111 protein-coding genes and 2 pseudogenes (1 of these 113 running past the window's edge) are annotated in these 115,343 nt (G+C 67.7%); 28 read left to right on the plus strand and 85 right to left on the minus strand.

Translation table 11 applies throughout. The features are described from left to right. The 3 genes and pseudogenes from EV191_RS30205 to aroQ (EV191_RS23890) form a co-directional block, all read left to right on the plus strand. Positions 1-687: pseudogene (locus EV191_RS30205) on the plus strand (hypothetical protein); the annotation flags it as partial. After that, a complete protein-coding gene (locus tag EV191_RS30675; RefSeq protein WP_132879606.1) occupies positions 684-890 on the plus strand; it encodes a hypothetical protein in 207 nt (68 codons plus the stop codon). The pseudogene EV191_RS30205 and the gene EV191_RS30675, both read left to right, overlap by 4 nt. Further along, positions 880-1,365 (plus strand): gamma subclass chorismate mutase AroQ, encoded by a 486-nt coding sequence (gene aroQ, locus EV191_RS23890; RefSeq protein ID WP_243659190.1) that lies wholly within the window; start codon positions 880-882, stop codon positions 1,363-1,365. Before EV191_RS30675 ends, aroQ (EV191_RS23890) begins: the two co-directional genes overlap by 11 nt. Before the next feature lie 19 nt (positions 1,366-1,384). Here aroQ (EV191_RS23890) and EV191_RS23895 read toward each other — a convergent pair whose 3' ends face one another. Genes EV191_RS23895 through EV191_RS23925 form a run of 7 tightly spaced genes read right to left on the minus strand, consistent with a single transcriptional unit; the run spans position 1,385 to position 7,806 of the window. Continuing rightward, positions 1,385-1,828: a metal-sulfur cluster assembly factor gene (locus EV191_RS23895; protein ID WP_132879609.1), complete on the minus strand. Its 444-nt coding sequence runs from the start codon at positions 1,826-1,828 to the stop codon at positions 1,385-1,387. Continuing rightward, positions 1,825-2,274 (minus strand): Fe-S cluster assembly sulfur transfer protein SufU, encoded by a 450-nt coding sequence (gene sufU, locus EV191_RS23900; protein WP_132879611.1) that lies wholly within the window; start codon positions 2,272-2,274, stop codon positions 1,825-1,827. Before sufU ends, EV191_RS23895 begins: the two co-directional genes overlap by 4 nt. Next, positions 2,274-3,602, minus strand: coding sequence for a cysteine desulfurase (locus tag EV191_RS23905; RefSeq protein ID WP_132879613.1), 1,329 nt, complete (start codon positions 3,600-3,602; stop codon positions 2,274-2,276). The genes sufU and EV191_RS23905 overlap by 1 nt, the downstream gene beginning before the upstream one ends. A 22-nt stretch (positions 3,603-3,624) precedes the next feature. Beyond that, positions 3,625-4,395: a Fe-S cluster assembly ATPase SufC gene (gene sufC / locus EV191_RS23910; protein WP_132879614.1), complete on the minus strand. Its 771-nt coding sequence runs from the start codon at positions 4,393-4,395 to the stop codon at positions 3,625-3,627. A gap of 36 nt (positions 4,396-4,431) precedes the next feature. Next, complete coding sequence (sufD, locus tag EV191_RS23915; protein ID WP_132879616.1) at positions 4,432-5,619, minus strand: Fe-S cluster assembly protein SufD; 1,188 nt, start codon at positions 5,617-5,619, stop codon at positions 4,432-4,434. 1 nt (position 5,620) lies between these two features. Then, on the minus strand, positions 5,621-7,081 hold the full coding sequence (gene sufB, locus EV191_RS23920; RefSeq protein WP_132879617.1) for a Fe-S cluster assembly protein SufB: 1,461 nt from the start codon (positions 7,079-7,081) through the stop codon (positions 5,621-5,623). Further along, the gene (locus EV191_RS23925) at positions 7,078-7,806 is read right to left on the minus strand and encodes a helix-turn-helix transcriptional regulator (RefSeq protein ID WP_132879619.1); all 729 of its coding nucleotides are present in this window, start codon (positions 7,804-7,806) and stop codon (positions 7,078-7,080) included. The genes sufB and EV191_RS23925 overlap by 4 nt, the downstream gene beginning before the upstream one ends. Before the next feature lie 101 nt (positions 7,807-7,907). Here EV191_RS23925 and mptB point away from each other — a divergent pair, with 101 nt between their 5' ends. From mptB to EV191_RS23945, 4 genes are all read left to right on the plus strand, one after another. Beyond that, positions 7,908-9,521 (plus strand): polyprenol phosphomannose-dependent alpha 1,6 mannosyltransferase MptB, encoded by a 1,614-nt coding sequence (mptB, locus tag EV191_RS23930; RefSeq protein ID WP_165913076.1) that lies wholly within the window; start codon positions 7,908-7,910, stop codon positions 9,519-9,521. Between the two features lie 64 nt (positions 9,522-9,585). Then, a complete protein-coding gene (locus EV191_RS23935; protein WP_132879620.1) occupies positions 9,586-10,524 on the plus strand; it encodes an ABC transporter ATP-binding protein in 939 nt (312 codons plus the stop codon). 74 nt (positions 10,525-10,598) lie between these two features. Then, on the plus strand, positions 10,599-11,315 hold the full coding sequence (locus EV191_RS23940; RefSeq protein ID WP_132879780.1) for an ABC transporter permease: 717 nt from the start codon (positions 10,599-10,601) through the stop codon (positions 11,313-11,315). Positions 11,316-11,440: 125 nt separating this feature from the next. Continuing rightward, positions 11,441-12,376, plus strand: a complete 936-nt coding sequence (locus tag EV191_RS23945) for a COX15/CtaA family protein (RefSeq protein WP_132879781.1) — start codon at positions 11,441-11,443, stop codon at positions 12,374-12,376. Here EV191_RS23945 and EV191_RS23950 read toward each other — a convergent pair. From EV191_RS23950 to EV191_RS23965, 4 genes are all read right to left on the minus strand, one after another. Beyond that, positions 12,357-12,791 (minus strand): hypothetical protein, encoded by a 435-nt coding sequence (locus EV191_RS23950; RefSeq protein ID WP_132879622.1) that lies wholly within the window; start codon positions 12,789-12,791, stop codon positions 12,357-12,359. The genes EV191_RS23945 and EV191_RS23950 overlap by 20 nt on opposite strands. 86 nt (positions 12,792-12,877) lie before the next feature. After that, complete coding sequence (locus EV191_RS23955; protein WP_132879623.1) at positions 12,878-13,783, minus strand: ATP-grasp domain-containing protein; 906 nt, start codon at positions 13,781-13,783, stop codon at positions 12,878-12,880. Further along, on the minus strand, positions 13,780-14,097 hold the full coding sequence (locus EV191_RS23960; RefSeq protein ID WP_132879625.1) for a hypothetical protein: 318 nt from the start codon (positions 14,095-14,097) through the stop codon (positions 13,780-13,782). The genes EV191_RS23955 and EV191_RS23960 overlap by 4 nt, the downstream gene beginning before the upstream one ends. Before the next feature lie 164 nt (positions 14,098-14,261). Beyond that, on the minus strand, positions 14,262-15,176 hold the full coding sequence (locus EV191_RS23965; protein ID WP_132879627.1) for a TIGR03619 family F420-dependent LLM class oxidoreductase: 915 nt from the start codon (positions 15,174-15,176) through the stop codon (positions 14,262-14,264). Between the two features lie 107 nt (positions 15,177-15,283). Here EV191_RS23965 and EV191_RS23970 point away from each other — a divergent pair, with 107 nt between their 5' ends. After that, positions 15,284-16,249, plus strand: coding sequence for a quinone oxidoreductase family protein (locus tag EV191_RS23970; RefSeq protein WP_132879628.1), 966 nt, complete (start codon positions 15,284-15,286; stop codon positions 16,247-16,249). A gap of 78 nt (positions 16,250-16,327) precedes the next feature. Here EV191_RS23970 and EV191_RS23975 read toward each other — a convergent pair whose 3' ends face one another. Continuing rightward, positions 16,328-16,894: an FKBP-type peptidyl-prolyl cis-trans isomerase gene (locus EV191_RS23975; protein WP_132879630.1), complete on the minus strand. Its 567-nt coding sequence runs from the start codon at positions 16,892-16,894 to the stop codon at positions 16,328-16,330. 44 nt (positions 16,895-16,938) lie between these two features. Further along, a complete protein-coding gene (locus EV191_RS23980; protein WP_132879782.1) occupies positions 16,939-17,847 on the minus strand; it encodes a heme o synthase in 909 nt (302 codons plus the stop codon). Between the two features lie 488 nt (positions 17,848-18,335). Between EV191_RS23980 and tkt the strand changes: the two genes are divergently transcribed. The 7 genes from tkt to EV191_RS24015 all read left to right on the plus strand — a co-directional run bounded on the left by tkt (position 18,336) and on the right by EV191_RS24015 (position 28,344). Beyond that, a complete protein-coding gene (tkt, locus tag EV191_RS23985; RefSeq protein ID WP_132879631.1) occupies positions 18,336-20,474 on the plus strand; it encodes a transketolase in 2,139 nt (712 codons plus the stop codon). Further along, on the plus strand, positions 20,471-21,595 hold the full coding sequence (gene tal / locus EV191_RS23990; RefSeq protein ID WP_132879633.1) for a transaldolase: 1,125 nt from the start codon (positions 20,471-20,473) through the stop codon (positions 21,593-21,595). Before tkt ends, tal begins: the two co-directional genes overlap by 4 nt. Before the next feature lie 79 nt (positions 21,596-21,674). Continuing rightward, positions 21,675-23,297, plus strand: coding sequence for a glucose-6-phosphate isomerase (locus EV191_RS23995; protein ID WP_132879635.1), 1,623 nt, complete (start codon positions 21,675-21,677; stop codon positions 23,295-23,297). Between the two features lie 67 nt (positions 23,298-23,364). Next, positions 23,365-24,903, plus strand: a complete 1,539-nt coding sequence (gene zwf, locus EV191_RS24000) for a glucose-6-phosphate dehydrogenase (RefSeq protein WP_132879636.1) — start codon at positions 23,365-23,367, stop codon at positions 24,901-24,903. Further along, positions 24,900-26,033: a glucose-6-phosphate dehydrogenase assembly protein OpcA gene (gene opcA, locus EV191_RS24005; protein WP_132879638.1), complete on the plus strand. Its 1,134-nt coding sequence runs from the start codon at positions 24,900-24,902 to the stop codon at positions 26,031-26,033. Before zwf ends, opcA begins: the two co-directional genes overlap by 4 nt. Further along, positions 26,030-26,746: a 6-phosphogluconolactonase gene (pgl, locus tag EV191_RS24010; protein WP_207894648.1), complete on the plus strand. Its 717-nt coding sequence runs from the start codon at positions 26,030-26,032 to the stop codon at positions 26,744-26,746. The genes opcA and pgl overlap by 4 nt, the downstream gene beginning before the upstream one ends. Before the next feature lie 173 nt (positions 26,747-26,919). After that, positions 26,920-28,344: a sensor histidine kinase gene (locus EV191_RS24015; protein WP_132879639.1), complete on the plus strand. Its 1,425-nt coding sequence runs from the start codon at positions 26,920-26,922 to the stop codon at positions 28,342-28,344. A 27-nt stretch (positions 28,345-28,371) separates the two neighbouring features. On the opposite strand, the gene EV191_RS24020 is transcribed toward EV191_RS24015, so the two are convergent. The 33 genes and pseudogenes from EV191_RS24020 to pyrR form a co-directional block, all read right to left on the minus strand. Then, positions 28,372-28,713, minus strand: coding sequence for an RNA polymerase-binding protein RbpA (locus EV191_RS24020; protein WP_132879641.1), 342 nt, complete (start codon positions 28,711-28,713; stop codon positions 28,372-28,374). A 148-nt stretch (positions 28,714-28,861) separates the two neighbouring features. Then, a complete protein-coding gene (gene secG / locus EV191_RS24025) occupies positions 28,862-29,098 on the minus strand; it encodes a preprotein translocase subunit SecG (RefSeq protein ID WP_132879642.1) in 237 nt (78 codons plus the stop codon). A gap of 53 nt (positions 29,099-29,151) precedes the next feature. Further along, positions 29,152-29,937, minus strand: a complete 786-nt coding sequence (tpiA, locus tag EV191_RS24030; protein WP_132879644.1) for a triose-phosphate isomerase — start codon at positions 29,935-29,937, stop codon at positions 29,152-29,154. Positions 29,938-29,940: 3 nt separating this feature from the next. Beyond that, entirely contained in the window at positions 29,941-31,146 is a 1,206-nt protein-coding gene (locus EV191_RS24035) for a phosphoglycerate kinase (protein WP_132879645.1), read from the minus strand. A gap of 2 nt (positions 31,147-31,148) precedes the next feature. Then, positions 31,149-32,156 (minus strand): type I glyceraldehyde-3-phosphate dehydrogenase, encoded by a 1,008-nt coding sequence (gene gap, locus EV191_RS24040; protein ID WP_132879647.1) that lies wholly within the window; start codon positions 32,154-32,156, stop codon positions 31,149-31,151. A gap of 239 nt (positions 32,157-32,395) precedes the next feature. Further along, complete coding sequence (locus EV191_RS24045; protein ID WP_132879648.1) at positions 32,396-33,475, minus strand: hypothetical protein; 1,080 nt, start codon at positions 33,473-33,475, stop codon at positions 32,396-32,398. A gap of 25 nt (positions 33,476-33,500) precedes the next feature. Beyond that, a complete protein-coding gene (locus tag EV191_RS24050) occupies positions 33,501-37,967 on the minus strand; it encodes a coiled-coil domain-containing protein (RefSeq protein ID WP_132879650.1) in 4,467 nt (1,488 codons plus the stop codon). Between the two features lie 5 nt (positions 37,968-37,972). Next, entirely contained in the window at positions 37,973-38,776 is an 804-nt protein-coding gene (locus EV191_RS24055; RefSeq protein ID WP_132879651.1) for a hypothetical protein, read from the minus strand. Then, entirely contained in the window at positions 38,776-40,287 is a 1,512-nt protein-coding gene (locus tag EV191_RS24060; RefSeq protein WP_207894650.1) for a hypothetical protein, read from the minus strand. The genes EV191_RS24055 and EV191_RS24060 overlap by 1 nt, the downstream gene beginning before the upstream one ends. A gap of 57 nt (positions 40,288-40,344) precedes the next feature. Beyond that, positions 40,345-40,470: a hypothetical protein gene (locus EV191_RS30855; RefSeq protein ID WP_279388455.1), complete on the minus strand. Its 126-nt coding sequence runs from the start codon at positions 40,468-40,470 to the stop codon at positions 40,345-40,347. 131 nt (positions 40,471-40,601) lie between these two features. Further along, complete coding sequence (gene whiA, locus EV191_RS24065) at positions 40,602-41,591, minus strand: DNA-binding protein WhiA (protein ID WP_132879653.1); 990 nt, start codon at positions 41,589-41,591, stop codon at positions 40,602-40,604. Between the two features lie 120 nt (positions 41,592-41,711). Continuing rightward, complete coding sequence (locus EV191_RS24070; protein WP_132879654.1) at positions 41,712-42,725, minus strand: gluconeogenesis factor YvcK family protein; 1,014 nt, start codon at positions 42,723-42,725, stop codon at positions 41,712-41,714. Then, entirely contained in the window at positions 42,722-43,579 is an 858-nt protein-coding gene (gene rapZ, locus EV191_RS24075; RefSeq protein WP_132879787.1) for an RNase adapter RapZ, read from the minus strand. Before rapZ ends, EV191_RS24070 begins: the two co-directional genes overlap by 4 nt. Positions 43,580-43,608: 29 nt before the next feature. Continuing rightward, positions 43,609-45,639: an excinuclease ABC subunit UvrC gene (gene uvrC, locus EV191_RS24080; RefSeq protein WP_132879656.1), complete on the minus strand. Its 2,031-nt coding sequence runs from the start codon at positions 45,637-45,639 to the stop codon at positions 43,609-43,611. Positions 45,640-45,785: 146 nt separating this feature from the next. Further along, a pseudogene (locus EV191_RS24085) lies at positions 45,786-46,217 on the minus strand (PH domain-containing protein); the annotation flags it as partial. 44 nt (positions 46,218-46,261) lie between these two features. Further along, entirely contained in the window at positions 46,262-46,759 is a 498-nt protein-coding gene (gene ribH, locus EV191_RS24090) for a 6,7-dimethyl-8-ribityllumazine synthase (RefSeq protein WP_132879660.1), read from the minus strand. A 21-nt stretch (positions 46,760-46,780) separates the two neighbouring features. Then, a complete protein-coding gene (locus EV191_RS24095; protein WP_132879661.1) occupies positions 46,781-48,064 on the minus strand; it encodes a bifunctional 3,4-dihydroxy-2-butanone-4-phosphate synthase/GTP cyclohydrolase II in 1,284 nt (427 codons plus the stop codon). Next, positions 48,061-48,699, minus strand: coding sequence for a riboflavin synthase (locus tag EV191_RS24100; protein WP_132879663.1), 639 nt, complete (start codon positions 48,697-48,699; stop codon positions 48,061-48,063). The genes EV191_RS24095 and EV191_RS24100 overlap by 4 nt, the downstream gene beginning before the upstream one ends. 4 nt (positions 48,700-48,703) lie before the next feature. Next, entirely contained in the window at positions 48,704-49,393 is a 690-nt protein-coding gene (rpe, locus tag EV191_RS24105) for a ribulose-phosphate 3-epimerase (RefSeq protein ID WP_132879664.1), read from the minus strand. A 29-nt stretch (positions 49,394-49,422) separates the two neighbouring features. Next, positions 49,423-50,883 (minus strand): RsmB/NOP family class I SAM-dependent RNA methyltransferase, encoded by a 1,461-nt coding sequence (locus EV191_RS24110; RefSeq protein WP_132879666.1) that lies wholly within the window; start codon positions 50,881-50,883, stop codon positions 49,423-49,425. Beyond that, complete coding sequence (locus EV191_RS24115; protein WP_132879667.1) at positions 50,880-51,803, minus strand: methionyl-tRNA formyltransferase; 924 nt, start codon at positions 51,801-51,803, stop codon at positions 50,880-50,882. The genes EV191_RS24110 and EV191_RS24115 overlap by 4 nt, the downstream gene beginning before the upstream one ends. Positions 51,804-51,933: 130 nt before the next feature. Next, complete coding sequence (locus EV191_RS24120; protein WP_279388456.1) at positions 51,934-54,033, minus strand: primosomal protein N'; 2,100 nt, start codon at positions 54,031-54,033, stop codon at positions 51,934-51,936. A gap of 10 nt (positions 54,034-54,043) precedes the next feature. Next, positions 54,044-55,249, minus strand: a complete 1,206-nt coding sequence (gene coaBC, locus EV191_RS24125; RefSeq protein ID WP_132879788.1) for a bifunctional phosphopantothenoylcysteine decarboxylase/phosphopantothenate--cysteine ligase CoaBC — start codon at positions 55,247-55,249, stop codon at positions 54,044-54,046. 38 nt (positions 55,250-55,287) lie between these two features. Further along, positions 55,288-55,575 carry a DNA-directed RNA polymerase subunit omega gene (gene rpoZ / locus EV191_RS24130; protein ID WP_207894652.1) on the minus strand — a complete coding sequence of 96 codons (288 nt, stop codon included), beginning with the start codon at positions 55,573-55,575 and terminating at the stop codon, positions 55,288-55,290. Positions 55,576-55,678: 103 nt separating this feature from the next. Beyond that, positions 55,679-56,275, minus strand: coding sequence for a guanylate kinase (gene gmk, locus EV191_RS24135; RefSeq protein ID WP_132879671.1), 597 nt, complete (start codon positions 56,273-56,275; stop codon positions 55,679-55,681). Next, the gene (mihF, locus tag EV191_RS24140) at positions 56,272-56,589 is read right to left on the minus strand and encodes an integration host factor, actinobacterial type (RefSeq protein WP_132879673.1); all 318 of its coding nucleotides are present in this window, start codon (positions 56,587-56,589) and stop codon (positions 56,272-56,274) included. The genes gmk and mihF overlap by 4 nt, the downstream gene beginning before the upstream one ends. 100 nt (positions 56,590-56,689) lie before the next feature. Further along, complete coding sequence (gene pyrF, locus EV191_RS24145; RefSeq protein ID WP_132879674.1) at positions 56,690-57,550, minus strand: orotidine-5'-phosphate decarboxylase; 861 nt, start codon at positions 57,548-57,550, stop codon at positions 56,690-56,692. Between the two features lie 67 nt (positions 57,551-57,617). Next, positions 57,618-60,956, minus strand: a complete 3,339-nt coding sequence (gene carB, locus EV191_RS24150) for a carbamoyl-phosphate synthase large subunit (RefSeq protein ID WP_132879676.1) — start codon at positions 60,954-60,956, stop codon at positions 57,618-57,620. Then, complete coding sequence (carA, locus tag EV191_RS24155; protein WP_132879677.1) at positions 60,956-62,083, minus strand: glutamine-hydrolyzing carbamoyl-phosphate synthase small subunit; 1,128 nt, start codon at positions 62,081-62,083, stop codon at positions 60,956-60,958. The genes carB and carA overlap by 1 nt, the downstream gene beginning before the upstream one ends. Beyond that, positions 62,080-62,604: a PH-like domain-containing protein gene (locus EV191_RS24160; protein ID WP_132879679.1), complete on the minus strand. Its 525-nt coding sequence runs from the start codon at positions 62,602-62,604 to the stop codon at positions 62,080-62,082. The genes carA and EV191_RS24160 overlap by 4 nt, the downstream gene beginning before the upstream one ends. Then, complete coding sequence (locus EV191_RS24165) at positions 62,601-63,908, minus strand: dihydroorotase (protein WP_132879680.1); 1,308 nt, start codon at positions 63,906-63,908, stop codon at positions 62,601-62,603. Before EV191_RS24165 ends, EV191_RS24160 begins: the two co-directional genes overlap by 4 nt. Then, complete coding sequence (locus EV191_RS24170; RefSeq protein ID WP_132879682.1) at positions 63,905-64,837, minus strand: aspartate carbamoyltransferase catalytic subunit; 933 nt, start codon at positions 64,835-64,837, stop codon at positions 63,905-63,907. The genes EV191_RS24165 and EV191_RS24170 overlap by 4 nt, the downstream gene beginning before the upstream one ends. Beyond that, complete coding sequence (gene pyrR / locus EV191_RS24175) at positions 64,834-65,418, minus strand: bifunctional pyr operon transcriptional regulator/uracil phosphoribosyltransferase PyrR (protein WP_132879683.1); 585 nt, start codon at positions 65,416-65,418, stop codon at positions 64,834-64,836. Before pyrR ends, EV191_RS24170 begins: the two co-directional genes overlap by 4 nt. Before the next feature lie 268 nt (positions 65,419-65,686). Between pyrR and bldD the strand changes: the two genes are divergently transcribed. Beyond that, entirely contained in the window at positions 65,687-66,175 is a 489-nt protein-coding gene (gene bldD, locus EV191_RS24180; RefSeq protein ID WP_132879685.1) for a transcriptional regulator BldD, read from the plus strand. 56 nt (positions 66,176-66,231) lie between these two features. On the opposite strand, the gene nusB is transcribed toward bldD, so the two are convergent. From nusB to EV191_RS24195, 3 genes are all read right to left on the minus strand, one after another. Next, complete coding sequence (gene nusB, locus EV191_RS24185; RefSeq protein WP_132879686.1) at positions 66,232-66,672, minus strand: transcription antitermination factor NusB; 441 nt, start codon at positions 66,670-66,672, stop codon at positions 66,232-66,234. Then, positions 66,672-67,235 (minus strand): elongation factor P, encoded by a 564-nt coding sequence (gene efp / locus EV191_RS24190; RefSeq protein WP_132879688.1) that lies wholly within the window; start codon positions 67,233-67,235, stop codon positions 66,672-66,674. The genes nusB and efp overlap by 1 nt, the downstream gene beginning before the upstream one ends. Positions 67,236-67,333: 98 nt before the next feature. Next, entirely contained in the window at positions 67,334-68,443 is a 1,110-nt protein-coding gene (locus tag EV191_RS24195; RefSeq protein WP_132879689.1) for an aminopeptidase P family protein, read from the minus strand. Between the two features lie 54 nt (positions 68,444-68,497). On the opposite strand from EV191_RS24195, the gene EV191_RS30210 reads away from it, so the two are divergent. Beyond that, on the plus strand, positions 68,498-69,190 hold the full coding sequence (locus EV191_RS30210) for a B-4DMT family transporter (RefSeq protein WP_165913077.1): 693 nt from the start codon (positions 68,498-68,500) through the stop codon (positions 69,188-69,190). Here the strand turns inward: EV191_RS30210 and EV191_RS24205 are convergent, their stop codons facing one another. The 9 genes from EV191_RS24205 to EV191_RS24245 form a co-directional block, all read right to left on the minus strand. Continuing rightward, positions 69,191-69,961, minus strand: a complete 771-nt coding sequence (locus EV191_RS24205) for an aminoglycoside phosphotransferase family protein (RefSeq protein ID WP_132879691.1) — start codon at positions 69,959-69,961, stop codon at positions 69,191-69,193. Positions 69,962-70,003: 42 nt separating this feature from the next. Further along, positions 70,004-71,506 (minus strand): glycoside hydrolase family protein, encoded by a 1,503-nt coding sequence (locus EV191_RS24210; protein WP_243659191.1) that lies wholly within the window; start codon positions 71,504-71,506, stop codon positions 70,004-70,006. A 156-nt stretch (positions 71,507-71,662) separates the two neighbouring features. After that, positions 71,663-72,091, minus strand: coding sequence for a type II 3-dehydroquinate dehydratase (gene aroQ, locus EV191_RS24215; RefSeq protein ID WP_132879692.1), 429 nt, complete (start codon positions 72,089-72,091; stop codon positions 71,663-71,665). After that, positions 72,088-73,203 carry a 3-dehydroquinate synthase gene (gene aroB, locus EV191_RS24220; protein ID WP_132879694.1) on the minus strand — a complete coding sequence of 372 codons (1,116 nt, stop codon included), beginning with the start codon at positions 73,201-73,203 and terminating at the stop codon, positions 72,088-72,090. The genes aroQ (EV191_RS24215) and aroB overlap by 4 nt, the downstream gene beginning before the upstream one ends. 8 nt (positions 73,204-73,211) lie before the next feature. Next, positions 73,212-73,739: a shikimate kinase gene (locus EV191_RS24225; RefSeq protein ID WP_207894654.1), complete on the minus strand. Its 528-nt coding sequence runs from the start codon at positions 73,737-73,739 to the stop codon at positions 73,212-73,214. Further along, positions 73,736-74,923 (minus strand): chorismate synthase, encoded by a 1,188-nt coding sequence (gene aroC / locus EV191_RS24230; protein WP_132879697.1) that lies wholly within the window; start codon positions 74,921-74,923, stop codon positions 73,736-73,738. Before aroC ends, EV191_RS24225 begins: the two co-directional genes overlap by 4 nt. Before the next feature lie 31 nt (positions 74,924-74,954). Then, complete coding sequence (locus EV191_RS24235; protein WP_132879698.1) at positions 74,955-75,611, minus strand: prepilin peptidase; 657 nt, start codon at positions 75,609-75,611, stop codon at positions 74,955-74,957. Between the two features lie 119 nt (positions 75,612-75,730). Continuing rightward, positions 75,731-76,183 (minus strand): PTS sugar transporter subunit IIA, encoded by a 453-nt coding sequence (locus EV191_RS24240; RefSeq protein ID WP_132879700.1) that lies wholly within the window; start codon positions 76,181-76,183, stop codon positions 75,731-75,733. Further along, on the minus strand, positions 76,180-76,422 hold the full coding sequence (locus EV191_RS24245; protein WP_243659192.1) for a PTS sugar transporter subunit IIB: 243 nt from the start codon (positions 76,420-76,422) through the stop codon (positions 76,180-76,182). Before EV191_RS24245 ends, EV191_RS24240 begins: the two co-directional genes overlap by 4 nt. A 240-nt stretch (positions 76,423-76,662) precedes the next feature. Between EV191_RS24245 and EV191_RS24250 the strand changes: the two genes are divergently transcribed. Next, positions 76,663-77,919, plus strand: coding sequence for a PTS transporter subunit EIIC (locus EV191_RS24250; protein WP_132879703.1), 1,257 nt, complete (start codon positions 76,663-76,665; stop codon positions 77,917-77,919). 22 nt (positions 77,920-77,941) lie between these two features. Here EV191_RS24250 and EV191_RS24255 read toward each other — a convergent pair whose 3' ends face one another. The 8 genes from EV191_RS24255 to EV191_RS24290 form a co-directional block, all read right to left on the minus strand. After that, positions 77,942-78,817 carry a shikimate dehydrogenase gene (locus EV191_RS24255; protein WP_481557252.1) on the minus strand — a complete coding sequence of 292 codons (876 nt, stop codon included), beginning with the start codon at positions 78,815-78,817 and terminating at the stop codon, positions 77,942-77,944. Further along, complete coding sequence (gene mltG, locus EV191_RS24260) at positions 78,807-79,994, minus strand: endolytic transglycosylase MltG (RefSeq protein WP_132879706.1); 1,188 nt, start codon at positions 79,992-79,994, stop codon at positions 78,807-78,809. The genes EV191_RS24255 and mltG overlap by 11 nt, the downstream gene beginning before the upstream one ends. Then, entirely contained in the window at positions 79,987-80,508 is a 522-nt protein-coding gene (ruvX, locus tag EV191_RS24265) for a Holliday junction resolvase RuvX (RefSeq protein ID WP_132879708.1), read from the minus strand. The genes mltG and ruvX overlap by 8 nt, the downstream gene beginning before the upstream one ends. After that, on the minus strand, positions 80,505-83,165 hold the full coding sequence (gene alaS / locus EV191_RS24270) for an alanine--tRNA ligase (protein WP_132879709.1): 2,661 nt from the start codon (positions 83,163-83,165) through the stop codon (positions 80,505-80,507). Before alaS ends, ruvX begins: the two co-directional genes overlap by 4 nt. A gap of 143 nt (positions 83,166-83,308) precedes the next feature. Beyond that, a complete protein-coding gene (locus tag EV191_RS24275; RefSeq protein ID WP_132879711.1) occupies positions 83,309-83,626 on the minus strand; it encodes a hypothetical protein in 318 nt (105 codons plus the stop codon). Next, positions 83,623-84,039: a DUF948 domain-containing protein gene (locus tag EV191_RS24280; RefSeq protein ID WP_132879713.1), complete on the minus strand. Its 417-nt coding sequence runs from the start codon at positions 84,037-84,039 to the stop codon at positions 83,623-83,625. The genes EV191_RS24275 and EV191_RS24280 overlap by 4 nt, the downstream gene beginning before the upstream one ends. Before the next feature lie 134 nt (positions 84,040-84,173). Continuing rightward, positions 84,174-85,535, minus strand: a complete 1,362-nt coding sequence (locus tag EV191_RS24285) for a replication-associated recombination protein A (protein ID WP_132879794.1) — start codon at positions 85,533-85,535, stop codon at positions 84,174-84,176. Between the two features lie 109 nt (positions 85,536-85,644). After that, the gene (locus tag EV191_RS24290; protein WP_165913078.1) at positions 85,645-87,072 is read right to left on the minus strand and encodes an MFS transporter; all 1,428 of its coding nucleotides are present in this window, start codon (positions 87,070-87,072) and stop codon (positions 85,645-85,647) included. Positions 87,073-87,150: 78 nt separating this feature from the next. Here EV191_RS24290 and EV191_RS24295 point away from each other — a divergent pair, with 78 nt between their 5' ends. After that, positions 87,151-87,726 (plus strand): TetR/AcrR family transcriptional regulator, encoded by a 576-nt coding sequence (locus EV191_RS24295; RefSeq protein ID WP_132879716.1) that lies wholly within the window; start codon positions 87,151-87,153, stop codon positions 87,724-87,726. A gap of 95 nt (positions 87,727-87,821) precedes the next feature. Here EV191_RS24295 and EV191_RS24300 read toward each other — a convergent pair whose 3' ends face one another. From EV191_RS24300 to aspS, 4 genes are all read right to left on the minus strand, one after another. Then, the gene (locus tag EV191_RS24300; protein WP_132879717.1) at positions 87,822-88,340 is read right to left on the minus strand and encodes a VOC family protein; all 519 of its coding nucleotides are present in this window, start codon (positions 88,338-88,340) and stop codon (positions 87,822-87,824) included. A 48-nt stretch (positions 88,341-88,388) separates the two neighbouring features. After that, positions 88,389-89,489, minus strand: a complete 1,101-nt coding sequence (locus tag EV191_RS24305) for a pyridoxal-phosphate-dependent aminotransferase family protein (RefSeq protein ID WP_132879725.1) — start codon at positions 89,487-89,489, stop codon at positions 88,389-88,391. A gap of 97 nt (positions 89,490-89,586) precedes the next feature. Beyond that, complete coding sequence (locus EV191_RS24310; protein ID WP_132879727.1) at positions 89,587-90,816, minus strand: phosphotransferase; 1,230 nt, start codon at positions 90,814-90,816, stop codon at positions 89,587-89,589. A 214-nt stretch (positions 90,817-91,030) separates the two neighbouring features. Beyond that, a complete protein-coding gene (aspS, locus tag EV191_RS24315) occupies positions 91,031-92,803 on the minus strand; it encodes an aspartate--tRNA ligase (RefSeq protein WP_132879728.1) in 1,773 nt (590 codons plus the stop codon). A 259-nt stretch (positions 92,804-93,062) separates the two neighbouring features. Between aspS and tatA the strand changes: the two genes are divergently transcribed. The 4 genes from tatA (at position 93,063) to EV191_RS24335 (ending at position 96,503) form a co-directional block, all read left to right on the plus strand. Beyond that, on the plus strand, positions 93,063-93,320 hold the full coding sequence (gene tatA / locus EV191_RS24320) for a Sec-independent protein translocase subunit TatA (RefSeq protein WP_132879730.1): 258 nt from the start codon (positions 93,063-93,065) through the stop codon (positions 93,318-93,320). Positions 93,321-93,339: 19 nt separating this feature from the next. Continuing rightward, positions 93,340-94,323, plus strand: coding sequence for a twin-arginine translocase subunit TatC (gene tatC / locus EV191_RS24325; protein ID WP_132879731.1), 984 nt, complete (start codon positions 93,340-93,342; stop codon positions 94,321-94,323). 72 nt (positions 94,324-94,395) lie between these two features. Beyond that, on the plus strand, positions 94,396-96,027 hold the full coding sequence (locus EV191_RS24330; protein WP_243659194.1) for a YibE/F family protein: 1,632 nt from the start codon (positions 94,396-94,398) through the stop codon (positions 96,025-96,027). Between the two features lie 80 nt (positions 96,028-96,107). After that, on the plus strand, positions 96,108-96,503 hold the full coding sequence (locus EV191_RS24335) for a hypothetical protein (protein ID WP_132879733.1): 396 nt from the start codon (positions 96,108-96,110) through the stop codon (positions 96,501-96,503). Positions 96,504-96,628: 125 nt separating this feature from the next. Here EV191_RS24335 and EV191_RS24340 read toward each other — a convergent pair whose 3' ends face one another. Both EV191_RS24340 and EV191_RS24345 read right to left on the minus strand, forming a co-directional pair. Beyond that, positions 96,629-97,411 (minus strand): hypothetical protein, encoded by a 783-nt coding sequence (locus EV191_RS24340; RefSeq protein WP_243659195.1) that lies wholly within the window; start codon positions 97,409-97,411, stop codon positions 96,629-96,631. Between the two features lie 11 nt (positions 97,412-97,422). Further along, positions 97,423-98,121, minus strand: a complete 699-nt coding sequence (locus EV191_RS24345) for an MBL fold metallo-hydrolase (RefSeq protein WP_132879734.1) — start codon at positions 98,119-98,121, stop codon at positions 97,423-97,425. Between the two features lie 118 nt (positions 98,122-98,239). Here EV191_RS24345 and EV191_RS24350 point away from each other — a divergent pair, with 118 nt between their 5' ends. Then, positions 98,240-99,067, plus strand: coding sequence for a peptidylprolyl isomerase (locus EV191_RS24350; RefSeq protein ID WP_132879736.1), 828 nt, complete (start codon positions 98,240-98,242; stop codon positions 99,065-99,067). On the opposite strand, the gene EV191_RS24355 is transcribed toward EV191_RS24350, so the two are convergent. Both EV191_RS24355 and EV191_RS24360 read right to left on the minus strand, forming a co-directional pair. Beyond that, the gene (locus tag EV191_RS24355) at positions 99,064-99,855 is read right to left on the minus strand and encodes an enoyl-CoA hydratase/isomerase family protein (protein ID WP_132879737.1); all 792 of its coding nucleotides are present in this window, start codon (positions 99,853-99,855) and stop codon (positions 99,064-99,066) included. The two genes, EV191_RS24350 and EV191_RS24355, sit on opposite strands and share 4 nt — an antisense overlap. 110 nt (positions 99,856-99,965) lie before the next feature. Next, positions 99,966-101,120 (minus strand): GDSL-type esterase/lipase family protein, encoded by a 1,155-nt coding sequence (locus tag EV191_RS24360; RefSeq protein ID WP_207894662.1) that lies wholly within the window; start codon positions 101,118-101,120, stop codon positions 99,966-99,968. Positions 101,121-101,218: 98 nt separating this feature from the next. On the opposite strand from EV191_RS24360, the gene EV191_RS24365 reads away from it, so the two are divergent. Beyond that, positions 101,219-102,763, plus strand: a complete 1,545-nt coding sequence (locus EV191_RS24365) for a class I adenylate-forming enzyme family protein (RefSeq protein WP_132879740.1) — start codon at positions 101,219-101,221, stop codon at positions 102,761-102,763. A gap of 26 nt (positions 102,764-102,789) precedes the next feature. Continuing rightward, a complete protein-coding gene (locus EV191_RS24370; RefSeq protein ID WP_132879742.1) occupies positions 102,790-103,563 on the plus strand; it encodes a crotonase/enoyl-CoA hydratase family protein in 774 nt (257 codons plus the stop codon). A 24-nt stretch (positions 103,564-103,587) separates the two neighbouring features. Here the strand turns inward: EV191_RS24370 and EV191_RS24375 are convergent, their stop codons facing one another. Next, positions 103,588-103,809, minus strand: coding sequence for a DUF397 domain-containing protein (locus tag EV191_RS24375; protein ID WP_132879744.1), 222 nt, complete (start codon positions 103,807-103,809; stop codon positions 103,588-103,590). Between the two features lie 14 nt (positions 103,810-103,823). Beyond that, complete coding sequence (locus EV191_RS24380; protein WP_132879745.1) at positions 103,824-104,624, minus strand: helix-turn-helix domain-containing protein; 801 nt, start codon at positions 104,622-104,624, stop codon at positions 103,824-103,826. Between the two features lie 129 nt (positions 104,625-104,753). Between EV191_RS24380 and EV191_RS24385 the strand changes: the two genes are divergently transcribed. Then, the gene (locus tag EV191_RS24385; RefSeq protein WP_132879747.1) at positions 104,754-105,071 is read left to right on the plus strand and encodes a hypothetical protein; all 318 of its coding nucleotides are present in this window, start codon (positions 104,754-104,756) and stop codon (positions 105,069-105,071) included. Here the strand turns inward: EV191_RS24385 and EV191_RS24390 are convergent. The 7 genes from EV191_RS24390 to ruvC all read right to left on the minus strand — a co-directional run bounded on the left by EV191_RS24390 (position 105,047) and on the right by ruvC (position 113,928). Further along, positions 105,047-107,473, minus strand: coding sequence for a RelA/SpoT family protein (locus tag EV191_RS24390; protein ID WP_424565501.1), 2,427 nt, complete (start codon positions 107,471-107,473; stop codon positions 105,047-105,049). The genes EV191_RS24385 and EV191_RS24390 overlap by 25 nt on opposite strands. Positions 107,474-107,560: 87 nt before the next feature. Next, positions 107,561-108,820 (minus strand): protein translocase subunit SecF, encoded by a 1,260-nt coding sequence (gene secF / locus EV191_RS24395; RefSeq protein WP_243659201.1) that lies wholly within the window; start codon positions 108,818-108,820, stop codon positions 107,561-107,563. Positions 108,821-108,956: 136 nt separating this feature from the next. Continuing rightward, positions 108,957-110,765, minus strand: a complete 1,809-nt coding sequence (gene secD / locus EV191_RS24400; RefSeq protein WP_132879750.1) for a protein translocase subunit SecD — start codon at positions 110,763-110,765, stop codon at positions 108,957-108,959. Positions 110,766-110,990: 225 nt separating this feature from the next. Beyond that, positions 110,991-111,392 carry a preprotein translocase subunit YajC gene (gene yajC, locus EV191_RS24405; protein WP_132879751.1) on the minus strand — a complete coding sequence of 134 codons (402 nt, stop codon included), beginning with the start codon at positions 111,390-111,392 and terminating at the stop codon, positions 110,991-110,993. A 191-nt stretch (positions 111,393-111,583) separates the two neighbouring features. Next, entirely contained in the window at positions 111,584-112,675 is a 1,092-nt protein-coding gene (gene ruvB / locus EV191_RS24410; protein ID WP_424565499.1) for a Holliday junction branch migration DNA helicase RuvB, read from the minus strand. Positions 112,676-112,687: 12 nt separating this feature from the next. After that, positions 112,688-113,293 carry a Holliday junction branch migration protein RuvA gene (gene ruvA / locus EV191_RS24415; protein WP_132879753.1) on the minus strand — a complete coding sequence of 202 codons (606 nt, stop codon included), beginning with the start codon at positions 113,291-113,293 and terminating at the stop codon, positions 112,688-112,690. Then, positions 113,290-113,928 (minus strand): crossover junction endodeoxyribonuclease RuvC, encoded by a 639-nt coding sequence (gene ruvC / locus EV191_RS24420; protein ID WP_165913079.1) that lies wholly within the window; start codon positions 113,926-113,928, stop codon positions 113,290-113,292. Before ruvC ends, ruvA begins: the two co-directional genes overlap by 4 nt. Positions 113,929-114,011: 83 nt before the next feature. Between ruvC and EV191_RS24425 the strand changes: the two genes are divergently transcribed. Then, entirely contained in the window at positions 114,012-114,464 is a 453-nt protein-coding gene (locus tag EV191_RS24425; RefSeq protein WP_132879754.1) for a cupin domain-containing protein, read from the plus strand. A gap of 33 nt (positions 114,465-114,497) precedes the next feature. Here the strand turns inward: EV191_RS24425 and EV191_RS24430 are convergent, their stop codons facing one another. Both EV191_RS24430 and EV191_RS24435 read right to left on the minus strand, forming a co-directional pair. Continuing rightward, positions 114,498-115,010, minus strand: a complete 513-nt coding sequence (locus EV191_RS24430; protein ID WP_243659197.1) for a DUF4262 domain-containing protein — start codon at positions 115,008-115,010, stop codon at positions 114,498-114,500. 47 nt (positions 115,011-115,057) lie between these two features. After that, on the minus strand, positions 115,058-115,343 hold the end of the coding sequence (locus tag EV191_RS24435; RefSeq protein ID WP_243659198.1) for a hypothetical protein. 407 nt of this gene lie beyond the right edge of the window; 286 of the gene's 693 nt are visible here — the last part of the coding sequence; its start codon lies beyond the right edge, outside the window; it ends in the stop codon at positions 115,058-115,060.

Here is a 115,343-nt window from a genome sequence, read left to right on the forward strand (position 1 = left end):
CCGGGCACCGGCAACCCCGGCACGGGCAACCCGGGCACCGGCAACTCGCCCGGCTACAGCGGCTTCAGCGGGAACACCCCAGGCAGCTCACCAGGCAACCCCGGCATCGGCACCACACCGGGCAGCGACAGCCCGGGCAGCACGGTGCCGGGCAGCACCACCCCAGCCGGCTACGCCCCGCCCGGCAGCCCTGGCTACAACCCGGCCGCGAGCGCAAATCCTGGCGCGGGCAGCGGGCCAGGCGGTATCGGCTTCGGGCCGGTTGGCGGCGGGACCGGCTTCGGCGGCGGAGCCGGCGGTAGCAGCACCGGAAGTGGTATCGGCACAGGCGCTGGCAGCGGACTCGGCGGCGGAGGCCGACTTGGCGGCGGCACCGGCGCTGGTGCCGGTGCGGGTGGTTCAGCCGGCAGTGGCGCGGGTGCCGGACAGCCTGGCGCGGGCGCACGCACCGGTGCAGGCCCGCTCGGTGCCGGTGGTGCCGGCGCGGCCGGCAGCGGTGGCCTCGCAGCCGGTGGACCAGCTGGCGGACGCGCCGGCGGCATGCCGATGGCCGGCGGCATGGGTGGCGGCCGCGGCCAGGGCGGCGAGGATGAGGAGCACCAGCGCGCGTCCTTCCTGGTCGAGCCGGACGCCGAAGGCGTATTCGGCACCGACCAGCTGACCGCGCCGCCGGTCATCGGCGAGTGACCGGCGAGGTCCCGCGGATCGGGGCGCACAATTTCCAGCACACTCCGCCCCGCATCGTTGGCCGGGCGATCCACACACTCGGGGCGCGCGCGGCACTCGCGGTCGCCGCGATACTGGCGCTGACCGCGCCGCTCACGCCCGGAGCGGCTGCTTCCCCCGCGACCCACCCCGACGCTGCGTCCACTGCTCGTGGTGGCCAGTGAACGGCTCGCCACCGCGGATATCGTCGCGGCCGCGAAATGGGGTACCGGGCAGCCCATCGAGGATCCGGAACGGGAAGCGCAGGTGTTGGACACCGTGCGGCAACAAGCCGTCGAACGCGGTATCGAGCCCGATGCGGCGGTGGCGATTTTCCGCGACCAGATCGAGGCGAACAAACTCGTCCAGCGCTACCTACACCACGGCTGGACAGCCAATCCCGCGCAACGGCCGACCGAACGGCCGGACCTCGATGAGATCCGGCCGGTGATCGATCGCCTGAACGGTGAGCTGCTCAACGAGATCCGCGCTACTGCCGGAATCCGCGGACAGCCGTCCTGCCGGCCGCGCCTGATGATCGCGCTGCGCCAGGTAAGCCCAGAACCGGACACGACCGAACCGGGCGGCGCGAACGAGGCCCGCCACACCGGTATCCACCGGGCCGGGCTGATCCGCGCCGCCCCGTCGCTCTGCGACTAGCGATCCGGGTCGGTCGCGGTCAGATGCGAAAGCCCAGGGCCCGCAGCTGCTCGCGGCCATCCTCGGTGATCTTCTCCGGACCCCACGGCGGCATCCAGACCCAGTTGATCCGGTAGTCATCGACAACGCCACCACCGGGTCCGCTGGTCAGCGCCATCTTTGTCTGATCTTCGATCACGTCGGTGAGCGGGCAGGCCGCCGAGGTCAACGTCATATCGATGGTGGCCGTGTTGTCCGACTCCACCCGGATGTCGTACACCAAGCCGAGATCGACCACGTTGATGCCGAGTTCGGGGTCGACGACATCACGCATCGCCTCTTCCACGTCCTCGACCGCGGTCGCCGCCCCGGACCCGGCCGGCGGCTCCGGCAGGCTGGCCGCGCCGCGCGGTTCCGAGTCCTCCTGGGCCGGAGCGTGCTGATCCACACCCGGTTGACTGTCCACACCAGAATCAGCGGTCATCGGGTTTCCACTCCTTGGTCCGTTTTCACCACGGCGTCCTTGAAGGCCATCCAACCGAGCAGCGCGCACTTCACCCTGGCCGGATACTTCGCCACACCGGCGAAGGCAATGCCGTCTTCCAGCACCTCTTCATCCGGCTCCACTTTGCCGCGCCCCTGCATCAGCTCCACGAACGCGTCCATGGTCTTGGTGGCATCCGCCAGGGTGTGCCCCACGACGAGATCCGTCAACACCGAGGTGGAAGCCTGGCTGATCGAGCAGCCCTGCCCCTCATAGGACACGTCCTGCACGGTGTCGCCGTCCAGTCGCACCCGCAGCGTGACCTCGTCCCCGCAGGTGGGATTGACCTGAAAGGATTCCCCATCGAACGGCTCCCGCAAGCCACGCCGGTGCGGATTCTTGTAGTGGTCCAGGATGATCTCCTGGTACATGCTTTCCAGCTGCATCAGGGCTGGCTCCCCTCCCCCGCCGAGGCAGTCCGCGCCGCGGTGTCCACGCCGAAGAATCGCTGCGCCTCGCGCACCCCGGCCAGCAGCGCGGCAATATCGGATTCGTCGTTGTACAGGTACACGCTCGCCCGGATACTCGCCGGGATGCCGAGCCGGCGATGCAGCGGCCACGCGCAGTGGTGCCCAACACGTACCTCGACACCGAGGCTGTCCAGCACCTGCCCAGCGTCGTGCGGGTGTACGCCGTCCACGACGAACGAGATCGCCCCGCCCCGATCCACCCCATCGGTGGGCCCAACGATCCGTACCCCGGGGATCTCCCCCAGGCCACGCACCGCGGCCTCGGTCAGCGCGTGCTCATGCGCCGCGATCCGATCCATGCCAATCGCGGAGAGATAGTCCACCGCGGCACCCAGGCCGATCGCTTGCGAGGTCATCGGTACGCCTGCCTCGAAGCGCTGCGGCGGCTCGGCGAACGTGGACCGCTCCATGAACACCTGCTCGATCATCGAGCCCCCGGTCAGGAACGGCGGCATCGCTTCGAGCAGTTCACGGCGCCCATAGAGCACGCCGATTCCCGACGGGGCAAGCATCTTGTGCCCGGAAAACACCGCGAAGTCCACGCCGAGCGCGGTGAAGTCCACCGAGCCGTGCGGCACCGACTGGCAGGCGTCCAGCACGGTCAGCGCGCCGACTTCCTTCGCGCGGGCCACGATCCGCTCCGGCGGATTCACCGTACCGAGCACATTGGACTGGTGCGTGAACGCGACCAGCCTGGTGCGCTCGTGTACCAACTCGTCCAGATTGGACAGGTCGAGACGTCCGTCGTCAGTAACCCCGAACCACCGAAGCGTGGCACCGGTCCGCTGCGCGAGTTGCTGCCAGGGCACCAGATTCGCGTGGTGTTCCATTTCGGTCACCACGATCTCGTCACCCTCGCGGAGCACGAACCGCGCCGCTTCCTTACCCGCGGTGGCCGCGTTGCCCATCGCGTAGGCGACCAGGTTCACGCCCTCGGTGGCGTTCTTGGTGAACACCAGCTCGCCCGTGCTGGCCCCGACGAAGGCGGCCAGTCGCGCACGGGCGTCCTCGTAGGCGTCCGTGGCTTCCTCGGCCAGTTGATGCGCGCCCCGATGCACCGCGGCATTCGAGGTTTCCAGGAACCGCCGCTCGGCGTCCAGCACTTGCCGTGGGCGCTGCGAGGTAGCACCGGAATCCAGGTACACCAACGGTTTCCCGTCCCGCACGGTGCGGGACAGGATCGGGAAGTCGGCACGCAAGGTGTCGACGTCCAGCAGAGCTTGGTTGGGCGTGGTGGTGGTCATCGCGCCAACTCCTCTCGAAGGCTCAGACCGACGCCGGTTCGCCCTTGCCGGTGTACTTGATGTACCCGTTCTCCTCCAGCTCATCGGCCAGCTCGCGACCGCCGGACTCGACGATCTTGCCTTCCGAGAACACGTGCACCACATCTGGTGTGATGTGCTTGAGGATCCGGGTGTAGTGGGTGATCAGCATGATCCCCGCGTCGCTGGTGGCCTTGAAGTCGTTGACTCCCTGGGAAACCACCCGCAGCGCGTCCACGTCCAGACCGGAGTCGGTCTCGTCCAGGATCGCGAACTTCGGCTTCAGCAAGCTCAGCTGCAGGATCTCGTGCCGCTTCTTCTCACCGCCGGAGAAGCCTTCGTTGACACTGCGCTCCGCGAACTCCGCGGAGATGTCCAGCTTGCCCATCTCCTCCTTGACTTCCTTCACCCAGTGCCGCAGCTTCGGGGCCTCGCCCCGCACGGAAGTGGCAGCGGTGCGCAGGAAGTTGGACATGGACACGCCCGGCACCTCGACCGGGTACTGCATGGCGAGAAACAGGCCGGCGCGGGCGCGCTCGTCCACGCTCATCTCCAGCACGTTCTCGCCGTCCAGCAGCACCTCACCGGAGGTCACCTCGTACTTCGGGTGCCCGGCTACCGCGTAGGACAGGGTGGACTTGCCGGAGCCGTTCGGGCCCATGATCGCGTGGATCTCGCCGGCGTTCACCGTGAGGTTCACGCCCTTGAGGATCTCCTTGTTGCCCTCGTCGGTCACGACGTCGGCGTGCAGGTCCTTGATTTCCAGTGATGCCATGATCTCTCTTGACGTCTTTTCGCTCGTGGGTGGTGGTCAGGCGCCGACGGCTTCGAGTTCGGCCTCGATCGCCGCCTCCAGCCGCTCCCGCACCTCGGGAACATCGATCTTCATCAGAATCTCGTGGAAGAAGCCGCGTACGACGAGACGACGGGCCTGCTCCTCGACGATCCCGCGGGACTGCAGGTAGAACAACTGCTCGTCGTCGAACCTTCCGGTGGCGCTCGCGTGCCCAGCGCCCTCGATCTCCCCGGTCTCGATCTCCAGGTTCGGCACCGAGTCGGCGCGCGCCCCCTCGGTCAGCACCAGGTTCCGGTTCAGCTCGTAGGTGTCGGTCGCCTCCGCGGCCGCGCGGATCAGCACATCGCCAATCCACACGCTGTGCGCGCTGCTCCCCTGCAGTGCACCCTTGTACATCACGTTGGACTTGCAGTTGGCCACGGCGTGATCGACGAACAGCCGGTGTTCCTGGTGCTGGCCGGCGTCGGCGAAGTACAGGCCGAGCAACTCCACGTCGCCGCCCTTGTCCCCGAAGGTCGCGGTCGGCGAGATCCGCACCAGATCGCCGCCGAGGGTGACCACGGTGTGCTTCAGGGTGGCGTCCCTGCCCAGCTTCAGATGCTGCTCGGAGACGTGCACGGCGTCATCCGCCCAGTCCTGCACGGCGACCACGGTAAGCTTGGCCGAATCGCCAACCACGAACTCCACGTTGTCCGCGTAGGTCCCGGAGCCCTGGTGGTCCAGCACCACGACCGCTTCGGCGAACTGTTCGAGCCGGACCTGGAGATGCCCGTAGGCCGTGTTGCCCACCCCGGGGCCGGTCAGCCGGAGCACGTTCGGCCCCGAGGTCTTCGTCTCCTTCGGCACCGTGAGCACGGTCGCCGTGGTGAACGAGGAGTACGCCTGCGCGGCGATCCGGTCGCTGGGCACGCCAGCGACACCGAGCCGGGAATCCTCCCTGCCCACGGTCTCCACCACGGCCTCGGGCGCGACCTCGGTCTCGACCTTGACCTCGCCCTTGGCTACCGCGGAGCCGTCGTGCAACCCGCGCAGCCGCTTCATCGGCGTGAAGCGCCAGTTCTCTTCCCGACCGCCGGGTACCTCGAAGGCCTCGACGTCGTAGGAGGTGAACCGTTCGGCCCGGGAGGTCGCCGGACCGGTGAGCGTATCCCCGGCGCCCTCCCGCATCGCGGAGGCGACGTTATTGTCTTCCGTCACCGTCATGTCAGCCGACGGCTCCTTCCATCTGCAGTTCGATCAGTCGGTTGAGCTCGAGCGCGTACTCCATCGGCAGCTCCCGGGCGATCGGCTCGACGAAGCCGCGCACCACCATGGCCATCGCTTCTTCCTCGGTCAGACCGCGCGACATCAGGTAGAAGAGCTGATCCTCGCTCACCTTGGACACCGTGGCCTCGTGGCCCATGGACACCTCGTCATTGCGGATGTCCACGTACGGGTAGGTGTCCGACCGGGAGATCGTGTCCACCAGCAAGGCGTCACAGACCACGCTGGAACGCGAGTGATGCGCCCGTTTCGCTACCTTGACCAGCCCGCGATACGAGGTGCGGCCACCGCCCCGTGCCACCGACTTCGACACGATCGTGCTCGAGGTGTGCGGCGCGAGGTGTTCCATCTTGGCGCCCGCGTCCTGGTGCTGCCCCTCGCCGGCGAAGGCCACCGAAAGCACCTCGCCCTTGGCGTGCTCGCCCATCAGGAAGACCGAGGGGTACTTCATGGTCACCTTCGAGCCGATGTTTCCGTCGACCCACTCCATCGTCGCGCCCTCTTCCGCCTTGGCGCGCTTGGTGACCAGGTTGTAGACGTTGTTCGACCAGTTCTGGATCGTGGTGTAGCGGCAGCGGGCGCCCTTTTTCACCACGATCTCCACGACCGCCGAGTGCAGCGAGTCGGACTGGTAGATCGGCGCGGTGCAGCCTTCGACGTAGTGGACGTAGGCGTCCTCGTCCACGATGATCAGCGTCCGCTCGAACTGGCCCATGTTCTCCGTGTTGATCCGGAAGTAGGCCTGCAGCGGGATGTCGACGTGCACGCCCTTCGGCACGTAGATAAACGAGCCGCCGGACCAGACCGAGGTGTTCAGCGCGGAGAACTTGTTGTCACCCGCGGGAATCACCGAGCCGAAGTACTCTTCGAACAGCTCGGGGTGCTCCCGGAGACCGGTGTCGGTGTCCAGGAAGATCACGCCCTGGGCCTCCAGGTCCTCGCGGATCTGGTGGTACACGACCTCCGACTCATACTGCGCGGCGACCCCGGCGACGAGGCGCTGCTTTTCCGCCTCAGGGATACCGAGCTTGTCGTAGGTGTTCTTGATGTCCTCCGGCAGGTCCTCCCACGAGGCGGCCTGCCGCTCGGTGGAACGCACGAAGTACTTGATGTTGTCGAAGTCGATGCCCGAGAGGTCCGCGCCCCAGTTCGGCATGGGTTTGCGCGCGAACAGCTTCAGCGCTTTGAGTCGAGCTTCGAGCATCCACTCTGGCTCGTCCTTTTTCGCCGAGATGTCCCGGACAACGTCCTCGTTCAGGCCTCGGCGCGCGCTCGCGCCCGCCACGTCCGCGTCGGCCCAGCCATACTCGTAGCGACCGAGACTCGCGATGGTCTCGTCCTGCGTCAGTTGCTGGGTACCGGTGGACGTGGTGGGTGTGCGCTGCTCTGCAGCGGCAGTCATGCGGGCTTCCCTCCATCCAGGGTTGGTGCGTTCTTACCCGCGGGTAATTGCACGGGTACGTGGGTGGTGCATGCGGCATCGCCGTTCGCGATCGTCGCCAGACGCTGCACGTGCGTACCGAGCAGGTCGGCGAACACCGCCGTTTCGGCCTCACACAACTCGGGGAACTCGGCAGCCACATGGGCCACCGGGCAGTGGTGTTGACACAGCTGCTCACCACTACCGAGATGTTGCGTCGAGGCAGCGTAACCCTCACTGGTCAGCGCGGCCGCGAGCGAGGCCGCCCTTGCGGACGGTTCCCGCTCGGCCAGCACCGCGGAGCGGTGCCGCTCCACCAGTGTCGCCATGCGGCGTTCGGCGAACTCCCGCACGGCTTGTGCCCCGCCGTTCTCCGCGAGAAAGCGCAGCGCGGCGACGGCGAGATCGTCGTAGGCATGTCCAAAGCGAGCCCTGCCCGCCTCGGTGAGCAGGAACAACTTGGCCGGACGGCCGCGTCCTCGAGCACCCCGACGCGGAGCCTCCCGCGCGGCTGCCTCGCCATCGGCGACCAGTCCGTCCAGATGCCTACGCACGGCCGTCGGACTGAGGCACAACTCCTCAGCCACCACGGCCGCGGTGATCGGACCGTGTTCGAGCAGCAGGCGCGCGACGCTACGGCGAGTGCCACCGTCCGCCTGCTCGGCGGGCGAGGTCGCCGTATCGGCCGACTTCTCCGCTCCGGTCATTTTCACAACATTATTGTGTCTTATTTCCGGGTAGCCGGCAAAGTCACCCCTGCCGACGGTGACTGGAGTCACTGCGGGGCAGGGTCGATAGGCTGCCGAACGTGACGGCGGGCAGAACGGTAGACGGTGGCGCGGTAACGCACGCGCCGCCACCCGCCGCGTCCGGCGAGCAGTACCAGCCCCTGGACGCGGGCGAGCGCCGGTCCCTGGAAGCGATCCGGCGGTTCGGCACGGTTGGCGCGCTGCTACTCGCGGTCGGCTCGCTCGGCGCCGGGGCGGCACCCGTCGTCAACCCGCTGCAGGGCTGGCCGGTGATCGGGCTGTTCGGCCGGCTCTCCACCGTCGCGCTTGCCTGTGCCTTCGCCGGTATCTGCATGATGATCATCGGCTGGCTGCTCCTCGGCCGGTTCGCCCGTCCCAAGGCGGCGCGGATCGTCAGCAGAGCACAGCTCGACCGCACGCTGCTGATGTGGATGCTGCCGCTGCTGGTGATTCCACCGTTGTTCAGCAGGGACGTGTACAGCTATCTCGCGCAGAGCGAGATCGTGTACCGCGGGCTCGACCCGTATATCCAGGGCCCCGCGAACGCACTCGGCGTGGAACACCCGCTGACCAGAGGCGTGTCGAATATCTGGCGCGATACGCCCGCGCCCTACGGCCCACTGTTCCTGATGTTCGGCAGCGGAATCAGCAGCCTGGTCGGCAACCAGGTCGTCACCGGGGTGATGCTGCAGCGCCTGTTCGCGCTCGCCGGGGTCGCGCTGATCGTGTGGGCACTGCCCCGGCTGGCCAAACGCTTCGGCGTGCACCCGTCCACCGCACTGTGGCTCGGCGCGGCCAACCCGCTGGTGTTGTTCCACCTGATCGCCGGAGCGCACAACGAAGCCCTTGGTATCGGGCTGATGATGGCCGGACTCGTGTTCGGTCTGCGGTGGCTGCCCAAACGACCGAGCGGGCAGCCACCGCCACCGACCCAGCGGCACGAGTTACTCGGCATCCTGCTTGGTTCGGTCGTACTCAGCCTCGCCGTGCTGGTGAAAGTGCAGGCGATCGTCGCGCTCGGGTTCTACGGCGTGATGCTGGCCAGACGCTGGGGCGGCGGCTACCGGCACCTGTTCCGGGCCGCCGCCATCCAGACCGTCGTGGTCACGATCACCGTGGTCGGCTTCTGCGTCGGCAGCGGGCTCGGCTTCGGTTGGATCGGCGCGCTGGATACCCCGGCGATGGTGCGCAGCTGGATGTCGCCGGTATCCCAGCTCGGCAACCTCGGCGGCGTTCTCGGCATGTGGTTCGACCTCGGCGATCACCGCGTCGCGGTCACCTCGGTGATCTATGGGTTCGCCACCGTGCTCGCCGCGGTGATCACGCTGAAACTGCTGTGGGATGCCTTCCACGGCAAACGCCACCCGGTGATCGCGCTGGGCGCGGCGCTCGGCGCCTTCCTGATCCTGCATCCCGCGCTGCAGCCCTGGTACCTGCTCTGGGCGGTGATCCCACTCGCCGCATCCGCCGGGGATTCCCGGTTCCGTAAACTCGCCACGCTCGTCAGCGCCGTACTCGCGGTGGTGTTGCCACCCACCGGTAGTACCTTCGACGGCCGGTCCTTCGTCTTGACCCAGGGGTACCTCGGCGGGATCGTCGTCGTGCTCATCGCGCTCGTCGTGTTGCACCGGGTCTACCCGCTGACGCGTCGCCGCAGCGCCAGCGACCAGTGACGCTCGACAACCCAGCTGGCCCCTGACCGCTGCCGCCCGGCGGCTACACCTACGCTTGACAGTCGTGAACGCGCCCGAGAACACTTCCGCGGTCGCGATCTCCGGTCTCGTCAAGCGTTACGGATCCACCACCGCAGTGGATGGGCTGGATCTGGAGATGCCACGCGGCCAGGTCCTGGCACTTCTCGGCCCGAACGGCGCGGGAAAGACCACCACCGTGGAGATCTGCGAAGGTTTCCGCCGTGCCGATGCCGGCACGGTCCGGGTGCTCGGGTGCGATCCGGTTGGCCAGCACGCTTCGCTGCGCCCCCGGGTCGGCGTGATGCCGCAGGGCGGCGGCGCCTATCCCGCGGTGCGCGCGGGCGAAATGCTCCGGCTGGTCGCCGCTTGCGCGGCCGACCCGCTCGATCCGAACTGGCTACTCGAGGTACTGGGGCTGGAGCCCGCGCTGGGCACCCCGTACAAGCGACTGTCCGGCGGCCAACAGCAGCGTCTTTCGCTGGCCTGCGCGCTGGTCGGCAGGCCAGAGCTGGTGTTCCTGGACGAGCCGACGGCAGGGCTGGACACGCAGTCCCGCCGGCTGGTCTGGGAGTTGCTTGGCGCGCTGCGGCGAGACGGCGTCAGCGTGCTGCTCACCACGCATCTGATCGACGAAGCGGAGGCGCTCGCCGACCAGGTGGTGATCGTCGACCACGGCAAGGTGGTCACCAGAGGTAGCCCGGCCGAGCTCACCGCCGACGCCAACGCCAGCCAGCAGCTCCGCTTCCGGGCGCAGGCCGGCCTGAACGTGCAGTTGCTCACCGACGCGCTACCCGAGGGCTGCGTCGTATTGGAAGGCGATCCGGGCGCGTACGTGGTGCGCGGGCGAGTGGACCCACAGGTGGTGTCCACGGTCACCTCGTGGTGCGCGCAACAGGGAGTGCTCGCCGAGGAGCTGCGGGTCGGTAGGCGGGACCTCGAAGAGGTCTTCCTCGAGCTCACCGGGCGGGAGCTGCGATCGTGACGGATACCTCGACCGATAGCCGGTTCAAGCCAGGCACCTTCGCTCCGCGGCCGGGTACCGGCAGTGCCTGGCGCATGCTGCGGGTACACGCGAAGACCGAGGCAACGCTGACCCTGCGCAACGGCGAACAACTGCTGCTCACCTTGCTCATCCCGGTGGCACTGCTGATCGGGTTGACGGTGCTCGACGTCATCGATATGGCCGAGCCTCGGGTGGACTCCGTGGCGCCACGGATCTTCGCGCTCGCCGTGATGTCCTCGGCCTTCACCGGACAGGCGATCGCCCTCGGTTTCGATCGAAGGTACGGGGTACTCAAGCGGCTGGCCGCGACGGCGCTCCCGCGCTGGTTGCTGGTGTCCGGACGGGTCGTCGCCGCGCTGATCGTGGTCGCGATCCAACTTCTGGTCCTCGGCGCGGTCGCGCTCGCGCTCGGCTGGTCCCCCAGTCTCGGCGGACTGCTGTGGGCGCTGGTCCTGGTGTTGCTCGGCACGTTGAGTTTCGGCGCGCTCGGCGTGCTGCTCGGCGGAGCGCTGAAGGCCGAGGTCGTGCTGGCGCTGGCGAACGTGATCTGGTTCGTGCTGCTACTCGCCGGCGGCATCCTGCTGATGCCGGGGGCGCTTCCGACCGGCCTCGACGTGCTCGTCGCCGCGCTGCCGTCCGGCGCGCTGACCGAAGGCCTGCACACCGTGCTCACTACGGGGGACGCGCCCAGCTTTGCGCCGTTCCTGGTACTCGCCGGCTGGGGTGTGCTCGCCGGGCTGCTCGCGATCCGCACGACGAAGCTCTCCTGAGTCACGACAGGCGGTCCCCGAAGTTCGGGGGTACCGGGTTCGCGCGCTGAGCCGCTGCATACCATCAACTCGTGCCGGTTGTCTCATGGTTCCTCCGTCTGGTCGATCGCCTGCCCTACCCGAGCATGCGAGTCCGCAAGGCGGTCGCGATCTTCGCGATCGTGACCAATGCCGGCATCGGTGTCACCGGTTCGGTCGTCCGGGTCACCGGTTCCGGACTGGGCTGCCCGAACTGGCCACAGTGCATTTCCGGCCGGATGTTTCCGGTGGCGCATCCGGAATACGCGATGCTCAACCAGTGGATCGAGTTCGGCAACCGCCTGCTCACCGGGATCGTCGGGATCGCCGCCGCGCTCTGCGTCATCGTGGCGCTCCGGCTACGCCCGCGCCGTAAGCGACTGATCCTGCTCGCGTGGGCGATGCCGCTCGGTGTCGTCGTACAGGCGGGGATCGGCGGGATCGTCGTGCTCACCGGGTTGATCTGGTGGACGGTGGCCGTCCATTTCCTCGCCTCCACCGCACTCACCTGGGCGGCGGTACTGCTGCTGCACGCGTTCACCGAAGGCGACGAGCCGCCCAAGCCGGTGGCGCGGGGCCGGATTCGCGCGCCATTGTGGACGGTGGTAGCGGCACTCGGCGCGGTGCAGGTCGCCGGCACCCTGGTGACCGGCGCGGGGCCGCACGCGGGCGATCCGGAAACGCCTCGACTGCAACTGCCCGTCGAGGTGCTCGCGCATGTGCACAGCGCACTGCTGTACTTCTTCCTCGCCGTGTTGCTGCTGCTCGGCTGGCTAGCCCGCGGGGGCGGCGCGCCCGCGAGCTTCTGGCGCCGCTACGGCATCCTGTGGCTGGCCGTGCTCGCCCAGGGCACCATCGGCATGGTGCAGTTCCTGCTCGGAGTCCCCGAGATGCTGGTCTCGTTGCACGTACTCGGCGCGGCCTGCACCACCATCGCGGCCGCCGCCCTCTGGTGCGCCAGCCGCGAGCGCGGTGCCCTCCCCCAGGACGCGCCCTTCCCCGCGCGACCCGAGCCAGCGCTGGCTACGGAACGGACGCCGTAGCCGGAACCACCTCGCGCACCTGAGTCCGGGTACCCACGCGCCATGCCCGGCAGAGCACATAGCTCGCCAGCAGCATGACGGACAGTGCGGAATCGGCAATCGCGGCCTCGCCCGCGCCCGCGACCTCGCCGGGACCGAGCAGGCCGCTCACGAAACCAATCGACGTCAGCGCCAGGAGAATCTTGTTGGCGATGACGATATGCCACAGCGCACGCTTGCCGTGGGGTTGACAAGCAAGCAGCGCGAACAGCGCGGCGAAGGTGGCAAGGCCGTAAACCCGCCAGGTTTCCACCATCAGCCGCGCGGAATCCGCCTCGGTCACCGTGGCCATCTCGGTCACCGCCGCGACCAAGGCGCTGATGCTGGCCAGTCCCAATAGGATTCGCGCCACTACCGTTCGCCGCCGATCGACCATCAGGCACCCCTCGAAAGTTCCCGGCTTTTCGGTCAATCCTTGCGGGGAGCTACTGAGATCCTTCTCAGTCGGACGATCCGGCATGGTTAGCGCAGTGCGGCGCGGATAGCCGAAGCGAAGCGCAACGGCGCCCCGGGATCAGCGGTCTGGAACCCGAGAGAGGGTTCGGTCAGCTCCAGTTCCAGTAGTAGCGGCCGCCCGTCGGTTCCGCGCAACACGTCGACACGCGCGTACAGGAGCTCCGCGCGATCGATCTCGAGCAGTTCGGCGGTGGCGTCGAGGGCGTCCTCGGCGAGCGCGCGGTAGGCGGGTTCCGGCTCGACCGGTCCCAGTTTCTCGGTACCAAAGGTGCCGCTCGCATCCAACGCGGCGCCGCTGCCTTCGGACCGTGCCGGCAGGATCGCGGCCTTGCTGAAGGCGTGCGAGTAGACCCCGCGGAAGAACACCAGCGCAACCTCACCCGAAGCATCCACATCAGACTGGTAGGGCTGGACAAGCGCGGCAACGCCAGTCCGGTGCACGGCGGCAAGGTGCCGTGCCGCGGCATCGGTCGCACCGGCTGGAAACCGCGCCGCGCCACGTGCGCCCGCGCCCACCGCCGGTTTGATCACGAACTCGACATCCGGCCAGTTCGCGAACGCTGGATCAACCGCCTCCACTGGTCGCACCAGTTCGGTTGGCACCGTCGGCACGCCACGCTCCGCCAGTTCGACCAGATACGCCTTGTCCGTGTTCCAGCGCGCGACGGCGGCCGAGTTGGCCAGCCGAGGAACCGCGGCGCACCAGCGCAGGAACTCATCCCTGCGCTGCGCGTAGTCCCAGCTCGCCCGTAATACGACCAGATCGGCCTTGCCGAAATCGCCGGCAGGATCGCTCCACACCGCCCATTCAGCGCGCAGTCCAAGCGCCCGCAGCGCGACCGCGACCGTCTGATCGTCGCCGTCGCCTTCCGGTAGCGCCGCGCAACCGACCAGCAGTACCCGGTCGCTCATCGGCGTAACAGGGATGCGGCCATCCGGCGGCGATGCCCGGAACCGATCTTGGCGGCGGCCGTCGTCTCGGCATCCCAGCTCGCCGTGTCCAAGTCCTCTACTGCCGCGATCAGCGCATCGGCCGTATCGGCGTCGCGCACCAGCACGTCGCCAACCGCGCCGTCGGTACCGACGAGCACGACGCGCACTCCCGCGCGGCCGATATTCGACACCACCGCGCGGGCGGGCTTGCCGTGTGCCGCGACGAAGGCCCGCGCACTGGCCACGGCGCGCTCTGGCGCGACGACTGTCTTGCCCTCTGGTTGCTCAGCCACGACCCGAGCTTACGACCTTGACCGACTCGCGTTCGAGGTGACCAGGACCACGACGACGTCACCGGCGTCCGCCGAACCGCAGTGTGCAGGGATCTTGCGATCACTGTGCGTGTCCGCGTTCTTCACGCTTGGCGTGCCGAGTGCGGCCGCAGGACGAAGCTCGCTCACCGATTGGCGGGCGCCAATGCCTCGAGAACCTCTTCGGCGCGGCTGAGGGCAGTGGCCGGGTCCGCGTCCGGCGAACTGACCTCGGGGTCGAAGTTGAGGTCGACGAACACCTCGGTCACTCCCTGCCGCTCCAGCTCCCGTAGGTCCGCGCGAATCTCGGCGAAGTCACCGGTCAGCGGCCGACGGTTGGACACGCCGCCGGGCCCTAGCCGTACGACGCCCCGGCAGACGAACCGCAGACTGTTCGGATCCCGGCCGGCTTCGGCCGCGGCGCCGCGCACCACGTCGATGGACGTGCCGATGGTGGCCGGATCGACCCGACTGCTGCTCACCCAGCCCTCGGCGACTCGCCCGGCCCTGCGCAACGCCGGAGCGGCGGTACCGCCAAGCAGGATGGGCGGTCGCGGCCGCTGTACCGGTTTCGGATCCGCCCTGCTCCTCGGTACGTGATAGAACTCGCCGGAATACTCGACGACGTCGTCGGCGAAGAGCACGTCAAGCACCCGCAGGTATTCCTCGATCCGCCGCCCTCGATGGTTCTTGGGCAGACCGACGGCCGCGTACTCATCGTCCGACCAGCCGGCGCCGAGGCCCAGATCCAACCGGCCGCCGGAGACCTCGTCCAGCGAAGCGACCTGTTTGGCCAGCAATACCGGCGCGAAAAACGGCGCGTTCAGCACCGCCACCCCGAGCCTGATTCGCTCGGTCTGCCCCGCCAGATAGGCAAGCGCGACAACCGGGTCACGCACCTCCCGGTACTGCTCGCCCATCGAGTTGTCTTCCGGGGAGAGCAATCGGGACATGGTCCACAGCGAGCTGTAGCCGAGCTCCTCCGCGCGTCGCCCGATCCTGCGCAGATTGGCAGGGCCGGCCCACGCGCCGGAGATCGGCGCTCCGAATCCGATCAGCACAGCACGCACGCTACCTGGCCGCGGGCGAAAATCGTGGATCTGGAACGTTAGGTTGATTGACAACGCTTGGTCGCCAAGCGGATACGCCGCAACCATCGGAGGTCGCCTTGACCAACGCAATCCAGGTCCGCAGCACCGGCGGTCCTGAAGTACTCGAGTTCGGCGAAGCGGAATCAGCTTCGGCAGGACCGCATGAGCTGGCCGTCGAGGTCGCGGCGGCCGGGGTGAACTTCATCGACACCTACCAGCGCGGTGGGGTGTACCCGATGAATCTGCCGTTCGTCCCCGGGATGGAGGGTGCTGGTCGGGTCATCGAGGTAGGTTCCGAGGTCGCCGACTTCCTGCCTGGCGACCGGGTGTGCTGGTCTCAGACCAAGGGCAGCTATGCGGAGCGCGCGGTGATTCCAGCAAGTGACGCGGTGCGCGTACCCGAGGATGTGCACGACGAGGTCGCCGCCGCGATCCCGTTGCAAGGAATGACCGCGCATTACCTGGTGGCGTCCAGTTATCCGGTTCAGCAAGGCGACACGGTGCTGGTCCACGCCGCGGCCGGCGGGGTTGGCCTGCTGTTGACCCAGCTCGCCAAGGCGCGCGGCGCCAGGGTGCTCGGCACGGTGTCCACACCGGACAAAGAGCGGCTGGCCAAGGAAGCTGGCGCCGACGAGGTGTATGGCTACTCGGATTTCGCCGAGCGGGTAAGGGAAACCACCAACGGCGAAGGAGTCGCGGCGGTCTACGACGGAGTCGGCAGAACCACCTTCGACGACAGCCTTTCCTGCGTTCGCCGCAGGGGCAGCCTGGTGTTGTTCGGCGGATCCAGCGGACAGGTCCCGCCTGTCGACCCGCAGCGGCTGAACTCGCAGGGGTCGATCTTTCTCACCAGGCCGACGCTGCGCGATTACATGGCGACCAGGGACGAGCTGGAATGGCGGATCGGCGAGCTGTTCGACGCGATCGCCGCAGGGGCCCTTCAGGTACGGATCGGTGGGCGTTATCCGCTCGACCAGGCCCGGCAAGCGCACGAGGATCTGGAGGGCCGGAAAACCACCGGCAAGCTGCTGTTGCTGCCGTAGCGAATCGGCCGGACGGGACGCGCTGGCCGCGGCATCCCGTCCGGCCGTCGTTTCGGCTGTCCGGCGCGAGATTCAGCGTCAGCCGACGCGAACCACGTCCACGACGAACACCAGCGTCTCGTCCGGGCCGATCTCACCCTGGCCCTGCGGGCCGTAGCCAAGCTCCGGCGGGATCGCCAGCAGCTTGCGCTCGCCCTGCCGGATGCCGATCAGACCCTGATCCCAGCCGGGAATGACCTGACCGGAGCCAACACCCTCGACGGTGAACGGTTCACCCCTGTCCCAGGAGTTGTCCTTCTCCTGCTGGTCCGACCAGGCAACCAGCTTGTAGTTCACCGTGACGTTGTCGCCCTCTTGCACGCCGGGGCCGCTGCCAGGGGTCAGCTCCTCGCTGATCAGCTCGGTGGGCGGCGCGCAGTCCTCGGGGAGCGTGATGTCCGGCTCCTGTCCTGCCTCGCCGGACACCTCGATGTCCTCGGCGGTGCACGGCTGCGCTGACTCGGTCCCACCCTGCTCGGCCTGCTGCTCGGATCCGGCCGTCGCGGTGCTCCTGGCCTGCTCCGGGGAGTCCTGCTCGTCCGGAGTGCAGCCAACAAGAGCCACGGAGGCCACTAGCGCCAAACTCAACTTCCACGCAGTACGCATGGGCACAACTTAAGCAGTCCGCCGCGCGGGCCGATCATCGGGCCTCACCAAGGCAGGCCGACCATCGGCAGGCCAATGGCGGCATCCGCGGCGATCGCGACGAAGACCACCATCAGGTAGGTGTTGGAGCGCCGGAACAAATGCATCGGCCTGGTTTCCTCGCCGGCCCGCACATCGCGATACAGGCCGTGCGCGAAGAACAGGAACCAGATACCGACAAGCAGCGCGAACGCCGCGTACAGCCAGCTGGTTGCCGGAATCAGCAGCAGCGACCAGCCGACCATCACCCAGGAGTAAACGACGATCTGCTTCGCCACGTGCTCGGGCGTCGCGACGACAGGCAACATCGGCACGCCGGCGCGCTCGTAGTCCTCGCGGTACTTCATGGCGAGTGCCCAGGTGTGTGGCGGTGTCCAGAAGAAGATCACGCCGAACATCACCAGTGCTGGCCATTGCACCGAATGATCCACCGCTGCCCAGCCGATCACCACTGGCATGCAGCCGGCCGCGCCACCCCACACCACATTCTGTGAGGTTCGCCGCTTGAGCAGCAGGGTGTACACGAAGATGTAGAAGGCGATGGTCCCTACCGCGAGCATCGCGGCAAGCGGGTTCGCCCCGAACCACAGCACCGCGACCGAGGCGGCGCCCAGCAGCAATCCGAAGATCAGCGCGTTGCGCCGGGGTACCGAATCGCGCACCAGCGGACGCCGCTTGGTGCGATTCATCACCTTGTCGATATCCGCGTCGAGCACGCAGTTCAGCGCGTTCGCGCTGCCCGCCGCCATCGTGCCGCCGACCAAGGTGACCAGCACCAACAACGGGTCCGGAAACTCTCGCCCCGCGAGGAACATCGCTGGGATCGTCGTGACCAGCAGTAGTTCGATCACGCGGGGCTTGGCCAGCGCCGCGTAGCCGGCGATCACCTGGCGAACGGTCCGGCGCGTGGGCACGGCGACGCTGGCGTCCGTCTCGGATGTTTCTGGCGCGGCTTCCGACGAGCGCGCTGCCTCCTCGTGCTTATGCACGGCGATCCCGGATAGCGGTCGCGCACCTAGTCAGTCCGCTGTCTGGCACTGCCTGCCCAGCGATAGCCGCCAGCATCTCGCTCCTCGTCAACTCGGGTTGGTCTCCGCATTCGGCGATCCCATCCATGATCACCTACTTGTGGAAGCCAACCCGCATGCTAGCCGCGTGCTCTGCGAGTACCGGCGCCGGGTACGCCCCATCCGGGCATCCGGTCCGGCCCCTCCGGCCAGCAATCCCGGCGCCCGCGCCGGGATGCCACGGGCGCCGACGGATCGAATATCGCAGCAGCTAGGCTGGCGTCGTAGTGGGAGTCCGTGGGTCGGGATGAATCGATCCCGTTGAGGCACCGAGTTCACTCGGATGTGTAAACGCCGTCCGGCCCGCATTACGCGAGAGTGGGAGCATCGAGTCCGTGTCCGTCACCCAGACCGCAACCGAGGACCTGACCCGCCTGACCACCCGGAACCTGCCCGAGGACTGGACCGAGCTGGACACCCGCGCGGTGGACACCGCCCGGATCCTGGCCGCGGACGCGGTTGAGCGGTGTGGCAGCGGGCACCCAGGCACCGCGATGAGCCTCGCGCCACTCGCCTATCTGCTCTTCCAGCGAGTGATGCGCCACGACCCCAACGACGCCAACTGGTGCGCACGGGATCGATTTGTCCTTTCCGCCGGGCACAGCAGCCTGACCCTGTACATCCAGCTGTACCTTTCCGGCTACGGCCTGCAGCTCGACGATCTGCGCGCGCTGCGTACCTGGGACTCGAAGACGCCGGGGCACCCCGAGTTCGGGCACACCACCGGAGTGGAGACCACCACCGGTCCGCTTGGCCAGGGGCTGGCCAACGCCGTCGGGATGGCCATGGCGGCCCGCAGGGAGCGTGGTCTGCTCGACCCGGACGCCGCGCCAGGAGCCAGCGTTTTCGATCACCACATCTACGTGATCGCCTCGGACGGCGATATCGCCGAGGGCGTTACCTCGGAGGCCTCGTCCATCGCCGGCCGCCAGCAGCTCGGCAATCTGGTGGTGATCTATGACGACAACAAGATCTCCATCGAGGACGACACCAACATCGCGCTCAGCGAGGACACCGCGAAGCGCTATGAGGCCTATGGCTGGCAGGTGCTCGTCGTGGACGGCGGCGAGGATGTCGTCGCCATCGAGGAGGCGCTGCGCGCCGCCAAGGCGGACACCGAACGCCCCACCCTTGTCGTCCTGCGTACGGTGATCGGCTACCCCGCGCCGACCAAGCAGAACACCGGTAAGGCCCACGGCGCCGCGCTCGGCGCGGACGAGGTCGCCGAGACGAAGAAGATCCTCGGCTTCGACCCCGAGCAGAACTTCGAGGTCACCGACGAGGTGATCGGCCATGCGCGGCAGGTCGTCGAACGCGGCGCACAGGCACACAAGGATTGGCAGCAGCGCTACGACGCGTGGGCGACGGCCAACCCGGAGCGCAAGGCGCTCGCCGACCGGCTGGCCAACCGGGAACTCCCCGCTGGCTGGGCGGCGGCGCTGCCCAGCTGGGACCCCGACCCGAAGGGCGTAGCCACCCGCAAGGCCTCCGGTGCGGTACTCGCCGAACTCGGCCCGGTACTTCCCGAGCTGTGGGGTGGCTCGGCCGACCTCGCGGAGAGCAACAACACCACGATCAAGGGCGCCGATTCGTTCGGGCCAACCGAAGCGTCCACCGATATGTGGCAGGCCAACCCCTACGGCCGCACTCTGCATTTCGGTGTACGCGAGCACGCGATGGGCTCGATCCTGAACGGGATCGCCCTGCACGGCGGCACCCGCCCGTACGGCGGCACCTTCCTGATCTTCAGTGACTACATGCGGCCGGCCGTCCGGCTGGCGGCGCTGATGCGACTGCCGGTCACCTACGTGTGGACGCACGATTCCATTGGCCTCGGCGAGGACGGGCCAACCCACCAGCCCATCGAGCAGCTGTCCGCGCTGCGCGCGATTCCGGGGCTCAACGTCGTCCGGCCGGCGGATGCCAACGAGACGGCGGCCGCGTGGAAGGCCGTTCTGGACGATGTCAGCGCGCCGTCCGGACTCGCGCTCACCCGGCAGAACGTGCCGGTCCTGGAAGGCACCAGGGAACGGGCGGGCAACGGCGTGGCTCGCGGAGGTTACGTGCTCGCCGAAGCCAGCGACGGCGCGCCCAAGGTGCTGCTGATCGGCACCGGCTCCGAGGTGCAGCTCGCCGTGGAAGCCAGGAATACCCTGGAGGCGCAAGGAGTTCCCACTCGTGTGGTGTCCATGCCGTGTGTCGAGTGGTTCGACGCGCAGGACGCCGACTACCGGGAGAGCGTGCTGCCGTCCGCGGTGCGCGCCCGAGTCGCGGTGGAAGCGGGGATCGCGCAGTCCTGGCATCGCTTCGTTGGGGATGCTGGCGAGACCGTCTCACTGGAGCACTTCGGCGCCTCAGCCGATTACCAGACGCTGTTCCGGGAGTTCGGCATCACCGCGGAGGCTGTCGTGGACGCCGCGAACCGCAGCCTGACGACGTTGGCCGAGAAGTTCACTGTGGAGGGATCCAAGTGACCACGAACAACCCGCTCGCCAGCCTCAGCGAGGCCGGCGTATCAATCTGGCTGGACGATCTGTCCAGGGACCGGATCAACTCCGGCAACCTGGCCGAGCTGATCCGCGACTACCACGTCACCGGCGTCACGACGAACCCGACCATCTTCGCCGGCGCGCTTGCGGGTGGCCGGGCCTATGACGATCAGGTCCGGGAACTCGCCGCGCGGGGCGCGTCGGTGGACGCCGCGGTCAAGGAACTGACCACAACGGACGTGCGCAACGCCTGCGATCTGTTCCGCGACATCTACCACGCGACCGACGGCATCGACGGCAGGGTATCGATCGAGGTCGATCCTGGCCTGGCGCACGACAGCGAGGCGACCGCCGCCGAGGCGCTTGATCTCTGGAAGACCGTGGACCGGCCGAATCTTCTGGTGAAGATTCCGGCCACCAAGGCGGGACTGCCAGCCATCACCAGGACGCTCGCGGAGGGCGTCAGTGTGAACGTCACGCTGATCTTCTCCACCGAGCGCTACCGCGAGGTGATGGACGCGTTCGTCAGCGGACTCGAGCAGGCCAAGCAGCGCGGTCACGATGTCACCCAGATCCATTCGGTCGCCTCGTTCTTCGTGTCCAGGGTGGACACCGAGGTGGACAAGCGGATCGACGCGCTGGACGGCGCGGCGGCGGAATCGGCGCGTTCGGCACGTGGTGCCGCAGCGATCGCGAACGCCCGACTCGCATACGCCGCGTACCAAGAGGTCTTCACGAGTGACCGCTGGCAGGAGCTTGCCACGGCCGGCGCTCGGCCGCAGCGTCCACTGTGGGCGTCCACGGGCATGAAGGACCCGAACTACCGGGACACCCTGTACGTCGAGGACCTGGTCGTCGCCGGCACGGTCAACACCATGCCGGAGAAGACCCTCTACGCCACGGCCGAGCACGGCTCGATCAACGGCGACAAGGTCACCGGTACGGCCGATGCCGCCGAAAAGGTCTTCGCTACGCTGCGCCAGGCCGGCATCGACGTTGCCGACGTGTTCCGCGTGCTCGAGGACGAAGGCGTTCAGAAGTTCGAGAAGTCCTGGGCGGAACTGCAAACCACGGTGCGGGAGCAGCTGGCCGAGTCCCAGCGGTGAGCCGCTGCCAGCCACGTTCGACGCGGTCAGCGCACGCGGTCCGGCAGCTCGGCAGCGCGGATCCCAAGGAGAGAAACCGATGACTAGTTCGCTCGCCGTCGAGATCATCGATCCGGATCTGGCGGACAAGGCGGCAACACTGGCCGACCGGCTGGTGGAGGAACGACTCGCCTCCCGGATCAGCGAGCAGGACCCGACGCTGTGGGGTCCGGACGCCGAGGCCGAAGCGGCGATCCGGCTGGCGTGGACGGCCTTGCCGCGCACCTCTCGCGCGTTGGTCGCCGACGTCGCGGCGTTGGCCGCCGAACTGCGAGCCGAGGGCGTTGATCGGGTCGTGCTGGCGGGCATGGGCGGCTCCTCGCTCGCCCCCGAGGTGCTCGCCCGCACGGCCGGCAAGGCATTGACCGTGCTGGACACCACGGACCCCGCGCAGGTAGCCGACGCGCTGGCGGGTGATCTGGAGCGAACGGTGCTCGTGGTCTCCTCGAAGTCCGGCACCACGGTGGAAACCGACAGCCATCGGCGGATCTTCGAAGCGGCGTTCCGCGCGGCCGGTGTGGATGCCGCCAGCCGCATCGTGGTGGTCACCGACCCCGGCTCACCGTTGGAGGTCAAAGCCACGGAAGCCGGCTATCGCCGGGTGTACACCGCCGATCCGAACGTGGGTGGACGCTATTCGGCGCTGAGCGCCTTCGGCCTGGTGCCGGCCGGGCTCGCTGGCGTGGATATTGGCGAACTGCTCGATCAGGCATCCGAGGCGGCGACCGTGCTGGCCACGGACAAGCCGCGCAACCCGGCGCTGCGGCTAGCGGCGGCCTGGGGCGCCGCGCACGCCAGCGGTGCGGAGAAACTGGTGCTCGCGGATACCGGATCGGGCATCACCGGATTCGGTGACTGGGCCGAACAGCTCATCGCCGAGTCCACCGGCAAGGAAGGCACCGGTCTGCTCCCGGTCGTCGTGGAAGGGCCGCAGGCGGCCGGCTTCGCCGACGCGGGCCCGGACGCGACCCGGGTGTCGATCGGTCCGGCGACCGATGAGACCGCGATCAGCGTGACCGGCCCGCTTGGCGCCCAGTTCCTGCTGTGGGAGTACGCCACCGCGGCCGTCGGCAGGTTGCTCGGCATCGATCCGTTCAACCAGCCCGATGTGGAAGCGGCCAAGAAGGCCGCACGGGCACTTCTGGACAACCCGGAAACGGACACCGGTTCGGCTCGACCGTCCACGGTAGACGGCGAGGTGGAGGTCTACGCGGCGCCTGGGGTGCTCACCGCGGGGGCCGGAACCCTCACCGAGGCGCTGCGCACGCTGGTGGCCGCCGCGCCACACGACGGCTACCTGTCCATCCACGCCTACCTGAACCGCATCGACGACGCCTCGGCGGAACTGCTGCGGGGTGAGCTGGCCAGAAACACCGGGCTGCAAACCACGTTCGGTTGGGGACCCCGTTTCCTGCACTCCACCGGCCAGTACCACAAGGGCGGCGCACAGAACGGCGTGTTCCTGCAGATCACCGGCGGACACGACGAGGACGCGCAAGTACCCGGCCGGCCGTACACCCTGGGCTCGCTGCAGCTCGCGCAGGCACTCGGCGATGGCCATGTGTTGATCGAGCGGGGCCGGCCGCTGGTCCGGGTCCATCTCACTGACCGCCTTGCCGGATTGGCCCAACTGATGCGGGCCGTGCAGGAGCTGCCACATTGAGCTGGCGCACTGACCACCCATCTCGCGATGGGCGCCATTCGATCACGACCAGGAACGAGGAGAGGGCGTGACCCCAGCCAGCAAGACCTGGCGCAATCCCCTGCGGAACGAGCGAGACAAGCGGCTTCCCCGGATCGCCGGGCCGTGCAGCCTGGTGATCTTTGGCGTCACCGGGGATCTTTCCCGCAAGAAGCTGATGCCCGCGATCTACGATCTGGCCAACCGCGGGCTCCTACCGCCTGGGTTCGCCCTGACCGGGTTCGCCAGGCGAGACTGGGAGAACCAGGACTTCGGCGAAGTCGTCTACGAGGCGGTCAAGAAATACGCCAGGACGCCGTTCCGGCAGGAAGTCTGGGACCAGCTCGCGGAGGGGATCCGGTTCGTCCAAGGCAGTTTTGACGACGACGATGCCTTCGATCGGCTCGCGGCCACGGTCCACGAGCTGGATCTCGAACGAGGTACCGGCGGAAACCACGCGTTCTACCTTTCCGTGCCGCCAAGCGCGTTTCCGTTGGTGTGCCGCCAGCTTGCCCGCTGCAAGCTCGCCGAGCACGCCCCGGAACAGTGGCGCAGGGTGGTGATCGAAAAGCCGTTCGGCCACGATCTGGACAGCGCCCGCAAGCTCAACGCCGTGGTCAACGAGGTCTTCGGCGAAGACCAGGTGTTCCGCATCGATCACTACCTCGGCAAGGAGACGGTTCAGAACATCCTGGCGCTGCGGTTCGCGAACCAGCTCTTCGAACCGCTCTGGAACGCGAACTACGTGGACCATGTACAGATCACCATGGCCGAGGACATCGGTCTCGGTGGCCGCGCCGGTTACTACGATGGCATCGGCGCCGCCCGCGACGTCATCCAGAACCATCTACTCCAGCTGATGGCGCTGACCGCGATGGAGGAACCAGTCTCGTTCAACCCCGCAGATCTGCGCGCGGAGAAGGTGAAGGTGCTTTCCGCGACGAAACCGGCGACACCGTTCGCCGAGACGACCTCGCGGGGGCAGTACACCGGCGGCTGGCAGGGCGGCCAGAAGGTACCCGGACTACTCGAGGAAGGCGGGTTCTCGAAAACCTCGAGTACCGAGACCTTCGCCGCGATCGAGCTGGAGGTGAACACCCGGCGCTGGGCCGGGGTGCCGTTCTACCTGCGCACCGGAAAGCGGTTAGGCCGCAGGGTCACCGAGATCGCCGTGGTGTTCAAACGCGCGCCGCACCTGCCCTTTGACGACACCGCGACGGAAGAGCTTGGCCAGAACGCCTTCGTGATGCGCGTGCAGCCGGACGAAGGCGTCACCATGCGATTCGGCTCGAAGGTGCCGGGCAGCACCATGGAAGTCCGTGACGTGACGATGGACTTCGGCTATGGCCACTCGTTCACCGAGTCCTCCCCGGAAGCCTATGAGCGGCTGATCCTGGACGTGCTCCTCGGTGAACCTTCGCTGTTCCCCGTGAACCAGGAAGTGGAGCTGTCCTGGGAAATCCTCGATCCGGTGGTGCGGTACTGGGCGCAGAACGGCAAGCCACAGACCTATCAGGCGGGTACCTGGGGGCCGGAATCGGCCAACGCGATGCTGGCCAGCACCGGTCGGCACTGGAGGCGTCCATGATCATCGACCTGCCGGCGACCACGACCTCGCAGGTGAACAACAAACTGGTGGAGATCAGGGAACAGGGCGGTGCGGTCACCCTTGGCCGGGTGCTGACCCTGGTGATCGTCACCGATGATGGCGCGGAGGCCGAGGAAGCGGTCGATGCCGCGAACGACGCGAGCCGGGAACACCCATGCCGGGTCATCGTGGTGGCTCGCGGTACCCGCAAGGCCGCCGCGCGGCTGGACGCGCAGATCAGGGTCGGCGGTGACGCGGGTGCCAGCGAGGTGATCGTGCTGCGGCTGTACGGCCCGCTGGCCGCCGAAGGCGCCGGCTGTGTGATGCCCCTGCTGCTGCCGGATACGCCGGTGGTCGCCTGGTGGCCGTATACCGCCCCGGCGAGCCCAGCCAAGGATCCGATCGGACGGCTCGCGCAGCGGCGGATCACCGATGCGGCCGCCGAGCGCAACCCGATCAAGGCGCTGCAGACCAGAAGGGACAACTACACCGGGGGCGATACGGACCTCGCGTGGACACGGCTCACCAACTGGCGCGCGGTACTCGCCGCGGCGCTGGATCTGCCGCCGCACGAGAAGGTGACCGGCGCGACGGTCGTCGGTGAGGGTGATTCACCGTCCACCGATCTGCTGGCCAGTTGGCTGTCGCACTGCCTCCGGGTGCCCGTGCAGCGCAAGCGCACCAGTTTGGAAGGCATCGTCACGGTCCAGTTGGAGCGCAAGTCCGGCATGATCGAACTGCATCGCCCGGACGGCAAGGTCGGCACGCTGACACAGGCTGGACAACCCGACCGCAAGGTCGCGCTGCAACGCCGGTCTCGAAGGGACTGCCTGGTCGAGGAGCTACGGCGACTGGACGCGGACGAGGTGTACGCGACCACGTTGCGCGCGCTGGACAAGATCACCCGTAGCCGGGCAACCGCGACAAGGACACGGCAGACAACGAAACCGGCCAAGGCAGCAAGACCAGCGAGTTCAGCCACGTCCGCGGGTTCAGCGAAACCGGCCAAGTCGGCCAAGCCAGCCAAGACCGCGAAGTCGGGTAAGGCAGCTAAAGCACCGACATCGGGTAGGGCCGCAAAGCCCGCTACTGGCGTCCGCGCCGGTGCCGAACAGGGCCAGGCACCGTGACCGAGCGGTATGCGATCTCGCACGAGACAACGGAGCTGCTGACCGCAGCGGCCGCCGCGCGGTTGATCACCACCCTGGTGGACGCGCAGCTACGCCACGGCAGCGCGCAGCTGGTGCTCACCGGCGGCGGCACTGGGATCGGCCTGCTCGACCAGGTAAGGCGCAGCCCCGCGCGCGATGCCGTGAACTGGTCGAAGGTCGACTTCTACTGGGGCGATGAGCGATTCCTCGACGCGGGTGATCCGGAACGCAACGAGACGCAGGCAAGAAACGCCCTGCTCGACCATATCGAGATCGATCCGGCTCGGGTGCACCCGATGGCGGCCGCGGATGGCCCGTTCGGAGCTGATCAGGAGTCGGCCGCTGCCGACTACGCCGCGCTGCTCCCCGAGCGATTCGACGTCTGTCTGCTCGGCGTCGGCGAGGAGGGCCATATAGCCTCGCTGTTCCCCCATACGGCTGCGGTTCGTGCCAGCGGCGAGCTGGTAGTTGCGGTGCGCGACAGCCCTAAGCCACCGTCCCTTCGCCTGTCGCTCACGCTGCCGGCGATTCACCGGGCCAGTGAGGTCTGGCTGGTCACCGCCGGTGCGGGCAAGGCCGCGGCGGTGCGGGACGGGCTGGCCGGCGTACCGGCCGAGGAATTACCGGCTGCGGGTGCACGGGGGCAACAGCGCACCCTGTGGTTCCTCGATCGCGCCGCGGCTGGCGGCTGATCCCGGGTTCGTACCTCCTTGACCGGATCGGTTGCTCGGTCCCTGATATTCGACTCCGGTATGTGCGAATGCACATTTGTTCTCGTGGTCGCGTCACGTTTCGGCCACAATGACTTCTCTTAAGGTGACCGTCGCGTTTCGGCGTGTTCGCGAGCTGCGACCTTGGAGGTCAGATGACCACCCCGGAGTTCAGGCTTGCCTGGTTCCGTCTCGGCACCAGGAAGCGGGCCGCCACCAGGCAGGACTCCGCTGCTCGGCCCGGGGCACGGTCCGGTACGGACGGGGCCGCGCCGGCGGTGGCCAATGCTGGCGGCCCCGACGCCGTACCTTCCACCGGCACGCGACGCGGCTCCTGGCTACGTGGTTTTCCTGTTGAGCTGTGCATCGTTGTCCTCGCCGCCCTGGACGTCTGGCTGGCCATGGACGACGAGATCGCACTCGGCTGGAATATCCAAGCTCTTGCGCAGGATGACCCCTCCCTGCCGCATTCGATCGTGCTCTCCGCCATCTCCTGCCTGGCGCTGTTCGCCCGGCGCAGGTTCCCGTTCATCACGCTGCTGATCACTGTTCCCGGGTTCTTCGTCGGCTGGGCGCAGCTGGCCGCGATGGTCGCGTTGTGGACGCTGGCCAGGCGCAAGCAGCTGGCCTGGCAGACGATCGTGGGCGCGCTGCTGGTCGCGGCCTGCCGGTTCGTCACCTGGCCACCGGAACTCTTCTTTGAGGACAGCTGGCGCTCGCACGCCCTGGACGCGATCTGGAGCGCGATCGTGGCCGGTCTTCCGGTTGCCCTCGGCCTGCTCGCCGCCGCGCGGGAAGAGTTGGCTGCCCGGTACACCGAACTCACCCAGAGCAGGGAGCGGGAACGACAGTTGCACGCGATCGCGGTGCGGGAACAGGAACGCACTCGGCTGGCCAGGGATATGCATGACGGGGTGTCCCATCAGGTCACGTTGATCGCGATGCAGGCCGGCGCGTTGAAGGTGGCCGCGGACGACGAGTCCACCGCGCAGAGCGCGGACACCATCCGGCAGCTGAGCCTGCGCACGCTCGGCGAACTGCGGGAAATGGTCGGCCTGCTCCGCAGCAGCGCGACCCAGCAGGCTGGCGATGGCTGCCAGCACGACCTGTCCGGTTTGGCACGGCTGATCAACGAATCCGAGGTTGACGCGGCATTGCTGGCCAGCGAGCTTCCGGAACAGCTGCCCGCCGAGGTTTCCAGCGCCGCCTACCGCACGGTGCAGGAAGCTTTGACGAACGTCTGCAAGCATGCCCCTGGTGCCGCCGCGACCGTCCGGGTTTATCATTCGGACGATCAGCTCCATGTCCATGTGCGCAACACCGCGGCGAGCGAAGCGCCGTCGGCGAACCTGCCATCCGGTGGGTACGGATTAGCCGGGCTCGCGGAACGCGCCGAGCAACTGGGCGGTAGCTTCGCCGCCGCCACGTTGACCAGCGGTGGCTTCGAACTGCACGCCAGTTACCCGTTGGGACCCAATCCCAGTGAGCCGTCCAGCCCTGCCGATCTAGCCGTGCGCGAAAGCACCGACGCCGGGGCTGGTACCACGACCGAACCCCTCAGCACCGCCGCGGCGGACTGATCACCAGCGGGGCCAGCAGCGGCTGGCTCAGAGTTCGCGACGAGCGCGTAGCTTCTCCAGTGCCTCGGTGAGGATCGCTTCGCCGTCCGACTCGCTGCGCCGTTCCTTCACATAGGCGAGGTGCGATTTGTACGGCTCGGTGCGCGGCACCGCCGGCGGCTTCTCTTGATCTTGCCCAGCTGGCAGCCCGCACCGTGGGCAGTCCCAGGACTCGGGCAGCTCCGCTTCCGCGGCGAAGGATGGTCGGGACTCATGCCCATTCGCGCACCAGTAGGACACCCGGCGTCGGGGCGCGGATTCGCCGCGCTCCGACTCGCCCATCGGCCCCGCACCCACCCGGGTGCCTCGAATCGCATTACCGCCAGACATCAATTTTCACACCCCACCAACATCGTTTTCTCGGTAGTGCTTTTTGATGTTCACCTGCCGGATGCACCCCCAGAAGGGGGCAGAACCAGAGGCAGTGCAACCAGTGGCAGTAGTACCAGTGGTTGCGTGTGCAGCGAGCCGCGTTCGGCTACACGTTCATCTTCATCATGAGACCGAGTCCCACAATGGTGATCACCCAGATCGAACCGACCAGAACCGTCAGCCGGTCCAGGTTCTTCTCGGCGACGCTGGAGCCGGCCAGACTGGACTGCATACCGCCACCGAACAGCGAAGAGAGCCCGCCGCCCCGGCCGCGGTGCAGCAGGACGAGGAGAATCAGGAGCAGGCTCGTGACGATGAGCATGATGTTCAGTACTGTTTGCATCGCTTCCTCGCTACGACGACGGCGACCCACAGGATAGCGGGTCAGCCGGACACTCAGGGCAACGGGCCGCCAGCAGCGAGCGCGCAGAGTTTGGTGAACTCGTCGGCTTGCAGACTCGCCCCGCCGACCAACGCGCCGTCGATATCCGGTTGGCCGACCAGTTCGGAAATGTTCGCGGACTTCACCGAGCCGCCATAGAGCACGCGTGCTTCGTCCGCGATCTCCTGCCCGTATTTCTCCGCGAGCTGACTCCGTAGCGCGCCGCAGACCTGCTGCGCGTCGGCGGACGTGGCGACCTTGCCGGTACCGATCGCCCAGATCGGCTCGTAGGCCACGACCACGTCGCGTACCTGCTCGGTCTTCAGGCCCTTCAGCCCGGCGATCAGCTGCGCGTTGCAGTGCTCGACATGCTCGCCGGCCTCCCGCAGGTCCTGCGCCTCTCCCACACACAGGATCGGCTTGAGACCGTGTTTGAGCGCCGCCCGTACCTTGCGGTTGACGGTTTCGTCGTCCTCGCCGTGGTGCTCGCGCCGCTCCGAATGCCCGACCGTCACGTAGGTGCAGCCGAGTTTGGCCAGCATCGAACCGGAGACATCCCCGGTGTAGGCGCCGGAGTCATGCGGGGAAATGTCCTGCGCGCCGTAGCTAAAGAGCAGCTTGTCGCCCTCCACCAGCGTCTGCACGCTGCGGATATCGGTGAACGGCGGCAGCACCGCCACCTCGACCTTGCTGAAGTACTTTTCCGGCAAGGAGAACGCGATCTTCTGCGCCAGCGCGATCGCCTCGAGGTGGTTCAGGTTCATCTTCCAGTTGCCGGCGATCAGCGGCAGCTTGGCCATGATTTACGCGCCCTCCTCAAGGACCGTCACCCCGGGCAGTTCCTTGCCTTCCAGGAACTCGAGCGAGGCGCCACCACCGGTGGAGATATGCGAGAACTTCTCCTCAGGTAGGCCCAGCGTGCGGACTGCCGCCGCCGAGTCACCACCACCTACGACGCTGAACGCCGCACCATCCGCGATCGCCTGCGCGACGCCACGGGTTCCCTCGGCGAACGGTGCCAGCTCGAACACCCCGGCGGGGCCGTTCCAGAACACCGTCTTCGCCGCGGCGACCTTGGCGGCGAAGGCTTCGGTAGTGCGCGGGCCGATGTCCAGGCCCATCCAGCCTTCGGGAATCGCGCCGACCGAAACCGTGTCGGTGCTGGCATCGGCGGCGAACTTGTCCGCGACCACCACATCGACCGGCACCACGATCTTGTCGGGGTGCTCGTCGAGCAATCGGCGAGCGGTGGCCACGAAATCCTGCTCGAGCAGCGAAGCACCCACGCTGTGCCCCTGTGCGGCGAGGAAGGTGAACATCATCCCGCCACCGATCAGCAGGGTGTCCACGCTGGGCAGCAGTGCCTCGATCACGGCAAGCTTGTCCGAGACCTTGGAACCGCCGAGCACCACCACGTACGGGCGTTCCGGATTGCCGGTCAGCGTGCGCAGCACGTCCAGCTCGGCGAGTACCAGCCCGCCCGCGTAGTGCGGCAGCAGCTTCGCCACGTCATAGACCGAGGCCTGCTTGCGGTGCACCACGCCAAAGCCGTCCGAGACGAAGGCGCCGCCCTCGGCTAGCGCGGCCAGCTCGCCGGCCAGCTCCGCGCGCTCGGTCTCGTCCTTGCTGGTCTCGCGAGCGTCGAAGCGCACGTTCTCGAGTAGTGCGACGCCGCCGTCCGGCAGGTCATTCACGGTGGCTCGAGCCTGTTCACCGGCGACATCCCCGGCTAGCGCCACCTCGGCGCCGAGCAGCTCGCCCAGTCGGCGCGCAACCGGGGCGAGGGAGAACTTCGTGTCCGGCTCGCCTTGGGGACGACCGAGATGCGCGGCGACCACCACGCGCGCCCCCGCGCCCGCGAGCCGCTTGATGGTGGGCACCGAGGCACGTACTCGACCGTCGTCGGTGATCCGGTTCTGCTCATCCAGCGGGACGTTCAGGTCGGCGCGCACCAGGACGCGCCGACCTGAGACACCGCTGGTCAGCAGGTCGTCGAGGGTAGCCGGCATGCTCAGCTCAGCTTGGTGCCGACGAGCGCGGTCAAGTCGACGAGCCGGTTCGAGTAGCCCCACTCGTTGTCGTACCAACCGACGATCTTCACCTGGTTACCGATGACCTTGGTCAGCGGCGCGTCGTAGATGCAGGACGCCGGGTCGGTGACGATGTCCGAGGAGACGATGGGCTCCTCGCTGTAGCGCAGCACGCCCTTCAGCGGCCCTTCGGCGGCCGCCTTCATCGCGGCGTTCACGGCCTCGGCGCTGGTCGAGGTGGAGACGGTCGCGGTCAAGTCGGTGGTCGAACCGGTCGGCACCGGAACGCGCAGCGCGTAGCCGTCCAGTTTGCCGTTCAGTTCCGGCAGCACCAGGCCGATGGCCTTCGCCGCGCCGGTCGAGGTAGGCACGATGTTCAGTGCGGCGGCACGGGCGCGGCGCAGGTCCTTGTGCGGGCCGTCCTGCAGGTTCTGGTCGGCGGTGTAGGCGTGGATGGTGGTCATCAGGCCCTGCTCGATGCCGAACTCGTCGTGCAGCACCTTGGCCATCGGGCCCAGGCAGTTGGTGGTGCAGGAGGCGTTCGAGATCACCGTCTGCGAACCGTCATAGGCGGAGTCGTTCACTCCGAGCACCACGGTCAGGTCCTCGCCCTTGGCAGGCGCGGAGACGATCACCTTCTTGGCGCCGCCCTCGTCAACGTGCTTGCGGGCGTCAGCGGCGTTGGTGAAGAAGCCAGTGGATTCGACGACCACGTCCACACCGAGGTCAGCCCATGGCAGCTTGCCCGGGTCCTTCTCGGCCAACGCCTTGATCGTCTTCCCGCCGACCTGGATACCCTCGTCGGTCGCCTTGACTTCCTCGGAGACCCTGCCGAGCACGCTGTCGTACTTCAGCAGATGCGCCATGGTGGCGACGTCACCGAGGTCGTTGAAGGCCACGATCTCGATGTCCTGGTTGCTGGCCTGGGCGGCACGGAAGAAGTTACGTCCGATGCGGCCGAAGCCGTTGACGCCTACGCGAACCGTCACGGTTGTTCTCCTGGTGACTCGACCCCGGGGCCGTCCGGGCTACCGGTTGGGTCCCACGGGGGTTGGCACGGTCTGACTGAACCGATTCCACCCTATCGCTCCGTGTAGACGGACCGGATAGGGCCGGGTGTCGACACCCACCGACTCGCGCTCTTTAAGCATCTTGCGATGACTGTGCGTAACCGCGTTCTTGCGGTCACGGCGAGTGCCCCTACCCGACCTGGCGTTGCGAACCCGGCTTATGGCCGCCACTCGTTGGTGCTCCCCAGGTAGCTCCTGGACAGCCACTCCTGGGGTAGCCGCCGAGCTTCCCGAAGGATCTCCCTCACCGGACCCTGATGTTGCGGGTCTAGCCATTGAACGAGAGCGTCAATACTTTCCGTGGCTTGCTCGTTCGTCCTCTTGTGTTGCCCCTTGGCTTTGCCACGTATCCCCCGGCGCAACAACGCGTCGATCAACTCGGTAGCTGGACGGATCTCGGGAATGCCCTCGGCGCCGGCCACCCTGGACGCGTAGGCGGGCGTCCATAGCCCGGATCTGTCGAGGTCACCGAAGTAACGCACCTCGTTGATCCCGGACATCTGGCCAATCGCGCGTACTGAAGCGGTGAAGGCCTCGCCGGCGCCCCAGGCAAGCACGCCGACGCGGCCAGGATCGCGAGACAGCACGGCTTTGAGCGACGACCAGGTGGTGGCGTTTTCCACGACGAGCAGAAGCTCACCAGGACCGATCCGCTCGTGTTGTAGTGGCGGGACAACGACCTCGGCGCACAGCACATCTAGGGTTAGTCCACGCGCGAACAAGCCGGAGTCCCGTGGGCCGTCGAGTTCCTTCTCCAGCTCGGCCCGGTCCAATTGTTCGCCGAAGATCTGCAATGCCCGCTCGCGTAACGGTTCCACCTCGGCGTCGGGATTGCGCCGCAACCATGAATTGACGCACCGGATCAGCTCGCGTTGCCGTTCGGTCAAGCTTGCCCACTCGCGATCTACCCAGTTCAGCTTCGGATGCCACACCTCCTTCTTCGGCTCCGGCTTCGGTTGGCGTACCTGGACCAACGTCACGTGTAGCGGCAGATCCCGGTTGATCCCGTCCCGTTCCCGACTCCAGGTCAGCGAGCCCTGCTCGGCGAGACAGGTCAGCGCCACAGCAAGAATCGCCGCGCGATCCGGCGCATCCAACTTCTCGGGCGCGACCTCGTTGAACAGGCTCCATAGCGTGGGGGCGGTCCCCTTCCCGCCTGGGTTCAGGTAAAACCGCTTGTTCCGCCGGCCGCGCAGCTGCTCGTGCAGTGCCTGCGCGTAGCGTTCGCCCTCAGTCATCGCACGCGCTCCCGTTGTCTGGTGGTCATGGCGCCTCGGCGGGCACCGCCGTGGTCTCGTCGTCCTCGTCCCGCTGGCGCTCGAAGATCCGGCTCGCGGACAGCTCCGGACGACCGTGTTCATCGGGCAACTGGTTACGGATCAACTCATCCACCGAGAGGTACTTACGGCCAGCGCGCAGATCCGCATCGTTGCGCAGCCGCACGATCAGCGGGAACTCCGCCAGCGCGCCGGCGTCGAACAGCCCCGTCGTGTAGATCAGCTGCACCCCGAGCGCGTCGGCCACCGCGCGCTGTAGCTCGAGCAGATAACCAGCCGACGCCCTGCCGATCGGGTTGTCCAGGAACAGCACGCCGGAGTGCAGGTTGCGCATCCGCCCGCGATCGTTCGCCCGCAGCGCGGCGAGCGTGCAGTACAGAATGATCGCCGCGGTGAGCTGCTGACCGCCGGAGAACACATCGCGAATCTCGGATACCCGCTGGCGCTCGGTGCGCAGCACGGAATCCGGCTTCAGCATGTCCACCCGGAAACCCTTCGGGGCGGCCGCCCGCACACCGCGCAGCAACAGCGAGATCCCGTCGCGCTTGACCTCCCTGCCGTCACTGGTCTTCCCGGCGGCCGCCTCGTCGACGACCTCACCAAGCCGTTCCGCGAGGACGTTGTCCTCCAGCTCGCTGAACCGGATACGCAGGAACTCCTGGCCGGACCACTCCCCCAATCCATCGGGCAGCCGAGACAGTCGTTGGGCGGAACGCAAGGTACGCAGCGCGCCGTCCACCATGCCCTGCAACCGGGTGATGATCCCGGTGCGATGCCGGTCGATCTGCTCGAGGTCATCGGTGAGCGTGCGCAACCTCGGCCGCAGCGCGGCGATCCATTCCGTCGCATGCCCTGGTAGTTCATCCCGACGAACCGAGATCACCTGCTGGCGGACCGGGCTGGTGAGCTTCTCGAACCGCTTGTCCGTGGCGTACTGCGCCAGCGCGTCCGCGGCCGCGCGAACCCGCGCCTCGGCTTGCTCCACCGCGCGCACCGCCGTGTTCAGCGCGGCATCCAGGGAACTGTGCTTCGCCTGCGCGGCATCGAGGTCACCGTCGAACACCCGCTCCGTGGCTTCGGCTGGCACCAGCGATCCCATGGACGTGACCAGAAACCCGAAGCCAGCGCTGGTGTTCTTCGCCGTTTCGGTTGACCGCTGCGCCCGCGCGTGCACCTGCTGCGCGTCGTCCCATTTGCGCGCCGCGTTGTGTGCTTCCTCGCCAACCTCGGCGATCAGCTCCCGCCCGTGCTCGACATCGCGTGGCCGCGGATACGAACCGAGCGAGCCCGCCTGCCCGCTCAACTGGTCGAGTTCGGCCTTCCTTGTCGCTACCAGCGACACCGCTTCGGTGTGCTGTTCCTCCAGCGCGGCGACCTTCCGCCGCGCCCGATCAAGCGCGGCCGCGCGCGCGGCACTGTCCGAACCATCCGGAGTCTCCAGCAGCTTCCCCGCCAACTCCCGGACGTCCTCGTCCAGACCGTCCACGGCCACCCTGGTCCTGGATTCGGCGGCTTCCGCCTGCTCCAGCTCGGCCCGTAGATCACCGCCCACTTCGACCTTCGCGTACGCCTCGGCGGCCGCCACGAACGCCCGACGCAACGCGTCCACCGGTTCGCTCGGCACCGGTTCATCCGGCGAAACCGAGCCTCCGCCCGGCACTTCGGCGAGTTCGGCGCGCGCGCCGTGCGCGGTCCGGCGGTGCTCATCAGCGGCCCGCTGTTCCTCGGCCATCTGCTCGCGTGCCCTGGTCGCGCCATTGGCCGCGGTGTTCGCCCGCTCATCGGCGAGCTCGGCGGCCTCGTTCGCCTGCTGCGCCTGCGTGGTCCACTCGGCGAGTTTGGCCGACTTGTCCGCGAGATCCGCGAGCAGCCTGGCTCGCTCCTCAGCGGCACGCACCACCTGGCGCAACTCCGGCACCCGCTCGCGCAGCGAGTCCCGACTCGTGGTGATCCGCTCGAGCTCGGCGGCCATCTTGGTGGCGGCGTCATCGGCTTCGGTGGCGGCGCTCGCCGTGGTTTCGGCGGCTTCGGCCAGCTCGGCCACCTTGCCCGGCGGGAAGTCCTCTCGCCAGGCGGTCAGCTTCCAGTCCAGTGCGGAATCCGCCGAGATCCGCTCACTCAGCTCGCGAAGCTGGTGCTGCCGGCGGGTTTGTTGCGCGCCGATGGCCTCGCGTTCGGCATCGGCCGCGTCCTCGTCGTACATCGCCGGGTTGGGTGGCACCAGGAAATCAAGTCCCGGCGCGGTATCGGCGGCACCGTCGTGCATCGCTGCCGTGGTACCCACCGCGAGCAGCGCGCCCGGCAACAGCTTCGCCTCGGCGAGCGCCTTTTCCGCGCGGTCCACCTGGCTTCCGTCGTTGAGCACGATGCCGTCCACCAGATGCGGGAACGCCCGCAGCGCGACCTCGCGCCGTTTGGCATCCAGAGTGGACAGATAGCGCCAGCCGGACCAAGCGGTGATCCCGACTTTCTCCAGCACCTCGACGCCCTGCTGCACCTCGTGCGGCGGCGGCAACAAACCGCCCTCGCCGAGCGCGGCGAGCGCCCGCTCGTCCCGCGACTCCTCGATGCGCAACTCGGTCTGCGCCCGTTCCGCCTCCGCCCTGGCATCCCGCAGCCTGGTCAACAACGCCGGAGTATCGGTCTCCAGCGTGACCTGCTCGGTGCCGAGCAGTTCAACCAAGCGAGGTTCGGCCGCCAAGCTGTCCGCGCGGCGATGCGCGGCGCTGAGCGCGTCCGCTGCCTGATCCCGCGTGGCTCGCGCGGCGGTGGCGTGTTGCTGTGCCTCGTACAGCGCGGTCTGCGTCTCGCCGTGCTTGGTCTCGATCCTTGCCAGTTCGGCGTCCTTGGCCGTCAGCTCCGCCGTTCGGGCATCGCGTTCGGCGCTGGCTTCCTCGGCGGTGCTACGCACGCCGTCCGGATCGGTGAGGTGGCCCGCGCGTACCGCATCGGACAGTTCGGCTCGCACCTGCTCGATCTGACGCGTGCAATGCGCAGCCGTGGCTCGCTCGTTCGCCGCGATTCCGGTCGCCGCATCCCGTTCGGTCTGCGCGGCCTCGGCGGCATCCCGGTGCTCGGCCACCCGTCCGTCGGCGGCTTCGGCGAGATCGCGCGCATCGGTGGCGAGCCCGAGCAAACTGCGCGCGAACTTCTCCGCCGCCGCGGTCTTCGCCGCAAGCGCGGGTTTGGCCTTCTCCTCTCGCTGGTTGACCAGCTCGCGAGTCTCGTGTGCCTTGCTGGCGGCGTCCAACTGCGCAAGCACCGTTTCGGTCTCCCGCCAGGCCTGCGCGTTCGTCCTGGCTTCGGTCAGCTCCTCGGCCGTCGCGTCCCTTCCGGCAACCGCCTGCTCATGCTGCATCGTCGCGACGATGCGCTTGAGCTCGGTGAGCGCACCCTGTACCCGCCGATGGTCACCCTCGGCCATCCGCTCGCTGACCCTGGCTTCCTCGACGTGCTCCTCGAGGTCACGTAGCCGGTCCTGTTCCGCGCGATGCCGTGCGGCCACCGAGCCGGCGAACTCGCTCATCTCGTCCCGTGCGGTGCCGGCTAGTTTGCGGGAGGCGACGGCCAGCCGTTCCTCCTCGGCGAGCGGATCGAGTAGCTCCAGCGCGCCGGCGACGAAGTCCCGTTCGTTGATCAGGTCACCGCGTTGCGCCAGATTGGTCGCGTAGCTGGCCACCACATCAGCCAGATCGCGGGGCTGCTCATCAGAAAGCACGGCGCGCAACAGGAACTCGACGAAGGCTTCATCAGTGTTGAAGGCGAAGGCATCGGCCGCCTCGCCCTCCCCCGCGTTCATCGCACGCTGGTAGCGGAACAGCTCGGTGTCCAGGCCTACCGCGTCCAAGCGATCGGTCCACTCGCTGTGCCGGCGGGTCCGGAACAGTTCCAGCTCAGGTTCGGCGCGATGTGCCTCGTCCAACCGCTCGAGGAACCTGGTCATGGTCAGCGGGCGCGCTTCGACGAACGGGAGCCCGGTGAGCTCGACGTTGCCGCTCGGCCGAAAGCAGTACCAGGTGTCGATCAGGTTCGCCGGGTCGTTGGAAACGGTGTGTCCCCGCCATTCGGAGACCTTCCCGGTGATCAGCCGCTGCCCGGTTCGGGTGTGCTGCCATTCGAGCACGACGTGCGAGACATCCTTGCCGCCAACGAACTTCTCCAGCACGCGGGTGTTCGTGGTACCCACCACCTGCCGGCGACCGGGCAGCATCACCGAGAAGATCAGCTTGATCAGCACGGACTTCCCGCCGCCGTTTTCCAGGAACAGCACGCTAGCCGGTGCGGGGCGGCGCGGGACCCTTGTCATCGACTCGTGGATACCGGCCGCGAAGAGCACGTCCTGGCTGGGCGCGGCCACGTACGGACCGGCCCCACTGAGATCCAGCAGCACATCCTGGTACCTGGCACCGGACGGGCCGACGGCGTAGAGGCGGACCCGCGAGAGCTCGTACATCCGTTTTACCCCAGCGTTTCCGGAGCAGCCTGGCGCAGACTGCCGTCATTGGTTGCCACCGAAACCACGTTCAGCCGTAGCAGCTCGTCGAAAGCCGCGTCCGCCGCAAGCTCGCGCACCTGCACCTGGTAGCGCGGCGTGGTCCGGAACGTCCCGCCGTATTCCTCGTTGACCTGGACCAGAAAACCCTGCTCGGTGAGAAACCGCAGCGCGCGGGTGACCATCCCCCGGGTGGTGTCCGAGGCGAGCCGCCCATCCTTGGTCGCCGCTGTGGACGGTCGTCGGGCGAAAGCCCGCCACGCCTGCTCCAACTCGGGCGATTCGGCGAGCGGATCATTGTTCCGTTCGGCCTTGGCCGCTCGCTCGTCCAGTACCCGGCAGGCTTCCCGCACCATGCCGTCGACCTGCTCGACGCTGACCCTGCCGATGTAGGTGTCGTTGGCGAGATCATCCGGTCGCGGATAGCCGAGCGCGGCGACCGCGAGATGGATCAGGCCGTGCAGGACTTTCTCGGTGTCCCTGCGCTCCCGGATCTTGCTCTGCCGGGCGTAACCGTCCATTTTGATCTCAAAGACCGACTCGTCGGTGGCCGCGAGCACGGCACCAGCCTGCATGCTCACGTCCAGCACCATCAAGCCGAGCCCGGCGGCGACCGCGTGGGTGGTCTGTTTGAAGGACCGGTCCTCGGTGAACCGGCGGACCAGCTCCGCATAGGCGACATCGCGCGCCGGCAATTGCTTTGGCCGCATCCCGAACGCGATCAACCGCGCGGCCGATTCCACGTCCCCGGCATCCACCGTGCGAGCCATCAGACAGCCACCTCCCCCTCGTCGGCGTCCAGTGTCGAACCGGGCTGCGCCTCGGGCTCCGACCGCAAGCCAGCCGTGATCAGTAACAGATCGGCACCGCCGAATTCCGCATCGTCCAACTCCGTGCCGTCATCCACCGCGAGCAACGTGCCCGCATCACCGGCGCGATACGCCGCGCCCACTTCCGGGCTGTAGGCATGCAACGCGCGCAGCGCGATCAACCTGGCCACGTCCCGATCCACCGACCGTGCCTCGGCAAGCAACCCGGACAGCCTGCGGGGCACATCGGGCAGGTCGAGGAGTTCGTCGGCATAGCGCCATTGCTCATCGGTGAACCGGTCGGTCGTCTCGGCTGGCAGCAACTCGGGCTCATCGACCTCGCCGACGAACTCCTCGCGTTCCGCCGAAGGCCGCAGCAGCAGGGAAACCAGTGAAGACAGGGCTGGGACCGGCGGCACCGTCACCCCGGCGGCTGCGTTGAAGTACGCCTCGGTTGGCGATACGGCATCGTGCAGGGACAGTCCCAGACTGGGCATCAACAGCTGGCCGAACAGATCCAGCGTGGCCCGCTGCGGCGGACCGGAGAACTGCTGCCGGTCCTGCTCGGCGCGAAACGTCGCACCGGCGGCTTGTAGCCGGGACTGCAGCTGAGTATGCCTGCCGATACAGTCGGCAACGATCTCCACCAGTTCGGCAGCCCGACGCTTGTGGTCCGGATCCTCCGACTCATCCCGCGCGGTGGTGATATTGCGCAATACGCCGTTCTCCGCGCGAAACCGCGTCTCGATATGCGCCAGCGCGGAGTCGATCAGCTCGGGGATCTCCTGTTCCCAGTCGACCGCGCGCACGTCGCGGCGAGTCGCGTCCAGCTTCGCCCGCAGGATCTCGCCGTACTGCACGGTCCGGTACCGCGCCTGCTCAGCGGCCAGCTTCGCGTCGGCGAGCCGGCCCCGCTTGATCAGATTGTCCAGTTTCACCTCGGCGGCGATCTGCGCGGACTCCACGTCGGTATCCAATGCGCCGACGAGCACGTTGATCGCCTCGTCGCTGGAGCGCAGGTACACCTGCCCGGCACTACCGGCGAACTCGATGAGCAGCTTGAAGTCGAAGGACCGGCGGACATAGCGGCCGCGCTCGTCGACGTCGCCGTACACCCGATGGAACCCACGGTCCGTGGTGCCCACGTTGATCAGATTGTCCAGCACCCAACGGGCCACTCGTTCGTGTTCCTCGGCCAGTCGGTTCGGTGCTTGCGCGGCGATGAACGGGCGCAGCCGGTGCACGATCTCGCGGTGATCGGCGCCGGCATCGAAGTCCATCGCGATGGTGACCTGGTCGATCGCGTGCAGACCGATCTCGGCCATCTGGTAGACCCGCGCGTCGGCCCAGTCCAGCTTCGTCTTCCGTGCGTCGAGCTCGTGCAGCGGCGCGGTACACGCGAGCGCCTTCAGCCTGCGGGTGAGCCCCTCGTCCACCCGGCTGTCCGCGCCGCCCGTTCGGTCATCCTGCACGGCGCTCCAGGCTAGTCGCCGCGACGACGCCACGTCGGGCGAGGTCGACAAGCCGAACTAGTCGCGGTCGAAAAGCTGGTCCACGAAATCGGGCAGCGGGATATCCACGCCAAGCAGGATGAGGGCGACGATCACGAGAACAGCCGCGACCAGCAGCGTACCGAGTGCGCGAATGCCGACCACCCCCTCGACCAGACGGTTCCGGCCCGAATCTACCCAGGATGGCCGCGGGCGTCAGCCACTTGGCGAGTGATCCGTAGGCAAGCCGCGACGAACGGCGGGATCCCGCACGAGTAACGCCGGACGCGGCCAACCTACGCGTCCTCCTCCTCGAGCATCTCGGCGGTGACGGCCGAGCCGGTATCCGGTATGCCCTGGTCCTTCGCGTGTTTGTCGGCCATCGCGAGCAGCCGGCGAATGCGCCCAGCCACCGCGTCCTTTGTCATCGGCGGATCGGAGAGCTGGCCAAGCTCCTCGAGCGAAGCCTGCCGGTTGGCCAACCGCAGCTGACCGGCCGTAAGCAGGTGTTCCGGGGCATCGGGGCCCAGTATGTCCAGCGCACGCTCCACTCGCGCCGCCGCGGCGACCGCCGCCCGCGCCGAGCGTCGCAGGTTCGCGTCGTCGAAGTTGGCCAGCCGGTTCGCGGTGGCGCGCACCTCCCTGCGCATCCGGCGTTCCTCCCAGGAGAGCACGCTGGAATGCGCGCCGAGCCTGGTCAGCATCGCGCCAATGGCGTCCCCGTCCCGCACCACTACTCGATCGGCCCCGCGCACCTCGCGGGATTTCGCGGTGATCCCGAGCCGGCGGGCCGCTCCCACCAGCGCCAGCGCCGCCTCCGGGCCAGGACAGGTGACTTCGAGCGAGGAGGAGCGTCCCGGTTCGGTCAGCGAGCCGTGCGCCAGGAAAGCACCCCGCCAGGCCGCCTCCGCGTCACAGGTGCCCCCGGCCACGACGGGCGCGGGCAGGCCGCGTACCGGCCGTCCTCTCGGGTCGAGCAGACCGGTCTGCCTGGCAAGGCCGTCGCCGTCCTTGACCACTCGCACCACGTAGCGGGTGCCCTTGCGCAGCCCGCCCGAGCTGATCACGTGCACATCCGAGTGGTGGCCGAACAAGTCGTGGATTTCCTTGCGCAGCCTGCGCGCCGTCGCACCGGTGTCCAGTTCCGCTTCGACGACGACCCGGCCACCCACGATGTGTAACCCGCCGGCGAAGCGCAGCAGCGAAGACACCTCCGCGCGACGACAACAGGTCTTGGACACATCCAACCGGCTGAGCTCATCCTTGACCGCCGCGGTCATCGCCACCGGCCCTCCTCTCCGCCCACGGTCTCGACCGTAAGCCTCGCTCGGCGCTCCCGATCTCCCGCTGGCCAGCTCCTACTGGCCAACTCCCCTATGCATCCCCAACGTCGAACACAGACTCCGTCAGCTCCGCGCGACGTGCACAGCCTCTCGTAGGCTGGCCGCCAGCGCATCCGCATCATGCCGACCAACATGCCCGTGAGCTGCGATGGGTGCCAACCTCGCGTGCGCCCCCATACTGGCCGCGGCGCGCCGAAGCCGTTCCGGGGTCGGCACGGCGTCAGTATCCGCGATCACCGCGTCTACCCGGAGTTCCGGTGCATGCTCGCAGAGTACGTCCAGATGGCGCTCAGGGGAGAAACCGGCCGTTTCACCCGGTTGAGGGATCAGGTTCAGCACCACGACCTTGGTGGCCCTGGTTTGTCCCAGCGCCGCACGCAACTCCGGCACGAGTAGATGTGGCAACACGCTAGTGAACCACGACCCTGGCCCGAGCAGCACGATATCCGCGTCGAGCACGGCCCGTACTGCTTCCGGGCATGCTCGTGGCACCTCGCCGGAGGCGCTTCGCAGGCTGATTCGTTGCACTTGACCTGGGGTGGAGGCGACGGCGACCTGGCCGCGAATCCAACGCGGGGTCCCGTCTGCCGCGGCAAGGCCGGCCACCTCCGCCTCGATATCCAGCGGCTCGAGGCACATCGGCAGCACCCTGCCGGATATCCGGAGCAGTCGGGCCGCTTCGTCCAGCGCGGCCACTGGATCGCCAAGCACCTCAAACAGCCCGGCGAGCAGCAGGTTGCCGACCGCGTGCCCGGCGAGCGCGCCCGAGCCACCGAACCGGTGCTGAAACACCGTGGCCCAACGGGTGCCGTGCTCGTCCGGTCCGTGCCCAGCGGTACCGGGTTCATCGAGCAGCCCGTCGCGCTCGGCGAGGGCAAGCGCCGCGAACGCCTGCCGAAGATCACCCGGCGGGATGAGGCCCAGCTCGCGGCGAATCCGGCCGGAGGAGCCACCGTCGTCGGCTACCGTCACCACGGCGGTTATCGCGTCGGTCAACCTGCGCAGTGCGGTGAGAGTGCTGTACAGGCCATGGCCACCTCCCAGTGCCACGGCGCGCGGCCGAGCCGCCTCCGTCACTCCCGCCCCAAATCCCGGTGTACGACCTTCACCGTCATTCCGTCCTCATCGGACATACGAGCGGCCAGCGCCTCGGAGAGCGCGACGCTGCGGTGTTTACCGCCGGTGCAGCCGATCGCCAGGGTCAGGTATCGCTTGCCTTCCCGCCGGTAGCCCGCACCGACCAGCCGCAACAGCTCGTGATAACGGTCAAGGAAGTCGGTGGCGCCCTCCTGCCCAAGCACGTAGTTGCTCACCTCACCGTCCAAACCGGTCTGGTCGCGCAATTCCGGAATCCAGAAAGGATTCGGCAGGAACCGCACGTCCATCACCAGGTCCGCGTCCATCGGCAGGCCATACTTGTAGCCGAAGGACAGTACGGTGACCTTGGTTTGGGTACTTGTCTCTGTGCCGAAAGCGTCCTCGATCTTGGCTCGCAGCTGGTGCACCGAAAGCGCCGAGGTGTCCAGGATCAGATCGGCCTCCTCGCGCAGCGGGGTGAGTAGTGCCCGCTCGGCGCCGATCCCGTCGATCAGCCTGCCGTCTCCCTGCATCGGATGACTGCGCTTGACCTGTTCGAACCTGCTCACCAACACGGCGTCGGTGGCTTCCAGGAACAGCACCCTCGGCTTGTAGCCCCGCGCGTCCAGATCCTTGATCACTGAGGAGAGGTCATCGGTGAACGCGCGGGACCGCACATCCATCACGACCGCGACCTTGGTGATCGCGCCACGGGCCTGCGCGCCGAGCTCGACCATTGTCGAGATCAGTTCGGGCGGCAGGTTGTCCACGACGAACCAACCGAGATCTTCCATGCATTTCGCCGCGGTACTGCGGCCGGCACCGGAAAGCCCGGAGACAACCGCCACCTCCATACCGCTGCCCGCTGGACCGTTCTGCTCGCTCACGACTCCCCTTCCCCATTCGAGTTTCCATTACTCGATGTCCCGTTACCCAACGCGGAAACGATGGTTTCCGCGGTGCGTTTGCCGACCCCCGGCACCGCACTGATCTCGTCCACACTGGCCTGTTTGAGTTTGCGTACCGAGCCAAAATGCTTGAGCAGGGCACTCTTGCGTGCTTCGCCAAGCCCGGGTACACCATCCAGCGCGGAGCTGGTCATTCGCTTGGACCGCTTCTGCCGGTGGTAGCGCACCGCGAACCGGTGTGCCTCGTCCCGAACCCGCTGCAGCAAGTAGAGCGCTTCGCTGGTGCGCGGCAGGATCACCGGGTACTCCTCGGCTGGCGGCCACACCTCTTCCAGTCGCTTGGCCAGGCCGACCACCGCGACATCGGTGATACCCAGCTCGGCGAGCACGTCGGCGGCGGCCGTCGCCTGCGGTCCCGCGCCGTCCACGACGAGTAGATTCGGCGGGTAGGCGAACTTGCGTGGTCGTCCGGTTTCCGGGTCGATACCCGGGCGCTCCGGTTCCCCGGCCGCCGCCTCGGTCTGGGCAGTATCCGTTTCGGTATCCACAGCGGACGGCGCGGCATCCGCCTTGGTCTCCTTGAGGTAGCGCGCGAACCGGCGCCGGATCACCTCCGCGATGGAGGCCACGTCACCTTCGCTGGCGGCTTCCTTGATCTCGAACCGGCGATACTCGGCCTTGCGTGGCAGGCCGTCTTCGAACACGGCCATCGAGGCGACCACATCACTGCCCTGGATATGGCTGATATCCACGCATTCTATCCGCAACGGCGCACTGTCCAGCCCGAGCAGTTCCTGAAGTTCCTGCAGTGCCGCGGACCGCGCGGTGAGATCGCCCGCCCTGCGCAGCTTGTGCTGCGCGAAGGCCTCCGTAGCGTTTCGCGTCACGGTTTCGGCAAGCGCGCGTTTGTCCCCGCGTTGGGCCACTCGCAGGCTCACCTTCGAACCGCGGAGCCCGGTCAGCCATTCGGTGATCGCCGCCGCGTCCGGCGGAAGTTCGGGAACCAGTACTTCCTTGGGCACCGGGCTACCGGCGGCGTCGGTGCCTTCGGTGCGTGCCGCGAGGTCCACCTGTTCGCCGTAGAACTGGCTCAGGAACTGCTCCACCAGGTCGGCGACGCCCATCTCCTCGACCTTGTCGATCACCCAACCGCGCTGGCCGCGGACCCGGCCACCCCGTACGTGGAACACCTGCACGGCGGCCTCCAGCTCGTCGTGCGCGAAGGCGACGACATCGGCGTCGGTGCCGTCCCCGAGTACAACCGCCTGCTTCTCCATCGCTCTGCGCAGCGCGTCCAGGTCATCGCGCAACCGGGCGGCCCGTTCGAACTCGAGTTCTTCCGCGGCCGAGCTCATCTCGCGCTCCAGCTTGCGCACCATCACATCGGTCCGCCCGGCGAGAAAGTCGCAGAAATCATCCACGATCTGGCGGTGCTCGTCCGCGGTCACTCGCCCCACGCACGGTGCCGAGCACTTCTCGATATACCCAAGCAGACACGGGCGGCCGATCTGGGCATGCCGCTTGAAGACGCCGTTGGAACAGGTTCGCGCCGGAAACACCCGCAGCAGCAGATCGAGCGTTTCCCGGATCGCCCAGGCGTGCGAGTACGGCCCGAAATAGCGCACCCCTGCCTTGCGCGGCCCCCGGTACACATGCGGTCTGGGAAACTCCTCATGCAGGGTCACCGCGAGCACCGGATAGGACTTGTCGTCCCGGTACCGCACGTTGAAGCGCGGATCGAACTCCTTGATCCAGTTGTATTCGAGCTGCAGCGCTTCAACTTCGGTGCCGACCACCGTCCACTCCACGGAGGCGGCCGTGGTCACCATCTGTCTGGTGCGCGGGTGCAGCCCGGCCAGATCAGCGAAGTACGAGTTCAGCCGGCTGCGCAGGCTTTTCGCCTTGCCGACATAGATCACCCGCGCGGTGCTGTCGCGAAACTTGTATACGCCGGGTGCATCCGGAATGCTGCCGGGCGCTGGTCGGTAGGTCGACGGGTCGGCCACCCCGCCAGCCTACGTTCGCCGTCCGACAGCCTCACGTGGGGCCAGCGGCCGGCTGGTCATGCCTCTTCGGTATCGACCTCGGTAACGCCGCCCCGTTCAGCGGCGTCGGCCCGCTCCTCGGCGCGCGCGGACTCGGCGCGCTGCAGTGCCTGGCGGTGCAAGGAACGCAGCACTCGTACCGCGTCCACGGCGCGCCGCCGGTCCACCGCCTGGATCGCCATCACCGATTCGTACTCGTCGCCTGGCATCTCCAGGCGTGCCCACGGCGCGCCGTCCGGGAAACTGACCTGCTCCACCTCGTCCCAGGAAAAGCGCCGGGTAGTCACCACGTTGCGTACTTCGATGTGCTCGGCGTCCGCGCGCACCCTCGGCCGCGCCCAGAGCAGCGAGCCGATCGCGAGCAGCACCCCGATCACCACCATCGCCACCTGATCGGCGAAGGCGAACGCCACGCCCGTGTCCCCGATCTGCAACAGCGAACCGACCGCGGTGAACGCAACGACCAGCGCGATCGCGCAGACAACGGAAACCCAGGTCATCCGGCGCGGCCGAAACTGCACCCGCTCGGGTTCAGTCATCGTCTCGCCCTCATCTCGCCGAGTTCGTTCAACGGTCCCACTGGTCACGCGAATCCCCGTTCCGTCCACGGCTGACGCAGCCCGCGTAGCACCGTGGCCGTTTCCAAGGCCGCCACACAGGCTTCAAAGCCCTTGTCTTCCAACGATTCGGGCAGCCCGCAGCGATCGAGTGCCTGCTGCTCGGTATCGCAGGTCAACACGCCGTTGCCGATGGGCGTTGACTCATCGAGCGAAACCCGGGTGAGACCCGCGGTCACCGCGTCACAGACGTACTCGAAATGTGGCGTGCCACCTCGGATCACCACACCCAACGCGACTACCGCATCGTGATGTTTGGCCAACGTCTGGCACACCACGGGAAGTTCCACCGCGCCGGCCGTGCGGACCACCGTCGGATCGGCCACCCCGGCTTTGGCTCCGGCCGCGAGGGCGCGTTCCACCAGCGCATCGGTGATCTTCGGGTGCCAGCGGGTCGCCACGATGCCCAACCGGAACTCCGAACAATCCGGAACTTCCAGCTCCGGCCTGCCCTCACCACTCATCGGGCCGCCTCCTCCCCGGTCTTATGCGGTAACCCCGCCCTGTTCGTCCTCCGGGTCAGGGTCCGGAGCACCCTGCGCGTCATACTGTTCCAGATCGGCGAGTTCATGCCCCATCCGGTCCCGTTTTGTCCGCAGATAGCGCAGATTCTCCGGATTTGTCGAGGTTGGCAGCGCGACCCTGTCCGCGACGTGCAGGCCGTAGCCTTCCAGCGCGACGCGCTTGTCCGGGTTGTTGGTCAGCAACCGCATCGAGCGAACGCCCAGATCAACCAGAATCTGCGCGCCGGTGCCATAGTCCCGCATATCCGCCGGCATACCGAGCGCGAGATTGGCGTCCACCGTGTCCGCGCCGGCGTCCTGCAGCTGGTAGGCCTGGAGTTTGTGCATCAGCCCGATGCCCCTGCCCTCATGCCCGCGGATGTAGAGCACGACGCCGCGGCCCTCGGCGGCGACCGCGCCAAGCGCGGCGTCCAACTGGTTCCCGCAGTCACAGCGCAGCGAGCCGAACACGTCACCGGTGAGGCATTCCGAGTGCACCCTGACCAGGACCTCGCTGCCATCGCCGATCTCGCCGTAGACCAGCGCGACATGCTCGATCCCGTCCAGCAGGCTGTCGTAGCCGAGCGCCCGGAAAGTCCCGTGCCGGGTCGGAATACGCGCCTCGGCCACCCATTCGACCTGCTTTTCGAACCGGCGGCGGTAGGCGATGAGATCAGCGATGCTGATCAGCCGGAGATCGTGTTCCTGGGCGAACACCTCGAGCTCGTCGCGGCGAGCCATATCGCCCTCGTCCTTCTGGCTGACGATCTCGCAGAGTACCCCCGCCGGGGACAGGCCGGCGAGCACCGCGAGGTCCACGGCGGCCTCGGTGTGGCCGGGGCGGCGCAGAACGCCACCCTCCCTCGCGCGCAGCGGCACCACGTGACCCGGTCGGGTGAAGTCGCCCGCGGTGGAACCGGTGTCCGCGAGCAGTCGAATGGTGTGCGCCCGGTCGGCCGCGGAGATCCCGGTGCTCACGCCCTCCCGAGCGTCCACCGTGACGGTGTAGGCGGTGCCCCGCGCGTCCTGGTTCGTGTGGAACATCGGCGGCAGGTCGAGCCGATCGCAGTCCTGCTCGGTCAGCGGCACGCAGATGTAGCCGGAGGTGTAGCGCACCATGAAGGCGAGCAGTTCCGGGGTGGCCTTGGCCGCGGCGAAGATCAGGTCACCCTCGTTCTCCCGGTCCTCATCGTCGACCACGACGACCGGGCGACCTTCGGCAATATCCGCGATCGCGGCCTCGATCTCAGCAAATGCTTCGCTCACCGCGTCTCCTCGTTCCTGGCACCATTATCCCCTGACTGCTCGGCATACGCGCGCAGCGCCGGGTTGGCCAGCCGTTCCAGATACTTGGACAAAACGTCAACCTCTAGGTTCACTACATCACCCGGGTCGCGCTGACCCAAGGTCGTATCCGCGAGTGTGGTGGGGATCAATGCCACGGAGAACTCATCCTGGGTAGGTTCGACGACCGTCAGTGACACCCCGTCCACCGCGACCGAACCCTTGTCCACCAGGTAGCGAGCCAATGTGGGCGGCACGCTGAACCGAGTCAGCCCGTCGGCGGCGCGGGAGCGTAGTACGCCGGTACCGTCCACATGTCCCTGGACGATATGCCCGCCGAGCCGCTGACCGACCGCGGCGGCGCGCTCCAGGTTCACCCGATCCCCCGCCTGCGCTTTGGCCAGGCTGCTGCGCAACAGTGTTTCGTGCACCACATCCACGGTGAACTGGGCGTCCACGACGTCGACGACGGTCAGGCACACGCCGCTCACCGCGATCGAGTCACCGTGTCGAGCATCCGAGGTGACCACCTGCCCACGTACGGTCAACCGCGCGGCTTCGGGGCGCTGCTGGACCTCGACGATCTCGCCGATCTCCTCGACGATTCCGGTGAACACCGCTTTACCTCCCGCTGGACTGGTTTGCCTGCTCGCGCAACTTCGCCACGGCGAGCGCCGGATCCTCCGCGCCGTACACCGCCGAGCCGGCCACGAAACAGTCGACGCCGGCTTCGGCCGCCTGTTCGATCGTGTCGGCGTTGATGCCCCCGTCGATCTCGACGACCAGGGTCAGGTGTCCAGTGTCCACCAGCGACCGGGCGGCGCGCGCCTTGTCCAACACCTCGGGTCGGAAGGACTGGCCGCCGAAACCCGGTTCAACGGACATGACCAGCAATGTGTCGTAGTGCTTGAGCACGTCCACATACGGCTCGAACGGCGTGTTGGGCTTGATCGACAGGCCGGCTTTCGCACCTGCCGCACGGAGGTTCTTGGCCAGCTGAATCGGATCCTTGGCGGCCTCGACGTGCACCGTCACGTTGTACGCGCCGGCTTCGGCATAGCCAATCGCCCAGCGGTCCGGGTCGTCGATCATCAGGTGACAGTCCAACGGGATATCCGTCGCCTTGAGCAGCGACTGCACCACGGGCAGGCCAAGAGTCAGATTGGGGACGAAGTGGGCGTCCATGACGTCCACATGCAACCAGTCCGCCCCTGGTCCGGCAGGCCCGGCGCCGACCGCGGCGCACTCCTGCGCGAGACGCGCGAAATCGGCGGACAGAATGCTCGGAGCGATTAACGGCTGGTGTACCACGCACGTAGTCTAGAAAGCAGCTCGGCGGCTCATGCGCTCGGCCGCTCCAGTAGCGCGCAGAACATCGCGTCGGTTCCGTGCCGGTGTGGCCACAGCTGCACGCTATTTCCGTGGCCCGACGAGTTTCCCGCCGTCAGCGAATCGTTGCCGAGCGCCGGCACGCCAGGGAAGTAGTCCCGGGTGTTCAGCAGGCGCGCGCCAGTGCGCCGGAGGACGTCGGTCACGACCCCGGTGGTCTCCGCGAGATGCGGGCTGCACACCACGTAGGCAACGACGCCACCGGGGCGCACCAGATCCATCGCCGCCATCAGCAGGGCCCGCTGCAGTTTGGTCAACTCACCGACATCGCTCGGCTGGCGTCGCCAACGCGCCTCGGGGCGCCGGCGCAACGCGCCGAGCCCCGTGCACGGCGCATCCACCAGCACCCTGTCGAAGGATCCGGCTGGCAGCCCCGAAGCCGTCCCGTCCACCTCGTGCACGGTTACCGGCAGCTCGCCGCAGGCCTCCCGGACCAGCTTCGCCCGGTGCGGCGCTTTTTCCACCGCGTCCAGCTCGGCCCCGGCGAGTTCGGCAAGGGCGCCAAGCAACACGGATTTACCGCCCGGCCCCGCACACAGGTCCAGCCAGCGGGCATCCGCGCCGGCTAGTTCGACTCGGGTGAGCGCCAGAGCGCAAAGCTGGCTGCCCTCGTCCTGCACAATGGCCAGCCGATCCTGGACCGGCACCAGCTTCCCCGGGTCGCCGCCGGTGTCGAGCCGAACCCCGTACGGCGCGTACGGGGCGACCTCGCCACCGGTCGCCGCGGCGAGTTCGTCCGCGGAGAGCTCACCGGGCCGCGCGGTGAGGTGTACGTGTGGCCGGGCGTCATCGGCGGCAAGCGCCGCGGCCAGCTCCTCCCCCTTATCGCCGAGTGCTTCGGCGAAGGACCGGGCGATCCAGCGCGGATGGGCATGCCGCAGCGCGTGGTAGCCAATCGGGTCCGCCGTCTCGTCCGGAGCAAGCTTGGCGAGCCAGGCCTGTTCGTCCCGCTCTGCCACCCTGCGCAGCACCGCGTTGACGAAACCGGCGATCCGGGAACCGGCAGCGGTCCGCACGAGGTCCACAGTGGATGCCACGGCGGCGTGCTCGGGGATTCTGGTGCGCAGCAGCTGATAGCTACCCAACCGCAATCCATCCAATGCGGAACCGTCGATCTCGTCGAGCGACCGGTCGCTACAGGCCGCAAGGATCTCGTCGAGCAGGCCCTGTGCCCGGCAGGCGCCATAGGCGAGCTCGGTGGCGAGTGCGGCATCGCGGCCGCTGATCCCGCGCTGTGCCAACATGTCCGGGAGTACCAGGTTCGCGTAGGCGGCACGGGTGCGCACCGCGTGCAACACGTCCAGCGCGGCTTGCCGCGCGGGGTCGTCGGCAGGCGGGCGCGCCGGACCGCTTCGCCCGCGCGGGGGCCGGTTACCAGCTGGCCGCGCCCGGCGTTTGTGTGGTTGGTTCACCGCAGCCGTTCTCCTGGTTCTATTCGGCTTCCGCGCGCCCAATCAGTGGCGGCGACTCGCTTCTTACCGCGCGCTTGCACATCGCCCAGTTCAATATCCACCGTCGACGTTCCGGCCAGTACTCGCTTGCGTTCCACGCGCAGCTCGCCAGGAGCAAGGGCGGACTCCGTGGTCGGCAGCACCGGCCCCAGTTTGAATCGCTCACCGCGGAACTCGCACCAGGCGCCCGGGTCGGGGGTCGCCGAACGCACCAGCCGGTCGATCGCGAGAGCCGGTTGCGCGAAGGAGACCCGGACGTCATCGACGGTGACCTTACCCGCGTAGCTGACCCCGTCGGCCGGCTGCTCCCTGGCGTACAGCGCACCATCGGCAATGCCATCCATTGTGGACACCATGAGGTCCGCGCCGGAGACCGCGAGCCGGTCGAGTAGTTCACCGGCGGTGTCCCTTGGCCGCACCTGCTCGGTGAGCACGCCGTACACCGGGCCGGCATCCAGTTCCCGGACGATCTGGAAGGTGCTCGCCCCGGTCACCTCATCGCCGGCACGCACAGCCGCCTGTACCGGGGCGGCGCCACGCCATGCCGGCAGCAACGAGAAGTGCAGGTTCACCCAGCCGTGCTTCGGAATGTCCAAAGCCGACTGTGGGAGCAGCGCGCCGTACGCGACTACCGGGCAGCAGTCCGGTTCCAGCTCGGCCAGTGCCGCGCGAAAGTCCGCGTCGATCCGGTCCGGGGCGAGCACCGGGATACCGTGCTCGTCGGCGAAAGCGCCGACCGGTGAACGCCCCATCCTGCGACCGCGGCCAACGGGCGCGTCCGGCCGGGTCAGCACCGCGGCCACGGTGTGCCGCTCGGCGGCGACCAGTGCCCGCAAGGTCGGCAGCGCCACGGCCGGAGTGCCGGCGAACACCAGGCGCATCAACAACCACCCATCAACCCGAACGCGAATGTCACGAGAGCAGTGTACGGACACCGGACCCGTCCCATGCCGAGGCGTAACCACGGCACCGCCGAGACCACAATCTTGAGGGATGTTGCGGTGAGCGAGGTTAGATGAGGTCGAGCGGATCGAGCTGGACGCGGATGCTCTCCGGATCCTTCCGCGCCGTCCTGCGGGCCTGCGCCGCCGCCAATGCCGTGGCCAGCTGCCGACCCTGTCGCCGGGTCGCCCTGATCAACGCCCGCTCGCGTTCGGCGTTGCCATCCATATCGACCTCACCGAGCGGCACCGGACCCAGTACTTCCGCGCCATCCGGCAACTCCAGATCGGCAAGCAGCGTGGCGAGCGCCGTGGGCGTACCGTCCACCGTGGCCATCCGCACCGCGGGTGGGAAGCCCAGCTCGGTGCGACCGGCGAGCTCCTGCGTGGCATGCCAGACCGGATCCCACCGCACCAGTGCCTGCACGGGTGCGAGTACCGACTCGGCGATCACCACCACCCTGCCGCCTGCCGAACCCGGCCGCACCAGCGCGGCCGCGGTCATCCACCGGCGCAGGGTCTCCTCGGCGGCACGAAGGTCCGCCCTGCCGAGCGAAGCCCACCCGTCCAGCAGCAGCGCGGCCCCGTAACCACCTTCGGCCACCGGTTCCGCGCCCGGCGTGCACACCACGAGATCGGGCGTCGCCGGCACCGTGGCGAGCACCTCGTCGCGGCCCGAAGTCCGCACCGTCGCGCCAGCGAACGCCCTGCCCAATTCCTCGGCGGTGCGCCCGGCGCCCACGACGACCGCGCGTATCCGCCGCGAACCACATTCGGCGCAGCGAAACGCCGGCTCACCATGTCCGCACCAGCGGCAGGCCGCCGGCTGGGTTTCCGACCCGCGCGCGGCGCGCGGCAGGCCGAGCGGTCCGGCGCACCGCCGGCAACGCGCGGCCGCCCGGCACTGCCCGCAGGCCAGCGCTGGGACGTAACCTCGGCGCGGCACCTGGACCAGTACCGGGGCACCATCTCGCAAAGACTGCCGCGCGGCCTCGAAGGCCACCGAGGGAAGCCGGGCCGACCGTGCGGCTTCGTCCCTGGCCAGCTGGGCATCGGTCTCACCGATCGCGGTGACCCTCGGCGCCGCGGCGCGGACCGCGGCTCGGTCGGCCGCGATGGCGTGCGCCCACCCCGAGTCCACCAGCAGCTGGGCCTCCGCGGTCCGGGCGAAGCCGGCCACCAGCAGTGCCGCCCCGCTCAGATGCGCGCGCTGTACCAGCACGTCGCGGACATGCGGATACGGCGCGCGGGGTTCGGCATGCAGATCGTCCCCGTCGTCCCAGACGACGAACAGGCCAGGATCGGCCACCGGCGCGAACATCGCCGCCCGGGTACCGACCACCACCTTGGCGGCCCCGCGCCGTACGGCCAGCCAGCGCCGGTAGCGCTTGGCCGGGCCGAGTCCGGCCGACAACGCCACCACCGCCTCCGCGCCGAGCAAGGCGGTACAGGCGGCATGCAGTCGGTCGACGTCCCGATGATCCGGTACCACGAGCACCGCGCCCTTACCGGCGCCGGCGGCTACGGCGGCCAGTTCGGCCAGTCGCGCGGGCCAGTCCGCGCCAGGCGGTGCCTGCCAGATAGCGCGTGGCTGCCGGCCGCCGGCGACCGCTTCGACGAAGGACTCGCCACGGGGATAGCTCGACCAGCCGGTGCGCTCGCCGTTCTCCGGAAACGGCGCGACGTCCGGGGTTTCGGCTGGCTGCTCGGCTTCCACTTTCGCGTGCCGGGGCGGGATCGCCAGCCGCAGGACATCCACCATGCTGCCCGCGTAGCGGTCGGCGACCGCGCGGGCGAGGCTCGCGATCTCCGGCGCTACTACGGGTTCGGCGGATACCACTCGGTCGAGGAAGGCCAGCTTTCCTACGTGGTCGGATTCGGCAGCCCGCTCCATCAGGTAGCCATCCACGAGTTGGCCGGCAAACCGCACCCGTACCCGACAACCGGGCACCGCGTCGGCCGCGAACTGTTCGGGAACCTGGTAGTCGAAGGTCCGGTCCAGATGGGCCAGTGCGACATCGACATAGACACGGGCGATCGGCAGGTGTGCGGCGGGTTGCCGGACACCCTTGGCAGCGCGTCTCGTGCCGGTCATGGTCGCTTCTCTATCAGAATCCGCCGTTGCCGCTGGACTCGATACCCCATTCGGGCCGGTCCAGGGCCTACCCAGGGACGGTTACTCAGGACTGCCTGGATCTGCTGGCCAGCACGGCGTTCCAGACCGCGACGGCGAGCTGGGACTTGGCGCCGAACGGGATACGCGTCTCGGTGCCGTCAGCGGCGAGCAGCCAGCCGTCGTTGTCCTCGGTCTCGAAGGCCTTGCCTTCCCCGACGGCGTTGACCACCAGCAGGTCACACCCTTTGCGGTGCAGCTTTGCCCTGGCGTACTCGAGGATATTGCCCTCGGCATCCCCGGTTTCCGCCGCGAACCCGACCATGGTCTGGCCCGGCTGGCGATCCGCCACCAGTTCGGCAAGCACATCCGGATTGCGGGTCAGCGCGATCGGATCGGGTTCCCGTTCGGTCTTTTTGATCTTGTAGGCCGCCGAGCCGGTCGGTCGGAAATCCGCGACGGCAGCGGCCATCACCACGACATCAGCCTCGGCCGCAGCCTGCCGCATCGCCTCGCGCAACTCCTGCGCGGTGCCGGCCTGCACGACGCGCACCCCGGCCGGTTCGGACAGCGCCACGGTATGCGCCGCGACCAGTGTGACCTCGGCACCTCGCTGCGCCGCGACGCGGGCGAGCGCGTAACCCTGTTTACCCGAGGAACGGTTGCCCAGCCAGCGGACCGGGTCCAGCGGTTCCCTGGTGCCACCCGCGGATACCACCACCCGTAGACCGCGCATATCCCACGGCAGGGCCTGCGGGCTGGCCAGCAGCAGGCGCGCAAGATCGACGATCTCGCCGGGGTCAGCCAACCGTCCTTTACCACTGTCCGCGCCGGTCAGTCGGCCGGCGGCGGGCTCGGTCACCACCGTGCCGCGTTCGCGCAAGGTGGCCACATTGGCCTGAGTCGCCGGATGTTCCCACATCTCGGTGTGCATCGCCGGGGACATCAGTACCGGGCAACGCGCGGTGAGCAGGGTATTGGTCAGCAGGTCATCGGCCATCCCATGCGCTGCCTTGGCGAGCAGATCGGCCGTGGCGGGTACCACCAGCACGAGATCGGCCTGTTGACCCAGCCGGACATGCGGTACCTCGTCGACGTCCTGAAAGACGCCGGTGTGTACCGGCTGACCGGACAGCGCGGCAAAGGTGGCCTCGCCGACGAAACGCAGCGCGGCCTCGGTGGGCACCACCCGGACCTCATGTCCCGCCTCGGTCAGGCCACGCAGTACTTCGCACGCCTTATAGGCGGCGATCCCCCCGCCAACGCCCAGCACCACGCGGCGCCGCGCGCCGGGCGGTTCGGCCTCCTGGCTCACTCGCCCTCGGTGTGCTCAAGCAGTCCGGTGTGGATCTCGCGTAGCGCGATGGACAGTGGCTTCTCGCGCGGCCCCGGCTCGACCAGTGGACCAACGTACTCCAGCAGACCCTCGCCAAGCTGGGCGTAGTAGTCATTGATCTGCCGCGCGCGCTTGGCGGAGTAGATCACCAGCGCGTACTTCGAACTGACCTTCTCAAGCAGGTCGTCGATGGGCGGGTCGGTAATGCCGTCCTGCGCCGAAGCCGGCTCGGACTGGATACCAAACGCCGTGGGGATGCTCACTCGGAACGCTCCTGGGAAGTCCGGAAAGGGTTGGCCATTTACTCATGGACCGGAAGTAAGCCGCCTGGCGATGCGCTCACCTGCGCGAATCACTGGTCAGTAGCTACCGGCACCGTATCAAGGTTAGCAACTGTTCGGCGGACGATCGCACATCGGCGTTCACCACGACCTCGTCGAACTCCTCGGCGGCACCGAGTTCGGCCTTCGCGGTCCGTAGCCGACGGTCCACGACATCCGCGCCCTCGGTGCCCCGCCCGGTCAGCCGGTCCACCAGCTCCTGCCAGTTCGGCGGAGCCAGCATCACCAGCAGCGCCTCCGGCATGGCCACCCGGACCTGCCGCGCGCCGGCCAGTTCGATCTCCAGTACGGCGGGGTTGCCTTCGCCGAGTGCCCGTTCCACTGGCGCCCGAGGGGTGCCGTAACGGTTACCGGCGTACTCCGCGTACTCAAGTAGTCCACCGGAGGCAATCAACTCGTCAAAGGCGCGGTCGTCGATGAAGTGGTAATGCTCGCCATCGACCTCTCCCGGCCGCGGTGGCCGAGTGGTGACCGACACACTGAAATACAACTCGGGAAGCAGTCGGCGCAGTTCGGTGACGACGCTCGATTTACCTACTCCCGATGGGCCCGAGACGACGAGGAGCCGGGCTCGGGCACTTGTACCCGAACCCGGCTCACCGCCAGTTACTTCGCCAATCACTCGCCTTGGAACTCGGTGAGCAGCGCCTTGCGCTGCCGGTCACCGAGGCCACGCAGACGACGGCTTGGCGCGATTTCCAGACGCTCCATGATCTGCTGGGCGCGCACCTTGCCGACACCCGGAAGTGCCTCAAGCAGTGCGGATACCTTCATCTTGCCCAAGACCTCGTCGCTGTCCGCGGCGGAGAGCACGTCGGAAAGGGTTGTCCCGCCGCGCTTCAGCCGCTCCTTGAGCTCGGCCCTGGCACGACGGGCAGCAGCAGCCTTCTCCAGTGCTGCGGCCCGCTGCTCCTCGGTCAGCTGGGGAAGGGCCACGATTTCCTCCGAAAGGTGGTCTGATCTCGATCGACAGCGCGACGGTACCGACCCGGCTATGCGCAGCACAACGCGGGGTCGCCCTGGTGAGCCGGAAAATTTAGTGATCAGCGGTACCAGCGACGATTTCGTCCCTGGTTCGCAGCGCCGCGGCGCGCAGCGATTCCGCGTTCGGCCCAGCCCGCAAAACCGCCCTCGAGGTGGTCGGCAGTACGTCGCGCAGCGCGTTTCCAAAGACTTTTCGCAGGTCATCGATGCCGGCACCCTGCGCCCCAAAACCAGGGGCCAGGATCGTCCCGCGCAGCTCGGACAGCTCGAGTTCGCTCTGCCCTACGGTCGCGCCGACCACCACGCCCACCGGACCGAGCTGGGCGCCGGTTTCAGCACAGTGTGTCGCGTTGCGCTCACTCGCCGCGTTTACTATCGATTGGGCCACGCTTTGCCCGGATTCGGTGGCCGCGTGTTGTAGATCACGACCTTCCGGGTTCGAGGTGAGCGCCAACACGATCACTCCGCGCCCGTTCCGCTCGGCCGCCGTCACGGCCGGCTCGAGGGCGCCGAATCCTAGATACGGTGATACCGTCACGGCATCGCAGGCCAGCGGCGCGTCCGCGCCAAGGAACGCCTCGGCGTAGGCCGACATGGTCGACCCCACGTCACCGCGCTTGGCATCGGCGATCACCAGTGCGCCAGCCTCCATGGCGGTGGCACATACCCGCTCGAGCACCGCGATCCCCTTGGAGCCGTAGGCCTCGAAGAACGCGCACTGCGGCTTGACCACGGCAACCTCGCCGGCAAGGGCCTCGACGCAGCGCGACGCGAACCACTCGAGCCCGTTCGCGTCCCGCGCCAGCCCCCAGGCATCCAACAGCTCGGGATGTGGGTCGATCCCGACGCACAGCGGCCCCCGGCTGGACACCGCTGTCGCCATCCGAGAGCCGAACGGCGCTCGCGCCACCATGATCACCCCTCATCCCGCGCTAACCCACTTAGCGCATTTCTGACGGTGTTTCGTTGCTAGGAACGGCTCAGTTGCCACGCAACGCGGCGTGCAGCCGCTGCAGCGAACCGACGCCGATATCGCCGCGAATCAGCGCCTCGATGCCCTGTACCGCGGCCGCCGCGCCCTGCACGGTGGTCACGCAGGGGATATCCCTGCTCACCGCGGCCGTGCGGATCTCGTACCCGTCCACCCTTGGTCCGCTGTTGCCGTATGGGGTGTTGATCACCATGTCGACCCCGCCGTCCCGAATGATCTGCACGATGTCCGGCTCGGACGTGGGGTTCTCGGTGTGTTTGCGCACCACGGTGCATGGGATTCCGTTGCGCCGCAGCACGTCCGCCGTTCCCGTGGTGGCCAGGATCTCGAACCCGAGATCAGCGAGCCGCTTGACCGGGAACACCAGCGCGCGTTTGTCCCGATTGGCCACCGAGACGAAGGCCCGGCCGCTGGTCGGCAGCGAACCGTACGCGGCTGCCTGCGACTTCGCGAAGGCCTGACCGAAGGCGATATCGATGCCCATCACCTCGCCGGTGGACTTCATCTCCGGACCAAGCAGCGAGTCCACCCCGTGCCCTTCCGGGGTCCGGAAGCGGTGGAACGGCAACACGGCCTCCTTGACCGCAACCGGCGCGTCCGCGGGCAGATTGCCCCCGTCGCCCTCGGCCGGCAGCACTCCGCTCGCCCGCAGTTCCTTGACCGAGACACCGGCCATGACCAGGGCGGCCGCCTTGGCCAGCGGCACCGCGGTCGCCTTGGACACGAACGGCACGGTGCGCGAAGCCCGCGGGTTCGCCTCGAGCACGTAGAGCACATCGTCCTTGAGCGCGTACTGCACGTTGAGCAGCCCGCGCACCCCGATACCGCGCGCGATCGCTTCGGTCGAGGCGCGGACCACGTCCAGGTCGGTCTGGCCAAGCGTGATCGGCGGTAGCGCGCAGGACGAGTCACCGGAGTGAATACCGGCTTCCTCGATGTGCTCCATCACGCCGCCGAGATACAGCTGTTCCCCGTCGTACAGGGCGTCCACATCGATCTCGATCGCGTCATCGAGGAACCGGTCCACCAGCACCGGGTGCTCCGGCGTGACTTCGGTGGCGCGTTCGATGTAGCTGGCTAGGGTCGCCTCGTCGTAGACGATCTCCATACCCCTGCCGCCGAGCACATAGGACGGCCGAACGAGCACCGGATAGCCGATATCGTCGGCGATCCGCTTGGCTCCCTCGAAGGACGTCGCGGTGCCGTAGCGCGGTGCGGGCAACCCCGCGGAGGCGAGCACGTCGCCGAACGAACCGCGATCCTCGGCAAGGTGGATCGCTTCCGGCGGTGTCCCGATCACCGGCACACCGGCATCGGCCAGCCGCTGTGCCAGCCCGAGCGGTGTTTGCCCGCCGAGCTGCACGATCACTCCACGTACGGTGCCGGAAGCCTGCTCGGCGTGGACCACTTCGAGGACGTCCTCAAAGGTCAGTGGCTCGAAGTAGAGCCGGTCCGAGGTGTCGTAGTCGGTGGAAACCGTCTCCGGATTACAGTTGATCATCACGGTCTCGAAGCCACCGTACGGCGCGGATTCGGAACGCAGCGCGAGCGCGGCGTGCACGCAGGAGTAGTCGAACTCGATGCCCTGTCCGATCCGGTTTGGACCGGAGCCAAGGATGAGGATCTTCTCCCGTTCGCGCTGTTCGGCCACTTCGGACTCCGCGGCCGGATCAAGCTCGTAGGCGGAGTAGTGGTAAGGGGTGTACGCGGCGAACTCGGCGGCACAGGTGTCCACTGTTTTGAACACCGGACGGACGCCCAGCCGGTGCCGCAGCGTGCGCACCCCGTCCTCGCCGGCAAGTTCCGGGCGCAGCGCGGCGATCTGCCGATCGGAAAGGCCGAATCGCTTCGCTCGCCGCAACAGCGCCTCATCCAGCACGGCCGCCTCGGTGATCTCCGTGCGCAGCTCGACCAACGAAGCGATCTCGTCGAGGAACCACCGGTCGATACCGGAAGCGTCGTGCACCTCATCCACCGAGGCACCGAGCCGGAGCGCGCGCTCCACCGTGTAGAGCCGCCCGTCGTGCCCACCGCGCAGGTGGGTGAGGCAGCTCCGGACATCGGTGTCAGCGGGATCCGGGGTTGTCCAGAACCCCACCGCCTTGCGCTCCATCGAGCGCAGAACCTTGCCAAGCGCCTCCACGAAGTTCCGGCCAATGGACATGGCCTCGCCGACGCTCTTCATCGTCGTGGTGAGTGTCTGGTCCGCGCCGGGGAACTTCTCGAAGGCGAACCTCGGCACCTTGACCACGACGTAGTCCAGCGTCGGCTCGAAGGAAGCCGGTGTCTCGCCGGTGATGTCATTGGTGATCTCGTCCAATGTGTACCCGATGGCGAGCTTCGCCGCGATCTTGGCGATCGGGAACCCGGTCGCTTTCGAAGCCAGCGCGGACGAGCGGGAAACCCGGGGGTTCATCTCGATCACGACCATCCGCCCGGTGCGCGGGTTGATCGCGAACTGGATGTTGCAGCCACCGGTTTCCACGCCAACCGCGCGCAGCACGTCGATGCCGACGTCGCGCATATGCTGGAATTCCCGGTCGGTCAGGGTCATCGCGGGCGCCACGGTGGCCGAGTCCCCGGTGTGCACGCCCATCGGGTCGATGTTCTCGATCGAGCAGACCACCACGACGTTGTCGTTGCGGTCGCGCATCAGCTCGAGTTCGTACTCCTTCCAGCCGAGCACGCTCTCCTCGATCAGCACCTCGTGCACCGGTGACTCGGTCAGCCCCAGCGAGGCCATCCGCTCGAGGTCCTCTTCGGTGTGTGCCATGCCGGAACCGAGGCCGCCCATGGTGAACGAGGGCCGGATGACCACCGGCAGGGAATGCTCCGCGACGAACTCACGGACCTCGTCCATGGAATGGCACACCCTGCTACGGGGCACCTCGCCGCCAACCGAGGACACGATGTCCTTGAACTTCTGCCGATCCTCACCGCGCTGGATGGCGTCGATATCCGCGCCGATCAGTTCGATGCCGTACTTCTCCAGTACGCCCCGCTCGGCAAGCGCCACCGCCGTGTTCAACGCCGTCTGCCCGCCGAGCGTGGCCAGGATCGAATCGATCGGGCGACCCTGCTCCTGCTCCTTGGCGATCACCTTCTCGACGAACTCCGGGGTTATCGGCTCCACATAGGTGGCATCGGCGAACTCCGGGTCGGTCATGATCGTCGCCGGGTTGGAGTTCACCAGCGACACGCGCAGACCTTCGGCACGCAACACCCGGCAGGCCTGGGTACCCGAGTAGTCGAACTCGCAGGCCTGGCCGATCACGATCGGGCCGGAACCAATCACCAGGACATGCTCAATGTCCGTCCTTTTCGCCATCAGCGATTCCCGTCCATCAGCCGAACAAACTCGTCGAATAGTGGTGCCGCGTCATGCGGCCCTGCCGCGGCTTCCGGGTGGTACTGCACCGAGAAGGCGGGCGTGTCCAGACAGCGCACACCCTCGACCGTGCCGTCATTGGGACAGTGGTGGCTGACCTCGGCCGCGCCGTACGGGGTGTCGAACCGCGCCCCCGGCTCCCCTTCCAGGGCGAAACCGTGGTTCTGCGCGGTGATCGCGACCTTGCCGGTCCGCGAATCGATCACCGGGATATTGATCCCTCGGTGCCCGTAGCGCATCTTGTAGGTGCCCAAGCCAAGCGCGCGCCCCAGAATCTGGTTACCGAAGCAGATCCCGAACAGCGGCAGCTTGCGCGCCAGCACGGTGCCGGTGAGCTCGATCGCGTCGCGTTGGGTGGCTGGGTCGCCTGGCCCGTTGGCAAGGAACACGCCATCCGGATCGACCGCGGCAATATCGTCGATAGTGGACGATACCGGCAGGACGTGCACCTCGATGCCGCGCGCCGCCATCATTCGTGGCGTATTCGCCTTGATACCGAGATCGAGCGCCGCCACCCGGAATCGGGTCTCGCCGACCGCGGGCACCACATAGGACCGCTGGGTGGTTACCTCACCGGCGAGATCGGCGCCGGCCATCCGCGGCCCCGCCTGTACCTCGGCGAGCATCGTCTCGGCCGAGCCGACCGCGGAACCAGCGAACACCCCGGCGCGCATCGCGCCGTGCTCACGGATATGCCTGGTCAGCGTGCGGGTGTCCACGCCGGCGATGCCCACAACGCCCTGCCTGCGCAGCTCATCGTCCAACGACCGGGTGGCACGCCAGTTGGACGGCGCACGCGCCGGATCGCGTACGACGTAGCCGGCAACCCAGATCCGGCCAGACTCATCGTCCTCGTCGTTCCAGCCGGTGTTGCCGATCTGCGGCGCGGTCTGCACCACGATCTGCCGGTGATACGAGGGGTCGGTCAGGGTTTCCTGGTAACCGGTCATTCCCGTGCAGAAGACCACCTCACCGAGCGAGGAGCCAACCGCCCCGTAAGCACTGCCCCGAAAGACTCGGCCGTCCTCGAGGACGAGCGCGGCCGGCGCCTGCTGCGTTTCGCTCACTGTTGGCCTACTTCCCCTGTCGCGCGGTCATCCGCGGCGGCCGCGCGCAACGTGTCAATCCATTGTGGGTAGACGGATTTGTCATCGCCGCGGAACCCACTGTCAAGTTCGTGCTCGCCGAGCCGCCAACGAACCACGAGCAGGCCCTCGGTGCCCATCACCTTGCCGGCGAGCGCGCGATCCGTACGCGCATCGATGATCGATTCCGCCGGGATCCACAATCCGGACGCACCGGTGCGCTCGACGAGCAGTCCTTCCGGATACCAGAGCAGCGCGCCGGCAGCCCGATGCCCCACATCGCCGACGGTGATCCGGTCCTGCCAGGCACCCGCGAAGACCGTGCTGACATACACCCCGGTGGCGCGCAGCTCGGCCTGGTCACCGAGTCGCTCAGGCACATCGGGGAACGTGGGCAGTACCGCCTGCTGTCGCTTCGCTCGCCGGCGCCAGCCCAGCCACATCGCCAGCAGGCACAACAGAAAGAACCCGAGCACCAGCAATGTGAGCCAGGTGCGCGTCATACCGCGATCCTCTCCCGTCCAGCGGTCACCTGGCCCCGCAACACGGTGCCGACCACTCTGGCCATCAGTTCCATCCCCTCGTAGGGCGTGTTGCCGGCGAGGCTCGCCAGCTCCTCGCCGCGTACGGTCCATCGCGCGTCCGGGTCAACCAGCGCGAGATTCGCCGGCTCGCCGACCTCGATCGGGCGTCCCTGCCCGGCGAGTCCGGCGATCTCCGCCGGACGCTCGCTCAGCACCCGCGCGATCCCACGCCAGTCCAGCGCCCCGGTACCGCGCATGGTCTCCACCACAATGGACAGCGCGGTCTGCAGACCGAGCATCCCCGGCTTCGCGCTCGCCCACTCGCAATCCTTGTCCTGCACGGCATGCGGCGCGTGGTCGGTCGCCACGCAGTCGATCACGCCATCGGCAAGCGCCGCGCGCATCGCCTGCACGTCCGCCGCGGTACGCAGTGGCGGGTTCACCTTGTTCACCGGGTCGTAGCTGCCCAGCCGCTCGTCGGTGAGCAGCAGGTGGTGCGGGGTTACCTCGGCGGAAACCCGCACGCCGCGCTGCTTGGCCCAGCGCAACACTTCCACGGTACCCGCGCAGGACACGTGGCAGATGTGCAGTCGCGCACCCGCGTGCCCCGCGAGCAAGCAGTCTCTGGCGACGATCGTCTCCTCCGCGCTCGCCGGCCAGCCGGCCAGCCCGAGCCGCGCGGCGCGCTCACCCTCGTGCGCCTGGGCGCCGACGGTCAGCCTCGGCTCCTCGGCGTGCTGCGCGATCACCGCGTCCAGGGCGACCGAGTACTCCAGCGCTCGCCGCATGATCAGCGGGTCGTGTACACAGTGCCCGTCGTCGGAAAAGACCCGGACGTCAGCCGCCGAAGCCGCCATCGTGCCCAGCTCGGCGAGCTTCGCACCGGCGAGCCCCACGGTCACCGCGCCGACCGGATGCACGTCGACGAGGCCGATTTCCGCGCCACGCCGCCAGACATGCTCGGCGATCACCGCGTTATCGGTGACCGGATCGGTATTGGCCATCGCGAAAACGGCCGTGTACCCGCCGAGCGCGGCCGCCCTGCTGCCCGTTTCGATCGTTTCGGTGTCCTCCCTGCCCGGCTCCCGTAGATGGGTGTGCAGGTCCACGAAGCCCGGCAGGGCAACCAGGCCAGCCGCGTCGAACACCGGCAGGTCGGCCGGTACTGGTTCGTCCGCGCCGGTCGCCGGCTCGATCGCCGAGATGACACCGTCGGTCACCCGAATATTGGTCGGCTCACCCTCGCCATACGGTCGAACGCCCTTGATCAGCAACGCGGTCACGCCGCTCCTTCCTCGCCAGCCAGCAGGTGGTACAGCACCGCCATCCGCACATGTACCCCGTTGCGCACCTGCTCGGTGATCGCCGCCTGCGCGGAATCGGCCACGGCCGAGGCGATCTCCATACCGCGCAGCATCGGTCCCGGGTGCAGCACCACGGCGTGCTCCGGCAGCAGCGCCGCGCGCGCCTCGGACAGCCCGTAGTTGATCGAGTATTCGCGCGCCGAGGGGAAGAATCCGCCGTGCATGCGTTCCGCCTGCACCCGCAGCATCATCACCGCGTCCAGCGTCGGCAACTCGGCGTCCAGGGTGTAGGACACCCGCACCGGCCAGTTCGTCGCGCCATAGGGAAGCAGGGTCGGCGGGGCGATCAGCACGACCTCGGCGCCGAGTGTCGCGAGCAGGTGCACATTGGACCTGGCCACCCTGCTGTGCAGGACGTCACCGACGATGCCGATTCGCCTGCCGTCGAGTGATCCCAGCCGCTCGCGCAGCGTCGCCGCGTCCAGCAGTGCCTGCGTCGGATGCTCATGCGTGCCATCGCCCGCGTTCACCACGCTGGTGCCGGCCGAGCCGAGCCATTCCGCCAGCCGGTGCGCGGCCCCGGATGCCGGGTGGCGCGCGATGACACAGTCGGCGCCGGCCGCCCGCAATGTCAGTACGGTATCCCGCAGCGATTCACCCTTGCCCACGGACGAGCCGCTTGCCGAGACGTTCACCACATCCGCACTCATCCACTTCCCGGCGATCTCGAACGAGACGCGGGTACGGGTGGAGTTCTCGTAGAACATGGTCAGCACGGTGCGGCCGCGCAACGTGGGTAGCTTACGTACCTCGCGGCCGAGCAGGGTCTGCTTCAGCGTGTCCGCGGTGTCCAGCACGGCGGTCGCTTCCGCGGCGCTCAGCCCCTCGGTGGTCAGCAGGTGTTTCATGCCTTCCCCCCGCGAACAAGTACCCCGTCGGAGCCGTCAACCTCGTCGAGTCGCACCACAACATCCTCGGCTCGCGCGGTTGGCACGTTCTTCCCGACGTAATCAGCACGGATCGGTAGCTCCCGATGGCCGCGGTCCACCAACACGGCCAGCTGGACGGCGCGTGGCCGGCCATGATCACGCAGGGCGTCAAGGGCGGCACGAATGGTGCGCCCAGAGAAGAGCACGTCGTCGACGAGCACCACGAGCCGGTCGTCAATCCCGCCATCGGGTACGGATGTTTCCTCGAGCGGCCTCGTCGGTCGTCTGCGCAGGTCATCCCGATAGAGCGTGACATCGAGGGTGCCGCAGGGCGGCCGTACTCCGGAAAACTCGGTGATGCGATCCCGCAGCCTGACCGCGAGGCTGGCGCCGCGCGTTGGAATCCCAAGCAACACGACCTGCGCCGCATCGGGCGCATCCAGGCTGGTTTTCTCGATGACCTGATGGGCCATCCGGGCTACCGTGCGCGCGACATCGGCGGCCGTGAGCAGCTCCCGCTCACCTGCCGCATCCGCCGCGCCACGAGACCGTGACGCCACGTCTGGACCTCCTTCTCCGCCTCACCGGACGGGTCCTTAAAGGATGTCGAATACCTACTTGGCATACCGCCGTTCGTAGGAACCGACAAGACACTACCAGGCAAGTTGAGTAAGCCGACCGAGTGGTGTAGCGCACTTCCCTCAGGTGCAGCAGCCTTTGCACCTTGACCTAGTGACGACAGTCGGTAACCATTACTCTGCGTATTGATCTCAGGAAAGCCGCGGCGGCGCTAGCCGCCGACGGAGCGAACGAACGGAGAACCGCCACATGGGCGACTACGCCAAGGCGCTCGGAGCAAAGCTCCGGGGGATTCGTCAGCAGCAAGGACTGTCCCTGCACGGCGTCGAGCAGAAGTCAGGTGGCAGATGGAAGGCCGTCGTCGTGGGCTCGTACGAACGCGGCGACCGCGCGGTCACGGTGCAGAAGCTGGCCGAGCTCGCGGACTTCTACGGCGTTCCGGTCGTGGAGTTGCTGCCCGAGGGACGAGTGCCATCAGGTGCCGAGCCGGCGACGAAGATCGTCATCAACCTGGAGCGCTTGCAGCAGCTACCGGCGGAAAAGGTCGGCCCGCTGGCGCGCTATGCGGCCACGATCCAGAGCCAGCGCGGTGACTACAACGGCAAGGTGCTGTCGATCCGTACCGAGGATCTGCGCTCCCTCGCGATCATCTACGACATGACGCCCGGCGAGCTCACCGAACAGCTGATCGACTGGGGCGTACTGCCCCCGGAGGCACGCCCGTCCAAGGAGGAGTGAGTCCGACCCGTTGCGCGTCGTGCCTCATGCAGTGCACTACCGGGGCCGTATCGCGGTCACTGCACGGCGCGCAGCTGGTCGGCAATCCCACCTATCCGGCCGAGTACCCCGTTCACGAACCGTGGCGAGTCGTCCGTGGACAGGGTCTTCGCCAGGTGCACGGCCTCATCGATGGCAACCGGATCGGGCACGTCGGTCGCCCACAACAGCTCGTAGGTGCCCAACCGCAGGACCGCGAGGTCCAGCGGCGGCATCCGCTGCAATGACCAGCCTTCGGCGTGTTCGGCCAGCAGTTCGTCGATCCGCGTCAGATGGGTGCCGACGCCCTCCACCAAAGTCGCCGTGTACTCGGCCACGGGCTCAACCTCAGGTGAGCCCAGCCGTTCGGCGAGCAGCGTGACGGGATCGCTGTCCCGCACCGCCGCCTCGTACAGCATTTCGATAGCCCGCTTACGCGCCGCCCGGCGACCGACCGGGGCGGATCCGCGTCGAGCCATCAGGAGTTCACTCGGCCGAGATAGCGGCCGTCACGGGTGTCCACTTTGACCTTCTCGCCGGTGCCGAGGAACAACGGAACCTGGATCTCCGCGCCGGTTTCCAACTTCGCCGGCTTGGAGCCGCCGGTCGACCGGTCACCCTGCAGGCCGGGGTCGGTGTGCTCGATCACCAGCTCGACGGAAGCCGGCAATTCGACGTACAACGGGTCGCCTTCATGGTTGGCGACCGTGACCTCGGTGTTCTCCAGCATGTAGTTGGCCGCGTCACCGACGATGGAACGGGGCACGTTGATCTGGTCGTAGGTGTCGCCATCCATGAAGACGTAATCCGAACCGTCGTTGTACAGGTAGGTCATCGACCGGCGGTCCACCGTCGCCGTCTCCACCTTGGTGCCGGCGTTGAAGGTCTTGTCCACGACCTTGCCGGACAGCACGTGCTTGAGCTTGGTGCGCACGAACGCACCGCCCTTACCCGGCTTGACGTGCTGGAACTCGGTAATGCTCCACAGCTGCCCATCCAGGTTGAGCACCATGCCGTTCTTCAGATCGTTCGTCGTGGCCACGGGACCGGGTCTCTCCTCGCAAGTTGGGTGTGCACGTAACGACGGAACCTGAGTCGAACCTGCCGCACGGCTACGCCGTGCGCCCGCCGAGTGCCCGCCTAGGCGACCGTGAGCTGCTTGGTGCTCAGCGTGAGGATCTCGGGACTGTCATCCCGCACGACGAGCGTGTCCTCAATCCGCACCCCGCCCCGCCCAGTGAGGTACACACCGGGTTCGACGGTCACCGCCATACCGGCGAATAGTGTACCGGCACCGTTACCGCCCAGCATCGGCGCCTCGTGCACGGCGAGCCCGACGCCGTGGCCGAGACCGTGCAGGAATTGCTCGCCGTAGCCAGCATCCTCGATCACCGCGCGGGCGGCCCTGTCCACCGCGCGGACCTCGGCGCCAGGCCGCGCGGCTGCCCGCCCCGCGGCCTGCGCGGCGTGTACCAGTTCGTAGATCTCCCGCTGCCACTCGGCTGGATCGCCGAGTATCAGCGTTCGGGTCATATCCGAGTGATAGCCGTCCACCAGCGCGCCAAAGTCCATTTTCACGAAGTCGCCTTCGGCGAGCACGGCGTCACTCGGCCGGTGGTGCGGTATCGCGGAGTTCGGTCCGGCCGCGACGATCGTCTCGAAGGAACGACCGGCCGCACCGTGATCGAGCATCCGGTCCTCCAGTTCCCTGGCGACCTCCCGCTCGGTGCGGCCCGGTCGCAAGCCACCGTGCTCGAGCAGGTCGGCCAGTGCGCGGTCGGCTGCGGCACAGGCCATGCGCAGTGCCTCGATCTCCCCTTCGTCCTTGACCATCCGCCGCTGTTCGACCAATCCAGGTGCCCTGACCAGCGGCACCGCATCGGCCGCGGCGTTGAGCGCGTCCAGTCCGTCCACAGTGACCTGCTGGCTCTCGAAACCGAGCCGGCGATAGCTGGCGGGTTCCCGTGCCGCCCTGGCACACAGCGCTTCGGCGGTCGGCCGCTCGATGATCCGCTCCAGTTCAGGGACCTGGTCGGCGGACTGGGTGAGATAGCGACCGTCGGTGCCGAACAGCGTCCGATCTTCACTGTTCGGCGTGTCCTCGGCATGTACGAGCAGGGCCCCGTTTGATCCGGTGAAGCCGGTCAGGTACCGCAGGTTGAGCAGATCTGTCACCAGCAGGCCGGACAACTCCTGCTCACGCAAGCTGGCCCGCAGGGATTCCCGCCGGCGCACATGTGATTCGGGCATAGCCCCAGAGCATAGTGTCCTGGGGCAGGCTTGACTGGCCCGTAGAGTGTGGGAATGTCAGCGTGGATACCGCGAGCGCTCACGCTGGCGATCGTGCACGCAGCCGTGCAGGTCGCCCTCGCCGCCGTCGAGGCTCATATGCCGACCGATCTGAATCTGGTGCGACCGATCGTGGTGGCGCTCCTCGTCGGGGTCGCGGCGTTGTGGGGCGCGCTGGACGGCTGGTCCAGATTGGTCGACCGGGGTCGCACCTGGTTTATCGCCGCGCTGGTCGCCGGACCGGTCTCCGGAGTTCTCGCGGTGATCGGCAGGGCCACCATGGTCGACCAGACCGGGGTATCCGAACTGGGACCGGCGCTGACCGGTGGCGCTGCCTTCATCGCGCTGCTGATCATGGTCCCGGCTGGGCTGGGTCTCGTCGTCGGCGGTCGGATGCAACCGGCACCGAGCAAGCACAACCAGTCCGCATCCGAGGACGAGCTATCTGCGGAAAGCCCAGCCGAGGGCGCCGCCTCCGAGGAGGACCCTTCGGAGGAGGACCCTTCCGAGGAGTACTCAGCCGGGGGCGACCCCGCGGCGGAGCCAATCGAGGAAGGCGAACCAGCGCCGGAGGAACCCGCACCGGACACGGTCGAACCCGTCGCGGACACGGCCGAGCCAACGCCGGTCCCCGCCGGCCGGACAACCACCAAACGCCGGCCGCTGCCGTATCGCCCCACGCCCTACCGGCGCAAGCGCAAGGACTGATCAGCCAGCCGCGAGTTGATCGGTGTGTTCGACCAGGTACCGGATGTCCCGCTGGTAGATGTCGGTGTCCCCGCGCTCGAGCACCGCGAGCTGCGCCGGATCGCCCGCCGCGGCCTCGGCCTTGATGAACGCCACCAGTGCGCACAGTTTGTCGATCGCGGCACGCAGCACCTTGGCCGGTTGGATATCCGTGGAGCCATATGCGGTGACCGCGAGCGCCAGCCGGCGGCGCTGTTCGGCCACCCCGTGGTACGGCACGTCCGGATTCGCCGGATCGGTCAACGGGACGAACCGATAGGCGGCGTAGCCGAGGTCCCACCGGCGCGGACCGGGTGATGCGGTGTCGAAGTCGATCAGGCCGCTCGGCCGGCCCGCTACGAACATGGTGTTGTACGGCGCGATGTCGTTATGGCAGATCACCTCGAATGGCTCCCGCGCCGGCCACTGCCAGCTGGCCCCGGCCGGCAGCGGAAAGTCCACGGTGGCTTCGTGGTATTCCCGGACCATCGCGAATACCTCACGCAGCGTCGCGTCGCTGAGCGCGTAGTCCGGTAGCGGGTACCGCGCCGCGGCGCCGGCGAGCAGGCTGAGTACTTCCCTGCCGGATTCGTCCATGCCCAACGGCTCTGGGGCCCGCTGGAAACCGCGTTCGCGCAGATGCCCGAGCAGCGCGTGCACCGTGGGCGTCCATCGGCCAGCACTTCGCCGCACGGTATCGCCGACCCGAACGACCTGGGTCATATTCCCGCCGGTCAGCGCTTCCTCGTGCATCCGTGTCCCGCTCCTGTCCGCGCTGGCTACCGTGACCCGCGTTCAGCGCAGGATCGCCGGGCCCTTCGCATAGGCATCCCACACGGTGGGGCTCACTTCGCCGACCGGCGAGGAGTTCAGTTCGACCACCGACGCCGGCCGCACCTGCCACAACATGCCGTCGTCGAGCAGGAAACCAACACCCCGCCCTTCGGCGTACTTCGCCGGCGTACCCGGGGTCAGCCGGCCAGCCACGGGCGCGTCGTCCAACGCGGGGATATGTTTCTCCACGATCTTGCTGGCAAGTTCCTCGGCGACCGAGCGGCGTTCGACCCGGAGCAGCTGCTCGTTGATGACCAGATCGATGGTGCGCTTCGGGGACAGCACGGCGAATCCGTCCAACACCCGTAAGGCCCGCTCGGCGGTGGCACAGCCGGGCGCGTCAGTGATGTCGAGCCCGAAATGCCGCAGCCCGGTGGGCGCGTCCTTGTTGGTGGTCGCGCGCACCACGTCGACCGGCACGGTGCCGCAGGGGTTCGCCGCGGATACCGGCGCGTGCCCGTCGGGTTGCCGAACCAGCCCGGGACCCTCCCGCCATGGCCCTGGTATCAGCACCTGCTCGTACGGGTTTCGGGTGAACTCGCGGTCCCAGAAAGTCAGCGTGGTGCCGCCGTCGGTCTGATGCGCGATGGCGAAGGCATCGAGCTGCTCGACCCACATCCAGTCCGCGCTGAACGCGTCCACGATCGCCCGATCCCTGCGCTCGCTGCCACTTGCCGTATCAGCGAAACCATCACGACCGAGCGCCTGGACACCGTCCTGGAAGGTGGGGTCCTTGGCACGCAGAACGAACTGGCCGGCGCCGTTCCAGCCGGCGGCCGCACCGGTGGTGTCGGTGAACATCAGGTAGAACCAGCCGTCCAGGTACAACGCGGCTGGTTGACCTGCCCCGTAGCTCTTGCGGACGGGGCGGTCCCCGGACGGCGACACGATCGGCCGGCCATCGTTCGCCCGCTCCCAGTCGATCCCGTTCTTGCTGGTGGCCAGCCCGATCTGATTTCCGAAGTCGTGATCGCCCTCGGCGCCGGTGTAGTAGAGGTAGTAGGTATCGCCAACCTTGATGGTGGACGGGTCGCAGGTGTGCATGCCATCGAAACCGCCTGGGTTCCCACTCAGCACCGGCTGGGATTTGCCCACTCCGGGGGCGTCGAAGGGGCCGTTCACGGTTTCGGCTTCGGCGTAGAGCACGTCGTCGCCGGGTGGTTTCGCGCTACCGAGCTGGCTGCACCACCACATCCGGGTTTTTCCGCCGTCCAGCATCACGGTGGGACCGTAGTTGTACGGCGCGTCAGCACCGCCGTCGGCGATCACGCCGGAGCTCTGTCGTGCGGCGTCGGTAGCCAGCTGCGCCGGCTCGCCTTTCGGCGGTGGACCGGTGTCCGCGGGGCGGTGCCGCTCGTACTGCGGGGTCCCGTCCGCAGGGGTGCAGGCCACGGCTACCGCGATCGCGGCGATACTGGCGAGCGCCGTCGCCGCCATCCTGCCGAACCTGTGCCTCGCTGACATTCCCGGTGTGACCTCCTCCGTGCCGCACGGGCCAAGTGTAGGCAACCTGAGGCGGTCAGCGGCGGTTTAGCCACGCATGGCACCAGTTCAGCCGGGATTCCGCGAGATGCGTCACGCCGGTGGGACAGTCAGCCCCGTGCGACTAGTCCTGTTCGACTAGTCTTGTTCAACGAGCCAGTGCAGTGCGAGCACATAGCCCCGCACCCCCAGGCCCGCGACTACGCCGGTGGCCACCCCGGAAATCACGCTGTGGTGCCGAAATTCCTCCCTGCGGTGCACATTCGAGATGTGCAGTTCCAGCAGCGGCGCGCGCAACTGGGCGCAGGCATCCCGCACGGCGATGGAGTAGTGCGTCCACGCGCCCGCGTTGAGCACCACCGGGTCACCGGCGTCGGCGGCCTCGTGGAGCCAGCCAACCAGCTCGCCCTCGTGGTCCGTCTGCCGGACGTCGACCTCGATACCAAGGTCGGCAGCCGTCTGGTTGCACAGCTCAACCAGATCGGCGTAGGTCGTGGACCCGTAGACCGAGGGTTCCCGCGTGCCGAGCCGGCCGAGGTTCGGCCCATTGAGTACCCGCACCTTCACAGCAGCACGCTCCCCTGATCGCGTCCCTGGTCCGGCTCGCTCGCGATCGCGGCGTAGGCACCAGCGAGCAACGCGGGATCGGGGCCCTCCAACCTGCCCGGTTTGCCAAGCGCGTCGAGCACCACGAACCGCAGCATCCCGGAACGGGTTTTCTTGTCCGCCCGCATCCCTTCCAGCAATTGGGCGAAGGCGTCCGCGTCGTAGCTGACCGGCAGTCCGAGCGCGCCAAGCACATCGCGGTGGCGCTGCACGCTCGCCTCGTCCAACCGCCCGGCCAGCCGAGCCAGTTCGGCGGCGAAGACCATGCCAACGCTCACGGCGGCGCCATGCCGCCAGCGATACCGTTCCCTGCGCTCGATCGCGTGCCCCAGGGTGTGTCCGTAGTTGAGCACTTCCCGCAGCGCCGATTCGCGTAGATCCGCGGCCACCACATCGGCCTTGACCTGAATTGCCCTGCGCACCAGTTCACCGAGCACCGGACCGGTCGGGTCGACGGCCGCGGCCGGATCCGCCTCGATGCGCGCCAGGATCTCCTGATCGGCGATGAAGCCGCATTTCACGACCTCGGCCATCCCGGCGACCAGCTCGTTCGCCGGCAGGGTGGCCAGCGTCGCCAGATCGACGAGCACTCGCCGCGGTTCGTGGATCACCCCGACCAGGTTCTTACCGGCCTCGGTGTTGATCCCGGTCTTGCCCCCGACCGCCGCGTCCACCATGCCGAGCAGCGTGGTCGGCACGTTGACCAGCCGGACGCCGCGCATCCAGGTGCCCGCGACGAACCCGGCGAGGTCGGTGACGGCGCCACCGCCGAGGCCGACGATCACGCCCTGTCGATCAAGACCGATCCGCCCGAGGACTTCCCAGCAGAAGCCCGCTACGGACAGTGCTTTGCCTTCCTCCGCGTCCGGAATCTCCACCCGGTGCGCGTCCAGCCCTGCTTCGACCAGCTCCGCACGTGCCGCCTCGGCGGTGGTGGTGAGCGTCGGTGGGTGTACCAGCGCCACACTCGAGGCGCCGCGCACGGTTTCGGTCAGCTCACCAAGCAAACCGTGCCCGACGACGACCTCGTACGGGTTTGCCGTGTTGACCGGGATCCGGACCGGCTCGGTCATCATGCTCCTTACTTCGCTCCGTTGTCGCGCAGCCGCCCGACGAGTGCTTCGACAACCTGTGCTGGCTCCTGGCCGTCGGTGTCCACCTCGATGACGGCGACCTCGCGGTAGATCGGCAACCGCGCCTCGAGCAGTGCCTTGTACGTGGCGCGCGGGTTGACTCCGGCGAGCAGTGGCCGCGCCGAGGACATCCCGGTTCGCCGGACGCCCTCGGCCATGCCGACGTTCAGGAACACCACGGTATGCCCGGCGAGCCGCTGTCGCGTTCGCTCCGATACCACCGATCCGCCGCCTAGCGCGAGCACGCCATCGTGTTCGGCGAGCGCGTCCGCGACGGTTTCTTCTTCGATGGCACGAAAATGCGCCTCGCCGTCGTCGGTGAAGATATCGCTGATCGGCTTACCCGCCCGCGTGACGATATCCGCGTCGATATCGCGGAACGACACGCTGAGCCGTTCGGCGAGCAGCCTGCCGATCGTGGACTTGCCGGACCCTGGCGGCCCCACCAGTACGGTCGGCTCCCCTGCCGGTGTCACCACCGCTCCTCCAGCGCCCGTAGGTAGCCCGCCACGTTGTGGCTGCTTTCGGCGAGCGAGTCCCCACCGAACTTCTCCACCGCCGCTTCGGCGAGCACCAGCGCCACCACGGATTCGAGTACCACTCCAGCCCGTGGCACCGCGCAGACATCGGAGCGCTGGTGGATCGCCACCGCCGGCTCGCCCGTCTCGACATCCACAGTGGATAGAGCGCGGGGTACGGTGGAGATCGGCTTCATGGCTACCCGAACGCGAAGCGGTTCCCCGTTGGTGATCCCGCCCTCCAGCCCACCGGCCCGGTTGGATCGGCGCGCGACGCCCACCGGGCCACTGCCCCGGTCAATCTCGTCGTGGGCTTCGCTACCCCAACGCCGAGCGGTGGTGAACCCGTCACCGATCTCGACGCCTTTCATCGCCTGGACTCCCATCAGCGCGGCGGAAAGGCGGGCATCCAGCCGGCGGTCCCAGTGCACATGCGAACCGAGCCCCGGCGGCAGACCGTAGGCAAGCACCTCGATCACCCCGCCGACCGTGTCACCCGCGCTTTTCACCTGTTCCACCTCATCGACCATCCGCTCGGTGGCCGCGGCGCCGAAGGCGCGCACCGGGCTTTCGTCGATCGCGGCGAGATCCGCCGGGCGCGGCGCCGGTCCTTCCGGGGCATCGGCGCGGCCGATGGAGACCACATGGCTGAGGATGTCGACGCCGAGCAGCTGACGCAGGTAGCCGCGCGCGACGGTGCCGAGGGCGGTACGCGCGGCGGTTTCCCTGGCACTGGCGCGTTCCAGCACGGGCCGCGCCTCGGTGAACCCGTATTTCTGCATCCCCGGCAGATCCGCGTGTCCCGGCCGTGGCCGGGTCAGCGGGGCGTTTCGGGCGAGCCCGGCCAGTTCGGCGGCGTCGACGGGGTCGGCGGACATCACGGTCTGCCATTTCGGCCATTCCGTGTTCTCGATCCGCACCGCGATCGGCCCGCCCTGGGTACGGCCGTGCCGGACCCCGCCGAGAAACTCGATCTGGTCCGTCTCGAAGCCCATCCGTGGGCTCCGGCCAAAGCCGAGTCGACGGCGGCCAAGCTGTTCGGTCAGCTCGTTCGTAGTGATCTCCACGCCGGCCACCATTCCTTCGAGAATGGCGACGAGCGCGGGACCATGTGATTCTCCAGCGGTCATCCAGCGCAGCACCCCTCGATCCTGTCACGCCGTCGCAGGTCAGCTACGCATGGGCCGGGATGACGCCCGCGCTGGGGAAGGCGGCGACCGCCAATACGGCGAGGAGCAGACCGGGACCGTGCGGTACCCCGCCGCGCCAGCGTCCCGTCGAGCTGGCGAACACCGCGAGCAGCCCCGCACAGAGCGCGGCCAGCACGGCGGCGAACACCAGCGCCGGCCAGCCGAGCGCGCCAAGCACGCCACCGAGGCTGCCGGCCAGCTTCACGTCACCAGCACCGAGCGCGCCCGGTGCCAGCAGGTGCACCAGCGCGTGCGCACCGCCGAAGACCAGCACACCGAGCACCGCGCGGCCCAACAACCAGCCGTCATCATTGCCGATCGCGGCCGCCAGCAGCACACCGCCGAGGATGGGATAGGCAGCCGCGGTGAACACGTTCGGTAGCCTGCGGTGCCGCAGATCCGCCACGATCAGCGGAGCGGCAAGGGCCGCCACGGAAAGCGGAACCGAAAACCACCAGCCAGGGAGCGCGCCGGCGCCGAACCGCCAGCCGAGCAACGCCCACAACGCGCCGGTGACCGCCGGAAGCACGAGCGGATGGGTACGCGTTCCGCGACGGATCGCGCCGAGTACGCCACGAGTAGCCAGCCCGACCAGTATGCCGGCGCCGCCGAGCAGCAGCGACGCGGAAAGTTCGGTCATACTGGCAAGCCTGCCGCGCGGCGGTAGGGACCGGGACGCCCAATGGGCCATTCAGTGGCGCTGGCGGTACGAAAGACTCAGCCGGACGGTGTCGCGGTTGCCAGCGGGCCGCGGATGGGCTAATCGCGCCAGGTGAACAGCGGATCGCCGGCCGCGATGGCGATGTCCGGCTGGGGTACGTCCAGCGCGTCGGCAGCCGCGTCCAGTGCCACCACGGGGCAGATCGGTGAGTATCCAGCCGCGCGTACCGCCACTGGATCCCAGTCGACGATCGGCTGACCGGCCCGTACGGTCTCGCCTTTGACCACGTGCAGGGTGAACCCTTCGCCCTTGAGCTGCACGGTGTCGATGCCGAGATGCACCAGCACGCCCTGACCGTCCGCGCCGACCACCACGAACGCGTGCGCATGCAGGGTCGCGACCGTGCCAGCCACGGGCGCGAGCGCGGCACCAGCGGTATCCGGCCATACCGCGATCCCCGGGCCGACCATCGACTGCGCGAAGACCGGGTCCGGGACCTCCGCCAGCGCGGCGGTTCGGCCGGATACCGGACTCAGTACTCGAAGGCTCACAGCAGATCCTCGATATCGCTGGCGATCGTGTCCGCCTCCGGACCAACCACCACCTGAACGACGGCGCCGGAGCGCAGCACTCCATGTGCACCCGTGGCCTTCAACGCCGGCTCGTCCACCACCGAGCCGTCCCGCAACTCGCAGCGCAATCGGGTGATACAAGGTTCGATCTCCACGATATTGTCCGCACCACCAAGCGCGGCGAGAATCCGCTCCGCGCGATCGTCCTTGCCTGCCAACGTTGGCCTCCCGATCCAGTAATGCACCCGATAACCGCCCGCGTATTTGGCACGAAGCCATAACGGCGGTTGACACCTCTCGAACGCAAGAGCATTCTCCCGCATCAAGTGGTCTAGACCGGAACCTACCAAGGGTCGCGATCCAGATCGAGGGCAACGCATAGCCTGCCAGCGGTCCGGGGCCATGGGGGCGCTCGGGTTGGCCATCCCGCAGCGAGCGGACCAGCAGGAGGATCATCGATGAGTTCGAACACCGCATCGGCGAAGGGCAGCAGCCGCGGCTTCGCCGGTCTGCAGCGTTTCGCCCGCAGCCTGATGCTGCCGATCGCGGCGATGCCCGCCGCGGCGTTGCTGACCCGACTCGGCTACATCGACGCCGACGGCCAGGGGCGCGGCGAGCTGATTGCCGCGATACCCGGCGATGTCTTCGACGATATCGCCAAGGTCGTCGGGGTGGCCGGGGATGCGCTGTTCGGCTTCCTGCCGCTGCTGTTCGCGATCGGTATCGCGATCGGCTTCGCGCGCAAGGCGGATGGTTCGGCCGCGCTGGCCGCCGCAGTCGGCTATGTGGTGCTGCACAACGTGCTGTTCCAGTCGGGACTGATCGAGGAGTCCCTTGTCGAGGACAAAACGTTCAATACCGGCCCGTACGGCGTGCTCGGCGGGATCATCACCGGGTTGATCACCGCAGTGCTCTGGCAACGCTTCCATCGGATCAAGTTGCCGGCGTATCTCGCGTTCTTTGGCGGCAGGCGGTTCGTGCCCATCGTGACCGCGGTGGCGATGCTGCTGGTCGGCACTGTGCTCGGGCTGGTCTTCACCTGGTTCGACAAGGGCCTCACCGCGCTCGGTGAAGCCATTTCCGGGTCCACGGTATTCGGTGCGGGCGTGTACGGCCTGACCAACCGGCTGCTGCTACCGCTCGGTCTGCACCACATTCTGAACTCGTTCGTATGGTTCGTCTTCGGTGAGGCCGACGGCGTGAAGGGCGATCTGTCGCGGTTCTTCGCTGGCGATCCGAGCGCCGGGACGTTCATGTCCGGCTTCTTCCCGATCTTCATGTTCGCCCTGCCCGCAGCGGCGCTGGCGATCTACCACACCGCCCGGCCGGAGCGGAAGAAGATGGTCGGCGGGTTGATGTTCGGCGCGGCCCTCGCCTCGTTCCTCACTGGGGTCACCGAGCCACTCGAGTTCGCCTTCGTGTTCATCGCCTGGCCGCTGCTGCTCATCCACGCGCTGTTCACCGGTATCTCCATGGCGGTGACCAACGCGCTTGGTGTCCACCACGGTTTCGGCTTCTCCGCCGGCGGGATCGACTACGTGTTGAACTGGGGGTTGGCCACCAAGCCATGGTTGATCATCCCGATCGGACTGGTGTTCGCGGTGCTGTACTACTTCACGTTCCGCTGGGCGATCACGAAGTGGAATCTGCGCACCCCTGGCCGGGAAGACGAAGAGGTGCTCAGCGAGGAGGACACGCCCGACAGCAAGCCCTGACCGGTGCGCCCAACCGCGTTCTTTAGGGATCTTGCGGTTGGGCGAGGGGTAGGGACAGCACGTCGCCCGTGGCCGCGCGGAGGGCGTCTCGCATCGCCACGCGCGGCGCGGGTTGCCCGGTGAACTGCTCGACCTGACCAAAAGCCTGGTGCAGCAACATGTCCAGGCCGGTCGCGAGGCTTCCGCCCCGCTCGTGCACAGCTTCGGCGAGCGGGGTCGGCCACGGGTGGTAGATCACGTCCAGGATGCGCCGCGCCTTGGCCAACGCATCGACGATGGTTTCCAGCGCGGCCCCCGGCGCGGTGTTCACCAGCAACGCCGACTCCGCCGCGAGCGGGCCGAAGTCCACATCTGCCCAGCGAAGCACCTCGCAGTGCACTCCCGCGCGCCCGGCACAGGCCACCGCCTCCGCGGCTCGCGCCGGCTCGCGCGCCACCACCAGCACCCGGTCGATCCCCAACCCGGGTAGCGCGGCAATCGCCGCGTTCGCGGTACCGCCCGCGCCGAGAATCACCGCCGGCCCGTCGGCGCTCACCCGCGCGCCCGCCGCGTCCAGTGCGCCGGTGACCCCGTCGACATCCGTGCAGTCCGCGCGCCACAGCCCGGAGTCCATTCGGGTCAGCGTGTTCGCGGCTCCGACGACCGCCGCCCGGTCCGTCACCGAACTGGCTACGGCCAGCGCGGCCTGCTTACCGGGCATGGTGACCGATAGCCCAACCCACTGTTCATCCAATTCGGACACGAGGCCGGGCAGCCGATCAGCATCGCATTCGACTCGCTGGTAGCTCCAGCCCGTCAGGCCGAGCGCTTGGTAAGCCGCGTCGTGCAGCACCGGCGACAACGAATGCGCCACCGGCGAGCCAAGCACGGCGGCACGCCGACCTGTATCAGTACGCACCACGTGCCTGCGCTTCCCTGCGGTTCTGGTTGTGCTCCTGGTTCGTCTCCGCGAAGCAGGACTTCCCGTCCTTGTAACACTTCACGAAGTACATCCACGATCCCTCTTCAGGCTCGGCGGCCGCCTGGACCGCGGCCTGGCTCGGCGAGGCGATCGGCGTGGGCGGCAGACCCGCACTGTCATACGTGTTGTACGGCCCCGCCCTGGCGCGATCCTCCGGGTTGGTGCGCACCTGCGGCCGGTCCAGCGCGTAGTTCACCGTGGAGTCGAACTGCAGCCTGGTGCCATCCTCCAGTCGGTTGTAGATGACCCTGGAGATCTTCCCGAAGTCGGCGGCAATGCCCTCACGCTCGATCAACGAGGCAACCACGAGCGTTTCGTACGGGTTGAGCTGATTGTCTTCCGCGAGTTTCGGCAAACCCCACGCCTGCAAGGTCGTCGCGGACTCCTCGAGCACCGTCCGAAGTATCCGTTCGGCGGACCAGCCCGGCCGAAGATCGTAAACCCCTGGCACGACAAGGCCTTCCAACCAGCGTTCCGGATCGGCCTGCTCGGCCGGCCCCACCGCCCACTCCGGTGCACCGAGATCGGCGAGCCCACTATCCGCGACGGTCTGACGCAGGTCCTCGGCCGAGACACAGGTGCTCTGCCCGTTCAGTTCCGCACAACTCGCGTCCGCGAGCAGGCTGTAAATCCCCTTGGTCACCTCGTCATTGGGCTGGGTGATGTCGTCAAGCTGGGTACCGGCGCGAATCTCCAGCTGCCCGACCCGCGTTTCCGGGTCCACGATCCGCTCGGCCGCGAGCTCGCCGGACATTCTGGTTTTCATCACGTAGTAGCCGGGCTGGACACCCGCGACCGCGCTGTTGTCCTCGCTCGCCGAGACGAAGGAGCGGGAGGTGGCCACCACATCGGCCTCGGCCAGTTTCCCGCCAATCGCGCCGATCGAGTCACCGGCGCGGACCTCGATCAGCACATCCCGCTCGCCTGCGCCGTCGTAATCGCCGAACATGCCGAAACCAAGGATCTGCTGGACCCCGAACCAGGTTGCGGCGGCCACTACGCCGAACAGGATCGCGCCAAGCAACAGCCGGGCGCGCCGCCGCCTGCGGTCCCGCCGGCCACGCGGGCGCGGGGCGTCGGCTTGTTCGTCGAACAGGTCAAGGCCGCTACTCATCCGGGCTCCTCGCCGCCAACGCGGCCGCACGAGCATCCAACCAGCCCTGCAGAATCTCCACCGCCGCGGCCTGATCCACCACCGCGCGCTGTTTGCGGCCCCGCACGCCCCGATCGCTGAGCATCCGGCTGGCACTGACGGTGCTCAGCCGCTCGTCCGCGAGCCGTACCGGCACTGGGGTGACTCGATCGGCCAGTTGCTTCGCATAGTCGACCGCGGCTTGCGCGGCCGCACCATGCCGGTTGGCGAGGGTCCTCGGCAAGCCCACCACCACCTCGACGACGTCGTGTTCCGCGACTAGCCCGGCCAGTTGGGTGAGATCGGCATTCGCGTGATCATCCCGGGCAAGGGTAACGAGGGGCGAAGCCAGCATCGGAGCCGGATCGCTCAACGCGATTCCCACTCGAACGGAGCCCACGTCTACCGCAATACGCCGGCCAGGTCCCGGATCGCTCACCCCGGGGCGATCCGGGCCAGCCGATGGAGGCTGTTTCGCTCCGTCCGCGGAACTCACGCCTCGGCCAACGCCCTACGTAGCGCGGTAAGCGCATCGGATATCCCGGCGGGATTACCGCCGCCACCCTGGGCCATATCGGGTTTGCCACCGCCCCTGCCGCCGATCAGTTCCCCAAACGACGGCACCAAACCACCCGCGGTCAGCCCGCGATCCCTGGCCTCGGGGGAGGTCGCCACCACGAAGTTGACCTTCTCCGCACCCGCGGAGAACAGCGCGACGACGTTGGCGGTCGAGCCGAGCCGGCCGCGCACATCGCCGGCCAGAGCCCGCAACGAGCCACCGTCCACGTCATCGGCGACCTGCTCGGCGACCAGGCGCACACCGCCGGCATCCTGCGCCCGACCGACGAGCTCACCCGCGGAGGCGAGCACCTTCTCGGTGCGCAGCCGCGCGATCTCCTTCTCCGCGTCGCGCAACCGGCCGACGATGCCCTCGATCCGGGAGGGCAGTTCCTCGGTCGGGACTTTCAACTGGTCCGCGAGCTGGCCAACCAGCAGCTGCTCCTTGCGGACGTAGCGCAACGCGTCGTTGCCGACCAGGGCCTCCACTCGGTGCACGCCGGAACCGATCGAGGCGTCGCCGACCAGCTTCACCAGGCCAAGCTGCCCGATCCGGCCGACGTGCGTGCCGCCGCAGAGTTCCCGTGAGTACTCGCCCATATCGACGACGCGAACGTCGTCCCCGTACTTCTCCCCGAACAGGGCGAGCGCGCCGAGCTCATCGGCCTTCGACTTCGGCACCACGTAGCTGGTGACCTCGACGTCGCGCTGCAGGTAGTCGTTGACCTCCTCCTCGACCTCGGTGAGCAGACCAGCGGAGACCTTGCCGGGGGTACTGAAGTCGAAACGCATCCGCCCCGGCGAGTTCAGCGAACCGGCCTGGGCCGCCTGCTTGTCGAACGCACCGCGGACCGCCGAGTGCACCAGGTGCGTCGCCGAGTGCGACCGCGCGACGGCGGAACGGCGAGTCGCGTCCACCGAGGCGGTCAGCTTGTCGTCCAGCCCGAGCTCGCCCTGTAGTACGCGCACCCGGTGTACTGACAACCCCGGCACGATCTTCTGCACATCGGTTACGTCGACCTCGACCCCGGAACCGACCAGCCGGCCGGTATCGGCCACCTGGCCACCGCTTTCCGCGTAGAACGGAGTGCGGTCCAGCACCACCTCGGCCTGTCCACCGGCGCGCACCGCCGGCACCGATACGCCGTTTTCCAGCAGCCCGATGACCCGCGAGCTGGTCTCCAGGTCGTCGTAGCCGAGGAACTGCGTTTCGCCGTGTTCGTCCAGCACGGCACGGTAGGCGGACAGATCGCCCCGGCCACTCTTGCGCGCGGCGGCATCGGCCTTGGCCCGATCCCGCTGCTCGGCCATCAATTCCCGGAAACCCTGCTCGTCGACGGTCAGGCCCTGTTCCGCGGCCATCTCCAGGGTGAGGTCGATCGGGAAGCCGTAGGTGTCGTGCAGTTGGAAGGCCTTCGCTCCGGGCAGCTCGCCCTTACCAGCCTGCTTCGTTTCCCCGACGGCGCTGTCGAAGATCTTCGAGCCGGCGGTCAGGGTCGCCAGGAAGGCCTCTTCCTCGGCCCGCAGTACCGCTTCGATCCTGCCGAAGTCGGTGACCAGTTCGGGATACGAAGGGCTCATCGCGTCGCGCACCACGGCGGCGAACTCGGTCAACACCGGCTTGGTGACCCCGAGTAGGCGCACCGAGCGGATGATCCGGCGCAGCAGGCGGCGAAGTACGTAGCCGCGTGCCTCGTTGCCCGGCGTCACGCCGTCGGAGATGAGCATGACCCCGCTACGGGCGTGGTCGGCGATCACCCGGAACCGTACGTCGTCGGTGTGGTTGTCCCCGTAGGAACGACCGGAGAGCTGCTCGGCTTTCTCGATCACCGGGCGGACCAGATCGGTCTCGTAGACGTTGTCCACGCCCTGCAGCAGGAACGCCACCCGTTCGACACCCATCCCGGTGTCGATGTTCTTCTTGGGCAGTTCACCGATCGGCGGGTAGCCCTTCTTCGGGCTCTGCTCCCCCCGAATGTCCTGCATGAACACGAGGTTCCACACCTCGAGGTAGCGATCCTCGTCGACGACGGGACCGCCTTCCGCGCCGTATTCGGGTCCGCGGTCGTAGTAGATCTCCGAGCACGGCCCACCGGGACCTGGCACGCCCATATCCCAGTAGTTGTCCGCGCCGTCCCGGTACTGGATCCGTTCCGCGGGGATGCCGGTGATCTGCTGCCACAGTCGGGCGGCCTCTTCGTCATCCTGGTAGACGGTCACCCAGAGCCGCTCCGGGTCGAAGCCGTAGCCGCCCTCGTCCGGCGAGTTGGTAAGCAGGCTCCACGCGTGGTTGATCGCGCCTTCCTTGAAGTAATCGCCGAAGGAGAAGTTCCCGGCCATCTGGAAGAAGGTGTTGTGCCGGGTGGTCTTGCCGACCTCATCGATGTCGCCGGTGCGCACGCACTTCTGCACGCTGGTGGCCCTCGGGTACGGGGCGGGGGCGTCACCGAGGAAGTACGGCTTGAACTGAACCATGCCGGCGTTGACGAACAGCAGGGTCGGGTCGTCCAGGATCAGCGACGCACTGGGGACGACGGTATGGCCGGCCCGTTCGAAATGATCCTGAAAACGTTTGATGATCTCGTGGGTTCGCACTCTTGTTTCCTTACCGAGTGCCCGGCAGCGCAGCGCGCCAAGGGCTGACTACCACCAGGCTAGGACGAAATGGGCCAGGGACGAGCCGTGGAGTCTGTCGGCGGACGGGACGCGCCGCGCGGCGTACGGCTACGCGGCACAACTCAGCCATCCGCCCCGCGCGCTCGATGCCGACCCGACCGCGCGGCCGGTGCCGCTGACCGCGTATCCCCGACGGCAATTCCCCTGGTAGCGATCCCGGACCGCCGCTCAACTTCCTGGTGCAGCAGCTCTTCCCGCTCGGACATACCGGCGCGCACCTCGGCTCCGAACTCGCCGAGCGCGCCGCCCAGTTCGCGGATGGCGTCACTGAGGTTGGCGGCGAACCCGGCCGGCGTCGCCTGCCGAGTCTTTTCCGTCGCTTTCCTGGACAGTGCCACGCCGGCCGCGACGCCCACGCCCAACCAGAACAGCCGTCTCATGCCTGGCTCCCGCGCTTGGCCCGCCGCCCGCGCCGGGAGCGCTTGCCGGCCTTCTCTTCTTTGGCCTGTCGACGGGTCTTGATCGCTTTGCTGACCCCGTAGGTCAACGCGGCGGTCTTGACCAGCGGGCTGCCCAGTGTCGCGGTGAAGACCGAACTCAACGCCGACACGTTGCCGCTGACGGTCTGCGCGTTGGCGGTGATGCCGTCCACCCGCTCCAGCTGCGTGTTGACGTGGGTCAGCGTGCTGTTGGCCCCGTCGAAGAGCGGATCACTGTTCTCGTGTGCCTTGCGGATCGCGATCGTCGCCTCGTCCAGCGTGCGGCCGAGTTTGATCAGCGGAATGGCCGCAAGTAACACCAGCAGCACGAACGCACCGGCTGCGATGAGCGCGGCGATCTGCCCTGGTGACACGTATCCTCCTCGCGGTAGCAGGCTTGAATGCCGGCCAGGTTACCGCGCTGAACCCGGCATCGTGACGTTGCCCCATTCGTGTCCGCTGACGCGTCCGTTAAGGGTACCGGCGCCCAGAATGTGTGGCGCGGGAATTACTCGCCGCGAATCGTTCGACGTAGCTTCGGCACTCGCTCGGCGAGCGTCCGTTCGACGCCGCGCTGGGTCGGCTCGTAGTAGTCCCTGCCAACCAACGTGTCCGGTGGGTACTGCTGAGCGAGTACGCCTTCCGGAACGTTGTGCGGATACCGGTAGCCCTGCGCGTGGCCGAGCCGTTTTGCCCCCGAATAGTGTCCGTCCCGCAGATGTGCCGGCACGGTTCCGGCAAGCCCGGCGCGCACATCGCCAAGCGCCGCGTCGATCCCGGCGATCACCGCGTTCGACTTGGGTGCGGTCGCCAGGTGCACGGTCGCCTGGGCGAGCGCCAACCGCCCCTCGGGCATGCCGATGAACTGCACCGCGTGCGCGGCGGCCACCGCCGATTGCAGCGCGGTGGGATCGGCCATGCCAATGTCCTCGCTGGCGTGCACGACCAGTCGACGAGCCAGGAACCGTGGGTCCTCACCGGCTTCGATCATGCGCGCGAGGTAGTGCAGTGCGGCATCGACGTCCGAGCCCCGGATCGATTTGACGAACGCGCTGATCACGTCATAGTGCTGATCGCCGTCCCGGTCATATCGCACCGCCGCCTTGTCCACCGTCGCCTCCACGGTGGCCAGGTCGATCTCCCCATCATCGGGGATCGCGTCAGCGGCGGCCTCCAGCGCGGTCAGCGCGCGGCGCGCGTCACCACCGGCCAGCCGCACGATGTGGTCCTCGGCTTCGTCGGTGAGCCGGACCCGTTCGGCGAGACCACGCTCGTCTCGTACCGCGCGCCGCAGCAGCTCGCGCAGATCGTCGTCCTCCAATGGCTGCAGCTGGAGGACCAGCGAGCGAGAAAGCAGCGGGGCTACCACGGAAAACGACGGGTTCTCCGTGGTAGCGGCGACCAGCAGCACGATCCGGTCCTCCACCGCGCCGAGCAGCGCGTCCTGCTGTGTTTTGGAGAACCGGTGCACCTCGTCGATGAACAGCACCGTGGACTGCCTGGCATGCACCAACCGGCGCCGGGCTTCCTCGATGACCCCGCGAACCTCCTTCACGCCCGCGGACAGCGCGGAAAGCGCCACGAATCGCCGGCCGATGGCGTTGGACACCAGCGAGGCAAGGGTGGTCTTGCCGGTGCCCGGCGGGCCGTAGAGCAACACCGAGGCTGGCGCGGCGCCTTCCACCAACCGGCGCAACGGCGAGCCCTCGGCGAGCAGGTGCCGCTGCCCGACGATCTCGTCCAGCTCGCGCGGCCGCATCCGCACGGCAAGCGGCGCGGTCGGGGCCCTGCCGGGTTCACCAGAGCTGTCCGGACCAGCGCCCACGGCTTCGTGTCCGGCCCGCTCCGTGGGCTCATCGGCGGGCACCATCCGGAACAGCCCGCCGTCCAACGATTCCTCAGCCACGGCTCGACGTTACCGCCCAGGTCCGACGCGGTCGCCAGCTGGCGCGCTCAGCCATCGGTAACTCGACCACGCCTCAGCTCGCCCGAGATCTGGCAGCATCCTGCGCTCGCGATGTTCTCATCAGGAAGGCCAGCACCGTGGCTACCGCGCACAGGGTTCCGGCCGTGCGGAAGGCGGCACCGAAGTCGAGGGCGGCCCCGCCGGGCAGGACCTGCGGTGATCCGGCGATCGCAACGAGGACAGCCAAGCCAATCGATCCACCTACGGTCAGGATTGCTTGCAAGACCGCCGATGCGGCACCAGCTTGCTCGGGCGCAACGGTAGCCATGACCGTGAGGTTGTGCGCGACCAACGCCGCGCCAACTCCGACACCGATCATCGCGAGGGGGCCGAACACCTCTCCCCAGTAGGAACTCTCCCGACCGAGACGGCTGAGCCAGAACATCCCGGAGGCGACCAGTGCCAGTCCGATCACCGCGATCGACGTCGCGGGTAGGCGGCGCAGCAAAGTGGGCACGAACTGGGAAACAGCGAACACGCACACCGCCAGCGGCAGGAAGGCCATTCCCGTGGCGAGCGGGCCATAGCCAAGCCGGTCCTGAAGGAACAGGGTCAAGAAGAACCAGGCACTGGTCAGGGACGCGGCCAGGAGTAGCAGATTGGCGTAGGCCAGCGCTCTGATCCGGTCGGCGAACAAGGTGAGCGGCACCATCGGCGACGAGATGCGCTTCTCGATGACGACGAACGTCGCCAACAGCCCGCCGCCGCAGGTCAGCGTCAAGATTGTCCACGGGTCGGCCCAACCGTATTCGGATGCATGGACGAACCCGAAGACAAGCAAGGTCATTGCGGCGATTGATGTCCCCGCCCCGGACAGGTCGAACCTCCCCGCTCGGCGGGACGACCGCGGGAAGACCGTGCCCGTCGCGACTACCGCGACAACGCCGACAGGCACGTTGATCAGCATCACCCATCGCCAGGACAGGGCCGACGTCAAGAGTCCGCCGAGGATGAGACCAACGGCCAGGCCGGCGCCCGCCGCGGTCGAGTAGACCGCGAACGCCCGCCGTCGTTCTTCCTCGCCGGAGAAACTGGTGATCAGCAACGCGAGCCCAGCAGGCCCGGCCAACGCGGCCCCCACACCCTGTAGCACCCGACCGGCAATCAGGGTCGCCCCGTTCGGAGCGAGCCCGCCAAGCAACGACGCCACCGCGAACAACGCCATCCCAGCAACGAAGACCCGGCGGTGTCCCAGCACGTCGCCGAGCCAACCGCCAAACAGCAGCAGTCCGCCAAAGGCGAGCAGGAATCCGTGCGTAACCCAGGTAAGAGCAGCCGGTGACATCCCGAACTCGAGCCCGATGCTTGGCAGCGCCACGTTCACGATCGTGGTGTCCAGCTGCAACATGAACTCGCATGCAACGACTAGCGCGAGCGCCAGCGCGCCCAGCAGCTTCCCTCGCATCGGCGAGGTTGCTCGCTGGCCTTGTACGGCTGTCATGCCTGCTCCCCTCCACGATACTATCTGAGAGTTATGCCCCAGATATAAGTAGGGTAGCACTCTCATTTAGGAGGTCCGGTGACTGCCGCGAACAGGGCCCTGCGGGCCGACGCCAGGCGCAACCGGGAACGGGTCGTCGCCCAAGCCGCGATCGAGTTCGCCGCACACGGCGCAGACGTCAACCTCGACGACATCGCCCGTGCCGCCGGGGTCGGCTCGGCTACCTTGTATCGGCATTTCCCCTCGCGCGATGCACTACTCGCCGAGGTCATCCAAGACAGTGTCGAGGCGCTCGATGCCCAGGCGCGCCAACTGATGGACGCCTGCGAACCCGACGTCGCCCTGACCAGATGGTTTGCGGCGGCGGTCAAGCACGCCGCCTCCTACCAAGGACTCTCCGCATCGCTGATGCGCAGCTTCTACGGCGACGGCTCGCCCCTGCACGCCGCATGCGAGGCGATGCACGCCTCCGGCGCCGAAGTGCTGCATCGAGCGCAGGCCACCGGGCATGCCGACGCCGCACTCACTGCCGACGACCTCTTCAGCCTGGTCAACGCCGCCGCATGGGCAGCCGAATGGAACAATGCCACCCACGAGGACGCACTACGGCATTTCGCGACCCTGGTCGCACGAAGTCTCAACGCGCCCAGGTAGCGAGTGCCATGTCGGATGGCATCGGTGGACGACCACGGGACACCCACCTCGGACCGCGAGGCAATGGAGATCTTCGCGGCGCACGACGGCCAAGCTCAGCCGAGCAGTGGCTCGCCTTCGAACACCGCCAGTTCCTCGCGGTAGAACTCCAGCCCCACCCCGTTCGGATCCCGGATGTAGAGACTGTCATCGGCGCCCCGATCCGGCCCGAGGTAATCAACTCCACGCTCGTCCAGCTTCGCCCTGATCTCGTCGAATCGCGCGCTGGTCACCGACAGCGCCAGATGCTGCACGGCGCCAATCGTCTCCTGGAACTCCGGGTGATCATGCCCGGGGAAATCGAAGAACCCGAGCAGGTTCTGATGCCCGATGTCGAAGAAGAAATGACTGGAACCGACGTAGTCCCGGTTTTCCACCAGCTCGACCAGCGGGAAGCCAAGGAATTCCTGGTAGAACTCGATGGTCTCGGCGACATCGCGGCAGATGAGCGCAAGGTGGTGCACCCCACGGGTTGCGGGCTCTGGCCGTTCGGCGACCGGGCGCAGATAGCGCTCACGCAGCTCCGCGCGCCGGGCACGGACGGCTTCCAGTTCGGCGCCCGAAGGTTGTGGCACGCCGACACCTCCCTTATCCGGTGGTCTGTGTGCACTGTCGAGGGAACCTCAGCGGCCCAGCACCCGACGCAGTGCGGCGAGGATCAGTTCCACGCGGTCCAGTCGCGCGTTGTGCCCCATCAGGCCGATTCGCCACACCGTGCTGGCGAACTTGCCCACCCCGGCACCAATCTCGATGCCGTAATCATCGAGCAGGACGCCGCGAACCTCCGCCGAGCTCACCCCATCGGGTACCCACACGGTGGTCAACTCGGGTAGCCGGTAGCCCTCTTCGGCGAACAGCTCCAGCCCCAGCTCGGTCAGCCCCTCCTGCAGCCGAGCACCCGCGGCGGCATGCCGCGCGTAGACCTCCGGCAGCCCTTCCTCGACGATGCGGCCGAGCGCGGCGTGCAGCGACGCGATCATCGCGACCGGCGCGGTGTGGTGATAGGTCCGCCCGCCGCCGTCCGCGCCGGTGACGTAGTCCCCGATCATGCCGAGGTCCAGGTACCAGGTCGGCGGATTCGGCACGCGCCGTTGCCAGGCGCGCTCGGAGACCGTGAACGGCGCGAGCCCGGGCGCGACGCCGACGCACTTCTGGGTACCCGAATAGCCGATATCGATACCCCACTCGTCGGCGGCGACCTCGATGCCGGCCAGCGAGGTGACGCAGTCGGCGAGGACCAGCGCGTTCGAGTCCCGCTCGTGTACCGCACGGGCGAGCGCGCCGATATCGCTGCGAGCGCCGGTCGAGGTCTCCGCGTGGACCGCGGCGACCAGGTCCGGCGATCCGTGCGCGGCGAGTACCCGGGCAACGTCCACCGGCTGACCCCAGTCGTGGTCGACCCGCACTACCTCGGCGCCGTACCGCCCGGCCACGTCGACCATGCGCTCGCCGAACAGGCCGTTGACCGCGATAACCGCGACGCTGCCGGGTTGGACGAAGTTGGCGAAGCCGGCCTCCATACCGATGGAGCCGGTGCCGGACAACGGGAGCGTCCGCGCGTTGTCCGTACCCCAGACCGTGCGCAGCCGGTCGCAGGTCTCGTCGAGGATGCGCAGGAATTCCGGGTCCAGATGTCCCAGCAATGGCGCGGCGAGCGCCGAGGTCGCCTCGGGGTAGGCGTTGGACGGTCCGGGGCCGAGCAAGAGACGATCAACCAGTGCCATGCCCACGACTCTATTCGGTAACTCGGCGGCCGACAGCGCGACGGGGTGTACCGCACACCACGTGCCGTCAACACCGCAATGTTTCGGGATCTTGCGGTTACCGGAAGGCCAGGTACGGCTCGACCTCGATCCGTTGCGCGAACCGCCTGGCCAGCTGGTTGGCCAGCTCGCTCGCGTAGTCCGCAAGCTCGTGCACGCCGGCTTGGCCAGCATCGGTAGCCAGCCGCGCCCAGCGCGCGGCCAGTGCCTCGGCATCGCTCGAGGAGAACGGCAGCAGCTCGGTACGGGGCGGACCAGCCACACCACCGTGCGTGGCGACCAGTTCCGGCAGCAGTTGCCAGGTGGACAGCACCAGCCAGACGAGCTGCCCATCCAGCATTCCGCTGCCGAACAGCGAATCATTGGCCAGATCCGGCCACACCTCGGTCACCTCGGCTCGCCAGGAGGCGACCATGGCTTCGGTCATCCCCGCGGGCAGGGCGAGCGCGCCCGCCGAAGAGGCCAGCGGCATCCGCAGGTAGGCCGCGTCCAGCAGCGCGTTTCGCACGCAGCCGCGTTCGAAGTCCAGGAACCGCACGCCGGCGTTGGTCACCAGGTTGTTGTCCGGCGCGAGATCAACCGGACTCAACGCCCGGTACGGCGCGGCCTCCACTCTGGCGCCAGCCCTGCTGATCAGCACCCGAATCGGGTCCGGGGTCGGAACGCCAAGCACCTCGTCAAGCACCGAGGGCAGCTCGCCACAGGCGAGCTCCACGGTCGAGGCCAGCCCGCTGACCACGTCACCGCCACCGAAGCGCCGCATGAGCGCGTCGAAATCGGCTTCCCTGCCGGCGGTGCTGGCATGCAGTTGTCCCAGCGAACGAGCCCAGGACAGCAGCGCACCCTCGGCGCCGCGGGCGTCCGAGCCGAGCAGTTTGTCCTCGACGGTCGCCGCCCTGCCGAGGTCTTCGAGGACGATCACCCGCTTCGTCGCGTCCTGCGCGATCAATTCCGGGCAGCGCCGCTCGTCCTCGGCGAGCGCGGTGAACAGCTGGTAGGCGACCGCCTCATGGGCAAAGGGGTCCCAATCACCCGGTGCGGCCGCCGGATAGTGCTTGATCACCAACGTCCTGGGCAGCGAGAACGGGCTGGCCGCTACTCGGACACGGACCACCGTGGCAGGCCCACTGCCCGCCAGGTCCTCGGCGCCGTCCAGGTTGATCGTCGCACCGAATCTGCTGGACAGCACCGCTTCTCCGGCAGCGACAGCGGCCGCGATCGCTTCGACGATCGCAGCTGAATCAGCATTGTCAAAGGCAAGCTTCTCGGCCGTGGACTCCACGCTCATCTCTCCCGACCTTACTCGCGAACGCGGCTGACCGACCACTGTCGCCAACCGAATACCCGCGCGATGCCCCGTTTATCGGTACGGAAAACGCGGTGCGTGAGCAACGTCGCGCGGGGTCGCACGGCGAGTCACCAAACACCACTGGTATCGACTCGCGCACCGCGGGTAGCCACCTTAGCGCGCCAGGCAAGGCTCCCCGCGGTACCTGAACCCGTCAGCCCTTACCGGTCTGCGGTTTCGCGTCCACGCCCGCTTCCTTGCGCTGCTGCGCGGTAATCGGCGCCGGAGCACCGGTGAGCGGGTCGTAACCGCCGCCGGTCTTCGGGAACGCGATCACGTCCCGCAACGACTCCGAGCCGGTCAGCAGCATCGCGATCCGGTCCCAGCCGAACGCGATCCCACCGTGCGGCGGCGGGCCGTACTGGAAGGCGTCCAGGAGGAACCCGAACTTTTCCTGCGCCTCCTGCTCGCTGAGGCCCATGGTGCGGAACACCCGCTGCTGGACGTCGGCCTGATGGATACGGATCGAACCGCCGCCGATCTCGTGGCCGTTGCAGACAATGTCGTAGGCATAGGCAAGCGCGTTGCCCGGGTCCGACTCGAACTTGTCGATCCACTCCGGGGTTGGCGAGGTGAACGCGTGGTGCACCGCCGTCCAGCTCCCGCCGCCGACCGCGACGTCATCGGTGTCCTCGACCGAGGCGAACAGTGGCGCGTCCACCACCCAGACAAAGGACCAGGCGTTCTCGTCGATCATGTCGAGCCGCTCGGCGATCTCCACCCTTGCCGCCCCCAGCAGCGCGCGCGCCTCGTGCGGCTTACCCGCGCCGAAGAACACGCAGTCCCCCGGCTTGGCGCCGACGCGCTCAGCCAGCCCTGCCCGCTCGGCCTCGGAGAGGTTCTTGGCTACCGGCCCACCCAGCGTGCCGTCCTCGGCGATCAGCACGTAGGCCAGCCCCTTGGCGCCGCGCTGCTTTGCCCACTCCTGCCAGGCGTCCAGTTGCCGGCGAGGCTGGTCGGCACCGCCTGGCATCACCACGGCCCCGACGTACGGCGCCTGGAAGACCCGGAACGGCGTTTCCGCGAAGTACTCGGTGAGCTCGGTGAGCTCCAAGCCAAACCGCAGGTCCGGCTTGTCCGTGCCGTATCGGGCCATGGCCTCCGCGTAGCTGATCCGACTGATCGGCCGGGGGATCTCGTGGCCCGCGACGCCCTGCCAGAGCGCGCCGACGATGGCTTCGCCCAGTTCGATCACGTCGTCCTGCTCGACAAAGCTCATCTCGATGTCCAGCTGGGTGAACTCCGGCTGGCGGTCCGCGCGGAAGTCCTCGTCCCGGTAGCAACGCGCGATCTGGTAATAGCGCTCCAGCCCGCCGACCATCAGCAGCTGTTTGAACAGCTGCGGCGACTGCGGCAGGGCGTACCAGGCCCCTGGGCGCAGCCGTGCCGGCACCACGAAGTCCCGCGCGCCCTCCGGCGTCGACCTGGTCATCGTCGGGGTCTCGACCTCGACGAAGTCCCGGTCGTGCAGCACTCCCCTGGCGATCCGGTTGATCTCGCTACGGGTCCGCATGGCACGGGCCGAGCTCGTACGCCGCAGGTCGAGATACCGGTGCCGCAGGCGCACCTCCTCACCCACGTCCAGATGCTCGTCCAGCTGGAACGGCAACGGCGCGGATTCGCTGAGCACGTCCAGCTCAGTGGCGAGTACCTCGATCGAGCCGGTGGCGATCTCGGGGTTCTCGTTGCCACCCGGCCGTACCGCCACCTCCCCGGTAACCCGCAGGCAGTATTCGGCACGCAGTTGATGCGCCCGCTCCGCCATGTCTCCTTCGCGGAACACCACCTGGGCGACGCCGGAGGCGTCCCGGAGATCGATGAAGATCACTCCGCCGTGGTCGCGCCGACGTGCCACCCAGCCGGTCAGGGTGACGGACTGCTCGGCGTGCTGCTCGCGCAGCGTGCCGGCCTGGTGCGTGCGCATCACGGGTACCGCTCTCCTCAGCGTTCGATCGTCATACCGGTCGTGTGGGGATATCCTCGAAGCGCGTCTCGCGACGCCGCAGGACACCCTCGTAGGCCACTCCCGCTGGTGCTTTCCGGCGGGACGTACGGTTGTCGGGCACAAAGGCTATCGGGCGGCGATTCGCGGGCACCACCAGGTTTCTTCCCGGCGGTACCACGGCGGCTAGTGCACGCTAAGGTGACCGGCAAGGACCAGCGAGACAGGCAGAAAGGTTGGCGTCATGGGAAGCATCGGACCAGCGCATATCATCATCGTTCTGGTGGCGTTCGTGCTCCTGTTCGGCGCGAAGAAGCTGCCGGACATGGCGCGATCGGTCGGCCAGTCGATGCGCATCTTCAAGGCCGAGACGACCCAGCTCAAGGACGACAAGTCCGCTGACGTCCAGTCTCAGCAGGCCCAACAGGCCAGTAACGTCGAAGACGCTGAGATCGTTGATTCGGACGGGGACACCCGCCGGAGCACCACCGGCACGAACTGAGTAAAGGACGCGCGGGACGGTGGCAGGAGCAGCGAACGGCGAGGAGCGCCCGAGCCGACGCGCCAAGCGCCGGATGCGCAGCCGTAAGCACAATCCCGAAGGCTCGATGAGCCTGCGGGACCACATCTACGAACTGCGCAACCGGCTCGGCTTCGCACTGTTGTTCGTGGCGGCTGGTGGAATTTTCGGTTTCATCTGGTTTACCACCAGGCTCGGCCCCATCCCCACGCTGAGCGATTTGATGCTCGGCCCCTACTGTCAGCTGCCCAACACGGTTCGTTTCGAGCCCACTCCCGGGCAGTGCCAGCTCTTCCAGACTCAGCCGCTGGAAGCCTTCCTGATCCGGTTCAAGGTCGGTATCGCCGTCGGCGCGGTGGTCACCAGCCCTGGCTGGCTCTACCAACTGTGGGCGTTCATCACCCCCGGTCTGTACAAGAACGAACGCAAGTACGCGCTGACCTTCGTCGGCCTTGCCAGCATCCTGTTCACGATCGGCGCGTTGCTCGCCTACTTCGTCGTCCCCGCTGGTCTGAGCGTGCTGGTGAACTTCGGCGGCGACACCTTCATCACCGCGCTGGCCGCGGACCGCTATCTCAGCTTCATCCTGATCATGCTGGTGATATTCGGGGTGAGTTTCCTGCTGCCGCTGGCTGTCGTGATGCTCAACCGGGTTGGTGTACTCCCCTACGCCAACCTGAAGAAGTGGCGGCGCGGGATCATTTTCGGGCTGTGTATCTTCGCGGCGATCGCTACCCCCGCCGATGTGGTCTCGATGATGGTGCTGTGGGTCGCCATGATCGTGCTGTTCGAGGTCGCCGTGCAGATCTCCCGGGTGCACGACAAGCGTAAGCACAAGCGTGAAGTCGCCGCCGGGCTCGCCGGACTGAGCGACGACGAGGCCTCCGACATCGACCTTACCCCGACACCGGTCGAGACCAGCGATGTTGACGCCGGCGGCGATGGCGGACGCCGGGGACGCCCCGACTACACCGACACCACCTGAGATAGCCCGGAAACCGCGGCCTGGAGGTAGCCCGCCCGGTGATCGAGTCGAGGGCACCGGCAAGATGAGGCCGTGTACGACTCCGACGAGACTGGGCCGATCGAGCCAATCCGGGACGACGCGAACCGGAACGAGCCTGGCCAGCCCGAATCTGGTCGGGCGAGCCCACCACCCGCGCCGGGTGGACCACGGCACGGCCAACCCCGGCGGCGAGGTGCGCCCCCTGGTGCCGGACAGCCGAGGCAACGCGTGCCCAGCGGCCAACCAGGGCGACCGGGCCGCGCGGGCCAGGTTCGGCAACCGCCCGGTCAGCCAGCCAAGCGGCACCCCGAAGGGCGTAGGCGAGCGCAAGGTGCCTCCCAGTCCGGCGGCACCCGTCGGGCGAGCAAGGCCACCCCGGAGCTAGCGAGCGGACACGGGCATGGGCACGGTCCGCAGCCGCGAAGTTCCCGCAATGTGCGCAGGCTGCTGGCGAACCTGCTGATCCCGTTCGCGTTCGCCGCGATCGCGGGGACGGTGGTGCTGTTCCCCTGGGGCACATCCAGCCCGGAAAGCGCGATCAACCAGGGCACACCGGTCAATGGCACGGTGACCGAGGCGGCTGCCGGTTCGTGCCTACCTCCAGGTCAGGTGCGGGTCGGCGAGGCCAGCCAGGATGATCGGCAATGCCTGGACCTGCGGGTCGAACTGACCGACGGGCCGGCCGCGGGGAAAACCATCAGCCAGTCGTTGCCGATCGAGCCGTCCACGGTCCGGTTCGCGGTGGGCGATGAGGTGGTGCTCTCCTACGCTGGCGCGGATCCGGAGGAAGGTCAGTCCTACCGGATCATGGACTTTCAGCGCGGCATACCTCTTACCGTGCTTGCCGTGCTCTTCGCCGGCGCGGTCGTGCTGCTCGGCCGGTGGCAAGGCATGTACGCCCTGATCAGCTTGGCGCTGAGCTTTCTCGTGCTCGCGTTCTTCGCCCTGCCGGCGATCCTCGTTGGCGAGGATCCACTGCTGGTGGCGATCGTCGCCAGCGGCCTGATCATGTTCGTCACGCTGTACCTCACCCATGGGTTCTCCGCCCGTACCTCGACGGCGGTGCTCGGCACGATGATCAGCCTGTGCCTGATCGGCGTGCTCGCGGCCATCTTCGCCGCGTTCAGCAAGCTCACCGGGCTCGATGAGGAGACGGCGAGCCTGATTGGCGCGCTCGGGCAGGGCATCGATGCGCGCGGGCTGCTCCTTGCCGGAGTGGTGATCGGCGCGCTCGGCGTGCTGGACGATGTGACGGTCAGCCAGGCCAGTTCGGTATGGGAACTGCGCAGGGCGAACCCGAAGCTCAGCTGGCGACAACTGTATGCGGCCGGGTTGCGCATCGGCCGCGATCATGCGGCCTCCGCGGTGAACACGCTGTTCATGGCGTACGCGGGCGCGGCGCTGCCGATCCTGCTGTACTCCTATCTGTCTGGGGTGGGACTGGGCAGCATCCTGGGTTCACAGAACATCGCCCAGGAGATCGTGCGCACCTTGGCCGGAAGCATCGGATTGATCGCCGCGATCCCGCTGACCACCGCGCTCGCGGCGATCGTTGCCAGTAAGGAACCGGTGCCCGAGCAGCCCGCAGACGAGGCCCAATCGGATGACACCTCATCGGGGGAGGACAGCGCGGAATCCCAGGAGGAAGGCGGCACTGCGCAGTCGCATCGTCCGGCCAAGTGACCCCGAACTAGGATTGGCTTGCCGGATCGCCGCGAATTTGATCACGGTTCGGCGCCAAGGAGCCAATCCTAGGAGCGGCCATGCCGATCAACCCGCTGACGCTGCCGTGGGCACTGGGCGCGGCAGGACTGGCGGCTGTTCGCGCCGCCGGCGAGCTGGTGTTGGCGTTGCCTCGGATCGCCAGGGCGCTCGAGCAGCTGGCTCCGGCTGGACCGGCGTTGAGCCAGCTCGCTGATCTGCGAGGCACGGTTCAGCGCCTGGAACAGCTGGGCAACTTTCTGGCCGAGGAGCTACCCGAGGCGGTGTTTCAACTGGAAGGACTACGCGCGCGGCTCAGCGCCGTGGAACGCCAGCTGGGCTCGGCCACCACCGAGTTCACCGCGATCGACGCGGCGCTGCGGGATCTGCAAGCGACGCTCGAACGGGTGCGACCACTCGACAGAACACCCAACGCAACCAGAAAACACTCGCCGTAACCGCGCTAACCTTAAAGAACGCGATCACAGGCCATCACCCGGTCCGCCACACCCGATGACCGCAAGATCCCTAAACATCGCGATTCAGCAGAGCTCGGCAACCGCCCCTCACTGATGTTTTCCCTTCAGCCGTCCAGGTTGGCGACGAAGCGGCTGACGGCGTCCATGGTGAAGCGCTGCGCGAGTTTGCCCTCGGGGGCGATCGACGCCAGCTGGTACAGCGGCCGGCCGGCGGCCGCGTCCCCACGTGCTTCCGCGCGAAGCTGCGCCACCAACAACTCCGAGAAGATCATCCCGTTCGCGTCGACGTTGTTGGCCAACGTGTCGGCGAGCCGGCGCAGGGTCAGGATGCCCAACTCCTTGCCACCCGTACCGGAGTACATGGCGAGCGTGACGGTGATGGACTTGCCGCTGGGTGGTCCGGAGACCAGCAGTCCAATACTGCGCACCCCGCGCACCGAGGTGATCACGACCTCGATTCGGCTGGCCGTGGCCAGATCCACCTTCCGTATACCGCCGGTACGCGCGCCAACGACCGTGCCCTCCAGCCACACGGTGCGCCGCGCCTGTACCCACACGATGTAGAGCAGCGGCAACGCGAAGACCGTCGCGGTGATCAACGCGGGCGCTTGCCCGAAGATCAGGCCAACGACGCCACCCACCGCGGCGGCGACGATGAGCACACCGGCGGCGCCGGAGCGGCCCCGCTTCTTCTGCGCCGCGGTATCGCCGAAGTCCAGCGACAGCCGCTCGGCCGGTGGATCTGCTTGGGCATCGGCTGACGACTGTGGCTGCTCGGGCTTGGCAGGGATGGGTTCCTGCCGATCGGATGACTGACCGGCGGACGGTCCAGCCGATGACTCGGCGTCGCTTGCGGTCTCGTCCGGTTCGGGGTTGTGCTCGCTCATCACGTGCTTTTCTACAACCCGGTCCGTCGACCGCCGCGCGCGGTCTCCCCCACATCGGCCAGAAACGGGTTGCTCCGCCGTTCCTGGCCGATTGTCGTGGTCGGGCCGTGCCCCGGCAGCACCACGGTGTCGTCCGGCAACGGCAGGATCTTGTCCCGCAGCGACTCCATCATGACCGCGCTGTCACCGCCGGGGAGGTCGGTTCGCCCGATCGAACCGGCGAACAGCGTGTCCCCGGCGAGCATCAACCGCCCGCCCTCCTCGGTCCCGGACCGGAACACCACCGAGCCCCCGGTGTGGCCAGGAGTGTGGTCCACGCTCAGCCGGAGCCCGGCCAGGTCGAGTTCCGCGCCGTCGGCGAGTTCCTGCACGGCCTTTGGTTCGCGCAGCTCGAGCCGACCACCGAAGAACGCAGCCGACTGGTTGCTGAGCCCCTTCATCGGATCGGCGAGCAGTTCCCGGTCCTCGGTGTGAATCCAGGCTGGTATGTCGTGCCCATCGCAGACCGGCGCCACCGCGAACGTGTGATCGAAATGTCCATGCGTGAGCAGCACCGCCACCGGGGTGAGCCGATGCTTGCGCAGGGCTTCCCGCACACCGTCCTCGGCGTCCTGACCTGGGTCGACGATGACACAGGACTCGCCTTCCCCCGGCGCGAGTAGATAACAGTTCGCCTGGAATGCTCCGGTCGGAAAGCCGGCGACGAGCACGCGGGACCTCCAGCACAGATTGGCTAACGTCCCCTCACCCTAATGCCACACGGGCCTTACCGGGCCAGCGCATACACTGCCGGCACCAATCAAGTAGCCAATAGCCAGGAGGAGCGCGGTGCCCAGCAACGAGCAGCGCAGGCAGGCGGCCAAACGCAAGTTGGAGCGTCGGCTGGCGCACCAGGCGGCCCGGGCCAAACGCAACCGCAGAGTCGCCCTGATCGCGTCGGTGGCCTCGGTGATCGTTGTGGTCGGCGCCGTCTACCTGATCGCCACGTCCGGGGACGAGGAGCAGCAGCCGGCCGCGCAGGGCAACCAGTCGGACGCCTGCGAGTTCCCCGCCGCCCAGGAAGGCACCCAGCAGGTCGCCAAAGAGGTGAACCCGCCGGAAAACACGCAGCCGGAACGCGAGGGCACCGTGTCCGCGACGATGGAGACCAACCAGGGCACCATCCCGATCACGCTGGATCGGTCCAAGGCGCCGTGCACCGTGGAGAGCATGGCTGGACTGGTCGAGCAGCAGTATTTCAATGACACCAGCTGCCACCGGGTGACCACATCGGACGGTCTGAAAGTGTTGCAGTGCGGTGACCCGAGCGGAAGTGGCGCCGGCGGTCCCGGCTACACGGTTCCGGACGAACCGCCGGAGGACCTCGAGCCGGCACCGGAGTCCAGTGAGCAGCAAGAGGTGTCCGTGTATCCGCGCGGCACGCTCGCGATGGCCAACTCGGGCAGCCCGAACAGCGGCGGCAGCCAGTTCTTCATGGTGTACGGGGATTCCAAGCTACCGCCGGACTACACGGTCTTCGGCAGCATTGACGAAGAAGGCCTGCGGACCCTCGACAAGATCGCGAAGAACGGCGTCGAGCCGGCGGACGGCCAGCCGGCTGAAGACGGTGCGCCAGCCAAGCCGGTGGACATCAGCACGGTCGAACTGGCCGCCTAGCGATAGGTGAAGTTCGGTTTCCGGCGTTCCAGGAAGGCCGATACGCCTTCCGCGTAGTCGGCGCCGTGGATCGCCTCGGCGCGAATCCGCTCGATCTCCTCATCGGTGTCCTGCTGGCCGCTCAGCACCTTCTCGATCACCCGGTTGATCCCGCGCACCGAGAACTGCGAGCGGGAACCGAGGACCCGAACGAACTCCAGGGCCGCCTCGGGCAGATCGGCGACGGGATAGGTTTCGCCGACGAGGCCGATCTCGCGGGCGCGGGTCGCGTCGATCAGCTGCCCGGCGAGCAGGAAGTACCTGGCGTGCGCGGGGCCGATCAGCGAGACCAGCTGCCGGGTGGACACGTAGTCGTAGACGATGCCCAGTTTCGCCGGGGTGATCCCGAACCTGGCGTTGTCCGCGGCCAGCCGGAAGTCGCAGGCCACGGCGAGCTGGCAGCCGCCGCCGATACAGTTGCCCGCGATCATCGCGATGCTCGGCTTACGCAGCGCGGTGATCGCCCGGACGGCGCCGTCTACCGCTTTGTCGTAGGCGGTCGCGCCGTCCGGAGTCGCACGCAGGGTGCGAAACTCGCCGATATCGGCACCCGCGGAGAAGTCCGCGCCCTGGCCGCTAAGGAGCAGCGCGGTCATCGACGTGTCCGCCTCGACCTCGGCCACGATGGACGGGATTGCCGACCACATCTCGTAGCTGATCGCGTTCTTCTTGTCCGGGCGAGTGAAGGTAAGCCGCGCCAACTCGCCGTCCCGGGTAAATTCCAGCCCCGCTGCCGTAAGCCCCGTCATTCGCGGGAGCATAGCCGGATACCCGAATTGTCCCGCCACCACGAGGCGAACATCACCGTAGCCGCCCCAACGTCGCTAACCTTAAAGAACGTGGTGACGGAGCGTGCTGGCTAGGCGCCGAATGGCCCGCCGGCGGCGAAGGCGTACGCGGCGAACCGCTCCCCGATCCGACGGTGGGTGGCCGCGTCGGGATGCAACTCGTCCGGTAGCGGCAGCTCCTGGGAGTCGGCCTCGCCGTAGAGCCGTAGCCCATCGAGATAGTGCAGGTTCGGGTCTTCGACGCCGCGCCGCGCCACGATCGCGGCCAGCTCCTCGCGGATCACCGACAGCGTTAGTTTGCCCGCGCGGGTCTCGTCGGGATCACCGGTGGCGTGAAACCGCACGATCCCCTCACCCAACGCTTCGACGTCGAACGCGCCGGGCCCAGGGGTGTCCTCGTGAATGCCACAGTAGATCGGCCCGACGACGAGCAGTGGCGTGTCCGGGTGACCTTCCCGGATGGTGTCCAGGAAGCCATGCACCGCTGGGGTAAAGCCACGTAGCCGCATCAGGTCCGCGTTGACGATGTTGATACCGAGTTTGACGCTGATCAGATCGGCTGGGGTGTCACGCAGCGTTCGGGCGGTGAACGGGTCAAGCAGCGCGCTACCGCTGAATCCGAGGTTGATCAGCTCTACCCCACTGAGCGTGGCGGCCAGTGCGTCCCAGGTTCCGGTGGGGTGTTCGGCATTCGAGCCGTGGCTGATCGAGCTGCCGTGATGCAGCCATACCCTGCCGCCGCTGGTGAACGGTTCGATGGGCGCGTCGGTGCGCAGCGCGACGAGTTCGGTGATCTCGTTGTGCGGCAACCAGATCTCGACGGTTTTCGGTCCGGCTGGCAGCCCGGCGAACCGGATCGTGCCCGGTTCGCCGGGTTCGAAGGTGACCTGACCGGTGGCCATATCGATGGTTTCGGTACTGCCGCTGGGAATGCTCGCCTGCGCGGCGAGCTTGCCATCGACGAGCAGGTCGTACACGCCTTCCGGGCGAGGTGGCGCTCCGATGTACACGCGTTTGGTGGGTAGCGCGTCGAGTTCCACGGTGGTGGCTGCGCTGCGGAAGGCTAGCCGGACGCCGGCCGGTTGGCGCTCCGCGCCGGAGAGTTGCGCGTCGAGGAACTGCGCGCGGGCCCAGGCGGGCAGCCGGTGTGGCAGTAGGCCCTGTGCGGTGCGTTCCAGCTCTACGGCGCCGTTGACCAGGTCGGCGGTGATGGGCGTGCTGTGCAGATCGCGCTCGGTCACGCGGGCCAGCATACGATCTTCGGTGCCGCTCGGTCCCGGCATTATCTCCCGGAACGCGCGCGCAATGACTATGCTCCGGCAACATGCTGGCCGCTGAATTGGTACGCCGTGGTGCCTCTCGCTTCGCCAACCGCACCGCGGTTGTGGTCGCGTCGAAAGAATTCACCTTCGCGGAGGTGGACGAGTACGCGAATCGCCTCGCGAACGCCCTGCTTGCCATGGGGGCGGGCAGGGGAAGCCGCGTCGGCCTCCTGATGGACAACGGCGAGTGGTCGGTCCCGCTGGACTTCGCCTGCCTCAAGGCGGGGATCGACAGGGTGCCGCTGAATTCCAGGCTCTCCGTCGCGGAGCACGCGCGGATGATCGCGGACGCCAATGTCGAGGTGCTTGTCCATTCGAGCGAGCTCACCGGGCGTGCGGTCGAGCTCGCCGAGCAGCGGGCGGGACTTCGGCTGGCTGGCCTCGGCGCGCGGGAACGCGCCGGCGACCGTGACCTTGTCGCGGACGCGTTCGCCGGGCCCGCAACGGATCCGCGGGTCCCGGTCGAACCGACCGACGTGGTACTGACGCTCTACACGTCCGGCACAACGGGCACGCTCAAGGCGGCCCAACACACCCAGGCGAGTTTCGCCGCCATCACCGCGAACATTCTCGCCAACCTGATGTCCCCCGGCCGCGACGACGCGATGTTGCACGCCGCCTCGCTGATCCACGCGAGCGGCACATTCGTGTTGCCGTTCTGGATTCGCGGCGCCCGCTCGGTGGTACTGCCCGGCTTCGTCCCCGATCAGTACCTGGATGCCTTGCACCGGCATCGGATCACGACCGCGAACATGGTGCCGACGATGCTGGGCATCCTGCTCGACACCCCTGACCTCGACAGGACCGACCTTTCGGCCCTGCACACCCTCACCTACGGGGCCAGCCCGATCCCGCGCGCGATGCTCGAGCGCGGGTTGGACCGGCTCGGCCCGAAGTTCGTCCAGTACTACGGCCAGACCGAGGCCCCGTTGTGTCAGACGGTGCTGACGACGGACGACCATATCGCTGCTGGCGAACTGCTCAGCTCCTGTGGACATCCCGCGGTGGACGCCGAGATCGTGCTGACCGACGATGCCGGACACGAGGTTCCGGACGGCGAGATCGGCGAGATCAGGGTGCGCGCTCCGTTCCGCATGGCGGGTTACCACAATGCGCCGGAGCTCAACGCCGAGACGATCAGTGAGGGCGGCTGGCTACGCACCCGGGATATGGCCCGTAAGGACGAGCGAGGCTATCTGTACCTGGTGGACCGGCGCAGCGACATGATCGTCACCGGCGGGTACAACGTGTACCCCAGGGAGGTGGAGGACGCGCTGGCCGCGCACCCCGCCGTCGCGGAAGTGGCGGTCGTTGGCGCGCCGGACCCGACGTGGGTCGAGGCGGTCACCGCCTTCGTGACCCTGCGACCAGGAGCGGGCGTTTCGGGCGAGGAACTGCGTGATGCCGTCCGCGCCACCCTGGCGGGATACAAGGTTCCGAAGCAGGTGGTGGTCGTCGAGTCCATCCCGAAGTCCGCGGTTGGCAAGATCCTGCGCCGTGAACTGCGCGATCCGTTGTGGCGCAACGTTTCCGAGTCGTCCGACTGACCACCATCGCACGGAAGGAGCACCAGATGTCGGAAAGCAGTGTCATCGTCGGACACGACGGTCCGGTCACCACCATCGGTCTGAATCGCCCCGAGCGGCGCAACGCCGTGGACCGCGCCACCGCACAGGCGCTGGCCGAGGCGTTCCGCCGCTTCGACGCCGATGACGATTCCAGTGTGGCCGTACTGCACGGTGTGGGCACGAACTTCTGCGCCGGCGCCGACCTGCACGCCGTCAGCGAGGGTGCGGGCAACCGGGTGGAGCCTGAGGGAGACGGCCCGATGGGGCCGACTCGTATGCAGCTCGACAAGCCGGTGATCGCCGCCGTACACGGCCATGCGGTCGCGGGTGGGTTGGAGCTGGCGCTCTGGGCTGATGTGCGGGTCGCGGATGAGACCGCCGTGTTCGGTGTGTTTTGCCGGCGCTGGGGTGTTCCGCTGATCGATGGTGGCACCGTCCGGCTGCCGAGGCTGATCGGCGAGAGTCACGCGATGGACATGATCCTCACGGGTCGTGCGGTCGATGCGGCCGAGGCCGGTCGGATCGGGCTGGCGAACCGGGTCGTCCCCGCTGGCGAGGCGCTGGGTGCGGCGATCCAGCTCGGGCACGAGCTGGCGGCGTTTCCGCAGACCTGTATGCGGCGGGATCGGCGTTCGGTACGGGAGCAGTACCACCTTGGTGAGCTCGACGCGCTGCGCAACGAGTTCGCGCACGGGCAGGTTTCACTGACGTCGGACGCGATTGCCGGCGCACAACGGTTCTCCGCGGGAGCCGGCCGGAGCGGCACCTTCAGCGACTGACCGCAAGATCCCTACAGAACGCGGTCACGGGCCGTCACCCAGGCCAACCACGCGGTTTTCTAGGCCGGCCAAGAAACCCCGCCACCCGGACGCCGACACCAGCAGCGCACCGGCGGCCGACGACTTCGAATCCCGCACCGCGACCAGATCTCCCGCAAAGGCCATCTCGACGCACGAACCATTGCTGCCACCACCGCTGTAGCTGCTCTTCCGCCAGCCAAGGCTGGCCCACGAAACGGTGGCCATCACCAGCTGCCCTTCTACGAGAACTCGGCCGCCACCCGCTCAATCAGCGTCCTTGAATCGTCTTCATCCAGCGCCACATTCGCAAGGTGATCAAACAGCAGCCTAGCAGCTAGCACCTCATCCGACTTGTACGCGTGAAACGATGCGAAACCCTCTTCCACGTAGGCAATATCGGGCTCGTCTTGATCTGGAAAGCTCGCGATCAGAAGGTTTCCGTACAGCCCATCGTGTGGTCCGACAGCCATCGGGATCACCTGTACTGTCACATTCGACAACTCCGCCCGAGACACGATCTGGCGAAGCTGCTCAGGAGCACACATCTGTCGGCGGAGTACGGTCTCGTCGATTATCGCGTGCAACCTCAGCAGCGGCTCTTCGAACAGCCGCTGCTGGCGACGCAGCCGAACCTTGACCTGATTCTCCAGCATTCGACCCGAGAGTGGTTTTCGACCAGATTCAAATACCGCCCGCATATGGCGTTCCGTCTGCAGCAACCCAGGTATGTGGCCGAGCTGAAACTCCCGGATCATTGAGGCTTCTGCTTCTACGCTGACGAAACCACGATCCTCCACGCCGTAGGCGTGCCACCAGCCTTTCTCATCGGCGCGGTCGCGTAGATCGACATACGGCTGCCAGTCGCTGACCGGAAGCCCGTACACGTCGAGCATCGCCCGTAGCTCATGAAAGCTGGGCAGCTGCCCCTGCTCGATCCGGCTCATCTTCTTGTCCGAGAAGCGCAGCCGCTCCCCCGCCTGCTCCTGCGTCAACCCCGCCTGTGTCCGCAATCGACGCAGCGACCTGCCCAGCTGGCGCATCGGGAACGTCGTCTGTCTCGCCTGCCCCACCGGATTACCACCCCTCGAGCCTGTTCGCTCACCGAGCGTAAATCGAGAGTGTCCCGGTCAAGAGTCTCGACACCAGATTCTCGACGGCACATTTTCGCGATGCTCGACCTGCACTGGGACTACCGGCACGACATCGAATACCGCAGGGAACTCGCGAAGGGGCACCGCGTACACACCTACACCGAACGCGCCGAGGACATGGGGTTCTGCTTCAGCCAACCGCCCGGACGCGAACAGCAGTGGCTCGTGCACTACACCCGAGCCTGCGCGGAGGACTTTCTCTACCGGGTCGAGGCACCGTCCGGGGACTGGATCGTCAGCGTCTATCGCCGGCCACCGGACCGCTCACGCCAGCACATCGTCACCATCCGGATGCGCTGGCAAGCACCCGATCAGGATGCCGATGTCACGCGATAAACGTCGTACACGCCTTCCACCCCGCGCACCGCCTTGAGGACATGTCCCAGATGCTTGGGATCGCCCATTTCAAAGGAGAACCTGCTCACCGCCACCCGATCCCGGGAGGTGGTGACCGACGCCGACAGGATGTTGACCTTCTCATCGGCCAGCACCTTCGTCACATCGGAGAGCAGCCGGTGCCGATCAAGCGCCTCCACCTGGATGGCCACCAGGAACACCGAGGACACCGAGGGCGCCCATTCCACCTCGACCAGCCGCTCGGGCTGACCACGCAGCTCCGCCGCGTTCGTGCAGTCCGTCCGGTGCACGCTGACCCCGCCACCCCTGGTCACGAAGCCAAGTATCTCGTCACCGGGCACCGGCGTACAGCAGCGGGCGAGCTTGGTCCACACATCGGTGACGTCCTTGACGATCACTCCGACATCGCCGGTCGCCCGCCGCCTGGTCACCGTGGACGGAGTGGCCCGCTCGGCAAGCTCGTCCTCGGCGTGTTCCACCCCGCCAAGCTGCGCCATCAACCGCTGGACCACGTGCCTCGCCGAGGCGTGCCCTTCGCCGATCGCCGCGTACAGCGCAGCCACGTCGGCGTAGCGCAGCTCCCTGGCCAGCGCGCCCATCGAGTCGGCGGAAACCAGCCGCTGCATCGGCAAGCCGACCCGGCGCACCTCCTTGGTGATCGCTTTCTTTCCCGACTCGATCGCCTCTTCGCGACGCTCCTTCGCGAACCACTGGCGGATCTTCGTGCGCGCCCTCGGCGAGCCGGCGAAACTCAACCAGTCCCGACTCGGGCCCGCCGATTCGGCCTTCGAGGTGAAGATCTCGACGACCTCACCGTTCTCCAGCTTGCGCTCCAGCGCGACCAGCCGGCCGTTCACCCGCGCGCCGATACAGCGATGCCCAACCTCGGTATGCACCGCGTAGGCGAAGTCCACCGGGGTTGACCCAGCCGGCAGCGTGATCACATCACCCTTCGGCGTGAACACGAAGATTTCCCTGGCCGCGAGGTCATAGCGCAGCGAATCAAGGAACTCACCCGGATCGGCGGCCTCCCGCTGCCAGTCGAGCAGTTGCCGCATCCAGGCCATCTCGTCGACCTCGACCGAACCACCGCCGTGACTGCCCTTGGTCTCCTTGTACCGCCAGTGCGAGGCGATCCCGTATTCCGCGGTGCGATGCATCTCGTAGGTGCGGATCTGTACCTCGAGCGGCTTGCCGTCCGGACCGATCACCGTGGTGTGCAGCGACTGGTACACGCCGAACCGGGGCTGGGCGATGTAGTCCTTGAACCTGCCCGGCATCGGCTGCCACAGCGCGTGCACCACGCCCATAACGGCGTAGCAGTCCCGCACGTCCTCCACCAGGATGCGCACGCCGACCAGGTCGTGAATATCGTCGAAGTCCCTGCCCCGCACGATCATCTTCTGCTGGATCGAGTAGTAGTGCTTGGGGCGCCCCTCCACCTCGGCGGTCAGCCGGGATGCGGTGAGGTGCTGGGACAGCTCGTTGATCACCTTGCGCAGGTAGGTGTCCCTGGACGGCGCGCGATTGGCCACCAGCCGGACGATCTCGTCGTACTTCTTGGGCTGGAGAATGGCGAACGCCAGGTCCTCCAGCTCCCACTTCACCGTGGCCATGCCGAGCCGGTGCGCGAGCGGGGCCAACACTTCGAGCGTTTCGCGTGCTTTGCGAACCTGCTTTTCCGGCGGCAGGAACCGCATCGTGCGCATATTGTGCAGCCGGTCAGCCAGTTTGATCACCAGCACGCGCGGGTCGCGGGCCATCGCGATGACCATCTTGCGGATGGTTTCGGCCTCGGCGGCGTTCCCCAGTTTGACCTTGTCCAGTTTGGTCACGCCGTCGACGAGGTGTGCGACCTCCTCGCCGAAGTCGCCGCGCAGCTTGTCCAGCGAGTACGCGGTGTCCTCGACGGTGTCGTGTAGCAGCGCGGCCACCAACGTCGTGGTGTCCATGCCCAACTCGCCGAGGATGGTGGCGACCGCGAGCGGGTGGGTGATGTACGGGTCGCCCGATTTACGCCGCTGGTCACGGTGCATTTCCTCGGCGACGTCGTAGGCCCGCTGCAGCAGCGCCAGATCAGCTTTCGGGTGCAGCTCGCGGTGCACCGCGGCGAGCGGTTCGAGTACCTGCTTGACCGCGGCGGGCCGCTGCGCGGTGATCCGGCGGGCAAGCCGGGCCCGCACCCGTCGAGTGGCCGACGGCGCCTGCCGGTCCGGCTTTCCAGTCGAGTTCGCCGCGGCACCCGACTTCTGCTGGCCAGGTGCCGCCTTGCGCTGGTCAGGCCCTGTCTCCTGGACTGCCTGGGCCTCCGGAACCGCCGAGGAGTCCGGAGCCGCATCGGTCTTCGGAACCCCAGTTTTCGCGGAGACCGCCGCGCCGATCTCTTGGGTCACCCACGCTCCCGCCTGTCGCGATGCTCGTTCTATCGAGAATAACTCGCAGGCAGGCGGGCAGCGTCCTCGGTGGGCTCAGCGGCGCTTTTTCCCAGTTGGCCGGGAGGCCTTCCCGGTCGGCCGTCCGCTGGCTGACGGTTTCGTCGCTTTCTGGCCGCCGCTCGTCGATCGACTTGACCTGCTGGACTGTGCACGCGTGGGCACGCTGGCCGCCGCCGCGGCCGCCTTTTCCTTGCGCAGCTCCTTGTCGTGCGACTCCTCGTCGCTCCAGTCCATGTCCTCGGCGGTGGCCGCGGGCTCACCGGAGGCCTTACGCGCCACCCGGTCCCGGCGTTCCTGGACTTTCCGGGCCTGGTCCTTGTAGTCCTGCCCGCGCATCTTGAAGTCCACCAGCAGTGGTGTGGCAAGCAGCACGGAGGACACGGTGCCGGCGAACACACCGACCGCCTGCACGACGGCCAGATCCTGCAGGGTGCCGACGCCAAGCAGGCCCACGCCGATGGCGAGCAGGGCGACCACCGGAAGCAGGGCGATCACCGTCGTGTTGATCGATCGCGCCAGTGTCTGGTTCACCGCGAGGTTCGCCGCTTCGGCGTAGGTGCGTCTGGTGAGCCCGAGGATGCCTCGGGTGTTTTCCTTCACCTTGTCGAAGACGACCACCGTGTCATACAGCGAATAGCCGAGGATCGTGAGCAGACCGATCACCGAAGCCGGCGTGACCTCCAGACCGACGATCGCGTACACGCCCGCGGTGAGCACCACGTCGTGCACGACGGTGATCATCGCGGCGACGGCCATCCACTTCTCGAAGTAGAGCGCGAGGAACACGCTCACCAAGACGAAGAATACGGCCAGCGCGATCAGCGCCTGGCGGGAAATCTCGCCGCCCCAGGTGCCGCTCACCGCGGAATCGCTGATCGCCTGCTGGCTCGGCTGGCCGTTGTTGCCAAGCGGTTGCAACTCCTGGAACAGCGTGGCCTGAACCTGGTTCGTCTGCTCCGGAGTCAGATGGTCCGACCTGATCTGTACCGAGGCGGAGCCACCGGTACCGACCGTCTGCACCTGTGCGGCGTCGACCGGGCTGGCCTCGTTGAACACCTCCCGCACGCGCTCCTCGGAGAGCTCACCCTGCGCGCTCTGGGTGGGCATGGAGATCTGCGTACCGCCGGTGAACTCCAAGCCGAAGTTGAAGCCCTTGAAGAGCGCGGTGCCGATGCAAACCAGCATCAGCACGCTGAAGAAGACATACCACCGCTTGCGTTTGCCGACGATGTCGAACGCGCCGGTGCCCACGTAGAGCCGGTGGAACAGGCTGTCCTTCTTGGTCGGTGTCAAGGTCTCCTGCGCGTCCGCGCCGCTGCCCTTCGCGCTCTTGCCCTCGGCCGACTTGGCCGTGTCCTCGGCGTCCTCGATGTTCTCGTCGTCCGTGACCGGCTTGCCGTTGGGCGTGGAGCCGTCCTGATCAGACACGTCATGCCTCCTTCACGGCGCTGCCGGACGATGCTTGTTTCGCCGCGATCTTGGCCGCGGCGACCCGTTGCACCCCGCCGAGGCCGGAGTACCTCGGCCCGGACAGCTTCTTCGATCGCGCCGTGAGCGATACCAGTGGATGGGTGACCAGGAACGTGACGATCAGGTCAAGCACGGTGGACAGGCCAAGCGTGAAGGCGAACCCGCGGACCTCGCCGACGGCGAGGATGTACAGCACCGCGGCACCAATGAACAACACCACGTCGGAGGCGAGAATCGTCCGTCTGGCGCGCAGCCAGCCGCGCGGCACCGCCGAGCGGAATGTTCGACCCTCGCGTACTTCGTCCTTGAGTCGTTCGAAGAACACCACGAAGGAGTCCGCGGTGACACCGATGGCGATGATCAGACCCGCGACCCCGGCAAGGTCGAGCGAGTACCCGATCCATCTGCCAAGCAACACCAGCACGCCGTAGACCAGGCTGAACGACAGCACCAGGGACAGGATCGTCAGGAAGCCGAGTATCCGGTAGTAGAACAAGCAGTAGAAGCACACCAGCGCCAGACCGATCGCGCCGGCGATCAGCCCCGCCTGCAGCGAGGACAAGCCCAGCGTCGCGGAGACCGTGGCGACATCGGAGGAATCAAAGGCGAGTGGTAGCGATCCGTACTTCAGTACATCCGCCAGATCCTGCGCTTCCTGCTGGGTGAAGTCGCCTTCGATCTGCGTGGTGCCACCGGGGATCGCCTGGTTGATCTGCGGTGCCGACACGACCTGGGTGTCCAGCACGAAGGCGGCCTGCTTGCCGACGTTCTGCGCGGTGAACTGCGCCCAGGTATCCGCACCAGCCGACTTGAAGCCGAGCGTGACGATGAATCCTGGCGTCCCGTCGCCAGGGGTGCCCGCGTTCGCGTCGTCGATTTCCTGGCCGTCGAGGAAAACCGGGCCGAGTACGTATTTCGTCTGGCCGTCCTGGGAACAGGCGACCAGCGGCTTCTCCGGGTCGTCGTTGCCCATCAGCGGATCATTGGCGCGCTGCGAGCAGTCGAGTTGAGCCAGTGCCTGGGCCTGGACCTGCGGATTCTCGCTTTGCCTCAGCTCACGTTCCTGGCGAATCTGTTCCGCCTGACGCTCGCTGGCATTGGTTCCCTCGGCCTCGTCACCGCCCTGGCCGTTCTGGTCGCCGCCGTTCTGGTCGTCCTGGCCCTGGTCCCCTGGAGAATCGTCGGGACCGTCCTGTTGCTGACCGTACGGCGCGGCCTGGGGGGTGGTGCCGCCCGGCGCCGGTGCGCCCTGCGGCGTACCTTCCTCGCCGGGCTGCTCATCGCCGCCTTGCTCACCCTGCTCGCCCTGGTCTCCTGGCGATGGTTGACCTTCCTGACCTTCCTGGCCGGTCTGCGGCGGCTGGCCAGGCAAGCCTTGCCCGTTGACCGGCTGCGCGGTCACCACCGAGCGCAGCCCGAGCTTCGCGGTCTGCCCGAGCAGCTTCGCCTGATCGCCTTCCTCGCCGGGCACGGTGATCCGGATGTTGCTGCCGTCCAGCACCACTTCGGCACCGGACACGCCAAGGCCGTTGACTCGCGTCTCGATGATCTCGCGCGCCTGGTCCAGCGATTCCCTGGATGGATCGCCGCCGTCCAGCGTCTTCGCGGTGAGCGTGACCCGGGTGCCGCCCTGCAGGTCGATACCGAGTTTGGGCACCGGCTTGCCGTCGCCGGTGAAAAACACCAGCGCGTACAGCACAACCATGATCAACGCGAAGAAGCCGAGATACCGTGCAGGACGGATATGCCCGGCAGCAGGTGGTGCCACCTTGTCCTCGTTCTCCTCGGGAATCTGTCACTGACGCTTGCCGGTACTGGCTGACCATCAGCCGAATCCGGCCTGATCCGACCCATCCGGACCGGTCCGGTCAGCCAATGTGCCAGACAACACAACGCCCGCGCCCCCGGGGTCCAGGGGCGCGGGCGCAGCGTACCTCGCGCGACGTGAGCGGAGCGTTACCGCCCCGACTTAGCAACGAATCGTCGGCTGAGCTCAGTTCTTGGTCTTGCCGTGCTCGAGCGGGGGCGCGACCTGAGCCTCGGTGGGCTTGTCGTCGGCCGAGGCGTCCACCTCGAGGCTGCTCGCGTCGGACTCGACGAGCTCGTCGTCGCTGTCGGTCTCGTCCGTGTCGACGACGGGGTTAACCTTCTCCCGCACGGCTTGCCGCAGCCAGGTCGTCTGCACACCGTCAGCGATCTCGAGTTCGATCGTGACGTCGTCGGAGACGTCGGCCACGGTGGCGTACAGGCCGGACGTGGTCATCACCCGGTCACCGACACTCAACGAGGTCTGCAGCTCCTGCTGCTGCTGCACCGCCCTCTTCTGCTTACGGGCGCCGAGGAACAGCGGAATTGCCAGCACCAGTAGCAAGAGGGGCAGGAAGAACGATTCCATGATTCTCCTCAGGCGGTCCGCCTTCCCACCTACCCGACGGTGGGGACGGAAACGTCCGGTTGTTCGTGAATATGCTCGACCGAGTGTGCCAGGTGGGTCACGGCTGGTCTCGGCCGGTATACCCGCCACCGAGTCATTCCACTCATGTCCCGGTATCGCGCAGGCCAGCTACACCATATGCCTTGAAGTGCCTAATCGTCGAACAGCGTAGGTGCCGCCGCGCCGGGCGCCCCCGAGGGAGGTGCCAACCCGAGGTGTGCCCATGCCGCCGCGGTAGCCACCCGGCCACGTGGCGTACGAGCCAACATCCCCGCTCGCACCAGGTACGGCTCGCACACCTCCTCGACGGTGGTGGGCTCCTCACCGACCGCCACGGCGAGCGTGGAGACACCGACCGGGCCACCACCGAAGGAGCGCACCAGCGCGCCGAGCACCGCGCGGTCCAGCCGATCCAACCCCAGCTCATCCACGTCGTACACCTGTAGCGCGGCGCGCGCGGTCGCCAGCGTCACCGCACCGTTCGCGCGGACCTGGGCATAGTCCCGGACCCGGCGCAGCAGCCGGTTCGCGATCCGCGGGGTGCCCCTGGACCGCCACGCGATCTCCGCTGCGCCATCTGGATGCAGTTCGATGCCCAGGATGGTGGCCGAGCGGCGCAGTACATGCTCCAGCTCCTCGGGCACGTAGAACTCCATATGACCGGTGAAGCCGAACCGGTCCCGCAGCGGCCCGGTGAGCGCGCCCGATCTGGTCGTCGCGCCCACCAGCGTGAACGGGGCGATGTCGAGCGGGATGCTGGTCGCGCCCGGCCCCTTGCCGACCACCACGTCGACCCGGAAGTCCTCCATCGCGAGGTACAGCATCTCTTCCGCCGGTCGGGCGATCCGGTGGATCTCGTCGATGAACAGCACATCGCCTTCGACAAGGTTGGACAACATCGCGGCGAGATCGCCGGCGCGTTCCAGCGCGGGACCGGAGGTGATCCGGATGGCGCTGTCCAGTTCGGCGGCAATGATCATCGCGAGGCTGGTCTTGCCGAGCCCCGGTGGGCCGGAGAGCAGGACGTGATCCGGTGGCGTGCCGCGCAGTCGCGCGCTTTCCAACACCAGCTCCAGCTGTTCGCGAACCCGAGGCTGCCCGACGAACTCGGCGAGTTTGCTCGGCCGCAGGGTCGATTCGACTTCCCGGTCCGCGGGCTCGACCTCGGCCGACAGCGTCGTTTCCAGCCCGTCCGCCGCGCCGAAGGATTGCTCGTTCAGCGGGTAATCGCCCTCGTCGTGCACGTGTTCTTCCCTCTATCGCTTACGTCCGAGGGTAGCCAGCGCGGCGCGTAGCACGGTCGAGGTGTCCTGTTCGGTGTGCTCGGCTTCGGTGACCTTGTCCACAGCCTGTTCCGCCTGCTTGGCGGCAAAACCCAGCCCGATCAGCGCCTCGGTGACCTCTGTGCGCAGCCGGTCCGCCGGGGGCGCGGGAGCGGCGGCCGCGGTCGAACCGGCGGGTGTCGCGTCCACCTTGTCACGTAGTTCGAGTACCAGGCGTTCGGCGCCCTTGCGTCCGATCCCCGGCACTTGGGTGAGCGCGGTGATGTTCTCGTCGGCGAGCGCGCGGCGCAGGCTGTCCGGTTCGAGCACCGCGAGCATGGCCAGGGCGATCCGGGGGCCGATCCCGGAGACCGTTTGCACCAACCCGAACAGCTCCTTGGCCGCCAGATCGGGAAACCCGTACAACGTGAAGTTGTCGTCCCGAACCACCAGCGCGGTGTGCAGTTGTGCCTGCTCGCCGCGGCGCAGGGTGGCCAGCGTGCCGGGGGTCGCCAGTACGGCGATGCCCAGCCCGCCGACCTCGATCACCGCGTGGTCGAGCGCGATGTCCAGGACCGTGCCGCGCACCGTGGAGATCATCCGCGTTTCCCTTTCGGATTCGTCGCTGCCGTGACGCCCGGCCGGCCGCCGTTGCCGGCCGGGTTCGCCGCCTGCCGTGCCTTCGTCGCGGCGGCCAGGCGCGCCTTGTGCGCGCGAGCGAGCTCCTTGGCCCGCGCTTCGGCTTCGGCCAGCCGTGCCCGCATGGGTTCCCGCCACAGGTGGCAGATGGCCAGCGCCAGCGCGTCGGCGGCGTCGGCGGGGCTGGGCATCGCCTCCAGGTCGAGCAGCCTGGTGACCATGGTGCCGACCTGTTTCTTGTCCGCGCGGCCGGAACCGGTTACCGCGGCCTTGACCTCACTCGGCGTGTGAAAGGCCACCGGGAGTCCGCGGCGGGCCGCGACGAGCGCCACCACGCCACCCGCCTGCGCGGTGCCCATCACGGTGCGCACGTTGTGCTGGCTGAACACCCGCTCGACGGCGACGGCCTGCGGCTTGTGCCGGTCCAGCCACTTCTCCACCGCGTTGGACAGTTCGAGCAGCCGTTCGGCGACCGTGACGTCCACCGGGGTGCGCACCACGTCGACGTCAACACAGCGCACCGTGCGACCGCTGCCGCCGTCGACTACCCCGAGACCACACCGAGTCAACCCGGGGTCGACACCGAGCACGCGCACACCTATCACTCCTCACGAACACCCGTTCGAAACCCTACGCGGCCGCGCGAACGCCGCCGAAGGCGACACGCCACGATAGGGAGGTGACTCCCGAGGACATCATTCGCACGCTGGATCTCGCCGAACTGCCCATCGAGGGCGGGTTGTACACCCAGAGTTGGCGCGACGATCAGGTTTCGGCGATCTACTATCTGCTCGTCGCGCCGGATTTCTCCGCGCTGCATCGGTTGGACCGGATCGAGATCTTCACCTATCACGCGGGTTCTCCCGCGCGGATGCTGCTGCTTCACCCGGATGGCAGCGTGCAACGGCCGGTCCTCGGCCCGGATGTCGCCGCCGGCCAGCGGCCGCAGGTCGTGGTACCGGCCGGGGTCTGGCAGACCGCGATCACCACCGGCGAGTGGAGCTTCCTCGGCACCGTGGTGGTTCCGCCGTACTACGACGAGTGCGTCGAGTTCGGTGACGCGGACGAGCTTGCCGCGAGCTATCCGAGCCATGCCGCCGAGATCCGCCCGTTGTGCCGTCACGCTGACTGACGACGGCACCCGGCTTGCTGGTCGTCGCGCCGGTTATGGGCCGTTCACGCCAGGCTGCCAGCCTTCCGGCCGGCCGCTTTCGGTGAGCACCGGCTGCCATTGGGCGAATCCCTCGGGGGCGTCCGGTTGCCATGGCCACGCGCCTTCCGGTGTCGGCGTGATCAGCTGGATGGCGGGGAAATCCCCGGTTCGGTACAGCAAGAAGGCGCTACCAAGGAACTGCGGATAATGGCCTTTGGCCACTCGCTCCACGGTCACCGACACGCCGTCGAAAAAGTCGTCGTACAGCCGACCCGGCCGGAATCGCTCACCCGCGGAGGCCCGCGCGACGTAGGCGTTGATCAACACCGGGCCCATGCCCTCGGGCAACCCGACCACGACGGCTTCCGGTACACCGAATCGACGCCAGGCGCCGACCGAGAAGCAGTACCCCGCGCCGTGCTCGTCCTGGGGGACTTGCACCACCGCGTTCCCGCGTTCCTCGGCTTCGTTCAGTAGCCATTCCCTCAGCCGGGCGTCTTCATCAGAGAGCTGCTCGAGTGACACCTGGCCATTTTCCATGGCGCACCGTCGCCTGCCCAGAGGCAGTCGGCCTAACCCGCAAAACCCCCGCGTATCGCGGAACTGAGCGCCGCGCGCAGTTTGCCGATGCCGTACAGCAGATACCCCAAGGCGATCACCGCGAGCACGAACAGCAGTACGGTAGTCGCGAATCCGCTGTCGCTCGGATCCAGGAAGGAGCCGTACAGGTCCACCTCGGCGAGCACGAAGTAACCGAGGTACAGCGCGGGAAACACGACCCAGGTCAGCGGGTGCCACCAGCGGGTTTTCGCCTGGTTGCGGCCAACGAACAGCCAGTCGAGCAACACCACGAGCGGC

Origin of the sequence: Tamaricihabitans halophyticus (genome assembly GCF_004340875.1) — a bacterium.
Taxonomy (GTDB): Bacteria; Actinomycetota; Actinomycetes; order Mycobacteriales; family Pseudonocardiaceae; genus Tamaricihabitans; species Tamaricihabitans halophyticus.

Bases quoted from the DNA above. Each gene is read 5' to 3' on its own strand.
- EV191_RS23945 (WP_132879781.1), top strand. From the start codon at position 11,441: ATGCGAGTCCGCAAGGCGGTCGCGATCTTCGCGATCGTGACCAATGCC.
- EV191_RS24020 (WP_132879641.1), bottom strand. From the start codon at position 28,713: ATGTCTGGCGGTAATGCGATTCGAGGCACCCGGGTGGGTGCGGGGCCG.
- EV191_RS24055 (WP_132879651.1), bottom strand. From the start codon at position 38,776: ATGGCTCGCACGGTGGATGCCGGGGACGTGGAATCGGCCGCGCGGTTG.
- EV191_RS23925 (WP_132879619.1), bottom strand. From the start codon at position 7,806: ATGACCGGAGCGGAGAAGTCGGCCGATACGGCGACCTCGCCCGCCGAG.
- EV191_RS24335 (WP_132879733.1), top strand. From the start codon at position 96,108: ATGCCGATCAACCCGCTGACGCTGCCGTGGGCACTGGGCGCGGCAGGA.
- opcA (WP_132879638.1), top strand. From the start codon at position 24,900: ATGATCATCGACCTGCCGGCGACCACGACCTCGCAGGTGAACAACAAA.
- carB (WP_132879676.1), bottom strand. From the start codon at position 60,956: ATGGCGAAAAGGACGGACATTGAGCATGTCCTGGTGATTGGTTCCGGC.
- EV191_RS23950 (WP_132879622.1), bottom strand. From the start codon at position 12,791: ATGGTCGATCGGCGGCGAACGGTAGTGGCGCGAATCCTATTGGGACTG.
- rapZ (WP_132879787.1), bottom strand. From the start codon at position 43,579: ATGGAGGTGGCGGTTGTCTCCGGGCTTTCCGGTGCCGGCCGCAGTACC.
- EV191_RS24045 (WP_132879648.1), bottom strand. From the start codon at position 33,475: ATGACTGAGGGCGAACGCTACGCGCAGGCACTGCACGAGCAGCTGCGC.
- sufC (WP_132879614.1), bottom strand. From the start codon at position 4,395: ATGGCATCACTGGAAATCAAGGACCTGCACGCCGACGTCGTGACCGAC.
- EV191_RS24375 (WP_132879744.1), bottom strand. From the start codon at position 103,809: ATGGCCACCGTTTCGTGGGCCAGCCTTGGCTGGCGGAAGAGCAGCTAC.
- EV191_RS23905 (WP_132879613.1), bottom strand. From the start codon at position 3,602: ATGACCACCACCACGCCCAACCAAGCTCTGCTGGACGTCGACACCTTG.
- EV191_RS24210 (WP_243659191.1), bottom strand. From the start codon at position 71,506: ATGTCAGCGAGGCACAGGTTCGGCAGGATGGCGGCGACGGCGCTCGCC.
- EV191_RS24275 (WP_132879711.1), bottom strand. From the start codon at position 83,626: ATGAGACGGCTGTTCTGGTTGGGCGTGGGCGTCGCGGCCGGCGTGGCA.
- EV191_RS24250 (WP_132879703.1), top strand. From the start codon at position 76,663: ATGAGTTCGAACACCGCATCGGCGAAGGGCAGCAGCCGCGGCTTCGCC.
- sufB (WP_132879617.1), bottom strand. From the start codon at position 7,081: ATGACTGCCGCTGCAGAGCAGCGCACACCCACCACGTCCACCGGTACC.
- EV191_RS24115 (WP_132879667.1), bottom strand. From the start codon at position 51,803: ATGCGCCTGGTGTTCGCCGGCACTCCGGCCGTGGCGCTGCCGACCTTG.
- EV191_RS24290 (WP_165913078.1), bottom strand. From the start codon at position 87,072: ATGACAGCCGTACAAGGCCAGCGAGCAACCTCGCCGATGCGAGGGAAG.
- EV191_RS24035 (WP_132879645.1), bottom strand. From the start codon at position 31,146: ATGCCGGCTACCCTCGACGACCTGCTGACCAGCGGTGTCTCAGGTCGG.
- EV191_RS24235 (WP_132879698.1), bottom strand. From the start codon at position 75,611: ATGACCGAACTTTCCGCGTCGCTGCTGCTCGGCGGCGCCGGCATACTG.
- yajC (WP_132879751.1), bottom strand. From the start codon at position 111,392: ATGGAATCGTTCTTCCTGCCCCTCTTGCTACTGGTGCTGGCAATTCCG.
- EV191_RS23995 (WP_132879635.1), top strand. From the start codon at position 21,675: ATGACTAGTTCGCTCGCCGTCGAGATCATCGATCCGGATCTGGCGGAC.
- EV191_RS24340 (WP_243659195.1), bottom strand. From the start codon at position 97,411: ATGAGCGAGCACAACCCCGAACCGGACGAGACCGCAAGCGACGCCGAG.
- EV191_RS24160 (WP_132879679.1), bottom strand. From the start codon at position 62,604: ATGACGCGCACCTGGCTCACATTGCTGGTGCTCGGGTTCTTTCTGTTG.
- EV191_RS24305 (WP_132879725.1), bottom strand. From the start codon at position 89,489: ATGGCACTGGTTGATCGTCTCTTGCTCGGCCCCGGACCGTCCAACGCC.
- nusB (WP_132879686.1), bottom strand. From the start codon at position 66,672: ATGGCTCGACGCGGATCCGCCCCGGTCGGTCGCCGGGCGGCGCGTAAG.
- EV191_RS24285 (WP_132879794.1), bottom strand. From the start codon at position 85,535: ATGGTGCCCGCCGATGAGCCCACGGAGCGGGCCGGACACGAAGCCGTG.
- EV191_RS23955 (WP_132879623.1), bottom strand. From the start codon at position 13,783: ATGAGCGACCGGGTACTGCTGGTCGGTTGCGCGGCGCTACCGGAAGGC.
- EV191_RS23975 (WP_132879630.1), bottom strand. From the start codon at position 16,894: ATGCGTACTGCGTGGAAGTTGAGTTTGGCGCTAGTGGCCTCCGTGGCT.
- EV191_RS24195 (WP_132879689.1), bottom strand. From the start codon at position 68,443: ATGCCCGAATCACATGTGCGCCGGCGGGAATCCCTGCGGGCCAGCTTG.
- mltG (WP_132879706.1), bottom strand. From the start codon at position 79,994: ATGAGTAGCGGCCTTGACCTGTTCGACGAACAAGCCGACGCCCCGCGC.
- EV191_RS24370 (WP_132879742.1), top strand. From the start codon at position 102,790: ATGTCGGAAAGCAGTGTCATCGTCGGACACGACGGTCCGGTCACCACC.
- ruvA (WP_132879753.1), bottom strand. From the start codon at position 113,293: ATGATCTCCACGGTGCGCGGCACGGTCCTGGACATCGCGCTCGACCAC.
- EV191_RS23895 (WP_132879609.1), bottom strand. From the start codon at position 1,828: ATGACCGCTGATTCTGGTGTGGACAGTCAACCGGGTGTGGATCAGCAC.
- sufU (WP_132879611.1), bottom strand. From the start codon at position 2,274: ATGCAGCTGGAAAGCATGTACCAGGAGATCATCCTGGACCACTACAAG.
- secG (WP_132879642.1), bottom strand. From the start codon at position 29,098: ATGCAAACAGTACTGAACATCATGCTCATCGTCACGAGCCTGCTCCTG.
- tpiA (WP_132879644.1), bottom strand. From the start codon at position 29,937: ATGGCCAAGCTGCCGCTGATCGCCGGCAACTGGAAGATGAACCTGAAC.
- EV191_RS24205 (WP_132879691.1), bottom strand. From the start codon at position 69,961: ATGCACGAGGAAGCGCTGACCGGCGGGAATATGACCCAGGTCGTTCGG.
- aroB (WP_132879694.1), bottom strand. From the start codon at position 73,203: ATGACCGAGCCGGTCCGGATCCCGGTCAACACGGCAAACCCGTACGAG.
- ribH (WP_132879660.1), bottom strand. From the start codon at position 46,759: ATGAGTGGTGAGGGCAGGCCGGAGCTGGAAGTTCCGGATTGTTCGGAG.
- EV191_RS24170 (WP_132879682.1), bottom strand. From the start codon at position 64,837: ATGAAACACCTGCTGACCACCGAGGGGCTGAGCGCCGCGGAAGCGACC.
- EV191_RS24355 (WP_132879737.1), bottom strand. From the start codon at position 99,855: ATGACGGGGCTTACGGCAGCGGGGCTGGAATTTACCCGGGACGGCGAG.
- EV191_RS24385 (WP_132879747.1), top strand. From the start codon at position 104,754: ATGCTCGACCTGCACTGGGACTACCGGCACGACATCGAATACCGCAGG.
- EV191_RS24380 (WP_132879745.1), bottom strand. From the start codon at position 104,624: ATGCGCCAGCTGGGCAGGTCGCTGCGTCGATTGCGGACACAGGCGGGG.
- EV191_RS24015 (WP_132879639.1), top strand. From the start codon at position 26,920: ATGACCACCCCGGAGTTCAGGCTTGCCTGGTTCCGTCTCGGCACCAGG.
- bldD (WP_132879685.1), top strand. From the start codon at position 65,687: ATGGGCGACTACGCCAAGGCGCTCGGAGCAAAGCTCCGGGGGATTCGT.
- sufD (WP_132879616.1), bottom strand. From the start codon at position 5,619: ATGACGGTGACGGAAGACAATAACGTCGCCTCCGCGATGCGGGAGGGC.
- tatA (WP_132879730.1), top strand. From the start codon at position 93,063: ATGGGAAGCATCGGACCAGCGCATATCATCATCGTTCTGGTGGCGTTC.
- EV191_RS24050 (WP_132879650.1), bottom strand. From the start codon at position 37,967: ATGTACGAGCTCTCGCGGGTCCGCCTCTACGCCGTCGGCCCGTCCGGT.
- EV191_RS24365 (WP_132879740.1), top strand. From the start codon at position 101,219: ATGCTGGCCGCTGAATTGGTACGCCGTGGTGCCTCTCGCTTCGCCAAC.
- EV191_RS24310 (WP_132879727.1), bottom strand. From the start codon at position 90,816: ATGAGCGTGGAGTCCACGGCCGAGAAGCTTGCCTTTGACAATGCTGAT.
- pyrF (WP_132879674.1), bottom strand. From the start codon at position 57,550: ATGGTGGCGCGAGCGCCGTTCGGCTCTCGGATGGCGACAGCGGTGTCC.
- EV191_RS30210 (WP_165913077.1), top strand. From the start codon at position 68,498: ATGTCAGCGTGGATACCGCGAGCGCTCACGCTGGCGATCGTGCACGCA.
- EV191_RS23940 (WP_132879780.1), top strand. From the start codon at position 10,599: ATGCTGCGGGTACACGCGAAGACCGAGGCAACGCTGACCCTGCGCAAC.